This window comes from Streptomyces enissocaesilis (assembly GCF_039533765.1).
GTDB classification, from domain to species: Bacteria; Actinomycetota; Actinomycetes; order Streptomycetales; family Streptomycetaceae; genus Streptomyces; species Streptomyces enissocaesilis.
Window position 1 is genome coordinate 171,235 of the sequence record NZ_BAAAUD010000051.1, and the last position, 113,427, is coordinate 284,661.

Annotated in this window: 105 protein-coding genes, 1 pseudogene and 2 riboswitches (2 of these 108 cut by a window edge); of the genes and pseudogenes, 37 read left to right on the plus strand and 69 right to left on the minus strand. The window is 71.4% G+C overall.

Annotation, left to right across the window (positions count from 1 at the left end):
* From ABD374_RS26585 to ABD374_RS26605, 5 genes are all read left to right on the plus strand, one after another.
* A protein-coding gene (locus ABD374_RS26585; RefSeq protein WP_344498197.1) for a DUF2252 domain-containing protein crosses the window boundary here: on the plus strand, window positions 1-60 show its 3' portion. It extends 1,266 nt beyond the left edge of the window; 60 of the gene's 1,326 nt are visible here — the last part of the coding sequence; its start codon lies beyond the left edge, outside the window; the stop codon is at window positions 58-60.
* Window positions 61-147: 87 nt separating this feature from the next.
* Complete coding sequence (locus ABD374_RS26590; protein WP_344498199.1) at window positions 148-852, plus strand: hypothetical protein; 705 nt, start codon at window positions 148-150, stop codon at window positions 850-852.
* Between the two features lie 47 nt (window positions 853-899).
* Complete coding sequence (locus tag ABD374_RS26595) at window positions 900-1,715, plus strand: DsbA family protein (RefSeq protein ID WP_344498201.1); 816 nt, start codon at window positions 900-902, stop codon at window positions 1,713-1,715.
* A gap of 85 nt (window positions 1,716-1,800) precedes the next feature.
* Window positions 1,801-3,459 carry an alkaline phosphatase D family protein gene (locus ABD374_RS26600; protein WP_344498203.1) on the plus strand — a complete coding sequence of 553 codons (1,659 nt, stop codon included), beginning with the start codon at window positions 1,801-1,803 and terminating at the stop codon, window positions 3,457-3,459.
* Between the two features lie 284 nt (window positions 3,460-3,743).
* Window positions 3,744-4,748, plus strand: a complete 1,005-nt coding sequence (locus tag ABD374_RS26605; protein WP_344498205.1) for a zinc metalloprotease — start codon at window positions 3,744-3,746, stop codon at window positions 4,746-4,748.
* Here the strand turns inward: ABD374_RS26605 and ABD374_RS26610 are convergent.
* A complete protein-coding gene (locus ABD374_RS26610; RefSeq protein ID WP_344498207.1) occupies window positions 4,733-5,230 on the minus strand; it encodes a hypothetical protein in 498 nt (165 codons plus the stop codon). The genes ABD374_RS26605 and ABD374_RS26610 overlap by 16 nt on opposite strands.
* Window positions 5,231-5,453: 223 nt before the next feature.
* Window positions 5,454-6,023, minus strand: coding sequence for a dienelactone hydrolase family protein (locus ABD374_RS26615; RefSeq protein WP_344498209.1), 570 nt, complete (start codon window positions 6,021-6,023; stop codon window positions 5,454-5,456).
* 30 nt (window positions 6,024-6,053) lie between these two features.
* On the opposite strand from ABD374_RS26615, the gene ABD374_RS26620 reads away from it, so the two are divergent.
* The gene (locus ABD374_RS26620; protein ID WP_344498211.1) at window positions 6,054-7,145 is read left to right on the plus strand and encodes a mechanosensitive ion channel family protein; all 1,092 of its coding nucleotides are present in this window, start codon (window positions 6,054-6,056) and stop codon (window positions 7,143-7,145) included.
* 70 nt (window positions 7,146-7,215) lie between these two features.
* On the opposite strand, the gene ABD374_RS26625 is transcribed toward ABD374_RS26620, so the two are convergent.
* The 5 genes from ABD374_RS26625 to ABD374_RS26645 form a co-directional block, all read right to left on the minus strand.
* Window positions 7,216-8,802, minus strand: coding sequence for a Na+/H+ antiporter (locus ABD374_RS26625; RefSeq protein ID WP_344498213.1), 1,587 nt, complete (start codon window positions 8,800-8,802; stop codon window positions 7,216-7,218).
* 95 nt (window positions 8,803-8,897) lie between these two features.
* A complete protein-coding gene (locus ABD374_RS26630; protein ID WP_344498444.1) occupies window positions 8,898-9,320 on the minus strand; it encodes a GNAT family N-acetyltransferase in 423 nt (140 codons plus the stop codon).
* A 59-nt stretch (window positions 9,321-9,379) separates the two neighbouring features.
* On the minus strand, window positions 9,380-10,321 hold the full coding sequence (locus ABD374_RS26635) for an RluA family pseudouridine synthase (RefSeq protein ID WP_344498215.1): 942 nt from the start codon (window positions 10,319-10,321) through the stop codon (window positions 9,380-9,382).
* Window positions 10,322-10,338: 17 nt separating this feature from the next.
* Complete coding sequence (lspA, locus tag ABD374_RS26640; RefSeq protein WP_344498217.1) at window positions 10,339-10,935, minus strand: signal peptidase II; 597 nt, start codon at window positions 10,933-10,935, stop codon at window positions 10,339-10,341.
* A gap of 129 nt (window positions 10,936-11,064) precedes the next feature.
* Entirely contained in the window at window positions 11,065-11,805 is a 741-nt protein-coding gene (locus ABD374_RS26645; RefSeq protein WP_344498219.1) for a TraR/DksA family transcriptional regulator, read from the minus strand.
* Between the two features lie 563 nt (window positions 11,806-12,368).
* Here ABD374_RS26645 and ileS point away from each other — a divergent pair.
* The gene (gene ileS, locus ABD374_RS26650) at window positions 12,369-15,506 is read left to right on the plus strand and encodes an isoleucine--tRNA ligase (protein ID WP_344498221.1); all 3,138 of its coding nucleotides are present in this window, start codon (window positions 12,369-12,371) and stop codon (window positions 15,504-15,506) included.
* A gap of 279 nt (window positions 15,507-15,785) precedes the next feature.
* Here the strand turns inward: ileS and ABD374_RS26655 are convergent, their stop codons facing one another.
* The 16 genes from ABD374_RS26655 to rsmH form a co-directional block, all read right to left on the minus strand.
* Window positions 15,786-17,015 (minus strand): DivIVA domain-containing protein, encoded by a 1,230-nt coding sequence (locus tag ABD374_RS26655; RefSeq protein WP_344498223.1) that lies wholly within the window; start codon window positions 17,013-17,015, stop codon window positions 15,786-15,788.
* 49 nt (window positions 17,016-17,064) lie between these two features.
* A complete protein-coding gene (locus tag ABD374_RS26660) occupies window positions 17,065-17,361 on the minus strand; it encodes a YggT family protein (protein WP_344498225.1) in 297 nt (98 codons plus the stop codon).
* Window positions 17,362-17,430: 69 nt separating this feature from the next.
* Window positions 17,431-18,048 carry a cell division protein SepF gene (locus ABD374_RS26665; protein WP_344498227.1) on the minus strand — a complete coding sequence of 206 codons (618 nt, stop codon included), beginning with the start codon at window positions 18,046-18,048 and terminating at the stop codon, window positions 17,431-17,433.
* Between the two features lie 123 nt (window positions 18,049-18,171).
* Complete coding sequence (locus ABD374_RS26670) at window positions 18,172-18,891, minus strand: YggS family pyridoxal phosphate-dependent enzyme (protein ID WP_344498229.1); 720 nt, start codon at window positions 18,889-18,891, stop codon at window positions 18,172-18,174.
* Window positions 18,888-19,643, minus strand: coding sequence for a peptidoglycan editing factor PgeF (gene pgeF, locus ABD374_RS26675; protein WP_425577366.1), 756 nt, complete (start codon window positions 19,641-19,643; stop codon window positions 18,888-18,890). Before pgeF ends, ABD374_RS26670 begins: the two co-directional genes overlap by 4 nt.
* Before the next feature lie 2 nt (window positions 19,644-19,645).
* Complete coding sequence (gene ftsZ / locus ABD374_RS26680) at window positions 19,646-20,878, minus strand: cell division protein FtsZ (protein WP_344498233.1); 1,233 nt, start codon at window positions 20,876-20,878, stop codon at window positions 19,646-19,648.
* A gap of 272 nt (window positions 20,879-21,150) precedes the next feature.
* Window positions 21,151-21,954, minus strand: a complete 804-nt coding sequence (locus tag ABD374_RS26685) for a cell division protein FtsQ/DivIB (protein ID WP_344498235.1) — start codon at window positions 21,952-21,954, stop codon at window positions 21,151-21,153.
* A gap of 37 nt (window positions 21,955-21,991) precedes the next feature.
* The gene (gene murG, locus ABD374_RS26690; protein ID WP_344498237.1) at window positions 21,992-23,086 is read right to left on the minus strand and encodes an undecaprenyldiphospho-muramoylpentapeptide beta-N-acetylglucosaminyltransferase; all 1,095 of its coding nucleotides are present in this window, start codon (window positions 23,084-23,086) and stop codon (window positions 21,992-21,994) included.
* A gap of 6 nt (window positions 23,087-23,092) precedes the next feature.
* Entirely contained in the window at window positions 23,093-24,502 is a 1,410-nt protein-coding gene (gene ftsW, locus ABD374_RS26695) for a putative lipid II flippase FtsW (protein WP_344498239.1), read from the minus strand.
* A gap of 60 nt (window positions 24,503-24,562) precedes the next feature.
* A complete protein-coding gene (murD, locus tag ABD374_RS26700; RefSeq protein WP_344498241.1) occupies window positions 24,563-25,990 on the minus strand; it encodes a UDP-N-acetylmuramoyl-L-alanine--D-glutamate ligase in 1,428 nt (475 codons plus the stop codon).
* Entirely contained in the window at window positions 25,987-27,057 is a 1,071-nt protein-coding gene (gene mraY / locus ABD374_RS26705; RefSeq protein WP_344498243.1) for a phospho-N-acetylmuramoyl-pentapeptide-transferase, read from the minus strand. Before mraY ends, murD begins: the two co-directional genes overlap by 4 nt.
* A complete protein-coding gene (locus ABD374_RS26710) occupies window positions 27,054-28,469 on the minus strand; it encodes a UDP-N-acetylmuramoyl-tripeptide--D-alanyl-D-alanine ligase (protein WP_344498245.1) in 1,416 nt (471 codons plus the stop codon). Before ABD374_RS26710 ends, mraY begins: the two co-directional genes overlap by 4 nt.
* A complete protein-coding gene (locus ABD374_RS26715; RefSeq protein WP_344498247.1) occupies window positions 28,466-30,166 on the minus strand; it encodes a UDP-N-acetylmuramoyl-L-alanyl-D-glutamate--2,6-diaminopimelate ligase in 1,701 nt (566 codons plus the stop codon). Before ABD374_RS26715 ends, ABD374_RS26710 begins: the two co-directional genes overlap by 4 nt.
* 13 nt (window positions 30,167-30,179) lie before the next feature.
* On the minus strand, window positions 30,180-32,153 hold the full coding sequence (locus ABD374_RS26720; RefSeq protein WP_344498249.1) for a peptidoglycan D,D-transpeptidase FtsI family protein: 1,974 nt from the start codon (window positions 32,151-32,153) through the stop codon (window positions 30,180-30,182).
* Between the two features lie 42 nt (window positions 32,154-32,195).
* Window positions 32,196-32,756, minus strand: coding sequence for a cell division protein FtsL (ftsL, locus tag ABD374_RS26725; protein ID WP_344498251.1), 561 nt, complete (start codon window positions 32,754-32,756; stop codon window positions 32,196-32,198).
* Window positions 32,753-33,709, minus strand: coding sequence for a 16S rRNA (cytosine(1402)-N(4))-methyltransferase RsmH (rsmH, locus tag ABD374_RS26730; protein WP_344498253.1), 957 nt, complete (start codon window positions 33,707-33,709; stop codon window positions 32,753-32,755). Before rsmH ends, ftsL begins: the two co-directional genes overlap by 4 nt.
* Before the next feature lie 345 nt (window positions 33,710-34,054).
* Between rsmH and ABD374_RS26735 the strand changes: the two genes are divergently transcribed.
* The 4 genes from ABD374_RS26735 (at window position 34,055) to ABD374_RS26750 (ending at window position 39,867) form a co-directional block, all read left to right on the plus strand.
* Window positions 34,055-34,705 carry a beta-class carbonic anhydrase gene (locus tag ABD374_RS26735; RefSeq protein ID WP_425577361.1) on the plus strand — a complete coding sequence of 217 codons (651 nt, stop codon included), beginning with the start codon at window positions 34,055-34,057 and terminating at the stop codon, window positions 34,703-34,705.
* A gap of 232 nt (window positions 34,706-34,937) precedes the next feature.
* On the plus strand, window positions 34,938-36,002 hold the full coding sequence (locus ABD374_RS26740; protein WP_344498257.1) for an AAA family ATPase: 1,065 nt from the start codon (window positions 34,938-34,940) through the stop codon (window positions 36,000-36,002).
* Entirely contained in the window at window positions 36,002-37,441 is a 1,440-nt protein-coding gene (locus tag ABD374_RS26745; RefSeq protein ID WP_344498259.1) for a DUF58 domain-containing protein, read from the plus strand. The genes ABD374_RS26740 and ABD374_RS26745 overlap by 1 nt, the downstream gene beginning before the upstream one ends.
* On the plus strand, window positions 37,438-39,867 hold the full coding sequence (locus tag ABD374_RS26750) for a transglutaminase TgpA family protein (protein WP_344498261.1): 2,430 nt from the start codon (window positions 37,438-37,440) through the stop codon (window positions 39,865-39,867). The genes ABD374_RS26745 and ABD374_RS26750 overlap by 4 nt, the downstream gene beginning before the upstream one ends.
* 154 nt (window positions 39,868-40,021) lie before the next feature.
* Here ABD374_RS26750 and ABD374_RS26755 read toward each other — a convergent pair whose 3' ends face one another.
* The 3 genes from ABD374_RS26755 to ABD374_RS26765 form a co-directional block, all read right to left on the minus strand.
* Window positions 40,022-40,420 carry a DUF3040 domain-containing protein gene (locus ABD374_RS26755; RefSeq protein ID WP_344498263.1) on the minus strand — a complete coding sequence of 133 codons (399 nt, stop codon included), beginning with the start codon at window positions 40,418-40,420 and terminating at the stop codon, window positions 40,022-40,024.
* A 282-nt stretch (window positions 40,421-40,702) separates the two neighbouring features.
* Window positions 40,703-41,473: a methyltransferase gene (locus ABD374_RS26760; protein WP_344498265.1), complete on the minus strand. Its 771-nt coding sequence runs from the start codon at window positions 41,471-41,473 to the stop codon at window positions 40,703-40,705.
* Between the two features lie 103 nt (window positions 41,474-41,576).
* The gene (locus ABD374_RS26765) at window positions 41,577-42,113 is read right to left on the minus strand and encodes an SAV_6107 family HEPN domain-containing protein (protein ID WP_344498267.1); all 537 of its coding nucleotides are present in this window, start codon (window positions 42,111-42,113) and stop codon (window positions 41,577-41,579) included.
* A 154-nt stretch (window positions 42,114-42,267) separates the two neighbouring features.
* Between ABD374_RS26765 and ABD374_RS26770 the strand changes: the two genes are divergently transcribed.
* The 4 genes from ABD374_RS26770 (at window position 42,268) to ABD374_RS26785 (ending at window position 47,805) form a co-directional block, all read left to right on the plus strand.
* Window positions 42,268-43,047, plus strand: a complete 780-nt coding sequence (locus tag ABD374_RS26770; protein ID WP_344498269.1) for an ATP-binding cassette domain-containing protein — start codon at window positions 42,268-42,270, stop codon at window positions 43,045-43,047.
* A complete protein-coding gene (locus tag ABD374_RS26775; RefSeq protein ID WP_344498271.1) occupies window positions 43,019-45,214 on the plus strand; it encodes a YhgE/Pip family protein in 2,196 nt (731 codons plus the stop codon). Before ABD374_RS26770 ends, ABD374_RS26775 begins: the two co-directional genes overlap by 29 nt.
* Window positions 45,215-45,225: 11 nt before the next feature.
* On the plus strand, window positions 45,226-45,834 hold the full coding sequence (locus ABD374_RS26780; RefSeq protein ID WP_344498273.1) for a TetR/AcrR family transcriptional regulator: 609 nt from the start codon (window positions 45,226-45,228) through the stop codon (window positions 45,832-45,834).
* Window positions 45,835-46,296: 462 nt separating this feature from the next.
* Window positions 46,297-47,805: a phytoene desaturase family protein gene (locus tag ABD374_RS26785; RefSeq protein WP_344498275.1), complete on the plus strand. Its 1,509-nt coding sequence runs from the start codon at window positions 46,297-46,299 to the stop codon at window positions 47,803-47,805.
* A 19-nt stretch (window positions 47,806-47,824) separates the two neighbouring features.
* Here the strand turns inward: ABD374_RS26785 and ABD374_RS26790 are convergent, their stop codons facing one another.
* The 6 genes from ABD374_RS26790 to ABD374_RS26815 form a co-directional block, all read right to left on the minus strand.
* Window positions 47,825-48,619, minus strand: a complete 795-nt coding sequence (locus ABD374_RS26790) for a hypothetical protein (protein ID WP_344498277.1) — start codon at window positions 48,617-48,619, stop codon at window positions 47,825-47,827.
* 50 nt (window positions 48,620-48,669) lie between these two features.
* Window positions 48,670-49,587 (minus strand): methylenetetrahydrofolate reductase [NAD(P)H], encoded by a 918-nt coding sequence (metF, locus tag ABD374_RS26795; RefSeq protein WP_344498279.1) that lies wholly within the window; start codon window positions 49,585-49,587, stop codon window positions 48,670-48,672.
* Between the two features lie 118 nt (window positions 49,588-49,705).
* The gene (thiE, locus tag ABD374_RS26800; protein ID WP_344498281.1) at window positions 49,706-50,389 is read right to left on the minus strand and encodes a thiamine phosphate synthase; all 684 of its coding nucleotides are present in this window, start codon (window positions 50,387-50,389) and stop codon (window positions 49,706-49,708) included.
* 77 nt (window positions 50,390-50,466) lie between these two features.
* Window positions 50,467-50,832, minus strand: a complete 366-nt coding sequence (locus ABD374_RS26805) for an Rv2175c family DNA-binding protein (RefSeq protein ID WP_093801255.1) — start codon at window positions 50,830-50,832, stop codon at window positions 50,467-50,469.
* A gap of 68 nt (window positions 50,833-50,900) precedes the next feature.
* A complete protein-coding gene (locus ABD374_RS26810; RefSeq protein ID WP_344498283.1) occupies window positions 50,901-52,115 on the minus strand; it encodes an NAD(P)/FAD-dependent oxidoreductase in 1,215 nt (404 codons plus the stop codon).
* Between the two features lie 65 nt (window positions 52,116-52,180).
* Complete coding sequence (locus ABD374_RS26815) at window positions 52,181-52,522, minus strand: avidin-fold protein (RefSeq protein ID WP_344498285.1); 342 nt, start codon at window positions 52,520-52,522, stop codon at window positions 52,181-52,183.
* Window positions 52,523-52,573: 51 nt separating this feature from the next.
* Window positions 52,574-52,686: riboswitch (TPP riboswitch) on the plus strand.
* Between ABD374_RS26815 and thiO the strand changes: the two genes are divergently transcribed.
* The 6 genes from thiO to ABD374_RS26845 all read left to right on the plus strand — a co-directional run bounded on the left by thiO (window position 52,684) and on the right by ABD374_RS26845 (window position 58,513).
* Window positions 52,684-53,877 carry a glycine oxidase ThiO gene (gene thiO, locus ABD374_RS26820; protein WP_344498287.1) on the plus strand — a complete coding sequence of 398 codons (1,194 nt, stop codon included), beginning with the start codon at window positions 52,684-52,686 and terminating at the stop codon, window positions 53,875-53,877. (Overlaps the previous riboswitch by 3 nt.)
* Entirely contained in the window at window positions 53,874-54,074 is a 201-nt protein-coding gene (gene thiS, locus ABD374_RS26825; RefSeq protein ID WP_344498289.1) for a sulfur carrier protein ThiS, read from the plus strand. The genes thiO and thiS overlap by 4 nt, the downstream gene beginning before the upstream one ends.
* 3 nt (window positions 54,075-54,077) lie before the next feature.
* Window positions 54,078-54,872, plus strand: coding sequence for a thiazole synthase (locus tag ABD374_RS26830; protein ID WP_344498291.1), 795 nt, complete (start codon window positions 54,078-54,080; stop codon window positions 54,870-54,872).
* A 150-nt stretch (window positions 54,873-55,022) separates the two neighbouring features.
* Window positions 55,023-56,948 carry a Stk1 family PASTA domain-containing Ser/Thr kinase gene (pknB, locus tag ABD374_RS26835; protein WP_344498293.1) on the plus strand — a complete coding sequence of 642 codons (1,926 nt, stop codon included), beginning with the start codon at window positions 55,023-55,025 and terminating at the stop codon, window positions 56,946-56,948.
* 73 nt (window positions 56,949-57,021) lie between these two features.
* Entirely contained in the window at window positions 57,022-57,930 is a 909-nt protein-coding gene (locus ABD374_RS26840) for a deoxyribonuclease IV (protein ID WP_344498295.1), read from the plus strand.
* A gap of 55 nt (window positions 57,931-57,985) precedes the next feature.
* Window positions 57,986-58,513: a DUF4396 domain-containing protein gene (locus ABD374_RS26845; protein ID WP_344498296.1), complete on the plus strand. Its 528-nt coding sequence runs from the start codon at window positions 57,986-57,988 to the stop codon at window positions 58,511-58,513.
* A 37-nt stretch (window positions 58,514-58,550) separates the two neighbouring features.
* Here the strand turns inward: ABD374_RS26845 and ABD374_RS26850 are convergent, their stop codons facing one another.
* Window positions 58,551-59,183 carry a sulfite oxidase-like oxidoreductase gene (locus ABD374_RS26850; RefSeq protein WP_344498298.1) on the minus strand — a complete coding sequence of 211 codons (633 nt, stop codon included), beginning with the start codon at window positions 59,181-59,183 and terminating at the stop codon, window positions 58,551-58,553.
* A 155-nt stretch (window positions 59,184-59,338) separates the two neighbouring features.
* Between ABD374_RS26850 and bfr the strand changes: the two genes are divergently transcribed.
* On the plus strand, window positions 59,339-59,818 hold the full coding sequence (gene bfr, locus ABD374_RS26855) for a bacterioferritin (RefSeq protein ID WP_344498300.1): 480 nt from the start codon (window positions 59,339-59,341) through the stop codon (window positions 59,816-59,818).
* Between the two features lie 27 nt (window positions 59,819-59,845).
* On the opposite strand, the gene ABD374_RS26860 is transcribed toward bfr, so the two are convergent.
* Complete coding sequence (locus tag ABD374_RS26860; protein WP_425577362.1) at window positions 59,846-60,076, minus strand: (2Fe-2S)-binding protein; 231 nt, start codon at window positions 60,074-60,076, stop codon at window positions 59,846-59,848.
* Between the two features lie 173 nt (window positions 60,077-60,249).
* Entirely contained in the window at window positions 60,250-61,602 is a 1,353-nt protein-coding gene (locus tag ABD374_RS26865; RefSeq protein WP_344498304.1) for a class II 3-deoxy-7-phosphoheptulonate synthase, read from the minus strand.
* 176 nt (window positions 61,603-61,778) lie between these two features.
* Between ABD374_RS26865 and ABD374_RS34740 the strand changes: the two genes are divergently transcribed.
* The gene (locus ABD374_RS34740) at window positions 61,779-61,835 is read left to right on the plus strand and encodes a trp operon leader peptide (protein ID WP_355716996.1); all 57 of its coding nucleotides are present in this window, start codon (window positions 61,779-61,781) and stop codon (window positions 61,833-61,835) included.
* Window positions 61,836-61,971: 136 nt separating this feature from the next.
* Window positions 61,972-63,882 (plus strand): anthranilate synthase family protein, encoded by a 1,911-nt coding sequence (locus ABD374_RS26870; protein ID WP_344498306.1) that lies wholly within the window; start codon window positions 61,972-61,974, stop codon window positions 63,880-63,882.
* Here ABD374_RS26870 and ABD374_RS26875 read toward each other — a convergent pair.
* From ABD374_RS26875 to ABD374_RS26895, 5 genes are all read right to left on the minus strand, one after another.
* Window positions 63,822-64,829 (minus strand): 2-hydroxyacid dehydrogenase, encoded by a 1,008-nt coding sequence (locus ABD374_RS26875; RefSeq protein ID WP_344498308.1) that lies wholly within the window; start codon window positions 64,827-64,829, stop codon window positions 63,822-63,824. The two genes, ABD374_RS26870 and ABD374_RS26875, sit on opposite strands and share 61 nt — an antisense overlap.
* Window positions 64,830-64,931: 102 nt before the next feature.
* A complete protein-coding gene (locus tag ABD374_RS26880) occupies window positions 64,932-65,960 on the minus strand; it encodes a 6-phosphofructokinase (RefSeq protein ID WP_344498310.1) in 1,029 nt (342 codons plus the stop codon).
* Between the two features lie 139 nt (window positions 65,961-66,099).
* Entirely contained in the window at window positions 66,100-66,780 is a 681-nt protein-coding gene (locus ABD374_RS26885; RefSeq protein ID WP_344498312.1) for a response regulator, read from the minus strand.
* Complete coding sequence (gene macS, locus ABD374_RS26890) at window positions 66,777-68,030, minus strand: MacS family sensor histidine kinase (protein ID WP_344498314.1); 1,254 nt, start codon at window positions 68,028-68,030, stop codon at window positions 66,777-66,779. Before macS ends, ABD374_RS26885 begins: the two co-directional genes overlap by 4 nt.
* Before the next feature lie 23 nt (window positions 68,031-68,053).
* Window positions 68,054-68,782, minus strand: coding sequence for a lysophospholipid acyltransferase family protein (locus ABD374_RS26895; RefSeq protein WP_344498316.1), 729 nt, complete (start codon window positions 68,780-68,782; stop codon window positions 68,054-68,056).
* A gap of 171 nt (window positions 68,783-68,953) precedes the next feature.
* Here ABD374_RS26895 and ABD374_RS26900 point away from each other — a divergent pair, with 171 nt between their 5' ends.
* Together ABD374_RS26900 and ABD374_RS26905 are read left to right on the plus strand one after the other, a co-directional pair.
* Window positions 68,954-69,733 carry an alpha/beta hydrolase gene (locus tag ABD374_RS26900; protein ID WP_344498318.1) on the plus strand — a complete coding sequence of 260 codons (780 nt, stop codon included), beginning with the start codon at window positions 68,954-68,956 and terminating at the stop codon, window positions 69,731-69,733.
* Window positions 69,726-70,484, plus strand: coding sequence for a hypothetical protein (locus tag ABD374_RS26905; RefSeq protein WP_344498320.1), 759 nt, complete (start codon window positions 69,726-69,728; stop codon window positions 70,482-70,484). Before ABD374_RS26900 ends, ABD374_RS26905 begins: the two co-directional genes overlap by 8 nt.
* 43 nt (window positions 70,485-70,527) lie before the next feature.
* Here ABD374_RS26905 and ABD374_RS26910 read toward each other — a convergent pair whose 3' ends face one another.
* From ABD374_RS26910 to ABD374_RS26935, 6 genes are all read right to left on the minus strand, one after another.
* Entirely contained in the window at window positions 70,528-71,310 is a 783-nt protein-coding gene (locus ABD374_RS26910) for an endonuclease/exonuclease/phosphatase family protein (protein ID WP_344498322.1), read from the minus strand.
* A gap of 88 nt (window positions 71,311-71,398) precedes the next feature.
* Entirely contained in the window at window positions 71,399-72,340 is a 942-nt protein-coding gene (locus tag ABD374_RS26915; RefSeq protein WP_344498324.1) for an ROK family glucokinase, read from the minus strand.
* Window positions 72,341-72,395: 55 nt separating this feature from the next.
* The gene (locus ABD374_RS26920) at window positions 72,396-72,884 is read right to left on the minus strand and encodes a DUF5304 domain-containing protein (RefSeq protein ID WP_344498326.1); all 489 of its coding nucleotides are present in this window, start codon (window positions 72,882-72,884) and stop codon (window positions 72,396-72,398) included.
* 81 nt (window positions 72,885-72,965) lie between these two features.
* Complete coding sequence (locus tag ABD374_RS26925; RefSeq protein ID WP_344498328.1) at window positions 72,966-74,240, minus strand: ArsA family ATPase; 1,275 nt, start codon at window positions 74,238-74,240, stop codon at window positions 72,966-72,968.
* Between the two features lie 8 nt (window positions 74,241-74,248).
* Complete coding sequence (locus ABD374_RS26930; RefSeq protein ID WP_344498330.1) at window positions 74,249-74,704, minus strand: SRPBCC family protein; 456 nt, start codon at window positions 74,702-74,704, stop codon at window positions 74,249-74,251.
* Window positions 74,705-74,809: 105 nt separating this feature from the next.
* Window positions 74,810-75,559 (minus strand): metallophosphoesterase family protein, encoded by a 750-nt coding sequence (locus tag ABD374_RS26935; RefSeq protein ID WP_344498446.1) that lies wholly within the window; start codon window positions 75,557-75,559, stop codon window positions 74,810-74,812.
* 290 nt (window positions 75,560-75,849) lie between these two features.
* Between ABD374_RS26935 and ABD374_RS26940 the strand changes: the two genes are divergently transcribed.
* Window positions 75,850-77,646: an AMP-dependent synthetase/ligase gene (locus ABD374_RS26940; RefSeq protein WP_344498332.1), complete on the plus strand. Its 1,797-nt coding sequence runs from the start codon at window positions 75,850-75,852 to the stop codon at window positions 77,644-77,646.
* A 78-nt stretch (window positions 77,647-77,724) separates the two neighbouring features.
* Here the strand turns inward: ABD374_RS26940 and ABD374_RS26945 are convergent, their stop codons facing one another.
* From ABD374_RS26945 to ABD374_RS26970, 6 genes are all read right to left on the minus strand, one after another.
* Window positions 77,725-78,879, minus strand: a complete 1,155-nt coding sequence (locus tag ABD374_RS26945) for a glycosyltransferase family 4 protein (RefSeq protein ID WP_344498334.1) — start codon at window positions 78,877-78,879, stop codon at window positions 77,725-77,727.
* Between the two features lie 87 nt (window positions 78,880-78,966).
* Window positions 78,967-80,211, minus strand: a complete 1,245-nt coding sequence (locus tag ABD374_RS26950; protein WP_344498336.1) for a hypothetical protein — start codon at window positions 80,209-80,211, stop codon at window positions 78,967-78,969.
* 57 nt (window positions 80,212-80,268) lie between these two features.
* Window positions 80,269-81,336, minus strand: coding sequence for a C40 family peptidase (locus ABD374_RS26955; RefSeq protein ID WP_344498338.1), 1,068 nt, complete (start codon window positions 81,334-81,336; stop codon window positions 80,269-80,271).
* Between the two features lie 251 nt (window positions 81,337-81,587).
* Entirely contained in the window at window positions 81,588-82,625 is a 1,038-nt protein-coding gene (locus ABD374_RS26960) for a C40 family peptidase (RefSeq protein WP_344498340.1), read from the minus strand.
* 305 nt (window positions 82,626-82,930) lie between these two features.
* Window positions 82,931-84,292: an NYN domain-containing protein gene (locus ABD374_RS26965; protein ID WP_425577363.1), complete on the minus strand. Its 1,362-nt coding sequence runs from the start codon at window positions 84,290-84,292 to the stop codon at window positions 82,931-82,933.
* 34 nt (window positions 84,293-84,326) lie between these two features.
* Window positions 84,327-84,569, minus strand: a complete 243-nt coding sequence (locus ABD374_RS26970; RefSeq protein ID WP_344498342.1) for a hypothetical protein — start codon at window positions 84,567-84,569, stop codon at window positions 84,327-84,329.
* Between the two features lie 146 nt (window positions 84,570-84,715).
* On the opposite strand from ABD374_RS26970, the gene ABD374_RS26975 reads away from it, so the two are divergent.
* From ABD374_RS26975 to ABD374_RS26990, 3 genes and pseudogenes are all read left to right on the plus strand, one after another.
* Window positions 84,716-85,426: a rhomboid family intramembrane serine protease gene (locus tag ABD374_RS26975; RefSeq protein ID WP_344498344.1), complete on the plus strand. Its 711-nt coding sequence runs from the start codon at window positions 84,716-84,718 to the stop codon at window positions 85,424-85,426.
* Complete coding sequence (locus tag ABD374_RS26980) at window positions 85,423-85,704, plus strand: Lrp/AsnC family transcriptional regulator (protein WP_005318592.1); 282 nt, start codon at window positions 85,423-85,425, stop codon at window positions 85,702-85,704. The genes ABD374_RS26975 and ABD374_RS26980 overlap by 4 nt, the downstream gene beginning before the upstream one ends.
* A 320-nt stretch (window positions 85,705-86,024) precedes the next feature.
* Window positions 86,025-86,333: pseudogene (locus ABD374_RS26990) on the plus strand (glycerate kinase); the annotation flags it as partial.
* Here the strand turns inward: ABD374_RS26990 and ABD374_RS26995 are convergent.
* The 6 genes from ABD374_RS26995 to ctaE all read right to left on the minus strand — a co-directional run bounded on the left by ABD374_RS26995 (window position 86,294) and on the right by ctaE (window position 93,458).
* On the minus strand, window positions 86,294-87,694 hold the full coding sequence (locus tag ABD374_RS26995) for an aminotransferase class V-fold PLP-dependent enzyme (RefSeq protein ID WP_344498346.1): 1,401 nt from the start codon (window positions 87,692-87,694) through the stop codon (window positions 86,294-86,296). The pseudogene ABD374_RS26990 and the gene ABD374_RS26995 overlap by 40 nt on opposite strands.
* A 159-nt stretch (window positions 87,695-87,853) precedes the next feature.
* A riboswitch (SAM riboswitch) is annotated at window positions 87,854-87,970 on the minus strand.
* Window positions 87,971-88,055: 85 nt separating this feature from the next.
* Window positions 88,056-89,120, minus strand: coding sequence for an anthranilate phosphoribosyltransferase (gene trpD / locus ABD374_RS27000; RefSeq protein ID WP_344498348.1), 1,065 nt, complete (start codon window positions 89,118-89,120; stop codon window positions 88,056-88,058).
* A gap of 143 nt (window positions 89,121-89,263) precedes the next feature.
* Complete coding sequence (qcrB, locus tag ABD374_RS27005; RefSeq protein WP_344498350.1) at window positions 89,264-90,916, minus strand: cytochrome bc1 complex cytochrome b subunit; 1,653 nt, start codon at window positions 90,914-90,916, stop codon at window positions 89,264-89,266.
* Complete coding sequence (qcrA, locus tag ABD374_RS27010; RefSeq protein WP_344498352.1) at window positions 90,913-91,965, minus strand: cytochrome bc1 complex Rieske iron-sulfur subunit; 1,053 nt, start codon at window positions 91,963-91,965, stop codon at window positions 90,913-90,915. Before qcrA ends, qcrB begins: the two co-directional genes overlap by 4 nt.
* Entirely contained in the window at window positions 91,962-92,771 is an 810-nt protein-coding gene (gene qcrC, locus ABD374_RS27015; protein WP_344498354.1) for a cytochrome bc1 complex diheme cytochrome c subunit, read from the minus strand. Before qcrC ends, qcrA begins: the two co-directional genes overlap by 4 nt.
* A 66-nt stretch (window positions 92,772-92,837) precedes the next feature.
* The gene (gene ctaE / locus ABD374_RS27020; RefSeq protein ID WP_344498356.1) at window positions 92,838-93,458 is read right to left on the minus strand and encodes an aa3-type cytochrome oxidase subunit III; all 621 of its coding nucleotides are present in this window, start codon (window positions 93,456-93,458) and stop codon (window positions 92,838-92,840) included.
* 205 nt (window positions 93,459-93,663) lie between these two features.
* On the opposite strand from ctaE, the gene ABD374_RS27025 reads away from it, so the two are divergent.
* A complete protein-coding gene (locus ABD374_RS27025; protein ID WP_344498358.1) occupies window positions 93,664-94,059 on the plus strand; it encodes a DNA-binding transcriptional response regulator in 396 nt (131 codons plus the stop codon).
* Between the two features lie 16 nt (window positions 94,060-94,075).
* Here the strand turns inward: ABD374_RS27025 and ABD374_RS27030 are convergent, their stop codons facing one another.
* The 4 genes from ABD374_RS27030 to ctaC all read right to left on the minus strand — a co-directional run bounded on the left by ABD374_RS27030 (window position 94,076) and on the right by ctaC (window position 98,579).
* Entirely contained in the window at window positions 94,076-95,338 is a 1,263-nt protein-coding gene (locus ABD374_RS27030; RefSeq protein WP_344498360.1) for a L,D-transpeptidase, read from the minus strand.
* A gap of 144 nt (window positions 95,339-95,482) precedes the next feature.
* Window positions 95,483-95,881 carry a cytochrome c oxidase subunit 4 gene (locus ABD374_RS27035; protein WP_344498362.1) on the minus strand — a complete coding sequence of 133 codons (399 nt, stop codon included), beginning with the start codon at window positions 95,879-95,881 and terminating at the stop codon, window positions 95,483-95,485.
* Complete coding sequence (gene ctaD / locus ABD374_RS27040) at window positions 95,878-97,614, minus strand: aa3-type cytochrome oxidase subunit I (RefSeq protein ID WP_344498364.1); 1,737 nt, start codon at window positions 97,612-97,614, stop codon at window positions 95,878-95,880. Before ctaD ends, ABD374_RS27035 begins: the two co-directional genes overlap by 4 nt.
* Entirely contained in the window at window positions 97,611-98,579 is a 969-nt protein-coding gene (gene ctaC, locus ABD374_RS27045) for an aa3-type cytochrome oxidase subunit II (protein WP_344498366.1), read from the minus strand. The genes ctaD and ctaC overlap by 4 nt, the downstream gene beginning before the upstream one ends.
* Before the next feature lie 272 nt (window positions 98,580-98,851).
* On the opposite strand from ctaC, the gene ABD374_RS27050 reads away from it, so the two are divergent.
* Window positions 98,852-100,237, plus strand: coding sequence for a cysteine desulfurase/sulfurtransferase TusA family protein (locus ABD374_RS27050; RefSeq protein WP_344498368.1), 1,386 nt, complete (start codon window positions 98,852-98,854; stop codon window positions 100,235-100,237).
* A 94-nt stretch (window positions 100,238-100,331) separates the two neighbouring features.
* Here the strand turns inward: ABD374_RS27050 and ABD374_RS27055 are convergent, their stop codons facing one another.
* Entirely contained in the window at window positions 100,332-101,306 is a 975-nt protein-coding gene (locus tag ABD374_RS27055) for a carbohydrate kinase family protein (RefSeq protein ID WP_344498370.1), read from the minus strand.
* Between the two features lie 179 nt (window positions 101,307-101,485).
* Here ABD374_RS27055 and ABD374_RS27060 point away from each other — a divergent pair, with 179 nt between their 5' ends.
* Together ABD374_RS27060 and ABD374_RS27065 are read left to right on the plus strand one after the other, a co-directional pair.
* Window positions 101,486-101,695: a hypothetical protein gene (locus ABD374_RS27060; protein ID WP_344498372.1), complete on the plus strand. Its 210-nt coding sequence runs from the start codon at window positions 101,486-101,488 to the stop codon at window positions 101,693-101,695.
* Between the two features lie 121 nt (window positions 101,696-101,816).
* Window positions 101,817-103,277 (plus strand): hypothetical protein, encoded by a 1,461-nt coding sequence (locus tag ABD374_RS27065; RefSeq protein ID WP_344498374.1) that lies wholly within the window; start codon window positions 101,817-101,819, stop codon window positions 103,275-103,277.
* A 126-nt stretch (window positions 103,278-103,403) separates the two neighbouring features.
* On the opposite strand, the gene ABD374_RS27070 is transcribed toward ABD374_RS27065, so the two are convergent.
* Window positions 103,404-103,760 (minus strand): iron-sulfur cluster assembly accessory protein, encoded by a 357-nt coding sequence (locus ABD374_RS27070; RefSeq protein ID WP_344498376.1) that lies wholly within the window; start codon window positions 103,758-103,760, stop codon window positions 103,404-103,406.
* 253 nt (window positions 103,761-104,013) lie between these two features.
* Between ABD374_RS27070 and nadA the strand changes: the two genes are divergently transcribed.
* Together nadA and ABD374_RS27080 are read left to right on the plus strand one after the other, a co-directional pair.
* Entirely contained in the window at window positions 104,014-105,192 is a 1,179-nt protein-coding gene (nadA, locus tag ABD374_RS27075; RefSeq protein ID WP_486388637.1) for a quinolinate synthase NadA, read from the plus strand.
* Window positions 105,193-105,321: 129 nt separating this feature from the next.
* A complete protein-coding gene (locus ABD374_RS27080) occupies window positions 105,322-105,714 on the plus strand; it encodes a YciI family protein (protein ID WP_344498380.1) in 393 nt (130 codons plus the stop codon).
* Window positions 105,715-105,806: 92 nt separating this feature from the next.
* Here the strand turns inward: ABD374_RS27080 and ABD374_RS27085 are convergent, their stop codons facing one another.
* The 5 genes from ABD374_RS27085 to ABD374_RS27105 all read right to left on the minus strand — a co-directional run bounded on the left by ABD374_RS27085 (window position 105,807) and on the right by ABD374_RS27105 (window position 112,628).
* On the minus strand, window positions 105,807-108,977 hold the full coding sequence (locus ABD374_RS27085; protein ID WP_344498382.1) for an efflux RND transporter permease subunit: 3,171 nt from the start codon (window positions 108,975-108,977) through the stop codon (window positions 105,807-105,809).
* A 146-nt stretch (window positions 108,978-109,123) separates the two neighbouring features.
* Window positions 109,124-109,822: a response regulator gene (locus tag ABD374_RS27090; RefSeq protein ID WP_344498384.1), complete on the minus strand. Its 699-nt coding sequence runs from the start codon at window positions 109,820-109,822 to the stop codon at window positions 109,124-109,126.
* Window positions 109,819-111,099 carry a sensor histidine kinase gene (locus ABD374_RS27095; RefSeq protein WP_344498386.1) on the minus strand — a complete coding sequence of 427 codons (1,281 nt, stop codon included), beginning with the start codon at window positions 111,097-111,099 and terminating at the stop codon, window positions 109,819-109,821. Before ABD374_RS27095 ends, ABD374_RS27090 begins: the two co-directional genes overlap by 4 nt.
* A gap of 428 nt (window positions 111,100-111,527) precedes the next feature.
* Window positions 111,528-111,806, minus strand: a complete 279-nt coding sequence (gene pspAA, locus ABD374_RS27100; RefSeq protein WP_344498388.1) for a PspA-associated protein PspAA — start codon at window positions 111,804-111,806, stop codon at window positions 111,528-111,530.
* A 30-nt stretch (window positions 111,807-111,836) separates the two neighbouring features.
* Entirely contained in the window at window positions 111,837-112,628 is a 792-nt protein-coding gene (locus tag ABD374_RS27105) for a PspA/IM30 family protein (RefSeq protein WP_344498390.1), read from the minus strand.
* A gap of 251 nt (window positions 112,629-112,879) precedes the next feature.
* Here ABD374_RS27105 and ABD374_RS27110 point away from each other — a divergent pair, with 251 nt between their 5' ends.
* A protein-coding gene (locus ABD374_RS27110; RefSeq protein WP_344498392.1) for a DUF3043 domain-containing protein crosses the window boundary here: on the plus strand, window positions 112,880-113,427 show its 5' portion. 52 nt of this gene lie beyond the right edge of the window; 548 of the gene's 600 nt are visible here — the first part of the coding sequence; the start codon lies at window positions 112,880-112,882; its stop codon lies off the right edge, out of view.

The window sequence follows — 113,427 nt, forward strand, 5'->3', positions numbered from 1 at the left end:
CGGGCCGACCACCAGATCTTCGTCGACCTGTTCCGCAACGGCCGGATCCCCGGCCTCTGAGCGGCCGGCCGGTCGGCCGGTCGGGCAGCCGGCCGGGGGCCGGGCTTTAGGGGCCTCTTACAGGAAGCCGTGGCAAACTCACGTTCCATGGACGTATCAGGGACGCAGCCGAGGGCGGCGCGCGCGGCGCTTTTCACCGCGCTCGTCGTCACGCTCTCCGTCGCGTCCCATGTGCTGCTCTCCCGGGTCCCGCTGCCCCTGACCGCGGTGGCCGCGATCGCGGCCGGCGTGTTCGCCGCCGCGTACGCGCTGGCGGGCCGGGAGCGCGGCTTCGGCGCCATCGCCGGCCTGCTCGTCCCGCTGGAGCTGGCCGCCGACACCGTCTTCACCACCGGACAGCACCTCTGTTACGGACCGTCGGGCGGCCCGGTGACGGGGTCCCTGCGCTCCGTCGGGTTCGACGTGCTGTGCGGCGGGGACTCCGGCACCGGCCTGGGTGTCCCGCTCGTGCCGGCCGCGGCCCCGGGCTCCAGGGAGGGCGCCGCCGCCCTCCTCGGCTCCCCCGACCCGGCCCTGCCCTGGCTGCTGCTCGCCGCCCACGTCACGGTGGGGCTGCTCGCCGCGGCCTGGCTGCGGCGCGGGGAGGCGGCGCTCGCCGGCCTGGTGCGGACCCTGGCCGCGTTCACCTTCCGGCCGCTGCTGACCGCCGTCGCCGTGGGTGTCGCGGCCCACCGGTCCGTACGGCGCGCGGTACGGCCCGCCCACCGGGTCCGCACCGCCTTCCGCCGCCGTCTGTCCGCGCACTCCGTGGGACGGAGGGGACCGCCGCGCCCGGCACGCGTCTTCGCCTGAGCCCAGCAGTTCCTCCCCCCCCCTCTTCCTCTACGGAGAACACGACCATGAGTGCACGCAACCACCAGGCCAGCAAGGCGGCGGCCCGCGAGCGGCTGCGCGCCGAGCGCGAGCGCCAGGCCAAGAAGGACAGGACGCGCCGTCAGCTGATCGTCGCCCTTTCGATCGTCGGCGTCCTCGCGATCGCCGGCGGCATCAGTTACGCCGTCATGCAGGCGAACAAGCCCTCCCAGTGGGAGGCCGCCAAGAACGAGAAGCAGGTCACCGCGCCCGCGAACACCGAGGGCAAGGACGGCACGAGCGTCGTCGTCGGCAAGAAGGACGCCGGGAAGACCCTGGAGCTCTACGAGGACGCGCGCTGCCCGATCTGCGCGACCTTCGAGCAGGCGAACGGCGAGACGATCGAGAAGGACGTCGCCGCCGGCAAGTACAGGCTCAAGTACGTCGGCGCCACCTTCCTCGACAGGACCGACAACGGCGAGGGCTCGAAGAACGCGCTGAGCGCGCTGGGCGCCGCGCTCGACGTCAGCCCCGAGGCGTTCCTGGAGTACAAGGGCGCGCTCTACTCCCAGAAGAACCACCCGGCGGAGCAGGACGACAAGTTCGCCGAGGACGACTACCTGATCAAGGTGGCCGACGAGGTGGACGCCCTCAAGGGCAACAAGGAGTTCCAGCGGAACGTGCAGGACGGCACCTTCGACGCCTGGGCGCTGAAGATGTCGGCCGCCTTCGACAAGAGCGGTGTGCAGGGCACCCCGACGCTCAAGATGGACGGCAAGAAGGTCACCGGGTCGGACGGCCAGAGCACGCCCATGACGCCGGCGGAGTTCAAGACCGCGATCGACAAGGCCCTCAAGGCATAACCGCCGCACGGCACTTCACCCAAGGGTGGGCGAACGTTCCTGCGTTTGCCCACCCTTGATCCGTACTGATCAGTAATGTACGGCCGTGACCAGTCGATTCGCTTCATCTCCCAGCCGCCGTGCGCTCGTCAGGGCCGCTGCCGCCACCGCCCTCGCCGCCCCTGTCGCCGCTTCCCCTGTCGCCACTGCCGCTGACGCTGCCGCCGCTGACGTACAGAGCCCCGCGTTCCTCCACGGAGTCGCCTCCGGCGATCCGCTGCCCGACGGCGTACTGCTGTGGACCCGGGTGACCCCCTCCCCCGAGGCCACGCCGGGCTCCGGCAAGGGCCCCGACGTGGTGGTGCGGTGGGAAGTGGCCGAGGACAAGGGGTTCTCGGCGGTCGTCGCCCAAGGTACGACGACCGCCGGGGCGGCGACCGACCACACCGTCAAGGTCGACGTCAGGGGCTTGCGCCCGGCCACCGTCCATTACTTCCGCTTCACCGCGGGCGGCACGGTGTCCCCCGCCGCCCGCACCAGGACCGCTCCCGCCGCCGGTGCCGCCATAGCCGGCGTGCGCTTCGGCGTGGTCTCCTGCGCCAACTGGGAGTCGGGTTACTTCGCGGCGTACCGGCATCTCGCCGCCCGCGCCGACCTGGACGCGGTCCTCCATCTCGGCGACTACCTCTACGAGTACGCCACCGGCGGCTACCCGGAGCCCCCGTACGTCGTACGGCAGCACGAACCGGCCCACGAGACCGTCACTCTCGCCGACTACCGCACCCGGCACGGCAACTACAGGACCGATGCCGACCTCCAGGCCCTGCACGCCGCGCATCCGGTCATAGCCATCTGGGACGACCACGAGTTCGCCAACGACGCCTGGTCGGGCGGCGCGGAGAACCACACGCCGGGTGCGGAGGGCGAGTGGGCCGCGCGGGTGGCGGCCGCCAAGCAGGCGTACTTCGAGTGGATGCCGGTCCGGGCCTCCACCGAGGGCACCGTCTACCGCCGGCTGCGCTTCGGCAGGCTGGCCGATCTGCACCTGCTCGACCTGAGATCGTTCCGCTCCCAGCAGGCGAGGTCCGGCAGCGGCGCGGTGGACGCCCCGGAGCGCACGGTGACGGGCCGCGCCCAGCTGGACTGGCTCAAGGCGGGACTCGCCGCCTCCGGTGCCGTCTGGAAGCTGGTCGGTACGTCGGTGATGATCTCGCCGGTGGCCTTCGGCTCCGTACCGGCCCACCTGCTCGCGCCGCTGGCCGGCCTGCTCGGCCTGCCCGAGGAGGGTCTCGCGGTCAACGTCGACCAGTGGGACGGCTACACCGACGACCGCAAGGAGCTGATCGCCCACCTCAGGGACCGGGCGATCGGGAACACGGTCTTCCTGACCGGCGACATCCACATGGCGTGGGCCAACGACGTGCCCGTCAGGGCCGCGACGTATCCGCTGTCGCAGTCGGCGGCGACCGAGTTCGTGGTCACCTCGGTCTCCTCGGACAACCTCGACGACATTCTGCACGTGGCGCCGCAGACCGTCTCGCTGGTCGCGGCCGCGGCGGTCAGGACCGCCAACCGCCATGTGAAGTGGCTGGACATGGACTCCCACGGCTACGGCGTCCTCGACGTCACGGACGAGCGCTCGCAGATGGACTACTACGTCGTCTCCGACAAGACGCGGCAGGACGCGACGGCGCGGTGGACGCGCTCGTACCGCACGCTCAGCGGAACGCAGAAGGTCGAGCGGGTGAACCAACCGGTCCTCTGAACGTCGAATTCCAGCCATCGCTCGGCCTGTTACGAGCAGATCACGCCAAGGAGCGGGTGGTGCAAATCCGCCGTCCGAATGCGGACACACCACCCGCCTTGGTAGCCGCAGGGCTTACCCGCACATCTCAAAGTCTGGACCAGGCCGGAAGCTTTCGCCCCGATGCCCCAATTGAACCGAAGATTGATTGGGCCTGATCGATCCTCATCAAGATATGACATGCACACATAACCTCCGGGCAGCGGCGGGGAACCCACCCCCGCCCACCCCCGCGAGGAGTCAACGTGCGTGCTCTTGCTCGTATATCCCCCCTTCTGCGCAAGCGGTTCATCGGTACGGCGGTGATGGCCGGAACCCTGGCCCTGTCCACTCTCTCCGCACCCGCCGGGACCGCCGTCGCCAAGGCCCCCGCCCGGACCGCCGCCGAGAAGTGCGTCGAGGAGCCCCACACGAGCGCCGCCCGCGAGGCCCGCCCCTCCGGCGCCCCGCACGCCCACGAGCCCAACGAGGTGACCGAGGCCAAGGCCAAGGCCATGGACGCGGACCTGCGCAAGAGACTCGACAAGCTGCGTACGTCGGGCAGCGCCGCCAGGGGTTTCTCCACCACCGCCGCGACCACCGTCCCGGTGTACTTCCACGTCGTGCACAGCGGCGCCGCCGGCAAGCTCACGGCGACCGACATCAACAACCAGATGGCGGTCCTCAACTCGGCCTTCGGCGGCCAGGGCACCGGCAACGTCAACTCCGGCTTCCAGTTCACGCTGGCCGGTACGGACTACACGGACAACGCCTCCTGGTACAACCTGGCGTCCGGTTCGACCGCCGAGAAGGAGATGAAGGCGGCCCTGCGCAAGGGCGGCGCGGGCACGCTCAACTTCTACACCGCCAACCTCAGCGGCGGCCTGCTCGGCTGGGCGACCTTCCCGAGCTCGTACAGGTCCAACCCGACGATGGACGGCGTCGTCGTCCTCGACAGCTCGCTCCCGGGCGGCAGCGCCGCCAACTACAACGAGGGCGACACCGCCACCCACGAGGTCGGCCACTGGATGGGGCTCTACCACACCTTCCAGGGCGGCTGCAACGGCAACGGCGACTACGTGACCGACACCCCGGCCGAGAAGAGCGCGGCGTACCAGTGCCCGACCGGACGTGACTCCTGCGCCAGCAAGACCGGTGTGGACCCCGTCCACAACTTCATGGACTACACGTACGACAACTGCATGTACCAGTTCACCGCCGGCCAGACCGCGCGGATGACCGACAACTGGACCGCCTACCGCGCCGGCTGACACCGGCCGGACGGACCTCCACCCTGACGTCGTGAACGGGCCGAGGGCATCGGGGACATCGGGGACATCGTCGACGGGCGTTTCGAGCTGCTGGAGCGGCTCGGCAGCGGGGCACGGACGCGGTACGGCGCACCCGCGGCACCGCCCTCCACCGCGGTGCCGCCCCGAAGGAAGCCCTGTCCCCCGGGTCCGTCGGCGGCCGGTGACGCCGAGGCCTCGCGCGCCCTGCGGAAGCGGGTGCCGCGCGAGGCCGGAGCACCGGCCAGGATCAGCCGCCCCACGTGGTGACGGTCCATCACATCATCGGCGAAGAACCGCACCCCCGGTTCGTGAGGGGGCTCCTGCCGGGACGCGCCCTCCAGACCCTCCAGCACCTCCAGCACCGCCTGGAGCAGAGCCCCCCCCTGCCGTCCCAGGAGGCGGCGCGCACCGGCCGCGAAGTGCTCCCGGCCCCGCGCGCCGCCCACGCGGCCGGCATCCACCACCGGGACGTGAAACCGGCCGACGTCCTGCTGCGGGCCGACGGCGGCGCGGTGCCCACCGACTTCGGCACCGCCGCCGTCCAGGGACCCGCGGCCCTGGCCATGACCGCGAAGCGATCGGCTCTCCCGAGTACACGGCGCCCGAGCGCATCCACGGCTCCGGCAGGCGGGTCCGCCCGGTCCCGAAACCGCCGAACCGCCGAACCGCCGAACCGCCGAACCGCTACAGCGTCGCCAGGAACCCGGCCGCGACCTTCCACGTCTGCTGGGCGGCCGCCGCGTCGTAGTCCGGCAGATCCGGGTCGGTGTAGAGGTGCCCGGCCCCGGGATAGCGGTAGATCTCCACATCCGCGCCGACCCGCCGCATCCGCAGGTACCAGGCGTTCAGCCAGTCGTCCGACTCGAACGGGTCCGGGTCCGCGACATGCAGCTGCACGGGCAGGTCGGGCGCCGAAGCGTCGTCCGCGATGTCCGAGGTTCCGTGCAGGAGCAGCAGTCCGCGGGCCTTCTCGTCGCCGAGCGCCAGGTTCTGCGCGACGGACCCGCCGAAGGAGAAACCGGCGTACACCAGCCCCTTCTCGGAGTGCGGGGCGGCGGCGAGGACGGCACGCCGCAGCAGCTCGTCCCGGCCGATGCCGTCCTTGACCGCCATCCCCTCCTCCACGGTCCCGGCGGTTTGGCCCTCGAAGAGGTCGGGCACGTGCACCTGGTGCCCGGCGGCACGAAGTCGCTCTGCTGCGGCGTGCACCGCCGGGCGCAGACCGTAGACGGAGTGGAAAAGCATGATGTCCATTCCGCCATCCTCCCACTGAGCTTCGGAGTCATGGAGACCGTACTGCGCCCGCTGATCGTCATCGGTGGCTCGGTCGTGCTCACACTGGTCGTCGGCTGGGCCGCCGACCTGCTGCTGCGCCGCACCGACGCCCGTCACCACGAGACCCCGCTGTGGGGCCTGCTGCGGCGCTGCCGTGTGCCGTTGCAGGTCCTGATCCTGGCCGCCGTCCTGAGGGGGGCGTACGGGAAGACCCGCCTGGACATCGTCCAGGACCACAGGGCGGGCATCGGCCAGGTGCTCTCCCTCGTGCTGATCGGTGCCGGTGCGTGGCTCGTGATCCGGATCGCCTCCGCCATAGTCGAGTCGTCGTACGCCCGCTACGCGTCCACCACGCGTGATCCGGCCCGCGTACGGCGAGTCCGTACGCAGGTGACGCTGATCATGCGGATCGTGACCGCGGTCGTGGTCGTGGTGGCGGTCGGCGCGATGCTGATGACCTTCCCCGGCATGAAGACGATCGGCACGTCGATGCTCGCCTCGGCCGGAATCATAGGCATCGTCGCCGGTGTCGCGGCCCAGTCGACCCTCGGCAACCTCTTCGCCGGCTTCCAGATCGCCTTCGGCGACATGGTGCGCATAGGGGACACCGTGGTCGTGGACGGCGAGTGGGGCGTGGTGGAGGAGGTCACGCTCACCTTCCTCGCCGTACGGACCTGGGACGAGCGGCGGATCACCATGCCGGTGTCGTACTTCACCAGCAAGCCGTTCGAGAACTGGTCGCGCGGCGGGGCCCAGATGACCGGCACGGTCTTCTTCCACCTGGACCACAGCACGCCGGTGGATCTGATGCGGGAGAAGCTCCGGGAGATCCTCGGCACCTGCAAGGCGTGGGACGGCCGCGACTGGAGCCTGGCGGTCACCGACACGACGCCGAACACCATGGTGGTACGGGCGGTGGTCACCGCCAAGGACGCGGACGACGTCTGGACGGTGCGGTGCACCGTGCGCGAGCAGCTGATCGGCTGGCTGAGCGAGAAGCATCCGTACGCCCTCCCGCGCATCGCCACCGCACCGGCCGCCGAGCCCCCGAACAGCAAGCCGCCGCTCACGGACGAGAAGCCGCGCACCGGACGGGGATAGACCACGGGCGGGACAGACCACGGGCGGGCCCGCCCGGCGATCGCGGCGGCCGGGGACGAGGACCCCTGCCCTACTTGAGGCCGCGCACGTCCAAGTGGTGCAGCACCCGGTCGACGACCTCCGGATCCGCCCCGGGCTCGTTGCGCGCGGAGAGCACCTCGTGGCGGGCGGCCGACATCATCTCCCGCTGGATCCGGTGCACCGACTTGATCCGCTCGACGCGCTGCGCGGACGCCTCGCGCCGCTCGTCGTCCACGATCTCGGGGCTGATCCTGGCCGCGATGTCGAACGCGCCCCGCTGCAACCGGTCCAGGACGTCGTCCGGCAGGTCCTCGACCTCCTGGATCTCCCTGAGCCTGCGCTTGGCCGCCTTCGCCGCCCGTACCGCGAGGTCGTGTTCGAGCTCGCCCTCCGCTCCCGTGTCCGCGCGTACGCCGAGCCTGCGCACCAGCCACGGCAGGGTGAGCCCCTGGACGAGGAGGGTGGCCATGATGACGCAGAACGCGACGAACACGATCTCGTCCCGGGCCGGGAACGGCGAGCCGTCGTCCGTCCGGATCGGAATGGCCAGCGCCAGCGCGACCGACGCCACCCCCCGCATTCCCGACCACCACATGACGACGGTCTCGCGCCAGCTGACCGGGATGTCCTCGTCGTAGTCCCGCAGTGTGTGCAGCCGCTTGGCCAGCCAGGTCGCGGGCAGCAGCCACACCAGCCGTACGCCGACGACCACCCCGACGACCACGGCGCCCCAGCCGAGCATCTCGCCCAGGCGGCCGTCGGCCGTGCCGAAGACGTTGTGCAGCTCGAGGCCGATCAGCCCGAAGGCGACACCGGTGACAAGGGTGTCGACGATCTGCCAGAAGGTCTGTCCGGCGAGGCGGCCGAGTACGTCGTCGGCGTCGACGGCGTGCTCCGCCAGGTACAGCGCGATGACGAGCACGGCGAGCACGCCGGACCCCTTGAACTCCTCCGCCAGCACATAGGCGACGAAGGGCGCCAGCAGCGTGAGGCTGATCTGGAGGGTCGTGTCGCCGAGGAAGTCCATCAGCTTGTCGGTGACCCAACCCAGCCCGAATCCGACGACGACGGCGACGAGCGCGGACAGGAAGAGCTCCCCGACCGCCGTCGGCCAGGAAAACGTTCCGCTCACCGCCGCCGCGACCGCCACGTGGTAGAGCACGATGGCCGTCACGTCGTTGAACAGCCCCTCGCCCTCCAGGATCGACACGAGCCGCCGCGGCAGTCCGAGCGACCCGGCGACGGCGGTCGCCGCGACCGGGTCGGGCGGGGCGACGAGCGCGCCCAGCGCGATGGCCGCGGCGATCGGCAGCCCGGGGACGACGGCGTGGGCGACCGCGGCCACCGCGGCGGTCGTGACGAAGACGAGCGCCACCGCCAGCAGCAGGATGGGCCGGATGTTCGCGGTGAACTGCCGCCAGGAGGTCCGCTGCACGGCGGCGTACAGCAGCGGCGGCAGGACCAGCGGCAGGATGTACTCGGGCGGGACCTCGACGTTCGGTACGAACGGCAGCAGCGCCAGGACGATCCCGGCGAGCGTCATCAGTACCGGCGCCGGCAGCCCCAGGCGCTCCCCCAGCGGCACCGTGACGACGGCCCCCAGCAACAGCACGAACAGCAGGGCCAACTGATCCACGGTGCACCATCCGGCGGTTCGAAACCTCGGCGATCAAGGTTCCAAGCGTGCCATGCGACGCGTTCCGGCCGGGACGTCCCCCTGCGGCGCGCGGTCTACAGCGCGCGCCGCATCGCCCGGTGCGCGATCCCCGCGTCCGGGAACTCGGGTCCGTACGCGACGTACCCGAGCCGCTCGTAGAAGCCGAGCGCGTGCGTCTGCGCGTGCAGGTCCACCGCGCTCAGACCGCGCTCCACGGCCGCGTCCTCGATCGCCCGCACCAGTGCCGCCCCGACGCCGGACCCGCGCGCCTCCCGGCTCACGGCCAGCCGGCCGAGGGAGCCGACCGTCGCGTCCCCGCCGGTCCTGCCGGCCGCGGCGGCGCCGTACAGCAGCCGCCCGGTGCCCAGCGGCAGCCCGTCACCGGACACCGCCAGGACGTGCACCGCGCCGGCGTCGTACGCGTCGTACTCGATGTCGGCGGGCACCTCCTGCTCGACGACGAAGACCTGCTTGCGCACGGCGAAACAGGCCTCCATGTCGGCAGGCCCCTCCGCGATCCGGACGGCGTACGAAGGCACGCCCGTCGGCTGCCCGCTCACTCGCTCTCGGCCCGGATCACGTCCAGTGCCTTCTGCAGGTCGGCGGGGTACTCGCTGTGGAACTCGACCCACTGCCCGTCCGACGGGTGCTCGAAGCCGAGCCGTACCGCGTGCAGCCACTGCCGCGTCAGGCCGAGCCGCTTGCCCATGGTCGGGTCGGCGCCGTAGGTCAGGTCGCCCACGCACGGGTGGCGGTGGGCGGACATGTGCACGCGGATCTGGTGGGTGCGGCCCGTCTCCAGCTTGATGTCGAGGAGGGACGCGGCCCGGAACGCCTCGATCAGGTCGTAGTGCGTGACCGAGGGCTTGCCCTCGGCCGTCACGGCCCACTTGTAGTCGTGGTTGGGGTGGCGCCCGATCGGGGCGTCGATGGTGCCGCTCATCGGGTCCGGGTGGCCCTGGACCAGCGCGTGGTACTTCTTCTCGACGACCCGGTCCCGGAACTGCGCCTTGAGCAGCGTGTACGCCCGCTCCGACTTGGCCACGACCATGAGGCCCGAGGTGCCCACGTCGAGGCGGTGCACGATGCCCTGCCGCTCGGCCGCCCCCGACGTCGAGATCCGGTACCCGGCGGCGGCGAGGCCGCCGATCACGGTGGTGCCGGTCCAGCCGGGGCTGGGGTGGGCGGCGACGCCGACCGGCTTGGCGATCACGACGACGTCGTCGTCGTCGTGCACGATCTCCATGCCCTCGACGGGCTCGGCGACGATCTGTACGGGGGCTGCGGCCTGCGGCATCTCCACCTCGAGCCAGGCCCCGCCGCGGACCCGCTCGGACTTCCCGACCACCGACCCGTCGACCTGGACCTTCCCGGCGGCGGCAAGCTCGGCCGCCTTCGTGCGGGAGAACCCGAACATCCGGGAGATGGCGGCGTCGACGCGCTCGCCCTCAAGGCCATCGGGAACGGGCAGGGTGCGGAACTCGGGAATGGTACTCACCCGTCGAGTATGCCTTGTCAGTCCTTGTGAACGGTCCCGTCGGGGTCCAGCCCCCGGAACGACAGGATCACAATGAGGATGCCGCCGCACACGATCGCGGAGTCCGCGAGGTTGAAGACCGCGAAGTTCGCCGGGGCGATGAAGTCGACCACGGCGCCCTTGAAGACGCCGGGGGAGCGGAAGATCCGGTCGGTGAGGTTGCCGAGCGCACCACCGAGCAGCAGGCCCAGCGCGATGGCCCAGGGCAGGCTGTAGAGCTTGCGCGCGAGCCGGGCGATCACCACGATCACGGAGGCCGCGATGACCGTGAAGATGACGGTGAAGGCCTCGCCGATGCCGAAGGCGGCGCCCGCGTTCCTGATCGCCTCGAACCTCAGCAGATCACCGACGACCTCGATCGGCTCGTGGTGCTCCAGCTTGGCCACCACGATCATCTTGCTGATCAGATCGAACAGGTAGGCCACGAGTGCCACCGTGAACAGCACGGCGATCTTCCGCTTGCCCCTGCCCACCGGCTGCTCGCCCGGGACCGCCTCGTCGGAGGGCCGCTCCGGCTCGGCTCCCCCGGTCTCAGGGGTATCCGGCATACCGATGATGCGCTCCGCCTCTGCCACGTGAGTCCCTCAACCTAGGTGCCTGACTGAGCACGAGGGTACGGCACACACGTACGGACGGCCCCGGTGACGGACTCGGCGGCGGGCCCGGATTCCGACACCGGCCCGGGCCCCGGCCCCGGTCCGGGCTCAGTAGCGGCGCTCCTGCTTCTGCTTGTCCTCCACACACAGCGTGGCGCGCGGGAACGCCTGCATGCGCGCCTTGCCGATCGGTTTGCCGCAGACCTCGCAGAGCCCGTACGTCCCGGCGTCCAGCCGCTCCAGGGCCCGCCCGGTCTGTTCCAGGCGCTCGCGGGCGCTGGCCGCCAGTGCCAGCTCGTACTCCCGTGAGATGTTCTTGGTGCCGGTGTCGGCCTGGTCGTCGCCTGCGCCGTCCCCGGAGTCCCGCATCAGCCCGGACACCGCCTCCTCCGACGCGGCGATCTCCGCCCTGAGGTCGGAGACCTCCTTCTCCAGCTGGGCCCGCGCCCCGGCGACCTCGTCCGGGGTCCACGGGTCCTCCCCCGGCCTGACCGCGAGCTCGTCGGGGGCCGCCAGCGCTGCCGTCCGGGACTTGGGGAGCGCCGTCGCCGTGGCCGCGGCCGTCTTCTTGGCGGCCGGGGTCCTGCTCGTAGCCTTTTTCGCAACCACCGTCTTGGCTCCTGTCTCTTCCGCGGCCTGAGCCGCCCCCTTGGCCGCAGGAGCGGCCCTCTTCGCAGCCGCCTTCTCGGCAGGTGCCTTCTTGGCCGGTGCCGCCTTCTTCGCGGCGGTCCTCTTCGTGGCGGACTTCTTGGCAGCAGCCTTCTCGGCAGCGGTCTTCTCCACGACGGGGTCCTTCTCCGCCGTGCCGGTCCCGTCTGCGCCCTGTACGGCGGTCTTCTTAGCCACCATGGCCGCGACCCCTTCACATATTGTGATTTTGCACGCGAGTCGTTCTGGGACGATAAGTCGACTCCCGCCCCGCGGCAACGGGGCACGCCGCCGGCCGGCACGGCCGCGCGTCGGGCGCGGCGGGCCTGCATCGGTTGTGCCCAGCTCTCCGCCCGGTAATCCGCCCCGGGGGCGCGGGCGGACTCCGCGGGATCGCGTCCGGCCGTCCGGGTGAGCGGCGCGCACTGCGGCGCCGCGCGAAAACGGGGCGACTGCCCGGCCCCGCGGCCCGTACACTGGGCGCAGCGAAAGGCCACGACGGGGACGAGTAGCGTCGTACGCAGCCAAGAGCGATCCGGGGACGGTGTGAGCCCGGCGGCGAGCGCGATGTGAAGCATCACCCCTGAGCCGCCGGAAGAAAGCTTTGGACAGTGGGCTCCGCCCACGGGCGCAAGGCCAGTAGAACCGGCATCGCTGCCCCAATGAGGGGGTCACGGGCGCCGCCCGGGGCCAAGGAGGGTGGTACCGCGGGAGCCCAGCGCTCTCGTCCCTCCGACGGAAGCCACAGTCCGCCGGAGGAATCGATGTCGCTGTACCGCCAGGTGCCCGCCCAGGTCGACCTTCCCGCGCTCGAGCACGCCGTGCTCGATTTCTGGCGCGAGAACAAGGTCTTCTCGAAGAGTCTCGAACAGTCCGAGGGACGCCCCGAGTGGGTGTTCTACGAGGGCCCGCCCACCGCCAACGGCATGCCGGGCGCGCACCACATCGAGGCCCGCGTCTTCAAGGACGTCTTCCCGCGCTTTCGCACCATGCGCGGCTACCACGTGGCCCGCAAGGCCGGCTGGGACTGCCACGGCCTGCCGGTCGAGCTCGCCGTCGAGAAGGAGCTGGGCTTCAACGGCAAGAAGGACATCGAGGAGTACGGCATCGCGGAGTTCAACGCGAAGTGCCGCGAGTCGGTGACCCGCCACACCGACGCCTTCACCGAGCTCACGCACCGCATGGGCTACTGGGTCGACCTCGACGACGCGTACCGGACCATGGACCCGTCGTACGTCCAGTCGGTCTGGTGGTCGCTGAAGGAGATCTTCAACAAGGGCCTGCTGGTCCAGGACCACCGCGTCGCCCCCTGGTGCCCCCGCTGCGGCACCGGCCTGTCCGACCACGAGCTGGCGCAGGGGTACGAGACGGTCGTCGACCCCTCGGTCTTCGTCCGCTTCCCGCTGACCTCGGGTCCGCTCGCGGGCGAGGCGTCGCTGCTGATCTGGACGACGACCCCCTGGACCCTCGTCTCCAACACGGCGGTCGCCGCGCACCCCGACGTCACCTACGTCGTGGCGACGAACGGCGAGGAGAAGCTGGTCGTGGCCCAGCCCCTCCTGGAGAAGTCCCTCGGCGAGGGCTGGGAGGCCACCGGCCGGAGCTTCACCGGCGCCGAGATGGAGCGCTGGACGTACGAGCGCCCCTTCGCGCTGATCGAGTTCCCCTCCGAAGCGCACTACGTCGTCAACGCCGACTACGTCACCACCGAGGACGGCACGGGTCTGGTCCACCAGGCCCCCGCCTTCGGTGAGGACGACCTCAAGACCTGCCGGGCGTACGGCCTCCCGGTCGTGAACCCGGTCCTGCCCGACGGCACCTTCGAGCCGGAACTCGCCCTCGTCGGCGGCCAGTTCTTCAAGAAGGCCGACGAGGCCCTCACCGCCGACCTGGACGAGCGCGGAGTGCTCTTCCGCCACACCCCGTACGAGCACAGCTACCCGCACTGCTGGCGCTGCCACACCGCGCTCCTCTACTACGCGCAGCCGTCCTGGTACATCAGGACCACCGCGGTCAAGGACGCGCTGCTGCGCGAGAACGAGCAGACCAACTGGTTCCCGGAGTCGGTGAAGCAGGGCCGCTTCGGCGACTGGCTGAACAACAACATCGACTGGGCCCTGTCCCGCAACCGCTACTGGGGCACCCCGCTGCCCATCTGGCGCTGCGAGGACGACCACCTCACGTGCGTCGGCTCACTCGCCGAGCTCTCCGACCTCACCGGCACCGACCAGTCGTCCCTGGACCCGCACCGCCCGTACATCGACGCGGTGACCTTCCCCTGCCCGACCTGCGACCGGACCGCGACGCGCGTCCCCGAGGTCATCGACGCCTGGTACGACTCGGGCTCGATGCCGTTCGCGCAGTGGGGCTACCCGTACCAGAACAAGGAGCTCTTCGAGAAGCGCTACCCGGCGCAGTTCATCTCGGAGGCGATCGACCAGACCCGCGGCTGGTTCTACACGCTGATGGCCGTCGGCACGCTGGTCTTCGACAAGTCGTCGTACGAGAACGTGGTCTGCCTGGGCCACATCCTCGCCGAGGACGGCCGGAAGATGTCCAAGCACCTGGGCAACATCCTCCAGCCCATCCCGCTCATGGACCAGCACGGCGCCGACGCGGTCCGCTGGTTCATGGCGGCCGGCGGCTCCCCCTGGGCGGCCCGCCGGGTCGGCCACACCACCATCCAGGAGGTCGTCCGGAAGACCCTCCTCACGTACTGGAACACGGTCGCCTTCCAGGCCCTGTACGCCCGTACGTCGAACTGGGCCCCCTCGGCCTCGGACCCGGCCCCCGCGGACCGCCCGGTGCTGGACCGCTGGCTCCTGTCCGAGCTCCACGCGCTGACCGACCAGGTCACGCAGGCCCTGGAGTCGTACGACACCCAGCGGGCCGGCAAGCTCCTGTCCGCCTTCGTCGACGACCTCTCGAACTGGTACGTACGCCGCTCGCGCCGCCGCTTCTGGCAGGGTGACAAGGCGGCGCTGCGCACCCTGCACGACGTGGTCGAGACGGTCACCCGCCTCATGGCCCCCCTGACCCCCTTCATCACCGAGCGGGTCTGGCAGGACATGATCGTCCCGGTCACCCCGGACGCCCCGGAGTCGGTCCACCTCTCCACCTGGCCCGAGCCCGACCTGGCCTCGATCGACCCGACGCTGTCCCGGCAGATGGCGCTGGTACGCCGCCTGGTCGAGCTGGGGCGCGCGACGCGCGCCGAGTCGGGCGTCAAGACCCGCCAGCCCCTGTCCCGCGCGCTGGTCGCGGCCTCCGGCTTCGAGTCGCTCACCCCCGAACTCCAGGCCCAGATCACCGAGGAGCTGAACGTCTCCTCCCTCGCCTCGCTCTCCGAGGTGGGCGGCTCGCTCGTCGACACGACCGCCAAGGCGAACTTCCGCGCCCTCGGCAAGCGCTTCGGCAAGGGCGTGCAGGCGGTGGCCAAGGCCGTGGCGGAGGCGGACGCGGCGGCTCTGTCGCTGGCCCTGCGCGAGGGCACGGCGACGGTCGCGGTGGACGGCGAAGAGGTGCCCCTCTCCCCGGACGAGGTGATCATCACCGAGACCCCGCGCGAGGGCTGGTCGGTGGCCTCCGACTCGGGCGCCACGGTCGCCCTGGACCTGGAGATCACCCCCGGACTGCGCCGCGCGGGCCTGGCCCGGGACGCGATCCGGCTGATCCAGGAGGCCCGCAAGAACAGCGGCCTGGACGTCGCGGACCGTATCGCCGTGCGCTGGGCGGCGGACTCCCCCGAGACGGCGGAGGCGCTCACCGAGCACGCGGCGCTCATCGCGGACGAGGTCCTGGCGCTGGACTTCGCCGCCGCCGAGGCGGACGCCACCTACGGCGCCCCGTTCACCGACGAGGGCCTGTCCCTCACGTTCCGCCTCCGCAAGACCGAGGTGTAACGCCCAGCGGCAACAGGGCCCGGCCGACCTCGTCGGCCGGGCCTTCGCGTTTCTCCGCCCCCGGGCGGGCGGGGAGGTCCGGCCCGTCCGGCGTCCGAGGACCGGGGGCCGGGACGGAGCCCCGGTTACGGGCAGGAGCGGGGCGGGGTACGAGCCCGCCGCAAACGCCCGGCCCGTACCCGCACCCCGCGTACGCAAAAGGGCCGGGCCCCGGGGAAGAATCCCCGGGGCCCGGCCCTCAGCCTGCCGACGGCTACGCGCTCAGCGCGCGCACGGCCGTCAGTTGTCGTCCTCGTCGATGAGGAATCCGCGCATCGGCGACGGAGCCTGCTGCATCGGCTGCGGCGCCTGCGGCCGCACCGGCGCCATCGGCTGAGTCATCGCCGGCGACATCTGCTGCTGGCCGCCGTACGACGGACCGTTGGAGGACGGGCCACCGTGGCCGCCCATCGACTGGTTGCCCCCCATGCCGTGCCCCATGCCGCCCGAGCCGGCCGATGCCATCGAACCGCTCATCTGCGGAGCCGGCGGCAGCGAAGCGGTCGCCGGGGTCCGCGGCGGAGCCAGCGAGTCGTCGGCCTGGGTCTCCAGCTGACGCAGCTGGCTCTCCAGGTAGGACTTCAGCCTGGTCCGGTACTCGCGCTCGAAGCCACGCAGGTCCTCGACCTTGCGCTCCAGCGTGGCGCGGGCGGACTCCAGCGAGCCCATCGCCACGCGGTGCTTCTCCTGCGCGTCCCGCTCCAGCGCGTCGGCCTTCGCACGGGCGTCCCGCTCCAGACCCTCGGCGCGGCTGCGCGCCTCGCCGACGATCTTGTTGGCCTCGGAACGGGCCTCCGCGATCGCCTGGTCGGCGGTCTGCTGCGCCAGCGAGAGCACACGCGCGGCACTGTCGCCGCCGGGGCCCTGACCGGGCTGCGGGAGCTGCGGACCGTGACCGCCCATGGGACCGCCCATCGGGCCGCCCATCGGGTTCTGGCCCATGGGGTTCTGCCCCATCTGACCCTGGCCCATCTGACCCTGGCCCATGGGGCCCTGCCCCATCGGGCCGGGGCCGTGCTGGCCCTGCGGGCCGGGACCGTGCTGGCCCTGGCCCATCTGGCCCTGACCCATCTGACCCTGGCCGTGCTGGCCGTGCTGGCCGTGCTGGCCCTGCTGTCCGTGGCCACTGGGGCCTGCGGGCAGCTGCGGAGCGCCACCCGGCAGCTGGGGCGGGCCCATCTGCGGCGGCTGCTGCTGGACCGGCGGACCGGATATGGCGGCGGGCACGGGCGCGCCGGGGCGATCCTGCTGCTCCGGCGGCTTGCGCATACCCTGCTGCTGCTGGTTCTGGGCGGCGGCACGCGTCGCGGCGGCCAGCTTCGCGCGCAGATCCTCGTTCTCGCGCAGCAGGCGCGTCAGTTCAGCTTCGACCTCGTCGAGGAAGGCATCGACCTCGTCCTCGTCATAGCCTTCTCGGAGGCGGACGGTCGTGAACTGCTTGTTCCGCACGTCCTCGGGGGTCAACGGCATCTCTTCTTCACCTCTACGTAGTCGTCGGCAGTCGGCAAGACCGTATCGCTCACATCCTGCTCGCAAAGCTGTTCACCATGCTGATCAGGATGTAGACGATGATCATCAGAACGAAGAAGGACAGGTCGAGTGCCACGCCCCCGAGACGCAGCGGCGGAATGAACCGCCGCAGAAGCTTGAGCGGTGGATCGGTGACAGTGTAGGTGGCCTCCAGAACGACCACCATCGCCTTGCCGGGTTCCCATGAGCGTGCGAACTGGAAGACGTAATCCATGACCAACCGGAAGATCAGCACGATGAGGAAACACATCAGCGCGATGTAGATCACGTCCAGTGCGATACCCATCTCGCGCTTCCCTCTCCCCGTACTCTCGTGGCTCCGGCCGCCGGCCGGGGTTGTTCCCGGTGCCTTGTCTCAGCTCTGGTTGAAGAAACCGCCCTCTGCGATACGGGCCTTGTCCTCCGCCGTGACATCGACGTTAGCAGGCGACAACAGGAACACCTTCTGCGTCACTCGTTCAATGCTGCCATGCAGACCGAAGACCAGTCCCGCCGCAAAGTCGACAAGTCGCTTCGCGTCCGTGTCGTCCATCTCGGTCAGGTTCATGATCACCGGAGTGCCCTCACGGAAGTGTTCCCCGATGGTACGGGCCTCGTTGTAGGTCCGCGGGTGCAGCGTGGTGATGCGGTAGGGCTCCCGCTCGGACACGACCTTGGGCATGATCACCGGTGCGTTCTTCTCCAGGTTCGGACGTTCAGGTGTGATAGATGCCACGGGGGCGATACGTGCGGGTCGTCCGATTTCTGCGGGAAGCGGAGTGGAGTGGGGCACCGGCTCACGCTGGGCGGGCGGCTGCACCACACGTACGGGCTCCTCGTGCCGCTCCTGATGCGGGGGCTGGTGGCGACGGTGCTCCCGCTCCGGCTCCGGCTCGGGCTCGAAATCGTCATCGGGATCGAAACCCCGGCCGTCGTACCCATCGTCCTCCACGAGGCCGAGGTAGACCGCCATCTTGCGCATCGCGCCGGCCATTCTCTGAGTCCTCCGCTCTGTGGTGGATCGGCATCATTACCAAGTGCCCGCGATCCACTCGGTCTCCCACCCATCAGTGGGAATGACCATATTTTCTGCTGTGGTCCGACCTGCTTCGCGACGTTACCCGAGCCCGGGTCGGACTCCGAGCACCGCAGTACCGACGCGTACATGTGTCGCTCCGGCGGCCACCGCGTGCTCAAGGTCCGCACTCATCCCTGCCGACACCATGTTCGCAGCAGGATGGGCCACGCGCAGGCTGGACGAGAATTCCATCAGCCGCTCGAATGCCGCTCTTTGGCGCCCCGCGTACGGCCCGGCGAGCGGCGCGACGGTCATCAGGCCCCCGAGTCTGAGACCCGGCGCGCCGGCCACCTCCGCGGCCAACTCCTCGATGCCGTCGGGCGCGACGCCGCCGCGCTCCCCCCGCTCGCCCGACTCCGCGTCGAGGGCGACCTGAATGAGGCAGTCCAGTTCGCGCCCGGCGCGTACCGCCCCGGCCGAGAGCGCCGTAACGAGCTTCGCCCGGTCGACGGACTGCACCACATCGGCATAACTGGCCACAGAACGGGCCTTGTTTGTCTGAAGTTGCCCGACAAAGTGCCAGTTGAGTGACAGATCCGCGCACGCGGCCGCCTTGGGCGCCGCGTCCTGGTCCTTGTTCTCCGCGACATGGCGTACGCCGAGTTCGGCGAGCAGGCGCACATCACCGGCCGGGTACGTCTTGGTGACCACGATCAGGGTCACCTCTTCGCGCTCCCGCCCCGCGCTCGCACAGGCGGCGGCGATACGCGCCTCCACCTGCGCCAGGTTCGAGGCGAGTTGTTCCTTGCGGTCCGTCATGCCCATCCGTCCAGCCAGACATATCCGGCGAGCCGCCCCGTGGTGCGGTCGCGGCGGTAGGAGAAGTGGTCGCCCGACTCCAGCGTGCAGACCGGTGACTGCCGCCGGTCGCGTACGCCGAGCGCTTCGAGCTGGGCGTGCACTCCGGCGCTCACGTCGACGGCCGCCGTTCCCCAGCTGGTCTGCGACCAGGCCTCGGGCACGGCCCGTGCGACCTCGGCCCGCATCTCCTCCGGAACCTCGTAGCAGCGCCCGCAGACGGCGGGCCCCGTACGCGCGGTGATACGGGACGGCTCGGCGCCCAGCGCGATCATCGCCTCGACCGCGGCCGGGACGACCCCCGCGACCAGGCCGGGGCGTCCGGCGTGAGCGGCGGCCGCGACACCGGCGACGGGGTCGGCCAGCAGAACGGGCGTGCAGTCCGCGGTGAGCACGGCGAGGGCGAGACCGCGGCGGGCGGTCACGATCGCGTCGACCGCGGGAACGGTCCGGTCCTTCTCGGCGCTCGCGGCGCCCCACGGCCCCTCGACCACGGCCACGTCGCGGCCGTGCACCTGGTTCATCCAGACGACCAGGTCCGGGTCGAGGCCGAGCGCCTTGGCCGCGATCTCCCGGTTGCCGCGCACGGCGGCGGGGTCGTCGCCGACCGCGCCGCCGAGATTGAGCTGGTCGTACGGAACGGCGCTCACGCCGCCCCACCTGTCGGTGAAGGCGAAGTGCGCGCCGTTCTCGTGTATGGCGTCGGGCTGCACGGTCACTTCAAGAAGTCCGGGACATCCAGCTCTTCCGCCTGGCTGTCCTGGTACGGACGGGCCGGCGGTACGTGCGCCGGCGAGACCGGCGTGCTCGGGAGTTCGGCCGCCGGGGCGGCCTCGGCCTGGGGCTGGGCCGGAGCCGGCTCGTCACGCTCGCGCGGCGGAACGGTGCCGATGCCGCCGACGGGCCGCGAGGGCTCGGCGGGCCGGGACGGCGCGGACTCCTCGCGCTTGGAGCCCGATCCGGTGCCGACGCCGAGGACGTTCTCGCGGCGGGCCGGCGGCTGGCCGCCGTCGAAGCCCGCGGCGATGACGGTGACCCGTACCTCGTCGCCCAGCGCGTCGTCGATGACCGCGCCGAAGATGATGTTGGCCTCGGGGTGGGCGGCCTCGCTCACCAGCTGCGCGGCCTCGTTGATCTCGAAGAGACCGAGGTCGCTGCCGCCGGAGATGGAGAGCAGCACGCCGCGGGCGCCGTCGATGGACGCCTCCAGGAGCGGCGAGGAGATCGCCATCTCGGCTGCCGCCACCGCGCGGTCGTCGCCGCGCGCAGAACCGATGCCCATCAGCGCCGAACCGGCCTCGGACATCACCGACTTGACGTCGGCGAAGTCGAGGTTGATCAGGCCGGGGGTGGTGATGAGGTCGGTGATGCCCTGGACGCCGGAGAGCAGTACCTGGTCGGCGGACTTGAACGCGTCGAGCACGCTGACCTGGCGGTCCGAGATGGACAGCAGCCGGTCGTTGGGGATGACGATGAGGGTGTCGACCTCTTCGCGGAGTTCGGCGATGCCGTCCTCCGCCTGGTTCGCGCGACGCCGGCCCTCGAAGGTGAACGGGCGGGTGACCACACCGATCGTGAGGGCGCCGAGCGAGCGCGCGATGTTGGCGACGACAGGCGCGCCACCGGTTCCGGTGCCACCGCCTTCGCCGGCGGTGACGAAGACCATGTCGGCCCCCTTGAGGACCTCCTCGATCTCCTCACGGTGGTCCTCTGCCGCCTTGCGGCCGACTGCCGGGTTGGCCCCGGCGCCGAGGCCGCGGGTCAGTTCACGTCCGACGTCGAGCTTGACGTCGGCGTCGCTCATCAACAGGGCTTGCGCATCGGTGTTGATCGCGATGAACTCGACGCCCTTGAGACCGACCTCGATCATCCGGTTGATGGCATTGACACCACCGCCGCCGACACCGATGACCTTGATGACTGCGAGGTAGTTCTGCGGTGCTGCCACGTCGAAGGCCTCTCGCCTCGAGTTACGTGCCGCCGCGGAGTTGCAGCGCCGCGACGACTGATGCCGATTGGGACGGTCCGAACGCCGACCCGAACCCTAACCTTGAAGTTTAGGGTTACCAGTGTGTCTGTTCCTTGGACTCTCCGAACAGGACACTAAGTCGACACGTGGCGCACGTTCAACGAACACGCCGAACCTCCCGTTTTTCTTTTCACCCTATGTGATCACCCATATCGCTGGCCAACCAGGGTGCTGGCCAGGGCGTATGGCCGTCAACTGCCCGACGCGGCCGGGGCCGTGGGCGCGCTCACGTTGAAGCGACCAGCCCCCGGCACTGCTTTCATGAGGGCCTTCAGTGTGCGCGCCTTCGCCGCGCCCTGTCCGGCGCTGCCCCAGACGACCGTACGGTCCCCGTCCAGCTCCAGGGTGATGGAGTCGTACGAGGCGGCCTGGACGGTCAGCGTGTCACGGGCGACGGACCGCGGCAGGTCCCCCATGACCCGCACCGCCTCGCTCAGCAGCCGGTCCGCACCGAAGCGGTGCAGGCTCGGGGACCGGCCGGACGCCAGTTCCAGCAGCGGCACGCCTTCGGGCGCCTCGGAGACCGTGGCGAATCGCACACCCTCGTCGTCCACTTCGACGAACTTTGCGCCCTTTTCGAGGAGCAGCACCGGCTTTCGCTCGGTCACTTCCAGATCGATTCCGTGCGGCCATGAACGAATGACTTCCACCGAGTCGATACGGGGCAATTTCCGGCGCAGCCGGTCCTCGATGGCGTCCGTGTCGACCGAAATCAACGGCGCTCCGACCGGGACGGCCGCCGCCGCGAGTACCTCATCAGGCGTCAGAACCTGTGTGCCCGACGGCTTCACCTGCTCCACGCGCAGCCAGGAAGAGCCGTAGAGCAACCAGGTCCCGACCGCGGTGAGCACCACCGCCAGGCCGAGCAGCAGGAGCAGAACGCCCCGGCCGGGCAGCCGGAGCGGGCCGCCCGACGGGCCGCCGTGCGGCGGGCGGGCCGCCGACGACCCCTGCGCCTGTCGTGCACCGCGCTGGGCGGTCGTCGGTCCGGCCACTCCCTGTCGCCTCCTGGGCTCCTGCGTCGGTGAGCCGTCAGCCGGCCCTGCGTGCGGCGATCGCCTCGTACACCATGCCGACGAGCAGGTCGTCGGCGTCCCGGCGGCCGAACTCGGCGGCGGCGCGGGACATCTCGAAGAGCCGGTGCGGGTCCGCGAGGACCGGGAGCACCTCGCTCTGCACCCACTCGGGCGTCAGCTGCGCGTCGTCGACCAGCAGGCCGCCTCCGGCGTTGACCACCGGCTGGGCGTTGAGCCGCTGCTCGCCGTTGCCGATGGGCAGCGGGACGTAGGCGGCCGGCAGCCCGACGGCGGAGAGTTCGGCGACGGTCATCGCACCCGCGCGGCAGAGCATCATGTCGGCCGCGGCGTACGCGAGGTCCATCCGGTCCACGTACGGTACCGGGATGTAGGGCGGCATACCGGGCATGTTGTCCACGCGCGGCACTTCGTTCTTCGGACCGACCGCGTGCAGGATCTGGATGCCGGAGCGCTGGAGCACCGGCGCGACCTGCTGGATCACCTCGTTGAGGCGCCGGGCGCCCTGCGAGCCGCCGGAGACCAGCAGCGTCGGCAGGTTCGGGTCGAGGCCGAAGGCGGCGCGCGCCTCCGGGCGGACCCGGGCCCGGTCGAGGGTGGCGATGGTGCGGCGCAGCGGGATGCCGATGTAGCGGGCGCCGCGCAGCTTGCTGTCCGGCGTGGAGACGGCCACGGCGTGCGCGTAGCGCGAGCCGATCTTGTTGGCCAGCCCCGGCCTGGCGTTGGCCTCGTGGACGATGATCGGTACGCCGAGGCGCTTGGCCGCGAGGTAGCCGGGCAGGGCGACGTAACCGCCGAAGCCGACGACGCAGTCCGCCTTCGTGCGCTCCAGGATCTGCTCGGCGGCCTTGATGGTGCCGCGCAGCCGCCCGGGGACGGTGATCAGTTCCGGGGTGGGTTTGCGGGGCAGCGGGACCGCGGGGATCAGCCCGAGTTCGTAGCCGCGCTCGGGTACGAGCCTGGTCTCGAGCCCGCGCTCCGTGCCGAGGGCTGTGATGCCCACGGAAGGGTCCTGCCTCCGCAGTGCGTCCGCGAGGGCGAGCGCGGGCTCGATGTGGCCGGCGGTCCCCCCACCGGCGAGTACGACATGCACCGAAATTCACCGCTCTCCGGACGGACGCTTCTTGACGCGCCGTCTCATCGTCTTCCATCTCACCCCGGCCCCTTTGCCAAGGACGGTCCTTCGCATGGCGAGGGCGGCCTTCGCGGCGGGGTCCTCTCGCGCGAAGGCGATCAGCAACCCTACGGCGAACATGGTCGGCAGCAGGGAGGAGCCCCCGTACGAGAACAGCGGGAGCGGGACACCGGCGATCGGCAGCAGGCCGAGCACCGCACCGATGTTGACCACGGCCTGGGCCGTGATCCAGGTGGTCACACCTCCCGCGGCGTACCTCACGAAGGGGTCCTCCGTGCGTCCGGCCACGCGGATACCCGCATAGCCTAGAGCCGCGAAGAGGGCGAGTACCGACAGCGTCCCCGCCAGACCCAGTTCCTCACCGGTGATGGCGAAGATGAAGTCGGTGTGCGGCTCCGGGAGTTGACCCCATTTCTCCACACTTGCACCCAGCCCGGAACCGAACCATCCGCCCGAGGCCAGGGCATAGATTCCGTGCACCGCCTGCCAGCATTCACCCTTGGGACCGAGGTCGGTCGCGCCGATGCAGGCGAGCCGCGACATCCGGTTGGCGTTGTTGCTGATCAGGATGGACCCGACGAAGGCGGCGAAGGCCAGCACACCGGCGAAGAGCCGGGTGGGCGCTCCCGCGAGCCAGAGCAGGCCGAAGAGGATCGCGGTGAGGAGGATCGCCGTACCCATGTCGCCGCCGAGCATGATCAGGCCGAGCAGCAGGAAGGCGACGGGCACGAGCGGCACCAGCATGTGCTTCCACTGGTTCAGCAGCCGCCTCTCCTGCTTGCGGGCGAGCAGGTCGGCCCCCCACAGGACGAGGGCCAGTTTCCCGAACTCGCTGGGCTGGAGCATGAACGGGCCGCCGAGCGAGATCCAGTTCTGGTTGCCGCCGATCGAGACCCCTATCCCGGGGATCTGGACCAGGACCATCAGGAAGACGGTCAGGGCCAGCAGGGGGTAGGAGAGCGCGCGGTGCAGTTTGGCGGGCATCCGGGACGCGACGAGCAGGAGAGCCGTTCCGATGACCGCGGCGAGGAACTGCTTGCGGAAGAAGTACGAGGCGGGCAGCGACAGTTCCAGTGCCTTGATCATCGACGCGGAGTAGACCATCACGAGGCCGAGCACGGTGATCAGCAGGGCGCTGCCCAGGATGAGGTAGTACGCCGTGAGGGGCCGGTCCCAGGTGCGGCGCGCCCGCTCGTACAGGCGCCGCAGGCCGCTGCCGCGGGGCGGCCCGGACCGGAGGGAGACGCGGCGGCGTACGGCGGCCGGACGGCGGGCCGTCCGTTCCCCCGCCTTGCCCGGCGTGCGCGCCGCCGCGGCGCCCGCGCGCCCGCGCAGGGCGGTGCGGGCGCGCGGGGCGCTGTCGTCGGCCAACATCTCGGTGTCCCCTCCACTCGTGAGCTGCGCCGGCCGGTCCGTGGCGCGGGGACCGGCCCGCTAGTCGCGCTCCGGAGCCAACTCGCGTACGGCGTCGGCGAATGCCTCGCCACGCTTGTTGTAGTTGGTGAACATGTCCATGGAGGCGCAGGCCGGAGCCATCAGGACCGTGTCCCCGGGCCGCGCGAGCCGCGCCGCTTCGCGGACCGCCGCCGACATCGCCCCAGTGTCGGTCCGGTCGAGGTCGACCACCGGCACCTCGGGCGCGTGTCGCGCGAGGGCTTCGCGGATCAGCGCGCGGTCGGCGCCGATGAGGACGGCGCCGCGCAGCCGCTTCGCCGACTTCTCGACGAGCTCGTCGAAGGCGGCGCCCTTGGCGAGGCCGCCCGCGATCCACACGATGGGGTCGTACGCCGCGAGGGATGCCTCGGCGGCGTGGGTGTTGGTGGCCTTGGAGTCGTCGACGTACGCGACACCGGCGACGTCCGCGACGTGCTCGATGCGGTGGGCGTCGGGACGGAAGGCGCGCAGGCCGTCGCGTACGGCGGCGGGTTCGACGCCGTAGGCGCGGGCCAGGGCCGCGGCCGCGAGGGCGTTGGCGATGTTGTGCGGGGCGGGCGGATCGACGTCGGAGACGTCCGCGAGCTCCTGGGCGTTCTTCCGGCGGTTCGCGACGAAGGCGCGGTCGACCAGGATGCCGTCGACGACACCGAGCTGGGAGGGCGCGGGCGGGCCGAGGGTGAAGCCGATCGCGCGGCAGCCCTCCTCGACGTCGGCCTCGCGCACCAGGGCCTCGGTCGCGGGGTCCTGGACGTTGTAGACGCAGGCGACCTGGTTGCCCTCGTAGATCCGGCCCTTGTCGGCGGCGTACGCCTCCATGGAGCCGTGCCAGTCGAGGTGGTCGGGGGCGAGGTTCAGCACGGCCGCGGAGTGGGCGCGCAGCGAGGGCGCCCAGTGCAGCTGGTAGCTGGAGAGCTCGACGGCCAGGACGTCGTACTGTTCGTCACCGAGGACGGCGTCGAGCAGGGACACGCCGATGTTGCCGACGGCGGCGGTACGCAGGCCGGCGGCCTCCAGGATGGAGGCCAGCATGCGTACGGTCGTGGTCTTGCCGTTGGTGCCGGTGACCGCGAGCCAGGGAGCTGGTTCTCCGCGGCCGTGCCCCCGCAGGCGCCAGGCCAGTTCGACGTCGCCCCAGATCTCCACGCCCGCCTCCGCGGCGGCCAGGAAGAGCGGCTTGTCGGGCTTCCAGCCGGGCGCGGTGACGATCAGTTCGGTGCCCTCGGGGAGGGTCGCGCCGTCGCCGAGGCGGACGGTGACGCCGAGTGCTTCGAGTTCGGCGGCCTGGGCGCGGGAGCGGTCGTCGTCGCCGTCGTTGACGACCGTGACCTGGGCCCCGAGGCCCCGCAGCACGCGTGCTGCGGGGATCCCGGAGACTCCGAGACCCGCGACGGTCACCCGCTTGCCGGTCCAGGTCGTGTCGGTCACTTGTCGGCCGCCCAGCCCGCGTAGAAGAGTCCGAGGCCGATGATCACGCACATGCCCTGGATGATCCAGAAGCGGACCACCACGAGGACTTCGGACCAGCCCTTGAGTTCGAAGTGATGCTGGAGCGGCGCCATCTTGAAGACGCGCTTGCCGGTCATCTTGAACGAGCCGACCTGGATCACGACGGACATCGTGATCAGGACGAACAGGCCGCCGAGGAGCGCCATCAGGAACTCGGTGCGCGAGCAGATCGCCAGACCCGCGAGCGCGCCGCCGAGGGCGAGCGAGCCGGTGTCACCCATGAAGATCTTGGCGGGCGAGGTGTTCCACCACAGGAAGCCGAAGCAGGCGCCCATCAGGGCGGCGGCGACGACCGCGAGGTCGAGTGGATCCCGTACTTCGAAGCAGGCTTCCGGGTTGGTCAGGCTCGGCGCGTCCGCGCACGACTCCTGGAACTGCCACAGACCGATGAAGGTGTACGCGCCGAAGACCATCACGGAGGCGCCGGTGGCGAGTCCGTCGAGGCCGTCGGTGAGGTTCACACCGTTCGACATCGCCAGGATCATGAACAGCGCCCAGACCACGAACAGCACCGGGCCGATCGACCAGCCGAAGTCCTGGACGAACGAGAGCTTGGTGGAGGCGGGGGCGTTGCCGCGCACGTCCTTGAACTGCAGGGCCAGCACGGCGAACGCGATGCCGACGATCAGCTGGCCGGCCATCTTGGCCTTGGCCCGCAGACCCAGTGAGCGCTGCTTGACGATCTTGATGTAGTCGTCGAGGAAGCCGACCAGGCCCATGCCCGCCATGAGGAACAGCACCAGCAGACCGGAGGCGCTCGGCTTCTCGCCGGTGATCACCTTCGCCAGGGCGTACGCGATGAGCGTGGCCAGGATGAAGGCGATGCCGCCCATGGTGGGGGTGCCGCGCTTGCCGTGGTGGCCGCGCGGGCCGTCGTCCCGGATGAACTGCCCGTACCCCTTGCGGGCCAGCAGTTTGATGAGCAGCGGGGTGCCGATCAGGGTCAGGAAGAGCCCGATGACTCCCGCGAAGAGGATCTGCCTCATCGGCCGGTGACCTCGCCCTCGGTACGGTGGTCGAGGAGCGCCTGGGCGACCCGCTCGAGACCGACCGACCTGGAAGCCTTCACCAGCACGACGTCTCCCGGACGCAGTTCACTGCGCAACAGGTCGACCGCCGCCTGCGCGTCGGACACGTGCACCGACTCCTCACCCCACGAACCCTCGTTGTAAGCGCCCAGCTGCAGCCAGGACGCTTCCCTGCCCCCGACCGCCACGAGCTTGCTGACGTTGAGCCGGACGGCGAGCCGTCCGACCGCGTCGTGCTCGGCGAGCGAATCGTCACCGAGCTCGGCCATCCGGCCGAGCACCGCCCACGTACGACGCCCCTGGCCCATGGCCGCGAGCGCGCGCAGGGCGGCTCGCATGGATTCGGGGTTCGCGTTGTAGGCGTCGTTGACGACTGTCACGCCGTCAGGACGCTCGGTGACCTCCATGCGCCAGCGGGACAGCGTGCCCGCCTCGGAGAGCGCGGTGGCGATCTCGTCCACGGACATGCCCAGCTCATGGGCGACGGCGGCCGCGGCGAGCGCGTTCGACACGTGGTGCTCACCGTACAGCCGCATGGTCACGTCACTGCACCCGGTGGGTGTGCGAAGGCTGAAGGCGGGCCGGCCATTCTCCATGAGCCGGACATTCTCGGCGCGTACGTCCGCGTCCGCGGCCTCGCCGAAGAGCACCACCCGGGCCTTCGTGCGGGACGTCATGGCCCGTACGAGGTGGTCGTCGGCGTTGAGGACGGCCACGCCGCCCTCCTCCGCCGGCGGCAGCGCCTCGACCATCTCGCCCTTGGCCTCGGCGATCTGCTCACGTCCGCCGAACTCGCCGATGTGGGCGGTCCCGACGTTGAGCACGAGGCCGATGTGCGGCGGGGTCAGGCCGGTGAGGTACCGGATGTGGCCGATGCCGCGCGCGCCCATCTCGAGGACCAGGTGGTGGGTCTCCCCGGTGGCGCGCAGCGCGGTGAGCGGCAGGCCGATCTCGTTGTTGAGGGAGCCGGGCGTCCAGACCGTGGGGGCCTTGCGCTCCAGCAGCTGGGCGATCAGGTCCTTGGTGGAGGTCTTGCCGGCCGAGCCGGTGAGCGCGACGACCTTCGTGCCGAGCCGTCCGACGACGGCGCGCGCCAGGGCGCCCAGCGCCTCGGTGACGTCGTCCACGACGATGGCGGGTGCGCCGACGGGGCGGGTCGCCAGTACGGCTGCCGCGCCCGCGGCGACGGCGCGCCCGGCGAAGTCGTGGCCGTCGACGCGCTCGCCCGCGAAGGCGGCGAAGAGGCTGCCGGGTTGGACCTCGCGGGAGTCGATGACGACGGGCCCGGTCACCAGCAGGGCGCTGTCCGGTATGTCGTGCGACTGCCCGCCGACGATCTCGGCGATCTCGGCGAGGGAGAGCGCGATCACTGGGTCACCTCGCTGTCGTGGGCCGGTGCGGCGCTCAGGATCGCGGTGCGGAGCACCTGGCGGTCGTCGAAGGGGCGTACCACTCCGGCGATGTCCTGGCCCTGCTCGTGGCCCTTGCCGGCGACGAGCACGGTGTCGCCGGGCTTGGCGCGGGCGACCGCCGCGGCGATGGCCGAGGCCCGGTCGGCGTCGACCAGGACGTCGCCGCGCTCGTGCGCGGGCACCTCGGCGGCGCCGGCGAGCATCGCGGCGAGGATCGCGAGGGGGTCCTCGGAGCGCGGGTTGTCGGAGGTCAGTACGGCGGTGTCGGCGAGGCGGGCGGCGGCGGCGCCCATCGAGGGCCGCTTCTGCTTGTCGCGGTCGCCGCCGCAGCCGAGCACGATGTGCAGTTCGCCCTCGGTGACCTTGCGCAGCGCGCGCAGGACCGATTCGACGGCGTCCGTCTTGTGGGCGTAGTCGACGACGGCGAGGTACGGCTGGCCCTCGTCCACGCGCTCCAGGCGGCCCGGGACGCCGGGGACGGCGGCGATGCCGTCGGCGGCGGTCTGCGGGTCCACGCCGGCGACCGCGAGCGTGACGATCGCGGCGAGCGTGTTGGCGACGTTGAAGGGGCCCGCCAGCGGGGCCTTCGCGGCGATGCGCTCGCCCTGGGGGCCGACCACCGTGAACGTACTGGTGAACGGGCCGACCTCGACACCCTCGGCGCGCCAGTCGGCGTCCGGGTGGCCCTCGGCGGAGAAGGAGGTGACCGGGACGTCGGACTCGGTGATGAGCCTGCGGCCGTACTCGTCGTCGAAGTTGACGACGCCCACCCTGCTGCGCTCCGGGGTGAAGAGACGTGCCTTCGCCTGGAAGTAGTCCTCCATGTCGGAGTGGAATTCCATGTGCTCGGGGCTCAGGTTGTTGAAGACCGCGACGTCGAAGACGCAGCCGTCGACCCGGCCGAGCACCAGCGCGTGGCTGGAGACCTCCATGGCGACCGCCTCGACGCCGCGTTCGCGCATGACGGCGAACAGGGCCTGGAGGTCGGTGGCCTCGGGGGTGGTCCGCTCGGACTTGATGCGCTCGTCGCCGATGCGCATCTCGACCGTGCCGATGAGGCCGGTCAGCCTCCCGGCCGCCCGCAGGCCGCCCTCGACGAGGTACGCCGTGGTGGTCTTGCCGGACGTGCCGGTGATGCCGAGCTGGAGCAGGGCGTCGCCGGGGTGGCCGTAGATCTCGGTGGCGAGCTCGCCCATCCGGCTGCGCGGATCGTCGACGACCAGGGCCGGCAGGCCGGCCTCGGCCGCGCGTGCGGCGCCCGCCGGGTCGGTGAGGATCGCGGCCGCGCCGAGTCCCGCCGCCTGTGTGGCGAAGTCGGCGCCGTGCAGGCGCGCCCCTGGGAGGGCGGCGTACAGGTCGCCAGGCCTCACCGCGCGGGAGTCGTGCGTGATACCGGTGACCTCGACCGCGCTCTCGACGGCTCGGGGCTCGGTACCCAGCCGTTCGGCCAGCTCCCCGAGGGGTGTCGGGCGGACCTGGACCGGCCGGGGCGCTCCGGGGTACGTCACCGGGGCGTCCTTCTGGGTGGTTTGGGACTGATCAGCGTGTGGCACGGCGGTGAGCGTACCGGGCGTACCCGGCCCCTCGCGAAACGAGGGGTGCCGGTGCGGAGCGGGGTCTTCTTGGTTCCCGGGGTACGGGGTGATCGTTGTCACTGGTGGTCCTGAGTCACTCGCCGGGCGTGAAGGACACCGGCAGCCGGGCGGGCTTGCTGCCGGTCGGTGCGACCTGGAGGGTCTTGAGTGCGAACTCCATGACCTGCTTGTAGATGGGGCCGCAGATCTGGCCGCCGAAGTAGCTGCCTCTGGTGGGGTTCTGGATGGCGCAGTACACGGTGACCCGCGGCTTGTCGGCGGGTGCGAAGCCGGCGAAGGACGCGGTGTAGCCCTTGTAGCGTCCGGTGGCCGGATCCACCCGGTTGGAGGTGCCGGTCTTGCCGCCGACACGGTAGCCGGGGATGCGGGCCTTGGTCCCCGTACCCTCCTCGTCGTCGACGACCGACTCCAGCATGGTGGCCAGGGTCCTGGCGGTCTTCTCGCTCACCACCCGGTTCTTCCTGGGCTCGGGGGCGGGCGTGAAGCGGCCGTCGGGGCCCTTGGTGCCGCGGACCAGCGTTGGCTGGATCCGTACGCCGCCGTTGGCGATCGTCGAGTAGACGGAGGCCGCCTGCATGGCGTTGAGCGAGAGACCCTGGCCGAACGGGATCGTGTACTGCTGCGAGGTGCTCCAGTCCTCGGGGGCCGCGAGGATGCCCGCGGTCTCGCCGGGGTAGTGGAGCCCGCTGGGGCGGCCGAGGCCGAACTTCCGCAGGTAGGAGTGGAGGACCTGGTTGGCCTGCGCCCGGGTTTTGCCGAGCTGTTCGGTCGCCAGGATCGTGCCGATGTTGCTGGACTTGGCGAGCACGCCGTTGAGCGTCAGGTACCAGGTGGGGTGGTCGATGTCGTCCTTGAAGAGCCGGTCGCCGCGGTGCAGCCGGTTGGGTACGACGACATGCGTGCCGGGCGCCGCGGCGTTCTCCTCCAGCACCGCGGCCATGGACATGACCTTGGCGGTGGAGCCCGGTTCGTACGCGTCCTGGAGGGCTGCGTTGCCCATGGCGGCCGCGTCGGCCTGCGAGAGGTCGTTGGGGTCGAAGCCGGGGGCGTTGGCCATGGCGAGGACCTCGCCGGTGCGGGTGTCCTGGACTATCACGTAGCCGCGGTCCGCCCCGGACTTCTCCACCTGTTCGGCGATGGCGTCCTGGGCCGCCCACTGGATGTCGCGGTCGATGGTCAGCTCGATGTCGGATCCGGGGACGGCGGGGACCTCGCGGGCTCCGACGGTGGGGACCCTGCGGCCGCCGGACTGGGCGTACTTGATCTCTCCGTCCCTGCCCGCGAGCTCCTCGTCCAGCTGGGTCTCCAGGCCGCCCGCGCCCTTGCCCTCGGCGTTGACGTAACCGAGTATCCCGGCGGCGAGATCGCCGTTGGGGTAGACGCGCTTGCTGCTGGCCTCCTGGAAGACGCCGGCGAGCACGTCGACGCCCTTGCCGCCCTTGGCCTTGTCCGCACCGGCCTTCTTGGCGAAGACGCTCTTGAGGTCCTTGATCTGCTTCCAGATCTGCGGGGTCTGGCGGCGGGCCAGGACGGCGTACCTGCTCTTGGGCGTCCGGAGCTTCTTCGCCAGTTCGGCCGCGTCCTTGCGCAGGATGGGCGCGAGGATCTCCGCGGCCCGCTCGGGCGTGTCCGGGGCCTTGGTGAACGCGGCGGTGAACATCGACGGGTCGGCCGTGATGTCGTGCGCGTCCACGCTGGTGGCCAGCGCGATGCCGCTGCGGTCGGTGATCTTGCCTCGCTCGGCCGCCAGGGTGGAGGTGAAGTACCGGTTCTTCTCGGCCTTGGCCGCGTACGCGCTCGCGTCCACGGCCTGGACCTGGAGCAGCCGTACGACGAAGGCCAGCATGACCAGGGTCAGTCCGACGCCGACCAGCCTCAGCCGGGGCCTGGGGCTGCCGAGCTGCAGCGGGCGGGCGGCCCTGGGCGCGGGACGCGGCCGTCCCACCGGGGGGCGCGTCCTGGGCCGCGCTGCGGGCTGCGGGCGCCCGCCGCCGTGCGGGCGCCCGGGGCCGGGCACACGACGGCGCGGTGGTTCCTGGGGGGGCACTGCGTCACCTGCCGGGGGTCGTGGTCGGCTTCGCGGACGGGCTCACGGGACGGGAACGGATGCGGGAGGAACGGCGGCGGGAGGAACGGCGACCGGAGGCGGCACCGGGGCCGGGGCCGGTGGCGTCAGGGTCGATGGTGCCGGGGACTGCGATGCCGGGGCCTGCGGGGGAAAGGCCGCCAGAGGCGGGCCGGGGTCGTGCAGGCTCAGCGGCACGGGGCCGGCGGCGGCTCCGGCGGTCGCTCGGGAGGGTACGCCCCGGACCGTACCGTCGGGACCGAGGAAGGCGGGGCTGCCGCCGGGCACCATGCCGAGTTCGCGGGCCCTGCGCTCCAGCGCGCCGGGCGCGGACCGGTCGTCCACGTCCTGCTGGAGCGCCTGCTCCTCGTCGGTCAGTTCCGTGGTCCGCTTCTTGAGCTCGCTCAGTTCGAACGAGCCCTCGTTGAGCGAGGAATTCAGCAGCAGGAGGGTGATGAGGCCGCCGCCGAGCAGCAGCACGACCAGCAGCACGAAGGGGGTCCTGGCCGCCTGGGCCGGACCCGAGGGCATCAGTCGCGACAACCGCGCGGCCCGCCCCTTCAGCTGCTTGGCCGGCTCGGTCACAGCACGTCCTCCCGGATGCGCTGCGCCCCGCGCAGCCGGGCCGGGGCGGCACGGCGGTTCTCGGCGATCTCTTCGTCCGTCGGCAGTTCCGCGCCGCGCGTCAGCAGCTTCAGCCTCGGCTGGTACTGCTCCGGCACGACGGGCAGGCCGGGGGGCGCGGTGTTGGCGGCGCCGGCCGCGAAAACCTGCTTGACCAGGCGGTCTTCGAGCGAGTGGTACGAAAGGACCGCGATCCGGCCGTCCACGGCGAGCGACTTCACCGCCGCCGGGACGGCCCGCTCCAGCACGCTGAGCTCACCGTTGACCTCGATGCGCAGCGCCTGGAAGGTGCGCTTGGCGGGATTGCCGCCGGTGCGCTTGGCGGCCTGCGGCAGTGCGTCGCGGATCAGTTCGACGAGCCGGGCGCTGTTGCTGAACGGTTCCTTCTCGCGCTCGCGCACGATCGCCGAGACGATCCGCTTGGCCTGCTTCTCCTCGCCGTACTGGCGCAGGATCCGCACCAGCTCGCCCGGTGGGTAGGTGTTGAGGACCTCGGCCGCGCCGACGCCCGTCGTCTGGTCCATGCGCATGTCGAGCGGGGCGTCGTGGGCGTAGGCGAAACCGCGCTCCCGCTCGTCGAGCTGCATCGACGAGACGCCGAGATCGAAGAGGACGCCCTGGACGCGCGGGACGGAGAGGCGTTCCAGGACCTCGGGCAGCTCGTCGTAGACGGCGTGCACCAGGGTGGCCCGGTCGCCGAACGGGGCGAGCCGCTCGCCGGAGAGCCGCAGCGCCTCCTTGTCCCGGTCGAGCGCGACGAGCCGCACCGAGGGGAAGGCGGTGAGCAGGGCCTCGCTGTGCCCGCCGAGGCCGAGGGTGCAGTCGACGACCACCGCTCCCGGCTCGCCGAGGGCCGGGGCCAACAGGTCCAGGCATCGCTGGAGCATCACCGGGACGTGTCGGGTCTGGCTCATGCGCCCTCTCAGGTACCGGCGCGGTCGTGTACGTACGGCCTGGTCCCCACCCGCTCAGAAGGGGAAACGGCCTGCCGCCGCCGGGGAAGGGGCGTCGGCCGACCGGCGAGCGGGAGGAGGCCGGGCCGTACGTACGCCGCGCACGCGGGAGAAAATCGGAATGTGCGGTATGTGTCGGTGAAGCAGTAAGGGCACATCACGCCACCCACTTCGCGTTACTTTAGTCCACTCGTCCTCCCGGTCAATCAACGGGCCAGCGCGCCGCACGGCCTCGTTTTCACTCGTACGGAGGATGCTCATTGACGCCACGGAGCGCTCTTGTGGGTTACCTCACAACCATCCTTGTTGACGTTTTTTGTCCCTTCTCACAGCGAGCCCGAACCGCGCATCCCTATTAACGTCTATGCCATGTCGACTTCTGCGCACCTTCCCGTCGAGCCCGCCACCGAGTTCGCCAGCGAGCCCGCCGCCGCGACGCCCTCCGCGGCACACGCCGGAGGTACGGTCACCGACCGCCTCGTCGAAGCGAACCGGCGGTACGCAGCGGACTTCCGCGACCCGGGGATGGACGCGCGGCCCGTGCTGCGCGTCGCCGTGGTCGCCTGCATGGACGCACGTCTGGACCTGCACGGCGCGCTCGGCCTCGAACTGGGCGACTGCCACACCATCCGCAACGCGGGCGGCGTGGTCACCGACGATGTCATCAGGTCCCTGACCATCAGCCAGCGGGCGCTCGGCACCCGCAGCGTCATACTCGTCCACCACACCAACTGCGGCCTGGAGAGCCTCACCGAGGACTTCCGGCACGAGCTGGAGGCCGAGGTCGGGCAGCGGCCCTCGTGGGCCGTGGAGTCCTTCCGGGACGTCGAGCAGGACGTACGCCAGTCGATGCAGCGCGTGCGGACCTCGCCGTTCCTGCCGCACACCGACGACGTGCGCGGCTTTGTCTTCGAGGTGTCCACCGGCCTGCTGCGGGAGATCGACCCGGTGAAGTAGCGCGGCCGAGCGGACGAAAACCCGGCAACCCTCGACATACCGCCCTCAGTTATCCACAGGCGAGTGACACGAAGCGGTAACGGCAACGACAATGCGGTGGTGACATCGCGCCGGAACCGTCCGCGCGCGATGTCCGTGTTTCGGGTGGGGCCGTTCCGTCGTCGTGGCGCCGGCCCGTAATGGGGTATCCCCTGCTCATCAAGAGCTCGGGGAAGGGGCCGAGGAGGGCCGGGTGACGACCTATGACGATCGAGCGAGCCTCACGGATCTGACCACCACAGCGGAGCGCATCCGCAGGTCGGTGGAGGGTGTGATCGAGGGCAAGCCGGAGGTCGTACGGCTTTCTCTGACCGTGCTCCTCGCCGAGGGGCACCTGCTCATCGAAGACGTGCCGGGCGTGGGCAAGACGATGCTCGCCAAGGCGCTCGCCAGATCCGTCGACTGCTCGGTACGGCGCATTCAGTTCACGCCGGACCTGCTGCCTTCGGACATCACCGGTGTGAGCATCTACGACCAGCAGCGGCGCGACTTCGAATTCAAACCCGGCGCGATCTTCGCCCAGATCGTGATCGGCGACGAGATCAACCGCGCCTCGCCGAAGACCCAGTCCGCGCTGCTGGAGTCGATGGAGGAGCGCCAGGTCACCATCGACGGGCAGACCTACGAGCTGCCCACGCCCTTCATGGTGGTCGCCACGCAGAACCCGGTGGAGATGGAGGGCACGTACCCGCTGCCCGAGGCCCAGCGCGACCGTTTCATGGCGCGGGTCTCCATCGGTTACCCGAGCGCCGAGGCCGAGCTCCGGATGCTGGACGTGCACGGCGCGGCCTCGCCGCTCGACGACCTCCAGCCGGTCGCGCACGCCCACGAGATCCTGAAGCTGATCGACGCGGTCCGCACGGTCCATGTGGCCGACGCGGTGCGGCGGTACGCCGTGGAGCTGGTCGCGGCCACCCGCAGCCACCCCGACCTGCGGCTCGGCGCCTCGCCCCGCGCCACCCTGCACCTGCTGCGCGCCGCCAAGGCGTCCGCCGCGCTGAGCGGACGCGACTACGCGCTGCCCGACGACGTACAGGCCCTCGCGGTGGCGGTGCTCGCGCACCGGCTGCTGCCGACGGCCCAGGCCCAGCTGAACCGGCGTACCTCCGAGCAGGTCGTACTGGAGATCCTCCAGCGCACCGCCGTGCCGACGGCCGCGGCGCCCGACGGTGGCCACGCCACGGGGCGGGCGACGGCGACGCCGCCTTCCGGCGCTCCGCTGTACGGCCACCAGCAGCCCGGCGTACGGCGACCGTGATGACGGCCGGGGGGTCCGCCGTACCCGCCGGGGCGGAGGGGGCCGACGGCAGCGGCGACGAGGGCGGGAAGGGCGGCCTGCGGGCCGCGCTGTCGGGGCTGACCACCCGCGGCCGGTCGTTCCTGGCGGCGGGCGTGGCCGCCTCGGTGTGCGCGTACCTGCTGGGCCAGGCGGACCTGCTGCGGGTCGGGCTGCTGCTCGCCGTGCTGCCACTGGTCTGCGTGGCCGTGCTGTACCGCACGCGCTACCGGGTCGCGGGCAGCAGGCGGCTGACGCCGTCGCGCGCGGCGACGGGCGCGGAGGCGCGCGTGCACCTGCGGCTGGACAACGTCTCCCGGCTGCCCACCGGTCTGCTGATGCTCCAGGACCGGGTGCCGTACGTCCTGGGGCCGCGGCCGCGGTTCGTCCTCGACCGGGTGGAGGCGGGCGGCCGGCGCGAGGTGTCCTACCGGGTCCGCTCGGACCTGCGGGGGCGCTACCCGCTGGGCCCGCTCCAGCTGAGGCTGACGGACCCCTTCGGCATGTGCGAGCTGACCCGCTCGTTCAGCGCGTACGACATCCTGACCGTGATCCCGCGCGTCGAGGCGCTGCCCGCCGTTCGGCTGACCGGCGAGGCGCCGGGATACGGCGACGGGCGCAGCCGTTCGCTCGCGCTGGCCGGCGAGGACGACGTCATCCCGCGCGGCTACCGGCACGGCGACGACCTGCGCCGCGTGCACTGGCGTTCCACCGCGCGCTACGGCGAGCTGATGGTGCGCCGAGAGGAGCAGCCGCAGCGCGCCGGGTGCACGGTGCTGCTGGACACCCGGCGGGCCGCGTACCAGGGGGGCGGGCCGGACTCGGCCTTCGAGTGGGCGGTGTCGGGGGCGGCTTCCGCCCTGGTGCACATGCTCGAACGGGGCTATTCGGTAAGGCTGTTGACCGACACCGGGAATTCGGTGCCCGGTGAGGGGGCGGGCGGTTTCGCCGGGGCCACCCAGGAGACGGCCGACTCCGCCGGGCTGATGATGGACACGCTCGCCGTCGTCGGGCACTCGGACGGCACGGGACTCTCCGCGTCGTACGACGCGCTGCGCGGTGGGAACGAAGGCCTCCTGGTCGCCTTCTTCGGTGACCTGGACGAGGACCAGGCGGCCGTGGCGGCGCGCATGCGCCCGCGCAACGGGGCCGCCGTCGCCTTCGTGCTGGACAGCGAGACCTGGGCGCGGGGGAAGGCGCCGGGCCAGGGCCGGGCGGCGGACCCCGCGGGCCTCATGGCGCGTGTGCCGGCCGCCGCCGAGGAGCGGGTCAGACCGCTGCGCGAGGCGGGGTGGACGGTGCTGACCGTACCGCCCGGCACGCGCCTCGCCGGCCTGTGGCGGATGGCGGAACGACAGCGCACCGGTACGGGAGCCTCTCCCGTTGACGGCGCGGCAGGTACGAGTGGGGGTTGGTCATGAGCGGTCGCGGGCGGCTGGCGCTGTGCGCCACGGGGGCCACCCTGATGACGGCGGGCGCGCTGCTGCCTCTGATCAACACGACGTCCTGGTTCCTGACGGCGGTCGTCACCGTGGTGGTGCAGGCGGGGGTGGGCGCGCTCGCCCGGCGGGTGCCGCTGGCCCGGCCGCTGACCGTGGCCGTCCAGGCGTTCGTGGCGCTGGTGATGCTCACCGTGGTGTTCGCCATGGACTCGGCGATCGGCGGGGTGCTGCCGGGGCCCGAGGCGTTCCGGGAGTTCGCACGGCTGCTGACGACGGGCATCGAGGACGTCGGCCGGTACGCCATCCCGGCGCCCGCGTCCGAGGGCATCAGGCTGATGCTGGTCGGGGGTGTCCTGCTGATCGCTCTGGCCGTGGACGCGCTGGCGGTGACGTTCCGCAGCGCGGCCCCGGCCGGCCTGCCGCTGCTGGCGCTCTACTCGGTGGCCGCCGGGCTCTCGCCGGGCGGCGCGGGCTGGCTGTGGTTCGTGCTGGCGGCCTCCGGCTACCTGCTGCTCCTGCTGGCCGAGGGCCGGGACCGGCTCTCCCAGTGGGGCCGCGTCTTCGGCGGTGCGCCGCGCACCGGGGGACGCACGGCAGCCGCCGGATTCGAGACGGCAAGCGGCTCCGCGCCGGCGCCGGTCCGTACGGGCCGGCGCATCGGCGCGGTGGCGCTGGGCATCGCCCTGGCCGTCCCCGCCTCGCTGCCCGCCCTGGACGGCGGGCTGCTGGGCGGCGCGGGCGTCGGGGGCGGCGGCGGTTCCGGCGGCGGGACCATTTCGGCGGTCAACCCGCTGGTCTCGCTCCAGAACAGCCTGAACCAGCCCGAGGACCGCGAGGTACTGCGGTACCGCACGAACACGCAGGACACCGAGGACCTGTATCTGCGGATCGTCGCGCTGGACCGGTTCGACGGATCCGCGTGGAAGTCGGCGGAGCGCAGGGTCGACGACGTACCGGACCGGCTGCCCCGCCCGCAGGGGCTCGGCACCGGCGTCCGTGCGACCGAGATCGACTCCACCGTCTCGGCGGCCGGCTGGTACTCCCAGAGCTATCTGCCGCTCCCCTACCCGGCGACGCGGGTGGGCATCGACGGCCGCTGGCGTTACGAGCCGTCCGGGCGCACTCTCGTGGGCGACCGGGGCCAGACCACCCGCGGCGTGCGCTACACGGTCAGCAGCCTGACGGTGCGGCCGACCCGCGAGCAGCTGGCCGCGGCCACCACGCCGCCGGCCGGTCTGCTGCGCGAATACACCGAGGTTCCCGAGGCGCTGCCCCAGGTGGTGGAGTCGACCGCGCTCGACGTGACGAAGGGCGCCTCGAACGACTACGAGCGGGCGGTCAGGCTCCAGGACTGGTTCGCCTCCGACGGCGGCTTCAGGTACGACACGCAGGTGCAGTCGGGCAGCGGTACGGCGGCGATCGCCCGTTTCCTCAGGGACAAGGAGGGCTTCTGCGTCCACTTCTCGTTCTCGATGGCCGCCATGGCCAGGACGCTCGGCATCCCGGCGCGGGTGGCGGTGGGCTTCACGCCCGGCACCGCGCAGTCCGACGGCACCATGTCGGTCGGTCTGCGCGACGCGCACGCCTGGCCGGAGCTGTACTTCGAGGGCGTGGGATGGACTCGCTTCGAGCCGACGCCGTCCCGTGGCTCGGTTCCGGACTACACCCGCCAGGACACCCCGTCCGGCTCCGCGTCCGACCCCGCGCAGGCGCAGCCGAGCACCTCGGCCGCACCTTCGGCGGCGCCCAGCGTCACCGACAGCTGCCCTCCGCAGATGCGGAAGCTGGGCGAGTGCGGCGGGGCCGCGCAGCAGGGCGGTGCGGGCCCCACCGACACCGGGTTCCCGCTGGGCCCGCTGCTGCTGGTGGTGCTGGGCGTGGTGCTCGTGGTGCTGCTGCCTCTGCTGCCGTTGCTGTGGCGGAGCCGGGTGCGTACACAGCGGCTGGGGTCCGGGGGACGCACGCCCGCGGATGTGGCCGCCCGTACGCTGTCCGGCTGGCGTGAGATCACCGATTCGGCGTGGGACTACGGTGTCGCGCCCGACGAGTCGCAGACGCCGCGCAAGGCCGCCGCGCGGATCGTGCGCCTCGGCGGGCTGGACGGCGCGTCGGCCGAGGCGGTGCACCGGGCGGCGGGCGCGGTGGAGCAGGTGCTCTACGCCCCGCGGCCCGCTGTCTCGGGCAACCTCACCGAGGAGGCCCGGCAGGTGCGGGCGGGTCTGCGGGCCGCGGCGGGGCGCGGGGCGCATCTGCGGGCTGTTCTCGCACCGCGCTCGGCTGTCCGGGTGGTCTGGGCGGTGTCGGCGCGCTGGGCCGCCGTGAAGGACCGGTGGCGCGCGAGCCGCTGGACCGTGGAGCGGTGGGCGGACGCCCTGCGACGCCGTCCGTCCCGGCAGCGCGGCTGACGGGCCCGGGGTCGTACCGGCACGGATACGCTCGGATACGAGTGAGGGGTGACCGCCCGGAGGCGGTCACCCCTCACTCGTACAGCAAGTGTCGGATGCGGTCGGCGAGGATCGGACGCGATCGATGCGCGCGGCCGGTGCTCAGCGACCTGTCTCAGTGGCCCTGGCCCTCTTCACGGCGGCGCTGCCACCGCTGCTCGATGCGGTCCATGACCGACCGTCGCTGCCGGGGGCGGCTGCGAGCGGCCGGGCCGGTGTCGGAAGCCGGTTGCTCACCCGGTTTCGGGGCCTTGCGCCAGCCGGTAACCGCGAGCACCGCGCAGCCGAGCATCACGAGGAAGCCCACCACGCTGACCCAGATCTGCTGTGCGACCATTCCGGCCATGAGGAGCGCGATACCCACCAGAAAGCCTGCGACTGCCTGGTAGACCCGTCGTCGGGTGTACGTACGCAGCCCGCTTCCCTCAAGCGCTGTCGCGAACTTGGGATCTTCGGCGTACAGCGCTCGCTCCATCTGCTCGAGCATTCGCTGCTCGTGCTCCGAGAGCGGCACGGGAGTCCTCCTACTCGTCGGTCGCGGGGGGCGACCGTTTGCGGCCCTTTCAGAATAGGCAGGGAATCGCCCCCGTGAAACCCGCCCTCTACGCCAATTCACAATCCGGGCCGCCACGCCGTTTCGATTGCCCGAGGAGTACATTCCCCATGGCCCGATCCGCCATGCGCACGGTGTCCTCCGATCATACGGGGCCAGGCGGCCGATCGGGGGGCCTGTGGCGGACTCCATGTGCCACTGCGTTGCTGATCAGCCGCTTTTCTCACCTCGCAGAACGGTTCCTCAGCCGTCGCCGGGCTCCCGCTTCTGTCCCAGGACGTGCAGCTGGCTCGCGACGGAGTGGAAGGCCGGCAGCTCGGCGGCCGCGGCCTCCAGCTTGAGCAGGGCGTCCAGGGCGCCGGGCTCGGTGTCCACCAGGGCGCCGGGCACGAGATCGGCGAAGACCCGTACGCCGTGGACGGCAGCGACCTCGACACCGGCCGCGCCGACCAGCCCGGTGAGCTGCTCAGCGGTGAAGCGCCGCGGTACGGGATCGCCCTCGCCCCAGCGGCCCGCCGGGTCGGTGAGGGCCTGCCTGGCCTCGGTGAAGTGGCCGGCCAGGGCCCGGGCCAGAACGGCGCCGCCGAGGCCGGCGGCGAGCAGGCTGAGGACACCGGAGGGGCGGAGCGCGTCGACCGCGTTGCGCACACCCTCGGCCGGGTCGTCGACGTATTCCAGGACGCCGTGGCACAGGACCACGTCGTGGCCGCCGCGGTCGACGACGTCGAAGAGACCGTGGATGTCGCCCTGCACACCGCGCACGCGGTCGGCCACGCCGGCCTCCGCGGCCCGGCGCTCCAGCGCGAACAGCGCGTTGGGGCTGGGGTCCACGACGGTGACGCGGTGGCCGAGGCGGGCGACGGGCACCGCGAAGTTCCCCGTGCCGCCGCCGGTGTCGAGAACGTCCAGGGCATCGCTCCCGGTCGCCTTGACCTTGTGGTCGAGAGCGTCCTTGAGGACCTCCCAGACCACGGCGGTACGGAGGGAGGCGCGGGGGCGCATCGGGTCCGACACGGCAGTTGACTCCTCGGCGCGGTGCCGCCGCGGACGGCGGGGCGGTGAACGGTGCGGGCGGTGAACGCCCTGCCCACCCTATTGCCTCCGGGAACCGGTCCTGTCATCCCGTGTCCGGGTGGTCCGTTCCCTCGATCCGGGGCTGGGGCAGCACCGGATCGAGCGCGAGCAGCCGCTCGACCAGGCGCAGGAACACCGTCACGTCGCGCAGCAGATCGTCGGCGTCGCGGGCGCTCGCCGCCCCCTGTATGCCCGCCTCCGCGCGCGCCCGGCGGTCGGCGCCCGAGGCGAACAGGGCGCTCCACTCGGTCAGCTCCGGCGCGATCTCCGGGAGGACCTCCCAGGCGCTGCGGATCCGCCGGCGCCGGGACGCGGAGGGCTCGGGCCGGCCACGGGCCGCGAGGACGGCGGCAGCGGTGCGCAGGGCGGCGAGGTGGGCCGTGGCATACCGCTCGTTCGGCATGTCGAGGGTGGCGGCCTCGTCCAGTCCGCCGCGGGCCTGGGCGAGCAGATCGAGAGCGGCGGGCGGGGCACCGGCCCTGCGCAGCACCGGGTGGACGTCGGCGGCGGGGCCGGCCGATGAGGGTGCAGGGCCGGTGGCGCGGCGCCGGTGTGCGGCGGCTGCGGACGTGCGGGCCATGACGAACCTCCTTCGTCGCGTGACGGCTCTGTAGCCGTATGTACCCATCGTGGAGGGCACCACTGACATTCGCCGCTGACCTGCGTTTTTGCTTCGGCCATGAGTTCGGGATACTTTTTGAACTGACCAGTCAGTGCAAAAATGAGGAGGGCTTGTGGACAGCCCGCACGGGGCAGCCGTGGCGGCGGAGGACTTCGGGTTGAAGGGCCCGCGCGGCTGGGTGTTCCGCGACGTGCGCGTCGCGGCGGAGCCCGGCGCGCTCGTCGCGGTCGAAGGGCCGTCCGGCTCCGGCCGCACCTGCCTCCTGCTGGCCCTCACCGGCCGTATGCGCGCCACCGAGGGCCACGCGGAGGTGGGTGGCGCGCGGCTGCCGAAGAAGATGGCCGCCGTACGCCGCATGAGCGCGCTGGGCCCGGTCACCGGCGTCAGCGAACTCGACCCGGCCTTCACGGTCGCCGAACACCTGCGGGAGCGCGCGCTCCTCCAGCGCCGCTTCGACGGGTCGTTGCGCGCGCTGCTTCGGCCCCGCGCCGGACGCGCCGCCGAAGCGCGGGCCAGGGTCGACGCCGCGCTCGACGCCGTGGGGCTGGACCTGGACACGCTGCCCAAGGGAGCGCGTACGTCCGTACGGGATCTGGAGCGTCCCGAGGCGCTGCGCCTGTCCGTCGGGCTGGCGCTGACGGGTCGTCCCCGGCTGCTCGCCGTGGACGACCTGGACCTCAAGCTCTCCGACGCCGAACGCGCTCTGGCCTGGGAGCTGCTGCGCTCCGTCGCCCGGGCGGGGACGACCGTCGTCGCGGTGTGCAGTGAGGCGCCCGACGACGCGCTGCGGATCACCACCGGGAGCGGGGACGAGAGCGGGACCGGGACCGGGAACTTCGACGACACCGAAGAGGGGGCGGCCGATGCGCTCGCCGAAACTGGCCGCGCTTGAACTCAAGCGGTTCGGCAGGGGGAAGCTGCCGCGCGCCGCGCTCGTCGCGCTGCTGCTGCTTCCGCTGCTGTACGGCGCGCTGTACCTGTGGTCCTTCTGGGACCCGTACGGCAGGCTCGACCGGATACCCGTCGCCCTCGTCAACGACGACAAGGGCGCCACCGCCGACGGCCGGAAGATCGCCGCCGGTGACGAACTCACCGGGAAACTGCACGACAGCAAGGTCTTCGAGTGGCACGAGGTGAGCGCCGCCGAGGCCCGCAGGGGTGTCGAGGACGGTGCGTACTACCTGTCCCTGACCATGCCGTCGGACTTCAGCGAACGGATCGCCTCCAGCTCCGGCGACGTTCCCGAGACGAGCGCCCTTCAGGTGCGCACCAACGACGCGAACAACTACATCGTCGGGCAGATATCGCGAACGGTCTTCTCCGAGGTGCGCACCGCCGCTTCGAAGAACGCCTCCCGTTCGTTCCTCGACAAGATCTTCATCTCCTTCTCCGACATCCATGACGCCACACAGAAGGCGGCCGAGGGTGCCGACGGCATCAAGGGCGGCATCGGAAAGGCGAAGAAGGGCTCCGACGATCTCAAGGGGGGCCTCGACACGGCCAAGGCCGGTTCGAAGGATCTCGCGGACGGTCTGAGGAACGCCAAGAAGGGCAGCGGCGACCTGTCCGGCGGACTGAAGAAGCTGCACAAGGGATCGGGCGACCTGAAGAGCGGCTCGCAGCAGGTGGCGAACGGCACCCAGAAGCTCGCCGACACGGTCAACGGCATCGCGGGAACCGTCCGCCCGTACCTGAAGGACAACGGCAGGACGGTCGGGGACACGGCGAAGCTCGTCGCCGACGGCACCCGGGTGGTACGCGACAATCTCGACGGGCTCGTGAAGGACGCGCCCGGCGCGGCCGAGGAGGCCCGCGTGGCCGCCGACGACCTGCACACCGTCTACCAGGCGCTCTGTGGCAACCAGGCGGACCGGGCGGGGCAGGTGGACCAGCCGCTCGCCGACTCCGCCTGTCCGCAGCTGAAGAAGGCCGACAAGGCCGCCGCGGACGCGGCTCTCCTCTCCGCGGACGTCAACGACCTGGTCAAGGACCAGCGTGGTGACCTGACGCGGCTGGACAAGGACCTGGCCGAACTCCAGCAGCAGGCGCACAAGCTCTCGACGCGCGCTCCCCACCTCGACGAGGACCTGGGCAACGCCGTCAGCGAGGTCAACGCGCTCAACGCCGGTGCCAGGAAAGTGGCCCGGGGCGCCGCCGGCCTCGACACCGGCCTGGCCACCGCGAAGAGCGGCGCCACCGGCCTCGACAGCGGCATCGGCAGGCTCAAAACCGGCGCCGTCGACCTGGACAACGGCCTCGGCCGGCTCAAGTCCGGCGCCGGGGAGCTGAACGGCGGCCTCGTCAAGCTCGCCGACGGTTCCGGCGAGCTCGCCACCGGCCTGCACAAGGGCGTCGGCCAGATCCCCGACTACGACGAGAAGAACCGCGACCGGCGCACCCAGGTGATGGCCGACCCGGTCCAGCTCGCCTCCCAGTCGATGCACAAGGCGCCCAACTACGGCACCGGATTCGCCCCGTACTTCATCCCGCTGTCCCTGTGGGTCGGCGCGATGGTGGCGTACATGCTGATCCAGCCGCTCAACCGCCGTGCCCTCGCGGCGGGGGCCTCGGCCTGGCGGACCGCCCTCGCGGGCTGGCTGCCGGTGGCCGCGCTCGGGGTGCTGCAGAGTGCCGCTCTGATGTCCGTACTCCACTGGGGTCTCGGGCTGCAGTTGGCGCGCGTCGCGGGAACGGCCGGTTTCCTGGTCCTCGTGACGGGCTGCTTCGCGGCGGTCGTGCAGTGGCTCAACGCCCGGTTCGGCGCGGCGGGCCGCATCCTGGTCCTCGCCGTGCTGATGCTCCAGCTGACCTCGGCGGGCGGCACCTACCCCGTGCAGACCAGTCCGGACTTCTTCAACGCCATCCACCCCTTCCTGCCGATGACCTACGTCGTGGAGGGCCTGCGCCGGCTGATCACGGGCGGCGGCCTGGAACCGGTCTGGACGGGCAGCCTGGTGCTGCTCGCCTTCACGGTGGGAGCGCTGGCGCTGACGGCCGTCTCCGCCCGGCGCAAGCAGGTGTGGACGGTCGACCGTCTCCACCCGGAGCTCAGCCTGTGAGAATCGTGTCCATGGAAAGCAGCAGAACGCGCCGCGAGGTCACCCGGCAGAAGCTCTACGAGGCAGCCGTCACCCTCATCGCGGAGCAGGGTTTCTCCTCGACGACGGTGGACGAGATCGCCGAGCGCGCCGGGGTCGCCAAGGGCACGGTCTACTACAACTTCAAGAGCAAGACGGAGCTCTTCGAAGAGCTGCTGCGGCACGGCGTCGGACTGCTCACCGCCTCCCTCCAGGCGGCGGCCGACGAGACGGCGGAACGCGGGGGCACCAAGGTGGAGGCCCTCGACGCGATGATCAGGGCCGGTCTGGGCTTCATCGACCGCTATCCGGCCTTCACCCAGCTGTACGTCGCCGAACTGTGGCGCACCAACAGGGCCTGGCAGTCGACGCTCCTGGTCGTACGGCAGGAAGCCGTCGCCGTCGTCGAGACGGTGCTGCGCGACGGCGTCACCAACGGCGAGCTGAGCAAGGAGATCGACATTCCGCTGACGGCGGCCGCGCTGGTCGGCATGGTGCTGGTGGCGGCGCTCGACTGGCAGGCGTTCCAGCGGGAGCGGACGATCGACGACGTCCACTCGGCGCTGTCACTGCTGCTGCGCGGCCGGGTGAGCGGCCACTAGCGCACGGCAGCGAGAAAGCCGGTCCGGCGAGGCTCGATCCCCCCGAGCCTCGCCGGACCGGCGTTTCCCCGTGCCCCCCCCGTGAGCCCCCCGACCCCCGTGTGCACCCCCGGTTCGTCAGGGGAGCCGCGCCGCCTCCGCCGCCCCGTGTCGGCGGTGTCGGCGCTGCGCCCCTTCCGTGGTCCCCACTCTTCCGTCCGCGCAGGCCGGGGCCCATCCGCACAGCTACTCATCTCCCGCACTAGGTACGGATACTCAGGTCGGCGCGCTCGACCCCGGCGCGGCCCGGCGACGACTGGTCCCGATCACGCCCGTATTCGCACTTCCCCGCTCCCCCTCCCCTCTCTTCCTTCACTCGCCCTCCTCTCACCCCCTCTCCCCCTCTCCGCCACTTCCGCCGCCTCCGCCCCCCCTCGCGGGCTCCTGAACGGGTTGTCAGTGGTGGCCGATACAGTCCCTGGCATGGCACGGATTGTGGTGATCGGCTCCGGGATGGGCGCGATGGCGTCCGCCGCCCGGCTGGCCGTCGCGGGCCACCGTGTGGCGGTGTACGAGCGCGCGGCGACGTACGGCGGCGCGCTGGGCAGGTTCGAGCGGGACGGCTTCGTCTTCGACACGGGGCCCGGACTGCTGCACCTGCCCGCCGTCTACCGGGACCTGTTCGTCAAGACCGGCAAGGAGCCCCTGGAGCGGTGCGTCGCGCTCACCCCCGTGGACCCCGCGAGCCGGCACCTCTTCGACGACGGTACGGACGTCTCGCTGCCCAACGCCTCGCGCGCCCAGGTCGTCTCCGCGCTGGACGCCGCGCTCGGCGTGGGGGCAGGTGAGCGCTGGGGCGACTTCCTGAACCGCGCCCGTGACGCGTGGGACAGGACCAGACGGCCGCTGCTCGAAGAACCGCTGCGGCCGGACTGGCAGGTGCTCGGTCGCGATCCGTATCCGTCGGTGCGCCGGCGCAGGGTGCTGCGGCGCGACCAGTGGGCGGCCACGGTCGGGGAGATCGGGGCGTGGGAGCTGGCGGATCCCCGGCTGGCGGCCCTGCTGGAGAGCTACGCCCTGGCGTACGGGCTCGATCCGCGCAGCGCGCCCGCGGCGGCGGCGGTGCTGCCGTACATGGAGCAGACCTTCGGCAGCTGGTACGTGCGCGGCGGGATGCGGGAGCTGGCGCGGGCGCTGTACGAGCGGTGTCTGGCCCGGAAGGTGGAGTTCGCCTTCGGCGCCGAGGTGGTCGCGGTCACGGAGAAGGACGGCCGCGCGGCGGGCGTGGAGCTGTCGGACGGCACGGTCGTCGAAGCGGACTCGGTGGTCTTCGGGGCGGACCCCCGCGCCCTCGCCGGGATGACGTCGGGGCGCCAGGCGTGGGCACCGGGCGACGTGGAGCCGGGGCCCGTGCCCCCGGGCCGGTTCACGGTCTTCCTCGCGCTGCGCGGCGGCCGCCCGGACGGCACGGTCCACCGGACGGTGGTCCACTCCCCCGACGCCGGTGCGGAGGCGTCCGCGGCGTTCCGCGGTGAGCACTCCGGACGCCCCACCATCACCGTGCTGCGGCCCGACGACCCGGTGACGCGCCCGGACGACGCCCACGAGGCGGTCACGCTCACGGCGACCGTGGCGGCGCACGGGCCGGTCGACTGGACGGACGAAGCGCTCGTCGCGCGGTACGCCGACGGGATGGCCGCGGCCGCGCTCCCGGCCGTGCCGGACCTGCGGGAGCGGTTGCTGTGGCGTGAGGTCCGCACCCCGGCGGACACCGCGGCCGCGACCGGCGCCGCGGGAGGTGCGGTGCCGCCGCCCGCCCTGGCGGGGGCCGAGGGCCGCCATCTGCACACGGCCAACACCACGCGGCTGCCCGGTCTGCTGCTGGCCGGGGGCTGGGCGCACCCCGGGGGCGGGCTCGCGCATGCCGGAATGTCCGGGGCGCTCGTCGCGGGACTGGTCGTCGAGGGCGACGGCTTCCGCGGCTCGCAGTAGCAAGCCGGGCGGCAGGCGGTCAGTAGCGGTACTGCTCGTTGTGGCCGGTGGTGTCGTAGCCGCTCTGGTACGGCTCCTGGGCCGGCTGCGGGCTCCCGAAGGGCTGCTCGCCGTCGCGCTGCTGCGGGACCCAGACACCGCCGGGCGGTGTCTCGTTGCCGTACTCCTGGCCGCCGTACGGCTGGGTGCCGATGTACGGGTCGGAGTACGCGGCGTACTGGTACGGGCCCGAGGCGTAGTCGTACTGGCCGGCGTAGTCGTACTGGCCGGCGTAGGTGTCCTGGCCGGCGTAGGTGTCCTGGCCCGGCTGGTCGTGGCCGGAGTGGGAGTCGTACACGCCGTAGCCGGCGCCGAAGCCGTCGCTCCGGGGCTGCTGTGCCGCATACGCCGCCACGTCGTACACGCCGTACTGCCCGGTCTCGTCCGGGAGGGGCTCCACCGGCGCGTACACCGGTTCCGGCGGGGCGGCCGGCTCGTACGCGAGGTCCGACACCTGCAGCCTCGGCTCCTGCTCGACGGCCGGCGCACCGCGCTTGCGGCGACGGTTCTCACCGGGCCTGCCGCCGATCGCCCAACCCGTCGAGAAGCCGCGGCGGAACGAGAGCGTGACGTACGTCTGGCCGATGGCGAACGCGACGGCGCCGCCCACGATCACGAGGACGGAGGGCAGCAGCACACCGAGGACCACGCCCATGAAGCCGGTGAAGGCCAGCAGCCGCCACCTCAGCCGCGCCTTGTACTGCAGCAGCACCTCGCCGAGCAGCCACAGCGCGACGATTCCGAATGCGATGTAGAGGACCGTCCAGCCGCCCATGCCCGCCCCCTCCTGCGGCCGTCACCGCGGAGGGGGGCGGGTACGGCCGGTCACGACTGCGCGTGCAGTCCGAGATTCTCGTAGATTTCGAGCGTCGCCGTGGAGTTGTTGAGCGTGATGAAGTGCAATCCGGGCACACCTTCGGAGAGCAGCCTCGCGCAGAACTCCGTGGCGAAGTCGATGCCAATGGAGCGTACAGCCGCCGGATCGTCCTTGACGGCGAGGATCCGCTCTTTCAGCTCCACCGGGAGCGTGGCGTTGCTGAGCTGCGGAAACCGCTCCAACTGCTTGACGCTGGTGAGAGGCATGACCTCGGGGATGATCGGGGTCTCGCAGCCGGCCGCCTGGACCCGGTCGCGCATCCGCAAATAATTCTCCGGATCGAAGAACATCTGGGTAATCGCGTAATCCGCGCCCGCGCGGCACTTGTCCACGAAGTGCCGGATGTCGCTGTCCCAGTCGGTCGAGCGGGGGTGCATCTCGGGGAAGGCCGCGACGCCCACGCAGAAATCGCCGGACTCCTTGATGAGCCGGACGAGCTCGGCGGCGTACCGCACGCCCTCCGGGTGCTCGATCCACTCGCCCATCGGGTCGCCGGGCGGGTCTCCGCGCACGGCGAGGATGTTCCGGATCCCGGCGTCCGCGTACTGCCCGACCATGTTGCGCAGTTCGGCGACGGAGTGGTCCACCGCGGTGAGGTGCGCGACCGGGGTGAGCGTGGAGTCGGCGGCGATCTGCTGGGTGGCGCCGACCGTGCCGGCGCGGGTGGATCCTCCGGCCCCGTAGGTCACGGAGACAAAGCTGGGGGCCACCGCCTCGACCCGGCGCAGCGCGTTCCAGAGGCTCCGCCCCCCCTTTTCGGTCCTGGGGGCGAAGAACTCGAACGAATACGAGGTTTTGCCGGTCGCGAGCAGATCACGCACAGTAGGCGCGTGATCCGTCCTGGTCGAAGCTGTGCCAAGGGCCATGTCCGCAGGTTAACCAGGGCTCGGCGATGCCCCAACCAGAGCGGGCGCTTTATCCGTATTGCCGGATTGTTGTCCACTCCTTGGACAGCCGTGGACACCCCTGAACGGCCATGGGCAGTTACGCGGCGTACGCCCTGACCCTCTTCGCGAGCTCCGCCGCGGCGGCCGCCGGGTCGTCGGCCTCGGTGATCGCCCGTACGACCACGACCCTGCGGGCACCCGCGTCCAGCACCTCGTCGAGGTTGCCCGCGTCGATGCCGCCGATCGCGAACCACGGGCGGTCCTGGCGCAGCCCGGCGGCGTACCGGGCGAGGCCGAGGCCCGGGGCGTACCGGCCGGGCTTGGTGGGGGTGGGCCAGCAGGGTCCCGTGCAGAAGTAGTCCACGCCGGGCTCCGCGACGGCCGCGTCCACCTCGGACTCGCCGTGCGTGGAACGGCCGACGAGGACGTCGGCGCCGAGGATCGCGCGCGCGGCCGGGACCGGCAGGTCGCCCTGTCCCAGGTGCAGCACACCGGCGCCGGCGGCGTGGGCCACGTCGGCCCGGTCGTTCACGGCGAGCAGCCTGCCGTGCCTGCGGCAGGCGTCGTCGAAGACCTGGAGGTGCTCCAGCTCCTCGGCTGCCTCCATGCCCTTGTCACGCAGCTGCACGATGTCCACGCCGGAGGACAGGACGGCGTCCAGGAACTCCGGGAGGTCGCCCTGGCGCTTGCGCGCGTCCGTGCACAGGTACAGCCGGGCACCGGCGAGCTGCTCGCGCGCCGTCGTGGAACTCTCCGTGGACGTGGACGTGGACGTGGGCATGGTGGAGTCCCCCCGTGGGTGGGCGGTGCACAGGCCGGCGAAGGCCCGTGCACCGCGTGCGGTTGTGTCGTCAGTGATCAGACGGCGAGCGCCTGGGCGCGCCGCTTCACCTCCGTGCCGCGATTCTCACTCAGCGCCTGCGCGGGGGTGCCGGGCAGGGTCGGGTCGGGGGTGAAGAGCCACTCGAGCATCTCTTCGTCGGAGAAGCCGTCGTCCCTCAGGAGGGTCAGGGTCCCGGCGAGACCCTTGACCACCTTGTCGCCGTCGATGAAGGCGGCAGGCACCTGAAGCACCCGGTTCTCTCCGCGGCGTACGGCGATCAGCTGGCCTTCCTTGACCAGCTGCCGGACGCGCGTCACCTCGACACCGAGCTTTTCCGCGATGTCGGGGAGGTTGAACCAGGCGGGGACGAGAGCATCGATCTTTGCGTCAATCTCGGTCACGGGACAAGCGTGCCACCTGGGACTGACAGTCGGTAGCCGGGGCCTGCCGTGCGGCCCCGACTACCGGCCTAAAGGGTGGTGGTCTTGAGCGGGACGGACGGATCGGCGACCCGGTCCGGGTCCAGCGGGACACCCGCCACGATGAGCCTGCGCCCCTGCGCGAGATCGCGCGGCCGGGCCACGGTGAGCAGCGCGACCAGCGCCCCCTGGCGCAGCCAGCACACCGACCAGTCGGCGCCGGCCGGGTCGCCGCGCCACACCGTCGTGTCGGCTCGGGCGTGGTGGCCCGCGTACTGCACGAAGCGGCCGAACTGCTCGGACCAGAAGTACGGGACGGGGTCGTAGTCCCGCGGCGTCTCGCCGAGGATGTCCGCCGCGACCGTGTGCGGCCCCTGGAGCGCGTTGTCCCAGTGGTGGACGAGCAGGCGTTCGCCGTAGCGGGCGGAGGGGAAGGAGGCGCAGTCCCCGACCGCGTACACATCGGGGAGCGAGGTGCGCAGGCGGGCGTCGGCGGTGACGGATCCGTCCGGGCCGAGCTCGATCCCCGAGCCCGCGAGCCAGGCCGTCGCGGGTCTGGCACCGATGCCGACGACCACCGCGCCGGCCGCGAGCCGACGGCCGTCGGCGAGGACGACCGCGCCGGGCTCGATGTGCGCGACGCGCGCGCCGGTGAGGAGTTCGGCACCGCTCTCGGCGTACCAGGCGGCCATCGGGGCGGCGACCTCCGCGGGCAGGGTGCCCGCGAGCGGCCGGTCCGCCGCCTCGACGACGGTCACCGCGCAGCCCGCCCCGCGGGCGGCCGTGGCGAACTCCGCGCCGATCCAGCCCGCTCCGACGACCACGATGTCGTGCTGCCGTCCGAGCACGGGCCGCAGCCGCGCGGCGTCGTCGAGGGTGCGCAGGAGGTGGACTCCGGGTACGCCCTCGCCGCCGGGCAGCGTGAGGGGCAGCGCTCCGGTGGCGACGACCAGCGCGTCGTACGGAACGGGGCCCGAGGGCGTGTCGATCTCGTGCGCCCCGGGGCGCACGCCCGTCACTTCACGCCCCAGGTGGAGATCGATGCCGAGCGCCTCGAAGTCGACGTCGAAGGCCGACTCCTCGGCGTGGCCGAGCAGCACCGCCTTGGACAGCGGCGGCCTGTCGTACGGCTGGTGCGGCTCGGCGCCGATCAGCGTGACGGAGCCGGTCCAGCCCTGCTCGCGCAGGGACACCGCGGTCTGGACACCGGCCATTCCCGCGCCGACGATGACGACGCGCCGCTCTGTCTGCCTCTGCTCGCTCACCCGGTCACTGTAGGACGGCGCGCCCCCCGCCCTCGTCGGGCCCCCGGAGGGAGAGCTCCCCAGCGTCACAGGGGCAGCTGCTCGACGACGCTCGTCCCACTGCCCTCCTGGGACTCCCAGGCCCAGGTCTCCTCCAGCCGCACGCGCCCGTCGGGGAGGCCGACGACGGTGGACGCGCAGTGCCCCGACGAGGTCGTGCCGTCCTGCTTCAGCTGTACGTAGCGGAAGTCCAGCGCGTCGCCCTCGCGGGTGCCGACGAGATGGCCCCGTACGACGTCGCCGCCCGCGTACTCGGCCCAGATCCGGCCGTCCTCCTCGTGGTAGGTGAACCGGGTCCGCGTCCCGACCTGGCCGGGGGCCTGGTCGGCGACCGGCGAGAGGACGAGTCCGTCGAGCGAACGGGCCACAGGAGTCGCTCCCTTACAGCGCGTCGGGGCCTGGCGTTAGGGTGGCCACCGTAAAGCACTCGCGGGAGCCCGGACGTACCGGGCTGAGAGGGAGGCTGGGCGGCCTCCGACCGTACGAACCTGATCCGGGTCATGCCGGCGAAGGGAGGGGCTGGACGCCCATGCCGCGTACATCGTCAGACGTCCTCGTCGTCGGGGGCGGAATCATCGGTCTGGTCACGGCCTGGCGGGCGGCGCAGCGCGGGCTGCGCGTCGCCGTCGCCGATCCGCAGCCGGGCGGCGGGGCCGCGCAGGTCGCGGCCGGAATGCTCGCCGCCGTCACCGAACTCCACTACGGGGAGCAGACGCTCCTCGGCCTCAATCTCGCGTCCGCCGAGCGCTATCCCGCGTTCGTCGCCGAGCTGGAGGCGGCGAGCGGACAGGCCACCGGCTACCGCTCCTGCGGCACGCTCGCCGTCGCGCTCGACACGGACGACCGCGCCCATCTGCGCGAGCTCCATGCCCTGCAACGCCGCTCCGGGCTCGCCTCGGAGTGGCTCACGGGGCGCGAGTGCCGCCGCCTGGAGCCGATGCTCGCGCCGGGCGTGCGCGGGGGCCTGCGGGTCGACGGTGACCACCAGGTCGACCCGAGGCGGCTGGCCGCGGCCCTTCTGACGGCCTGTGAGCGGGCCGGAGTGGTCTTCCGCCGCGACTGGGCCGAACGGCTCCGTGTCGTACGGGAGCGGGCCACCGGCGCCGTACTGGCGGACGGGACGGAGCTCACCGCCGGCCAGGTGGTGCTGGCGGCCGGAAGCCTCAGCGGCCGGCTCGCGGGCGTACCGCAGGAGGTGCTGCCGCCGGTACGGCCCGTGAAGGGGCAGGTGCTGCGGCTGTCCGTGCCGCGGGCGTACGCACCCTTCCTGAGCCGGACGGTGCGTGCCGTGGTGCGGGGCAGCCACGTCTACCTCGTGCCGCGCGAGAACGGCGAACTGGTCGTCGGAGCGACCAGCGAGGAGCTCGGCTGGGACACGACGGTCACGGCGGGCGGGGTGTACGAACTGCTGCGCGACGCGCACGAGCTGATGCCGGGCATCACCGAACTCCCGCTGACGGAGACCCGCGCGGGGCTGCGGCCCGGTTCCCCGGACAACGCGCCGCTGCTCGGGCCGACCGCGCTGGAGGGGCTCCACCTGGCCACCGGGCACTACCGCAACGGGGTTCTGCTCACACCGGTGACAGGCGATGCGATGGCCGCTGTACTGGCCGGCGGGGAGTTGCCGGACGAGGCGCGTCCGTTCAGCCCGCTGCGTTTCGCACCGGCCCCTTCCGCTCCCCCCTCCTCCCCCGTCTCCGTACCGCAGGAGCAGCCCGCATGACCATCTCCGTGAACGGCGAGAACCGCGAGGTCGACGCCGGTACGACGCTGGGCGCGCTCGTCGCGGCCCTCACCCGGGCCCCTTCGGGGGTCGCCGCCGCCCTCAACGAAACCGTCGTACCGCGCGGGCAGTGGGATGCCACCGTGCTCGGCGACGGCGACCGCATCGAAGTCCTCACCGCAGTCCAGGGAGGCTGAACCATGGCCGACGACCTTCTGACCATCGGCGGCACCGCGTTCTCCTCGCGGCTGATCATGGGGACGGGCGGGGCGCCGAGCCTCGACGTGCTGGAACGCTCCCTCGTCGCGTCCGGGACCGAGCTGACGACCGTCGCGATGCGGCGGCTGGACCCGACCGTCCAGGGATCGGTGCTTTCCGTACTGGAGAAGCTGGGCATCCGGGTGCTGCCGAACACAGCGGGGTGTTTCACGGCGGGCGAGGCCGTGCTGACGGCGCGCCTCGCGCGGGAGGCGCTGGGTACGGACTGGGTGAAGCTGGAGGTCGTCGCCGACGAGCGGACGCTGCTGCCCGATCCGATCGAGCTGCTGGACGCGGCGGAGACGCTGGTGGACGACGGTTTCACCGTCCTGCCGTACACGAACGACGATCCTGTGCTCGCGCGGAAGCTGGAGGACGTGGGGTGTGCGGCGATCATGCCGCTGGGGTCGCCGATCGGATCGGGGCTCGGCATCCGCAACCCGCACAACTTCCAGCTGATCGTGGAGCACGCGCGCGTGCCGGTCGTGCTGGACGCGGGGGCGGGCACGGCGTCGGACGCGGCGCTGGCGATGGAGCTGGGGTGCGCGGCGGTGATGCTGGCCTCGGCGGTGACGCGGGCGCAGGAGCCGGTGCTGATGGCCGAGGCGATGCGGCACGGGGTGGAGGCGGGACGGCTGGCGTACCGGGCCGGTCGGATTCCCCGGCGCCATTTCGCGGAGGCGTCGTCGCCGGTGGCGGGGCGGGCGGTGCTGGACCCGGAACGCCCGGCGTTCTGACCCGGCGGCCCTGGCGGCCCTGGCCGGCCGCCGCGCGGGAGAAGGCCCGCCGCGGGCGCCGGGCCCGTCCCGCGTCACAGCTCCGCTGCAATGCCGCCCCCGGAACCCGCACCCGCAGGACGTGTCGGCGGCGGCTCGTAGACTCGCCCCGTGGATACGACCCTTCAGGACCCGCTCGTCGGGCACGTGCTCGACGGCCGCTACCGCGTCGATGCGCGCATCGCCGTCGGCGGCATGGCCACGGTCTACCGGGCCGTCGACACCCGTCTCGACCGGGTGCTCGCCCTCAAGGTGATGCACCCCGCCCTCGCCGCCGACGGCTCCTTCGTGGACCGGTTCATCCGGGAGGCGAAGTCGGTCGCCCGGCTCGCGCACCCGAACGTGGTCGGCGTCTTCGACCAGGGGACGTCCGGGGGGTACGTCTACCTCGCCATGGAGTACGTCGCCGGGTGCACCCTGCGCGACGTACTGCGCGAGCGCGGCGCTCTCCAGCCCCGTGCCGCCCTCGACATCCTGGAGCCGGTGCTGGCCGCGCTCGGGGCCGCGCACCGCGCCGGCTTCGTGCACCGGGACATGAAGCCGGAGAACGTCCTGATCGGGGACGACGGCCGGGTCAAGGTCGCCGACTTCGGTCTCGTACGGGCCGTGGACACCGTCACCAGCACCACCGGGTCGGTCCTCGGCACCGTGTCGTATCTCGCGCCCGAGCAGATAGAGCACGGCACGGCCGACACCCGTGCCGACGTCTACGCCTGCGGCGTCGTGCTGTACGAGATGCTGACCGGCGCCAAACCGCACTCCGGCAGCACCCCCGCGCAGGTTCTGTACCGGCACCTCCACGAGGACGTGCCCGCTCCGTCCGCCGCCGTTCCCATGCTCGCGGCCGTTCTGGACGAGCTGGTCGCGGGCGCCACCGCGCGCGATCCGGAGATCCGTCCGTACGACGCCGTGGCGCTCCTCGCGCAGGCCAGGGAGGCACGTGCCGCGCTCAGCGACGAGCAGCTCGACGCGGTGCCGCCGCAGGCCCGTGCCCAGACGCACGACGGCGCCGAGGACCGTACGAGCGTCATCGCGCGCGCGATCACGGCCCCCGGCGGCGACGGCGGTGACGAGCCCCTCCACCGCACCAGCCGGCTCCGGATGCCTCCGCCGCGACTGGCGGCGGTGCCCTCCGGGCGCGCCGTCGCGCCCAGACGTGGCGTACTCGCGGTCGTGACCGCCGTCCTGCTCGTCCTCGGGGGCGGCGCAGGCGTCTGGTACATCAACTCCGGACAGTTCACCCACGTCCCCTCCCTCCTCGGCCGGACGGAGAAGGAGGCCGCCGAGCGGCTCTCCGGCGCCGGCCTCGAGGTGAAGGGGGTGCGGCGCGAGTACAGCGAGGCGTACGACCGCGGCACGGTCATGGACAGCGACCCCGCCTCCCGTGCCCGTATCCTTGACAACGGCTCCGTCACGCTGGTCGTCTCGCGCGGCCCCGAAACCGTGAAGGTCCCCGACGTCGGGCGGCTGCCGCTGGCCGGGGCCAGGGACAGGATCAAGAAGGCCGGTCTGGCCCCCGGCGTCGTCACCAGGACGTTCAGCGAGGGCGTTCCGCAAGGCTCCGTCGTCAGTACGACCCCGCGCGCCGGCACCGAGCGGCGCCCGGACTCCGCGGTCGCCCTCGTCGTCAGCAAGGGCGCCCCCCTGGAGGTGCCCGACGTGACCGGCGAGAGCGTGGAGGACGCCACCTCCGAACTGGAGGACGCCGGGCTCACCGTGAAGGTCGCACCCGCGCGCGTCACCTCCCGGGAGGAGGCGGGATCGGTCGTCCGGCAGTCCGCGGCCGAGGGCGACCGGCTCGCCGAGGGCGACACCGTCACGCTGACGGTCTCCAAGGGACCGCGCATGATCTCCGTGCCCGACGTGGTCGGTGACGACGTCGACGACGCGAAGCGCACGCTCCGGGAGGCGGGCTTCCAGGTGGAGGTGGACCGCCCCTTCCTCTCCTTCAGCGACACGATCGCGAGCCAGTCGGTCGAGGAGGGCGACGAGGCTCCGGAGGGCAGCACGATCACGATCAGGACCAAGGGCCTGTAGAGGAGTCCGCCGGTGCGGGGGCCGCCGCCCGGCCGGCGGCCCCCGCACCGGCGCCCTGGCATCCTTGATGTCGATGAGCAACACACCTTTCCCCTCCCGAAACCCCGTCGGCAGTCATGTGCCCGTAGCCGGCGGTCTCGCCGCGAACGGCCTCGCATACGCCCGTGAGCTGGGCGCCGAGACCGTTCAGGTCTTCGTCGCCAACCCGCGCGGCTGGGCGGCGCCCACCGGAAATCCCGCCCAGGACGAGCTGTTCCGCGCGGCCTGTGCCGCCGAGCGGATACCGGCGTACGTCCATGCCCCCTATCTGATCAACTTCGGTTCGCACACCGAGGCGACCGCCGAGAGGTCCGTGGAGTCGCTGCGGCACTCGCTGCGCCGCGGACGTGAGATCGGCGCGCTGGGCGTGGTGGTGCACACCGGCTCGGCGACGGGTGGCCGGCCGCGCTCGGAGGCGCTCGCGCAGGTACGCAGGTACCTGCTGCCGCTCCTCGACGAGCTGACGCACGACGACGACCCGCTGCTGCTGCTCGAGTCGACGGCGGGGCAGGGCTCCTCCCTGTGCTCGCGCACCTGGGACTTCGGCCCGTACTTCGAGGCGCTCGACGCGCACCCCAAGCTGGGCGTCTGCCTCGACACCTGCCACATCTACGCGGCGGGGCACGATCTCGCGGAGCCCGGCGGGATGAAGCAGACGCTGGACCTGCTGGTGGACACGGTCGGCGAGGGCCGGCTCAAGCTGATCCACGCCAACGACTCGAAGGAAGGCGCCGGCGCGCACAAGGACCGCCACGAGAACATCGGCTCCGGCCGCATCGGTTCGGAGCCCTTCCGCGAACTGTTCGCGCATCCGGCGACCGCGGGCGTACCGCTGACGATCGAGACGCCGGGCGGCAAGGAGGCCCATGCGGCCGATGTGGCGCGGCTGAAGGAGCTGCGCGACTCCTGGGATTCGCGGAGACCCATTGAGGAATACCCCTAGGGGGTATATGGTTCTGTCTGTGGCAGGAACAGTTACCCGACCTTGGGGGCATGCCATGCAGCACGACGCACACACGCACAGCACGCACCACGGCCACGAAGACCGAGACGGTCACGGAAACCACGCCGACCACGTCGGCCACGACAGGGTCAGCTGGTCCATGGCCGCCCAGGCCACGCTCCACTGCCTCACCGGCTGCGCCATCGGTGAGGTGCTGGGCATGGTCATCGGCACCGCGCTCGGGTGGGGCAACGTGCAGACGATGATCCTGGCGATCACCCTGGCCTTCTTCTTCGGTTACGCCCTCACCCTGCGCGGCGTCCTCAAGGCCGGCGTCGACTTCAGGACCGCCTTCCGGGTGGCGCTCGCCGCCGACACCCTCTCCATCGCGGTGATGGAGCTGATCGACAACGGCGTACTCGCGCTGTGGCCCGGCGCGATGGACGCGCACCTCACCGACGGAATGTTCTGGGGCGTACTCGCCTTCGCCCTCTTCGCCGCTTTCCTCATCACCACACCCGTCAACAAGTGGATGATCGGCCGCGGCAAGGGCCACGCGGTGGTCCACCAGTACCACCGCTGACCGGAGGCCGGAGGGGACGGGCACGGTCGGCCGGACCCTACAGCTCGGGGCCGTCCCCCGGCTCCTCCTGGTAGGAGTACCGCTGCTCGCGCCAGGGGTCGCCGACGTTGTGGTAACCGCGCTCCTCCCAGAAGCCGCGGCGGTCCGCCGTCATGTACTCGACGCCCCGGACCCACTTGGGCCCCTTCCAGGCGTACAGGTGCGGTACGACCAGGCGCAGCGGAAACCCGTGCTCGGCGGTCAGCAGTTCACCGCCCTTGTGGGTGGCGAAGACGGTCCGGTCGGAAGTGAAGTCCGCGAGCCGCAGGTTGGCGCTGAAGCCGTACTCGGCCCAGACCATGACGTGCGTGACGCTCGGCGCGGGGGGCGCGAGTTCGACGATCGTACGAGCGAGTACGCCACCCCATTCAGCCCTGAGCATGCTGAATTTCGTGACGCAGTGCAGATCGGCCTCGACCGTGGCGAACGGGAGCGCCGAGAATTCCTCGTGGTTCCAGCAGTGCTTGTCGCCGTCCGCCGTGGCGCCGAAAACCCTGAACTCCCAGCGGTCCGGCTTGAACTTGGGTACGGGACCGTAGTGGGTGACCGGCCAGCCACGCTGCAGTCGCTGTCCCGGCGGAAGTTCGGGCTGCGCTGATTCGTGATGTTCCCGGCTTTCCGGCTGACCCATGACTCCATGGTGACAGACCGCAAGGGGTGGTCATGACCAGGTCTGACCCTATTCGGGGCAACTCCTGATAAGCCTGCACTTACTGGACGGCTCCCACCCGTGGTGCGAGGATGCGCGAAAACTGCCCAGTACCACACCTGGAAGGAGCCTCTGCGATGCAGGGCGACCCCGAGGTCATCGAATTCCTCAACGAGCAGCTGACCGCCGAGCTGACCGCCATCAACCAGTACTTCCTGCACGCCAAGATGCAGGACAACTTCGGCTGGACGAAGCTCGCCAAGTACACCCGGGCCGAGTCGTTCGACGAGATGAGGCACGCGGAGACACTGACCGACCGGATTCTCTTCCTGGACGGCCTGCCGAACTACCAGCGGCTTTTCCACGTGCGGGTGGGACAGACCGTCACCGAGATGTTCCAGGCCGACCGGCAGATCGAGGTCGAGGCGATCGACCGCCTGAAGCGGGGCATCGAGGTCATGCGGGCCAAGGGCGATGTCACGTCGGCGAACATCTTCGAGGACATCCTCAAGGACGAGGAGCACCACATCGACTATCTCGACACCCAGCTGGAGCTGGTCGAGAAACTCGGTGAGGCGCTCTACATCGCCCAGCTGATCGAGCAGCCGAGCAGCTGACCAGCCGGCCGGCGGATCGGAATCCGGTCAGGCGGCTTCGGAGAGAGACGCCCCGGTGAGCGCCGCCCCGCCCTGTTCGGCCAGTGTGCGGCGCGGGCATCCGCCACGGCCCAGGAGCCCCTGGATCGTGCGTACGCAGGAGCCGCAGTCCGTACCCGCTTTGCTGACCGACGCTATCTGGCGCGGTGTGCAGGCACCGGCGGCCGCGTGCTCCTTGATCTGCTGATCGGTCACGCCGAAACAAGAGCAGACGAACACGCGGTACACCTCCTGACGCGGGCCGAGGGGGACGACTAATCGGTAAGGACAACCTAACCTTACCCGTCGTCCTCCGCGCGCAAAAGCCCCGGACACGGCTGTGGGGCGCGGATCACATTCGATCCGCGCCCCACCGTCTTCTTCGGGTCCGGTCCCGCCGGGCTCTGCCGGCTCTACTGGTCGCGGTACATCTCGGCGACCAGGAACGCCAGGTCCAGCGACTGGCTGCGGTTGAGCCGCGGGTCGCAGGCCGTCTCGTAGCGCTGGTGCAGGTCGTCGACGAAGATCTCGTCGCCGCCGCCCACGCACTCCGTGACGTCGTCGCCGGTCAGCTCCACGTGGATGCCGCCCGGGTGCGTACCGAGGCCCTTGTGCACCTCGAAGAAGCCCTTGACCTCGTCGAGCACGTCGTCGAAGCGACGCGTCTTGTGGCCGGAGGCGGCCTCGTAGGTGTTGCCGTGCATCGGGTCGGTCACCCACGCCACGGCCGCGCCGGACGCCGTGACCTTCTCGACCAGCTCGGGGAGCTTGTCGCGGACCTTGTCGGCGCCCATGCGGACGACGAAGGTCAGCCGGCCGGGCTCGCGGTCCGGGTCGAGCTTGTCGACGTAGCTCAGCGCCTCGTCGACCGTGGTCGTCGGGCCGAGCTTCACGCCGATGGGGTTGCGGATCTTCGAGGCGAACTCGATGTGCGCGCCGTCGAGCTGGCGGGTGCGCTCACCGATCCACAGCATGTGGCCCGATACGTCGTACAGGTGGCCCGTACGCGAGTCGACCCTGGTCAGGGCGGTCTCGTAGTCCATGAGCAGCGCCTCGTGGGAGGCGTAGAACTCGACCGTGCGGAACTCCGCGGGGTCGGTTCCGGCCGCCTTCATGAAGTTCAGCGCGTTGTCGATCTCCCGGGCCAGCTGCTCGTAGCGCTGTCCGGACGGCGACGACTTCACGAAGTCCTGGTTCCAGGCGTGCACCTGGCGCAGGTCGGCGTAACCACCGGTGGTGAAGGCGCGCACGAGGTTCAGCGTCGAGGCGGACGCGTGGTACATCCGCTTCAGCCGCTCGGGGTCCGGGATCCGGGCCTTCTCGGTGAACTCGAAGCCGTTGACGGAGTCGCCGCGGTAGGTCGGCAGGGTGATGCCGTCGCGGGTCTCGGTCGACTTGGAGCGCGGCTTGGAGTACTGGCCGGCGATCCGGCCCACCTTCACGACGGGCACGGAGGCGGCGTACGTCAGCACCGCGCCCATCTGGAGAAGGGTCTTGAGCTTGTTTCGGATGTGGTCGGCGGACACGCCGTCGAATGCCTCGGCGCAGTCGCCGCCCTGCAGCAGGAACGCCTCGCCCTTGGCGACGGCTCCCAGTCGGGCGCGCAGCTGGTCGCACTCGCCCGCGAAGACGAGCGGCGGATACGACTCGAGGTCCGCGATCACATCGCGCAGAGCCTCGGCATCGGGGTACTCGGGCTGCTGCGCCGCGGGAAGGTCTCGCCAGGTGTTGCCACCGTTGGGGGTGGTCTTAGCGTTCACGGTCACCTTGCCAACATTACGTGGTCGGCTCGCTCGCCCATTCCTCGGCTCACCAGATGAGACGGACCGGATGGACGGGACGGGGGCGGGACGAAACGGAGGGGACGGGAGGGAGGGGACAGGACGCGCGGAACAGCGGATACCCAGTGCCGCGCGCGCCCGGGTCCGCTAGGGTTCGGGGCATGTTCGCGCAGACGACTCAGACCTGGTGGTGGACCGCTCATCCGGCGGCCCACTGACAATCGCGCGCACCACTGAACCGCGAAGGCCGCCCGAGGGGCGGCCTTCGGTGTTTCCAGAGGCTGTTCCTCTCCACTCGGACTCCGCGCTCGGGCCCCACTCGGACCCCACCCGGACTCGGAAGGAACACCACCCATGCTCATCAGCGCACTGCTGGACGACACCCGCCCCTTCGCCCTCCTGCGCAGGCGGACCCCCGGCCACGACCACGACACCGTCGAACTGCTGATCGGAGACGTGCACGAGGCCGCGCGGCTCGCCGACGTCCCGGCCGGCTCCGGCGACCTGCCCGTGCTCGCCCTGGTGCCGTTCCGGCAGATCAGGGAGCGCGGGTTCGACGTACGGGACGACGGGACACCGCTGAGCGTGCTGGTCGCCGGCGAGGCGTACGCCCTGCCGCTCGACGAGGCCCTCGCGCAGCTGCCCGCACACGAGGTGCGGGTCGAGGGCGGGGCCTTCGACGTCGACGACGAGGAGTACGCCGGGATCGTGCGGCGGGTCGTCGAGGACGAGATCGGGAGCGGCGAGGGCGCGAACTTCGTCATCCGGCGGACCTTCGAGGGCAGCGTCCCCGGGTTCGGGCGGGCCGACGCGCTGGCGCTCTTCCGGCGGCTGCTCGCCGGTGAGCGGGGCGCGTACTGGACGTTCGTCGTGCACACCGGGGAGCGCACGCTGGTCGGCGCGAGCCCCGAGGTGCACGTGCGGATGAGCGGCGGGACCGTCGTGATGAACCCGATCAGCGGGACGTACCGCTACCCGGCCCAGGGCCCGAGCGCCGAGGGGCTGCTGGACTTCCTCGACGACGCCAAGGAGACCGCGGAGCTCTCGATGGTCGTCGACGAAGAACTCAAGATGATGTGCACCGTCGGTGACATGGGCGGGGTCGTCGTCGGGCCCCGGCTCAGGGAGATGGCCCATCTCGCGCACACCGAGTACGAGCTGCGGGGCCGGACGACCCTCGACGTGCGCGAGGTGCTGAAGGAGACGATGTTCGCGGCGACCGTCACCGGGTCGCCGGTGCAGAACGCCTGCCGGGTCATCGAGCGGTACGAGTCCGGAGGCCGCGGCTACTACGCGGGCGCGCTGGCCCTCGTCGGCCGGGACACGGGCGGCGCCCAGACCCTGGACTCGCCGATCCTGATCCGCACCGCCGACATCGCGCCGGACGGCCGGCTGCGGGTGCCGGTCGGGGCGACGCTGGTGCGCGACTCGGACCCGCGCAGCGAGGTCGCCGAGACCCACGCCAAGGCGGCGGGGGTGCTGGCGGCGCTGGGGGTGCGTCCCGCGAGGCCGGAGCGCGAGGGCGCGGGGCCCGAGCTCGCGGACGATCCGCGCGTACGGCAGGCGCTCGACTCGCGGCGCGCGTCCCTCGCGCCGTTCTGGCTGCGGATGCAGGAGCGCGCGGCGTCCCTGGCCGGACACGCGCTGGTGGTCGACGCGGAGGACACCTTCACGGCGATGCTCGCGCATCTGCTGCGCTCGTCCGGGCTCGACGTGTCCGTACGGCGGTACGACGAGCCGGGGCTGCGGGAGGCCGCGCTCGCGCACGAGGGCCCCGTGGTGCTCGGCCCCGGGCCCGGGGACCCCTCCGACGCGGACGACCCCAAGATGCGGTTCCTGCGCGGACTCACGGCGGAACTGGTGCGCGGGCACCGCCGCGGGCTGCTCGGGGTCTGCCTGGGGCACGAGCTGCTGGCGGCCGAGCTGGGCCTGGAGACCGTACGCAAGCGGGTGCCGTACCAGGGGGCGCAGACCCGGATCGATCTCTTCGGGCGGCCGGAGACCGTCGGTTTCTACAACAGCTTCGTCGCCCGCTGCGGCGAGGACGGGGCGGCGGAGCTGGCCGCGCACGGCGTCGAGGTCAGCCGCGACCCGGCCACCGGCGAGGTGCACGCCCTGCGCGGGCCGGGCTTCGCGGGCGTGCAGTTCCACCCGGAGTCGGTGCTGACGCTGCGGGGCACGGCGATCGTGGGCGCACTGCTCGGTCAGCTCACGGCCGGCTCCGCCGGGACCAGGACGTTCTCGCTGCGGCGGCCCGCCGTGTAGTCGAGGACGTTCCCCAGCGTGGCCTCGACGATCTGGCCGACCGCGTCGACGGTGTAGTACGCCTGGTGCGAGGTGACCAGGACGTTCGGGAGGGTGACGAGCCGGGCCAGGGTGTCGTCGTCCACGACTTCCAGGGACTTGTCCAGGAAGAAGAGCCCGGCCTCCGCCTCGTACACGTCGAGCCCCACGCCGGTGAAGCGGCCCAGGCGCAGTTCACGGACGAGAGCCGCGGTGTCGACGAGACCACCGCGGCTCGAGTTCACGAGGATCGCGTCGTCCTTCATGGCGCGCAGCTCGCCGGCGCCGATGAGACGGTGCGTGGCGGGCATCAGCGGCAGGTGCAGGCTGACCAGGTCGGACTCGGCGAGCAGGCGGTCCTTGTCGACGTATTCCATGCCCAGACCGACGCAGGCGGGGTTCTGGACGACGTCCCAGCCGAGCAGGTTCATGCCGAAGCCGTGGGCGATGCGGGTGAACGCCTCGCCGATCTTGCCGGTGCCGAGGACACCGGCCGTACGGCCGCGCATGTCACGGCCGAGGAGCCCGTCGAGGCGGAAGTCGAAGTCGCGGGTGCGTCCGGCGGCGCGCACGATGCGGCGGTTGACGGCCATCGCGAGGGTCCAGGCGAACTCGGCGACGGAGTACGGCGAGTAGTACGAGACGCGGGCGACCGTCAGGCCGAGCCGCCCGGCGACGTCGAGGTCGATGTTGTTGAAGCCGGTGGAACGCTGGGCGATCATCCTCGTTCCCCCGTCGGCGAGCGCGCGCAGGACGCGCGCCCCCAGGTCGGCGTTGACGCTGGTGCTGATGATCTCGTGGCCGGCGGCGATGGGGGCGGTGTCCTCGCCGAGGAAGACATCGAGACAACGGATGTCGTGGTGACCGGCGAAGGCCTTCTCGATCAGTGGTCTCTCGTCGGACTGCACACCGAATGCCAGGATTTCCACGACGTCTCCCTGGAGGGGCGAAAGCCGGAACGCGGGCCGTATCGCGCACATACCGCGGATGGCACGAATATCGCGAATATACGGCCCACGTCTTCCCCCCGCTCAGCCGAAGAAGACCCCGACCTCGGCGTAGAGCTCCGGATCGACCGTCTTGAGCCGCGCCGTCGCCTCCCTCATCGGCACCCGGACGATGTCCGTTCCGCGGAGCGCGACCATCGTGCCGAAATCACCGTCCCGTACGGCTTCGATCGCGTGCAGTCCGAACCGCGTCGCCAGCCACCGGTCGAAGGCGCTGGGCGTACCGCCGCGCTGGACATGGCCGAGGACCGTGGTCCTGGCCTCCTTGCCGGTGCGCTTCTCGATCTCCTTGGCCAGCCACTCGCCGACGCCCGAGAGCCGCACGTGCCCGAAGGAGTCGAGTGTGCCGTCCTTGAGGATCATCTCGCCGTCCCTGGGCGTCGCGCCCTCCGCGACGACGACGATCGGGGCGTACGACGCCTTGAAGCGGGAGGTGACCCAGTCGCAGACCCGCTCGATGTCGAAGCGCTGCTCGGGGATGAGGATGACGTTCGCGCCGCCCGCCAGACCCGAGTGCAGGGCGATCCAGCCGGCGTGGCGGCCCATCACCTCGACGACGAGGACGCGCATGTGCGATTCGGCGGTGGTGTGGAGGCGGTCGATCGCCTCGGTCGCTATGCCGACGGCGGTGTCGAAGCCGAAGGTGTAGTCGGTGGCGGACAGGTCGTTGTCGATGGTCTTCGGTACGCCGACGCACGGGACGCCGTACTCGTCGGACAGGCGGGTGGCCACGCCGAGGGTGTCTTCGCCGCCTATCACGACGAGCGAGTCGACCCCCAGCCCTGCGAGGTTCTCCTTCACCCGGCGGATGCCGTTCTCGGCCTGGAGCGGATTGGTGCGCGAGGAGCCGAGGATGGTGCCGCCGCGGGGCAGGATGCCGCGGACGGCCGGGATGTCGAGCCGTACGGTGTCGCCTTCGAGCGGTCCGCGCCAGCCGTCGCGGAAGCCGGTGAACTCGTACCCGTACTCCTGCACGCCCTTGCGTACGACGGCGCGGATGACCGCGTTGAGCCCGGGGCAGTCGCCTCCCCCGGTCAGTACTCCGACCCGCATGGAATTGTCCCTTCGCCACATTCAGCTGTGCCGTGTGCGGCCACGCTAGTGGTGACACAGGTCACAGCGACACGGGGCGGAGGGACAATTCGGGGTCGCACGGGCGGGCGCACCGGGTGCACCGGGCGCATCGATCGCGCTAGGCGTCGTCGAGGCCGCGTTCGATCGCGTAGCGGACGAGCTCCACGCGGTTGTGCAGCTGGAGTTTGCCGAGGGTGTTCTGCACGTGGTTCTGGACGGTGCGGTGCGAGATCACCAGGCGCTCGGCGATCTGCTTGTACGAGAGCCCCTTGGCGACCAGCCGCAGCACCTCGGTCTCGCGGTCGGTGAGCTGCGGCGCCTTCGGCTCGTTCGACGAGGCCGCGGGCGCCGGGTCGGAGGCTAGCCGGCGGTACTCGCCGAGGACCAGGCCCGCCAGGCCCGGAGTGAAGACCGGATCGCCGGCGGCCGTGCGCCGTACCGCGTCGATGAGCTCCTCGGGCCCCGCGGACTTCAGCAGGTAGCCCGTCGCACCGGACTTCACCGCTTCCAGTACGTCGGCGTGCTCGCCGCTCGCGGACAGCACGAGGACCCGCAGCGACGGGTCGGCGCCGACGAGCTCCTTGCAGACCTGGACACCGGGCATGCCGGGGAGATTGAGGTCGAGGACGAGGACCTGGGGTCCGACGGCCTGGGCGCGGCGCACCGCCTGCGGTCCGTCGCCCGCCGTGGCGACCACGTCGAATCCCGCGGCTTCGAGGTCGCGGGCGACCGCGTCCCGCCACATCGGGTGGTCGTCGACCACCATCACCCTGATCGTCTGCTGCCGCTCTTCGCTCATCGCGCCTGTCCTGCCTTCCCCCGTGGAACCTTCAGTTCTACTTCCGTGCCCTGCCCCGGCACCGAGATCAGCTCGGCGGTGCCCCCGATGTCCCGCAGCCGCCCGCGGATCGACAGGGCGACGCCGAGGCGCCCCTCCCCCTCGGCCTGCGCGAGCCTGCCCTCGGGGATGCCGGGACCGTCGTCCCGCACCGTCACGATCACTTCCTGCGGCCAGTCCTCGACCAGGATCCAGGCCCGGGCGCCCTCCCCCGCGTGCCTGCGGACGTTGTCCAGTGCGGCACCGACGGCGGCCGCGAGTTCCCGGGCCGGCGCCGCCTCCAGCAGGACCGGGGCGCCGGGCTCGGCGAAGCTGACCCTGGAACCGGCGTGCGGGGCGAGCAGGGAGCGCAGATCACAGGGACGCCCGTCGCCCGTACCGCCGTCCCCGCCGCTGCTCCCGTCCCCGTCGTCGTCCACCTCGACCGTACGGACCACCGCGCCCTGCGCGGCGTCCTCCGAGGCGCGCGTCGCCGGCACGAGGCCGCTGGAGACCAGGGTGCGCAGGGCGATCTCCTGCTCCCCGGCCATCCTGCCCAGTTCGGCCGCCTCGCCGCCGAGGGCCGCGCCGCGCCGCTGCACCATGGCGAGGACCTGGAGCACGCTGTCGTGGATGTCGCGGGCGAGGCGTTCGCGCTCGCGGGTCGCGGCCTCGATCTCCAGGGCGCGGGCGAGGGTGCGCTCGGAGGCGCGGGCGACCTCGACGACGTAACCGATCGCGATGGAGGCGACCCACACCAGCAGGACGTTGTGGAGGGTGTCCCGGCTGGGGTGGCCGCGCTCGACGACGTTGGCGACGGCGACGAAGGAGGAGGCGAAGGCCGCCCAGCGCCAGCCGCCCTTGATGGCGAACGCGAGGACGGAACCCGCGGTCCATATCGACGGCAGGGTCGAGCCGTCGACCCGCTGCGCGTGGAAGTCGGCGAGCGGGGTGAGCAGGATGCCGGTCAGGGCGACGGCGAGGTCGACGCCGAGGAAGCGCTTGGTGCAGCTCGCCGCGTTGGCCACCTTGGGGAGCGTGACGAGGGTCCAGAGGGACATCACCGCGAGGAAGGCGACGGCGACCCAAGGACGCTCGAACTCCTCCCGGGTGAACACGAAGAGGAACACCGCGTAGAGCATCGTCAGGACGCGGTAGGCGGTGAGCGCACGCCACAGCGGCTGCTCGACCGACATGCGTACGACCCGCTCGCGCTGGGCCTTGGCCATCATCCCCCTCCCCCGGACGGACGCGGTTACGCGCCGCCCTGTCCCGCCTTCTCCGCTCTCGCGGCCTTCTCCGCGTCGGCGATCTGGCGCTTCGCCGCCGTCGCGTAGATGTCGACGTACTCCTGGCCGGAGAGCTTCATGATCTCGTACATGACCTCGTCGGTCACCGACCGCAGGATGAACCGGTCGCCGTCCATCCCGTGATAGCGGCTGAAGTCCAGCGGCTTGCCGATTTTGATCCCCGGCCGCATCAGCTTGGGCATGACCTTGCCGGGCGGCTGGATCTTCTCGGTGTCGATCATCGCGACCGGGATCACGGGAGCGCCGGTGGCGAGCGCCACGCGCGCGAGGCCGCCCGGTTTGCCGCGGTAGAGACGGCCGTCGGGCGAGCGGGTGCCCTCGGGGTAGATGCCGAAGAGGCCGCCGCCCCTGATGACCTGGATGCCGGCCTTGATCGCCGCCTCGCCGGCGCCGCGCGCGCCCGAGCGGTCCACGGGCAGTTGGCCGACGCCCTTGAAGAAGGCGGCGGTGAGCTTCCCCTTCACACCGGGCGAGGTGAAGTACTCGGCCTTGGCGATGAAGGTGACCTTGCGGTCGAGGACGGCGGGCAGGAAGAAGGAGTCCGAGAAGGACAGGTGGTTGCTCGCGAGAATGGCCGGGCCCTCGGCGGGGATGTTCTCCAGGCCCTCCACCCAGGGCCTGAAGGCAGCCTTCAGTGGCCCTCCGATGGAGAGCTTCATTGCGCCGTAGATCAACCGAGTGCCTTCCCTGTGTCTGTCGACAAGACCATAACCCGATGCCGGGCCTGCGCTCCCGCCGCACAAGGCCGCCCGACGGACCTGGTCGGTGTCGGTCCGGTCGCGTACGGTGAAGTACATCTTGCGCACCCCCCTTCGCCGTCCGAGACTCATGAACAGGAGACCCCGGTGCCGGTCCTCCCTGGAGCCGAACCGTTCCGCCACGAGGGCGGAGAGGTCGGCGTCCTCCTCTGTCACGGCTTCACCGGTTCCCCGCAGTCGTTGCGCCCCTGGGCCGGCCACCTGGCCGAGCGCGGACTGACCGTCTCCCTTCCGCTGCTGCCCGGTCACGGCACCCGCTGGGAGGACATGCAGCTCACGGGCTGGCAGGACTGGTACGCGGAGGTCGACCGCGAACTGCGCGTGCTCAGCCGGCAGTGCAGCCAGGTCTTCGTCTTCGGGCTCTCCATGGGCGGGGCCCTGGCGCTGCGCCTGGCCGCGAAGCACGGGGACGCGATCAGCGGAATAGCCGTGGTCAACCCGGCGAACAAGGTGCACGGCCTGTCGGCGTACACGCTGCCGGTGACCCGCCATCTCGTCCGTACGACGAAGGGGGTGCGCAACGACATCGCCAAGGCGGGGGCGGAGGAGATCGGTTACGACCGCGTCCCGCTGCACGCGGCCCACTCCGTGCGGAACTTCTTCCGGACCGTCGACTCCGAGCTGCCGCAGGTGACCCAGCCGCTGCTGCTCCTGCACAGCCCGCAGGACCATGTGGTGCCGGCGGCCGACTCGGCCCGCATCCTCAGCCGGGTCTCGTCGACGGACGTCACCGAGATCCTGCTGGAACAGAGCTACCACGTCGCGACGTTGGACCATGACGCGGAGCGGATCTTCGACGAGAGTCACGCGTTCATCGGCCGCCTCGCTCCGAGTGTCGGGAAGAAGGGGAGCACCACCGGTGGCTGAGCACGACGCGGAGCCTGCGGGCCGCGAGGAGGAGCGGGAGCCGGACGGGACGGCGGGACCGGCCGGGGCGCCCGCTGCCGGGACGCCCGCCGGGGCATCCGCGGGGACCCCCGTCGACGAGGACGCGGTGTGGGCCGCGATCGTCGCCGGGTACGGCGAGGAGCCGCCGGATCCGCCGGGTGCGAAGCCGTTCAAGCCGATCGAGGACCTCTTCCTGCCGGAGGGCGACCTCAACGGCACCGGCGCCGGCGCCGGCCGGCCGGAGAAGCCGCTGGGGAAGGGCCCGGAGGACGGGGCCGGGGTGGGTGCCGGGGTCGGTGCGGGAGCCGGTACCGGCTCCGGCGCGGGAGCCGGTGCGGGAACCGAGCAGGAGGACGCGGATCCGGATCCGGCCCCGGACAGGCCGCTCGGCAGCTCCGTCGTCTTCGCCCCCGGCATCGGCGGCCCGCGCAACTACTCCTTGGCGGAGCCGCGCGAGGACGACCTCGACGAGAGCGACGAGGGCCACTTCGTCCCGCCGGAGCCGCCCCCGCTGCCGCCCGCCGACACCACGGCCAAGTTCGCCTGGCTCGCGGTCGTGGGCGGCCCGCTGCTGCTGCTCGGCGCCGTGCTGTTCCGGTGGGACATGACGTGGTGGCTGACGACACTCGGCGTCGGCGGCTTCCTGGGCGGTTTCGCCACGCTGGTGGCGCGGATGGCGCACGGCGACGACGAGGACGGCGACGACCCCGGCCGCGGCGCGGTCGTCTAGGGGCTCTCCCCGGCCCCGGCCCGGTCCCAGCCGCCGGACGGGCTCAGTTCGAGCCCGTCCGGCCGTCGGGGGCAGCCGGAACCCGCAGCGCCGCCAGCACCGGGAGGTGATCCGTGGCCGCCCGTACGTCCGCCTCCGGAAGACCCGGAGGGACGCCGCAGCCCAGGACTTCGATCCCCGGGGTCGCGAAGACCGCGTCGATGCGCTGGTGCGGGTTCTCCGGGGTCGAGGTGAATTCCCCGCCCCACGGCTTCACCGCCCAGCAGTCCTGGAGCTCACCCGCCAGCCGGCGGAAAGTCCGCCCGTCCGGCCGGTCGTTGAGGTCGCCGCCCACGACCGCGTGCTCCACGCCCATCTCCTCGACGCGGTCGAGCAGCATCCCGCCCTGCGCGTACCGCTCCTCGCGCTGGAGGCTGAGGTGGCAGCTCAGTACGCCGAACCTGGCGCCCCCGATCCGTACCACCGCTGTCGCGAACCCCCGCTGGTGCAGCCCCGGCGTACGCGGCAGCAGTACGTCCTCCGTACGCTCCACCGTCACGCGCAGCGAGCACAGCAGCAGCGGCCCCGAAGCGGTGGCTCCGCCGCCGAGCACCACCAGACCGCTGTGGGCGGCGAGCCACGCCGCGCGCTTGCGCCAGCGGAAGAACCTCGGGGCCTCCTGCACGAGGACGAGGTCGGGCTCACAGGCGCCGATCACCCGGGCCAGCGCCTCGCGGTCGTCGCGCATGGAGCGGATGTTGTAGCTGAGGACACGGATCACGGCCGAGCCGTCCGGCTCGGTACGGGAAGCGGGCAGCGTGCTCGTCGCGGTCGTACTCGTCGCCATGCGGAACAAGATACGGAAGTGCCCGCCGCGCCCCTGGAGGGCACAGCGGGCAACCCGCCCGCGTACGGGCGACACGTGCGGGCGGGCGTCAGCCCTGGCGGGCCAGGTCCGCCGCCCCGACGAGGCCTGCCTTGCCGCCCAGCTGCGCCGCGAGCACCTGCGCGTGCGGACGCCACTGGCCGCCGATGAGCCAGCGCCGGAAGGACTTGCGGATCGGGTCGAGGACGAGCTCGCCCTCGTCCGAGACGCCGCCGCCGACGATGAACGCCGACGGGTCGAAGAGCGAGGCCAGGTCGGCCAGGCCCGCGCCCGCCCAGCGGGCGAGCTCGCGGAAGGAGTCGACGGCCACCGGGCAGCCCTGCCGGGCGGCCTCGCTGACGTGCTTGCCCTCGATGCCCTCGACCGTGCCGTCGCCCAGGGCGAGGAGGATCCGGGCGTTCTCGGGGGTGGCGTTGGCGCGCTGCTTGGCGTACCTGACGAGGGCCCGCCCGGACGCGTACTGCTCCCAGCAGCCCTGGTTGCCGCAGCCGCACAGCAGGCCGTCGGGGACGACCCGGATGTGGCCGAACTCGGCGGCCACGCCGAAGCGTCCGCGGCGTAGCTTGTTGCCGATGATGATGCCGCCGCCGAGACCGGTGCCGAGAGTGATGCAGATGACGTCCTCGTGGCCCTGGCCGGCACCGAACTTGTACTCGCCCCAGGCCGCCGCGTTCGCGTCGTTCTCGACGACGACCGGCAGACCGACGCGCTGCTCGACCTTGTCCTTCAGCGGCTCGTGCCGCCAGTCGATGTTCGGTGCGAAGAGAACGGTGGCGCGCTTGTCGTCGACGTACCCGGCGGCGCCGATGCCGACCGCCTCGATCTGGTGGCCCTTGCCCGCCTCCGAGACGGCCGCGCAGATCGCGTCGACGATGCCTTCGGCAGTCGACGGCGTGGGCACCTTGTGGGTGTCGAGAATGGCGCCCTCTTCGTCGACCACGCCTGCCGCGATCTTCGTGCCGCCGATGTCGACGCCGATGGTGAGTCCCATGTGTCCCTCAGTTTTCGGTCGAGCCCCGCTAGGGCAACCGTACCCGAGGCGCAGCTCAGTCCAGGTCGATGTGGGTGCTCGACGAGGGGCCTTCGGGGCCGTTCTCGCCGTCGGCGCCCCCGGGGCCGTCCTTCTCGCGCTCCGCCGGCTGCGACGGGCCGCGGGTCCAGCGGCTCTCCTGGCCCTGGACGGCGGAGCGGTAGGCGGCGAGCAGCTCGTTGCCGGCCGCGGCCAGGTGGTCGAAGACCTCCGGGTTGCGCTCGATGACCGGCTCGACGGCGGACTTCGCCTGGTCGATGAGCTGGCTGACGGCGCCCTGCGCGGCCATGCCGGGCAGGACCGACTGGAGGGAGGCGACCTTGTCGGCGACGGCGTCGACGAGTTTGCGCAGCTCCTCGGCGGCGGATCCCGGCTGCGCCCCGCCGTCCTGGGCGCGGCGGCGGGCCCTCTCGGCGGCGAGGTCCTCGGCGCACGCCTTCGCCCACGCGTCGGCGTCAGGGGCCTCGGCGGGCTCGGGGGAGGGACCCTCGGTGGCATCGCTCATGGCGGACTCCTGCGGCAGGGGGCGGTTCGTACCGTACGTACGCCTCGTACCACTGACGTTACCCGAACGGCGGCAGGCGGTTCACTTGGTCTGCGGCCACAGCCGGGGGTCCGGCGTGAACCGCACCTTCAGTACGCCGCCCGCCAGGCCCGCGCCCGAGACGTCGCAGCGGCGCAGGGCGGGGGGCAGCGGCAGGATCCGGCGGAACGGGCCCGCGTCGAGGACGAGTTCGTCGCCCCGGCGGACCAGGCCGATCTCCTCCTTCACGGCGCCGGGCAGCGGCAGGTGCCATACGAGGACCCCGCCGGCGTCGTCGGCGAGCCGGTCCTCCACGGGCCAGGGCTCGTCCGCGCCCTCGCGCCCCGGCCCCACCGCGAGCGCCCCGTCCCCGGCCAGCGCGTCGAGGTCGTCGAGGCCGCGCGGGTCACGGCCGAGGTGGCGCACCTCGCGGACCGGCGCCACGGGCCGCCACTGGTCGTACCACTCGGCCAGGCACTTCTGCTGCTGGGCGGCGAGCGTCGCGAGCCAGGTGTCCGGGGAGTCCTGCGGCAGCGTCCGGTTCGCCGTGACCCCCTCGACGCCGAGGCCGAAGAGGGCCAGTCCGGTGCGGGCGGTGCGCAGGGCGTCGGCTGCGGCGGGCCCGGGCTCGGCGACCAGCCGCACCGTCGTGCCGGGGGCGTCGAGCAGGGCCTGGACGGCGGCCAGTTCCGCGTCCCAGCGGGCGGCCGTCTCGTACAGCCACTGCGCGGGCATCGGGACACCGGCGAGCTGGGCGAGCATGGGCCGCAGCGCGCGGGCCGCCTGCCGCTCGGGCGGCAGCAGCCGGCGCAGGTAGCGGCGCAGCTGTTCGGGGAGCGCGAGGACGGCGAGGGCCGAGGGCAGGGGCGGCAGGTCGACCACCACCAGGTCGTACGTTCCCGAAAGGCCCCCGGAGCCCTCGGCGCCGTCACCGGTCCCGGCGCAGGCCCGCAGGGCGCGCAGGAGGGCGAACTGCTCGCCGCCCGGGAGTGCGGTCAGTTCCTCGGCGGCCAGCCGGTTCGCGCCGAGCAGGTCGAGCACGGAGGCCGCGCGCTCCTGGAGCGCCAGGAGCTCCGCGCGGAAGTGGGCGCCGGAGTCGAGCCGGGCGGCCCAGAGCCCCGGGGCCGCCTCGACGGGCGCGGGACCGGTCGCCGTGCCCAGGACCGCGCCCAGGGTGTCCGTCGCGTCGGTGGAGAGGACGAGGACCTTTCCACCGGCTCCCGGCTGCGTTCGAGCGGAGGAGAGCCTGTCCCCGCCGCGTGCCGCCGCGAGGGCGGTCGCCGCGGCGAGGGTGGTGCGGCCCGCGCCGCCGGTGCCGGTGACGAGGACCGTACGCATGCGGGACATCAGCCCTTCGGCTGGCTCGGGTGGCTCTCGACGCGCTTCTTCAGACCGGCCAGGGCGCGGTCGATGATGACCTTCTCGGCCTTGCGCTTGATCATGCCGAGCATCGGGATCTTGACGTCGACGGTCAGCCGGTAGGTGACCTCGGTGCGGCCGCCGTCCAGCGGGGCGAGGCTGTACGAACCGTCCAGGGCGCGCAGCATCTGGGACTTGACCAGCGTCCAGCTGACCTCGTCACCGCCGGTCCAGGTGTACGCGAGGGTGTGGTCGTCCTTGATCGCGCCGGCGTCCAGGAGCAGGCGCACCCGCTCGGCCCGGCCCTCGGCGTCGGTGGCCAGGACCTCGGCCTCCTTCACCTCGCCGGTCCACTCGGGGTAGCGGGCGAAGTCGGCGATCACGCCCATCACGTCGGCCGGCGCCGCCTCGATCGTGATGCTCGAGCTGGTGTGTTCCGCCATCGCTGTGGCTCCTCCAGTGCGGTTCCGGTCAGGGGACAGGGATTTCGGGGCATGCCCGCGTGAAGGCTACCGCGACCGGCCCGGGGGCCCGTCACCACTGCGGGCTCACCACTCCAGCGCCCAGGGGCGGCCGGTGGACGCGAAGTGACCGACGTTCACGCATTCCGTCGCGCCGACGCGCATGCGCCGGGCCAGCGGCTGGTGGACGTGGCCGAAGAGCGCGTACCGGGGGCGGGTACGGCGGATCGCGTCGAGCAGGGCCCGGCTGCCACGCTCGAACCGGCGGGCGACGGTGTCGTACACGAGCTCGGGGACCTCGGGCGGGATGTGCGAGCACAGCACGTCCACCTCGCCCAGTGCCTCGACCTTGGCGGCGTACTCCTCGTCGTCGATCTCGTAGGGCGTGCGCATCGGCGTCCTGAGGCCGCCGCCGACGAAGCCGAAGACGCGGCCGCCGATCTCGACGCGCTCGCCGTCGAGGACGGTGGTGCCGGGCCGGGCGTACTCGGGCCACAGCTGCGGCATGTCGACGTTGCCGTAGGTGGCGTACGTCGGGGCGGGGAACGCCGCGAAGAGTTCGGCGTACTGCTTGCGCACCGCCTCTTCGGTGGCGGCCGCCCGGTCGATGCCCGCCCACAGCCTGCGGCCGAGCTCGCGGGCCTCCTCGAAGCGGCGGGCGGTGCGCAGCTCGACGATCAGGTCCGCGTTCTCGGTGCCGAACAGGTCGGGGAAGATACCGCGCGAGTGATCGGCGTAGTCGAGGAAGAGCACCAGGTCACCGAGGCAGACGAGCGCGTCGGCGCCGTCTCCCGCCCTGGCCAGGTCCCTGGCGTTCCCGTGTACGTCGCTGACCACATGGACTCGCATGACGATCACCCTAGGACGCCCGCCCCGGGACTGGGTAGAGGGGGTTGGACCTGCGGTTACTTCCGGGGTGCCGCCGGATTGGACTAGTCTGCGCGGAGCACCGCCACAGCGTGTGACGCAGCGAACATCTGGCCTTACCCCCCTATCGGGAACCGGATACTGGTGGGTAACGTCCGGGCAGTCCAAACGTGCTCACCCCACTGAGCACCTGCCCGGTCTTGGACCGCAGTCGACGCGCACACCGACGTGGCGCCGGCGCCCGATGAGGAGCAGCAGTCTTGCGCGAGTTCAGCCTTCCGGCCCTGTACGAGGTCCCCTCGGACGGCAACCTGACAGATCTCATCCGCCGCAACGCCACGCAGCACCCGGACGTGGCGGTCATGAGCCGCAAGACCGGGGACGCCTGGACCGATGTCAGCGCCACCGAGTTCCTCGCCGAGGTCCGCGCCGCCGCCAAGGGCCTGATCGCGGCCGGCGTGCGGCCGGGCGACCGGGTCGCCCTGATGTCCCGCACCCGCTACGAGTGGGTGCAGCTGGACTTCGCCATCTGGAGCGCGGGCGCGGTGACCGTGCCGGTGTACGAGACCAGCTCCGCCGAGCAGGTGCAGTGGATCCTGGGCGACTCCGGCGCGGTCGCCGTGATCGTCGAGAGCGGGGCGCACGCCGCCGCCGTCGGGTCCGTACGCGACCGGCTGCCCGCCCTGGAGCACGTCTGGCAGATCGACGGGGGGGCCGTGGAGGACCTGTGCGCCTCGGGCGCCGGGGTCACGGACGAGACGGTCGACGAGCGCAGCGCGAGCGCCAGGGCGGACGACCCCGCCACGATCGTCTACACCTCCGGCACCACCGGCCGCCCCAAGGGCTGCGTGCTCACGCACCGCAGCTTCTTCGCGGAGTGCGGCAACGTCGTCGAGCGCCTGAAGCCGCTGTTCCGTACGGGCGAGTGCTCCGTACTGCTCTTCCTGCCGGCCGCGCACGTCTTCGGCCGACTGGTCGAGGTGGCGTCGGTGATGGCGCCGATCAAGCTCGGCTGCGTACCGGACATCAAGAACCTCACCGACGAACTCGCCTCCTTCCGGCCGACGATGGTCCTCGGTGTGCCGCGCGTCTTCGAGAAGGTCTACAACTCGGCGCGCGCCAAGGCGCAGGCGGACGGCAAGGGCAGGATCTTCGACAAGGCCGCGGACACCGCGATCGCCTACAGCCGCGCGATCGGCACCCCGCAGGGCCCGTCCTTCGGCCTGAAGCTCAAGCACAAGGTCTTCGACAAGCTGGTCTACAGCAAGCTGCGCGCGGTGCTCGGCGGCCGCGGCGAGTACGCGATCTCCGGCGGTGCCCCGCTGGGCGAGCGCCTCGGCCACTTCTTCCGCGGCATCGGCTTCACCGTCCTCGAGGGGTACGGTCTGACGGAGTCGTGCGCGGCCACCGCCTTCAACCCGTGGAACCGGCAGAAGATCGGTACGGTCGGCCAGCCGCTGCCGGGTTCGGTCGTGCGCATAGCGGACGACGGCGAGGTGCTGCTCCACGGCGAGCACCTCTTCTCCGGCTACTGGAACAACGAGAGCGCCACCGTCGAGGCGCTGACCGACGGCTGGTTCCACACCGGCGACATCGGCACGCTGGACGAGGACGGCTACCTCGCGATCACCGGCCGCAAGAAGGAGATCATCGTCACGGCGGGCGGCAAGAACGTCGCCCCCGCGGTGATCGAGGACCGCATCCGGGGGCACGCGCTGGTCGCGGAGTGCATGGTGGTGGGTGACGGGCGGCCGTTCGTGGGCGCGCTGGTCACCCTCGACGAGGAGTTCCTCGGCCGCTGGGCCGCCGAGAACGGCAAGCCGGCCGGTTCGACCGCGTCGGCGCTGCGCGAGGACCCCGAGCTGCTCGCGGTCGTCCAGCAGGCGGTCGACGACGGCAACGCTGCGGTGTCGAAGGCGGAGTCGGTGCGCAAGTTCCGCGTGCTGGCGTCCCAGTTCACCGAAGAGGCCGGTCACATCACGCCGTCGCTCAAGCTGAAGCGCAATGTGGTGGCGAAGGACTTCGCCGACGAGATCGAGGCGCTCTACCGGGGCTGACCGGCTCCTGTGCGCGGCAGCGGCCCCCCGGTCGGATCCGGGGGGCCGCTGCCGTCCCCCGCGAGGCCCGCGCGGGCGTCAGAGCAGCGTCCTGAGCTTCTCCGCGAGCAGGTCCCAGCGCCACTTCTCCTCGACCCATTCGCGGCCCCGCTCCCCCATCCGGTGCCGCAGCTCGGGGTCCTGGAGAAGCGGGACGATCCGGTCGGCCGACTCGGCGGCGGCGACGGCGGCCGGCCCGCCGCGCACCACCCACCCGGTCTCCCCGTCGAGTACGGCGTCGGGCGCCCCGCCCGAGTCGCCCGCCACCACCGGCAGTCCGGTCGCCGACGCCTCCAGGTAGACGATGCCGAGCCCTTCGACGTCGAGCCCGCCCCGGCGCGTACGGCACGGCATCGCGAAGACGTCGCCCGCGCCGAAGTGCGCCGGCAGCTCCGCCCAGGGCACGGGTCCCGTGAAGCGGACGGAGTCCGCGACGCCCGTCTTGGCAGCCAGTTCCCTCAGCTCCCCGGCGTACGGTCCGCCGCCGACGACCAGCAGCACCGCGTCCGGCACCTCGCGCAGGATCCGGGGCATCGCCAGGATCAGCGTGTCCTGGCCCTTGCGCGGCACCAGGCGGGACACGCACACCACCACGGGCCGGCCGGCGAGCCCGAGCCGCTCACGGACCGCGTCGCCGCCGGAACCGGGGTGGAAGGTCTTCTCGTCGACGCCGGGCGGCAGCTGGACCATGCGCGCGGCGGCCTCGGGCGTGAGCGCGGCCGCGATCCGCGAGCGGGTGTACTCGCCGAGATAGGTGATCGTGTCCGTGTCCCCGCCGATCCTGCGCAGCAGCTGCCGGGAGGCGGGCAGCTGGGCCCAGCCCGCCTCGTGGCCGTGCGTGGTGGCGACGATCCGCTCCGCGCCCGCCCTGCGCAGGGCGGGCGCCATCAGCCCGAGCGGCGCGGCCGCCCCGAACCACACGGATCCGCAGCCGTGTTCGCGCAGCAGCCCGACCGCGCGCCGGGTGACGCGCGGCGTCGGCAGCAGCATGGTCGTCCGGTCGCGTACGACGGTGAACGGCTGCTCGGCGTCGAAGGCCGCGGTGGCCGCCGCACCCTCGCCGCCGCGCTTCCAGGTGGAGGCGTAGACGACGAGCTGCTCGGGGTCCAGGCGCAGCGCCATGTTGTGCAGGAACGCCTGGATGCCGCCGGGGCGGGGCGGGAAGTCGTTGGTCACGATCAAGGTCTTGTGCATCGCCGCCGACAGTACCGAACGGCCCGGCCCGCCGGCGCGACAGGCCGGGCACCGCGCCCTGCAGAGCCCTCCCCCCACCCGCCCCGGCTACGCGAGCCGCTCCCGCACGTACGCGCGCCACCGCACCGTGAAGTCCTCCGGGGTCGTGCCCAGCACCTCGTGCATCGCCTTCTCAACCGCGCCCTCGCGCCGCCCGTGCCCGCCGACCGCCCGGTAGAAGGCCGTCAGCTTCTCCTCGCCCCACTCCTGCGCGATCAGCGCACAGGCCAGCCAGCCGCCCTCGTACGAGCGTGCCAGCGTGTCCGCGTCCATGCCCGCATCCGCGCCGAAGCGGAACTCCCGGTCCGTCGGGAGCGCGGCGGGCAGCTCCTTCTTCCGCACCGCCCGCCGGAGTTCCGGGGCGGCCTCGCTCGCGGTGCGTCCGGTCCCCCGGTACGCCGCCCAGTCGGCGAAGCCCTCCGAGAGCCACATCGGGGTGGCGACCGAGGTGTCGGCACGGGTGGCGACATGGGCGGCCTCGTGGGTGAGGACGATCTGCTGCCCGAAGTCGCCGAGCAGCGCGTACGCCTCGGGGTTGACGATCACCCGGTCCGCGGGGGCGGCGCCCGGGCCGCCCGTCTCCCCGGTGGTGACGGCCGCGATGCCCCGGTACCCGGCCGCCGGAGCGCCGAGCAGCGAGCCCATGGAGTCGAGCGAGGGGGGCACCAGGACCACCAGGCGCCGCGCCCACCGGCCCGGCCAGGCCCGGTCCGCCGCCGGCACCGCGCGGTCGGCGGCTTCCGCCACGGCGCGCAGCCGCCGCTCGCCCTGGCCCGCGCCGAGGACCAGGCTGTGTGCACCGCGTACGACGGTGACCTCCCCCTGCTCCCAGAGCTGACGCCCGCCGCGGTCCGGGTGCTCGGCGGCGACGTACCAGCGTCCGTCGCGCCGGACCAGATCGAGCCGTCCGGCCGCCTTCATGGGCGCCTCGTCGTACCCGTCGAACCGGTAGCGCAGCTCGACCTCGGCGGTGGCGCGTCCGGCGCTCGTGCGGTCGAGGCCGGTCAGCCGGTACTCCCAGGAGCGCAGCGGCACCTGCGCGAGGTTCGCGAACTCCCTGCGCTCCGCCGCCCGCAGGCTCGCCGCCGCCGGGTCGAGGACGGCGAGATACGCGCTCTCGTCACGGTCGACGACGGCCGCCGCCCTGCGGTCCAGCGTCCGCTGGACGTCCCGGGCCGCGGTGTCCGCCGGCTCCCCCGGGGGCGCGCACCCGGGCGCGAGCAGGAGCGCGGCGAGGAGCGCCACGGGCTCCGCCCACCGCTGCCGCCGAGTCCCGCGCCGCCGTTCCGCCACCCGGCCGATCGTACGGGCCCCGGCGCGCGGCCGGGTCCGACCCGGGTCGGACCCGGGTCAGACCCGGGTCACCGACGAGACGGGCATCATGCCGACCGGGTCGTAGCGCACCGGGGCGCCGGGGTAGGGCGCGTGCACCACCTGGCCGTTGCCCATGTACATCCCGATGTGGCTCGCGTCGTCGCGGTACGCCACGAGGTCGCCGGGCTGCGCCTGGTCGAGGGGGACCTGCCGTCCGGCGTACCGCTGCGCCTGCGAGGTGCGCGGCAGGGAGACGCCCGCCTGCGCGTACGACCACTGGGTGAGGCCCGAGCAGTCGAAGCCGGACGGGCCGTTGGCGCCCCAGATGTACGGCTTTCCCACAGCCTGCCGCGCGGCCGACACGGCCGCCGAGGCGCGCGACGAGGCGGGGGCCCCCGCCTCCCCCGCCGCCTCGGCCGGCACGGCCGTGGGCGGCGTCCCGTCGCGGCCGGAACGGGACGCCCGGTCGTCGAACTCCTCGCGCTCGGCGGACGACAGCGAGTTGAGCAGCCGCCGCGCCTCGGCGAGCTTGCGCTCCACGGTGCGCTTGTGGCGGGCGACGGCGGCCCGGCTGCGCTCCAGTTCACCGAGGGCGGCGGAGGTCTCCGCGCGTTCCTGGCTCAGCTCGCGCTGCGCGGACCGCAGTTCGGTCAGGGCGGCGGCCTGACGGGCGCTGACGCGGCCGAGCGCCGCGGCCTTGGAGAGGTAGCTGTCGGGGTCCTCGGTCAGCAGCAGGGCGAGGGCCGGGTCCATGCCGCCCTCCCGGTACTGGGCGCCCGCGATCGCACCGAGCGCGCCCCGCATGCGGTTGATGCGCTCCTGACCGCGCGCTGCCTCGCCCCGGGCCCGGTCGACCTGTTCGCGCAGCCGGTCCGCGCGCTCGTCGGCCTCGTTGAACCTCTCGGTGGCCTGCTCGGCCTGCTCGAAGAGCCGGTCGACCCGCGCCTGGGTGACCGTGGTGGCGGCCGAGGAGGTGTCGTGGGGGTCGGCGCTCGCCGCCGGGGCGCCGAACGCTGCCGCCGCCGTGGCCGCGGCAGCGGACAGAACTGTGGCCCGGGCGCTCTGTGTGAGGCCGGACTGTGAGGGACGCCGGTGGGTCGCCACAGGAAGCCGCACTCCCTTCCGCTGCGTGCAGCCCCCTGCCGCCCGGGCGGGCGGACCGATGGACCGGGGAGCTGCGCGTGCAGACAGTAGCGGTGCGATCACGCGGTGACCAAAGACCTCGCCGGGCACAGACAGTGACGCCCCGCCGGAGAACCAGGTCACCGGCGGGGCGGACAGTCAGCGGACGTCACCGGAATTCCCTCGAACGGGCGGTGTGGCGACGGCCTTCAGCCTTCGTCGGGTATGCGCTGTCAGATGCGCACGCCGAACTGGAAGGTGCCCAGGTACTCCATCGCCTCGTAGCGGACCGAGGTGCCCGGGTAAGGAGCGTGCAGCACCTGCCCGTTGCCGGCGTAGAGCCCCACGTGGGAGAGGTTGCTGAAGAACACCAGGTCGCCGGGCTTGAGCTCACCGCGGCCGATCTTGGTGCCGTCGTTGTGCTGCGTGTAGGTGGTCCGGGTGATGGAGACACCGGCCTGGGCGTACGCCCACTGGGTGAGCCCGGAGCAGTCGTACGAGCTGGGGCCGGATCCGCCGGAGACGTACGGCTTGCCGATCTGGGTGGCGGCGGCGGCCAGTGCTGCGGCGCCGCGTCCGGAAGCGGCCTGCTCCTTGCCCAGCTCCACCCGGTCGCCGACCGCGCGGCTGGCGCGCTGCTCCTTCTCCCGCTCCTTCTCCCGCATCTCCTCCCGCTCCTCGGCGGTGAGCGTGTTGAGAAGGCGCTGGGCCTCGGCGAGCTTGCCCTGGAACTTCTGCTTCTTGTCGCCGAGTTCCTTGCGTACGTCCTCGAGGTCGGCGAGCTTGTCGGTCGCCTCGGCGCGCTGCTGCGCGAGGGTGCGCTGCTTCGCCTGGATCTTCTCCAGCGACTCGGCCTGCTTGGCGCTCAACTGGTCGATCGCGCCGGCCTTGTCGAGGTAGCTGTCCGGGTCGGCGGAGAGGAAGAGCTGCACGGAGGGGTCGATGCCGCCCGAGCGGTACTGCGCGCTGGCCACCGAACCGAGCTGGCTGCGCAGGTCGTTGAGGTCGTCCTGACCGCGGGCGACCTTGTCCTGGAGGTTGTCGACCTCGTCCTTGAGCTTGTCCTGCCGCTCCTTGGACTGGTTGTACTTCTCCGTGGCCACCTCGGCCTCGTGGTACAGCTTGTCGACCTTGGCCTTGACCTCGCTCTTGGACGGCTTGGGGTCGGCCTGGGCGGTCTGGGACGTGAGAGCGACGGCTGCGGCTGCGGTCGCTGTGAGCACAGTCACACGAGTGCGGCTCGGCTGCTTGGGACGACGGTGGGACGCCACGAAGGCGAGCTCCTTCTTCCTCGAGCCGCCTACCGGGGCGGGGGACGTCGTCCCCGGCTCCACGATTCGGTTCCCCCGCGGAACTTGGACCGAATTGCATGGACTCGGCGGTGCCTTCGCTGCCGCCCCGGGTGGGCGATCAACCGTGCGAAGGTTCGAGGGCAGACCTTAGTGACCTTCTTGTGATCAGATCAAATCCCAAGAGCTAAAAACTCACCCACCGGTCACAATATTTACTTACACCACACGCGCAGTAATGACCACTTGACGTTACGTTTCCTCAATTCGGGCATTGCGCCGAGAAGTTATGAGACGCGCGAAAGCCGCTTCAGCAGCAAGGCGGACGCGACCGGCCTCGCCCCCGCCTTCGCGACCCCGTCGGCCACTTCGCGGTCGGTGGAGGCCACCACCACGGGCCGCCCCGGCGGCTCCGCCCGTACGAGCTGTCTGATGAGCTCGTCGGCGGTCACCCCCGGCTTGCTGAACAGCACGCGGACGCCGCGCGGCGGCGCGAGCAGCACCGGCGCCACCAGTTCCGCCCCGTCGAAGACGCACGTCACCTCGGCGCCCGTCTGCGCCGCGAGCATCGACAGGCCGCCCAGGAGCCGCAACCGCTGCTTGTCCAGCGGCATCTGCGGATAGCCGGTCTTGGTGACGTTGTAGCCGTCCACGACCAGATGGCACTGCGGCAGCTCCAGCAGCTGGTCGAGCAGGGCGGGGTCGGTCTCGGAGAGCGCCCTCGCCGCGATGTCCTTGGGGGTCATACGGCCCGGCTCGACGGCCTCCACCGTGTCGGCGGGGTGCACGGAGGCCGGCGGCAGGGCCAGTTCGCGGCGCAGCCCCTGGGCGGCGTCCAGCACCGTGTCGAGCAGCAGCCGCACCCGCATGTCCTCCATGCTGCGCCCCTCGCGCACCGCCCTGCGGCTCGACTCGACGGCCGCCTCCGCCTCGCCGAGCCGGGCCCGGAGCCGCCGCGCCTCGCTCTCGGCGGCGGTCACCTGGGCGGCGGTCTCGGACTTGAGCGCCTCGGTCTCGGCGTTCGTACGGCGCAGGGCGGCCTCGCCGCGCTTCACGTCGCTCAGCGCGCTGCGCAGTTTGCGGTGGAGTACGTCGGTTTCCTTGCGGGCGGCCTCCAGCTCCGTGCGGAGCCGCTCGGTCTCGCTCTTCGTCTGCTCGCGCGCCTGCGCGAGCTCCTGGCGCAGCCGCTCCAGCTCGCGCTGGGCGGCCTCTTCGGCGCGCTCGGCGTCCGCCCGCAGAGCCTCCTCGCCCGCGGCCGCCACCAGCTTGACCCAGCCGACGGGGCGCAGCACGTACGCCGCGGCCGCCACGTCGGCGGGGTCGACGGCGGCCGGAGGGGCCCCGGACTCCAGCGCGCGGGCGAGCTCGGGCTGCGCCTCGCGCAGCCGCTCGCCGATGCGCCGGCGGAACAGCGGATCACCCTCCAGGGCCGCGGCCATCGCGTTGCCCGCGAACTTGGCGCGCCTGGTCGGGGTGAAGCGGGCGTACTGCCTCAGCTGGGACGGGAGTTCGGCGACGGTGAGCCCGCCGAAGGCGTCCGAGACCAGCGCGACGACCTTGTGCCGTACGCCTTCGGGCAGCGGGCGGTCGAGCACCTCTGCGGCGTCTCCGGCCGAATCGGCCGGTTCAGCGCCGCTTGCATGCTCCACGATCCGTCACCCCACTACTTCTCGGCCGGTCCTCTCAGGAGCCGGCACCCGGCCTGTCCACCAGTTCGATCCGGTCCACCGCGTTGCACCAGCGGCAGCGCACGGACTCGATGGTCTCACTGACCACCTCGCGTTCCTCGACCTTCGGCTCTCCGGCCAGGTCGAGGTGGACGTACTCGACCACCTTGGACGAGCGGGTCACGTCGAAACGCGTGAGGTTGCCGCACAGGGCGCAACGCCACCGGGTCCCGGCAGTCGGCAGGGGAACTGTCGTCATCGTGGGTCCACGTCCTCTTTCGTCGTGCCTACTGCCCGTAACCCTACGGCCTCACGGGTGCCCCGTGCGGCGGACGGTCCACCGTGCGGGACGGGGCCCGGCGAGGCGGTCTGCCCCGCCCGGTCCCGTTACGGGATGATCCGGGCATGATCAATTGGCGGAAAGCGGCCCGGGGACCCGTGGTGACGTACGGCGCCATCGGCCTCTGCTGCCTGGTCTTCGCCCTCGGTCCCCTCTCGGGACTCAATCCGGCCCACGGCACCGGCGACACGCTCCTCGCCGCGCAGAGCGCGTACTTCGAACGCTGGGGGGTGATCCCCAGCGAGCTGCTCAGCGGCACCCCGTCCGCGCTGGTCACTCCGCTCACCGCTCTGTTCGTGCACGGCAACTGGCTCCACCTGCTGGGCAACATGCTCTTCCTGTACGTCTTCGGGGTGATGGCCGAGGAACGGATGGGCCGCGTCCAGTTCGCCCTGTTCTCCGTGGGCGGCGGCTACCTCGCCCTGCTCGCGTACGCCGTCGCCCACGCCGGTTCCGACGAGACGCTGGTGGGGGCTTCGGGAGGGATCTCGGCGGTGCTCGGCGCGTTCCTCTTCCTCTTCCCCAGCGCCCGCGTCACCAGCCTGTTCCCCTTCCTCCTCTTCCTGCCGCTGCGCTTCCCCGCGTGGATCGTCCTGGTCTTCTGGTTCGTCCTGCAATGGCTGGCGGCGCGGAGCGCGGGCCCGGGTCCCGGGGTGGCGTACCTCGCGCACGTGGCGGGGTTCTGCGTGGGCTTCCTCTACGCCTGGGGGCGTTACCGGCGTACGGATAGAGTGAGGGCCCCAGCGTCGGCCACCCAGGGAGAAAGCCAACCGTGATCACCGCGATCGTGCTCATCAAGACCAGCGTGGACCGGATCCCCGAGATCGCGGAGTCGATCGCCGCGCTGGACAGCGTCAGCGAGGTCTTCTCCGTCACCGGTACGTACGACCTGATCGCCATGGTCCGCGTCGCCAAACACGACGACCTGGCGGACGTCATCCCCGGCCGGATCAGCAAGATCCCCGGCGTCGAGGGCACCGACACGCACGTCGCGTTCCGTACGTACTCGCAGCACGACCTGGAGGCGGCCTTCGCGATCGGTCTCGACGCGTAACGCCTCCGGCCTCCGGGCGCGCGCATGAAGGATTCTTCGTCCCGGCCTCATCCGGGCTCCACGCGCCTGCCCCACGACGGCGTCCATGGCTTTCCCCCACCGGCTGGCGACGCTCGCGGCCGTCCCCGCGATCCCGCTCGGCATCGCCGCGACCGGCTACGCCCTGACCGGCCGTCCCGAGCCGCCGAAGGTGCCGTCCAAGCTCGAGCTGGAGAGCACCGCTCCGGACACCCTGCCGTCCTCGTCCCGTACGACTCCGGGCACCACGCCCCGTACCACTGCTCCCGGCACCACTCCGGGCGACGCGGTCGTCCCGGGCCGCCGAGGGCGCCCTGGACCAGCAGACGCCGTGCGGCGAGATCCCGGCCGAAGTGGCCCGCCGCGCCAAGCTGTCGGACCGCCCGGTGCTCGCCCTGGCGGGCACGGCCGGGGAGGGCGCGCACGAGGTACGGCCGGCGGGCGTCGACGCGTACAGCTCGATCCTGCCCGCGCCGGTGTCACTGACCGAAGCGCTCGGGCGCGGCGGCGAGTTCCTCACCGACGCGGCCGAGCGGGCGCTGCGGATGGTCCCGACGGGAGCCCGGGCCGTTCAGACCGCCGGGACGCAGCGGCCTTCCTCGGTGCGGTAGTCCCACTTCGCGCCGTCCTCGACGAGTTCCCTGACGGCACGCAGGAACCGCTCCACATGCTCGTCGGGCGTACCGGCACCGAAGCTGACGCGGATCGCGTTCAGCGAGCGCTCCCCCGGCTCGGCCTCCGGCGCGCCGCACTCGCCCGGCTCCTGCGGTTCGCTGCCGAGCAGGGTGCGTACCAGCGGGTGGGCGCAGAACAGGCCGTCCCGTACGCCGATTCCGTACTCGGCGGAGAGCGCGGCGGCGAAGTGCGAGCTGTTCCAGCCCTCGACGACGAAGGAGATGACACCGACGCGCGGGGCGTCGTCCCCGAAGAGGGAGAGCACCCGGACCGCACCGACCCCGGCCAGCCCCTCCAGGACCTTCGTCACCAGTGCCTGCTCACGCTCGACGAGGGAGTCGAAGCCGGCCTCGGTGAGCGCCTTGCAGGCGGAGGCGATGGAGTACACGCCGATGACGTTGGGCGAACCGGCCTCGTGGCGGGCGGCCGTGGTGTGCCACTCGACGTCCACACCGCCGTCGGCGCGGCGGGCGACCGTGCGCGAGGCGCCGCCGCCCGCGAGGTACGGCTCGGCGCTCTGCAGCCAGTCGGCGCGTCCCGCGAGCACGCCGGAGCCGAACGGCGCGTACAGCTTGTGCCCGGAGAACGCGATCCAGTCGACGTCCAACTCCGCGATGTCCAGCGGGTGGTGGGGCGCGAGCTGCGCGGCGTCGAGCACGATCCGCGCACCGTGGGCGTGGGCGGCGGCCGCGAGCTCCTTGACCGGCCACAGCTCACCGGTGACGTTCGAGGCGCCGGTGACGCACACCAGGGCGGGACCATTGGGGCCTCCCCTGCTCGAGCGAAGCCGAGAGCCTGGGGAAGGGTCACGGGCGGCCAGCGCCCGCTCCAGGGTCTCGACGGCCTGGGCTGGAGTCCGGGGCGCGTCCAGGAAGGTGACCTCCGCGTCGCGCCAGGGCAGCAGCGAGGCGTGGTGCTCGGTCTCGAAGACGAACACCTGACAGCCGGCGGGAAGGGCCGCGGCCAGCAGGTTGAGCGAGTCGGTCGTGGACCGGGTGAAGACGACCTGGTCGCTCTCGCGGCAGCCGAGGAACTCGGCGACGGTGGCACGGCTGCTCTCGAAGAGGTCCGTCGACAGCTGCGAGAGGTAGCCGGCGCCGCGGTGCACACTGCCGTAGTACGGGGCGTACGCCGCCACGTCGTCCCACACGCGCTGGAGGGCCGGGGCGCTCGCCGCGTAGTCGAGGGCCGCGTAGGTGACCTCACCACCCGTCACGAGCGGCACGAGGACATCTCGCCCGAGGACGGGCAGAGGCGTACAAACGGTCTGGTCGGCGGCAGCGGTGGAGACAGACATGGCGAACTCCCGAAACAGGCAGGCGAATTCCCCGCGCCGGCGGATACACGGCAGCGCTGGAGAGGGAAAAGGGGGTGTGCGAGGAAGGGGCGAAAGGCCCTATCGCATTCGCTTGCTCACAAGAGGCTCCCTGAGAACCAGGACCCCAAGTCTTCGAGGGGTCCGCGCTTGCCGTAGACCTTTCTGTCTACGGCCTGGTCTTCACCCGGGGCACCCCGCCACGGACGGAGGGTTGCCGGACAGCAAGCCGGGGCCAAAACGCTGTCACTCATGACCTGCCAAGCATCTTGCCACACGATCAAGAACACGCAAGGCGTAGTCCGGAGTCTGGACTACGCCTCGCGTCACCCACCATGCGCACTCAGCTGTTGCTGGCAGCCACCCAGCGCTCCAGCGCCGCACGGGCCGCTCCCGAGTCGATCGACTCCGCCGCCTTGGCGATCCCCGCCGCGATCTGCTCCTCCAGGGACGTGCCGGTCGGGTCGAGGGCGACCAGCGCCGCCGCCGTGTTGAGCAGCACCGCCTCCCGGACGGGGCCGGTCTCCCCGGCCAGCAGCCGCCTCGCGACATCCGCGTTGTACGACGCGTCCGCGCCGCGCAGCGCCTCCACGGGCACGATCTCCAGGCCCACGTCGCGCGGGTCGAATGCCTGCTCCCGGACCGCCCCGTCCCGTACGACCCACACGCGCGAGGTCGCGGTGGTGGTCAGTTCGTCGAGGCCGTCGTCGCCCCGGAAGACCAGCGCGGAGTTCCCCCGTTCGGCGAGAACACCCGCCACGATGGGGGCCATCCGGGCGTCGGCGACACCGACCGCCTGCGCCTTCACCTGCGCCGGGTTCGTCAGCGGGCCGAGGATGTTGAACGTCGTCGGCGCGCCCAGCTCCTTGCGCGCCTTCGCGACGTACCGCAGGGCCGGGTGGAACTTCACCGCGAAGCAGAAGGTGATGCCCGCTTCCTCCGCGACCTCGGCGACACGCTTCGGCGTCAGCTCCAGGTTGACCCCGAGCTTCTCCAGCACGTCCGAGGCCCCGCTCGCGGACGAGGAGGCTCGGTTGCCGTGCTTGACGACCTTGGCCCCGGTGCCCGCGACGACGATCGCCGACATCGTGGAGATGTTGACCGTCTTGGCCAGGTCGCCGCCCGTACCCACGATGTCGACCGTACGGCCGGGCACCTCGATGGTGTTGGCGTGCGCGTACATGGCCCGTACCAGACCGGTGACCTCGTCGACCGTCTCGCCCTTGGCACGCAGCGCCACCGCGAAACCGGCGATCTGGGCGTCGGTCGCCTCGCCGCTCATGATGCGGTCCATGGCCCAGGCCGTGTCGTCCGCGGAGAGGTTCTCGCCGCGCAGCAGGGGGTTCAGCACGCCCGGCCAGGAGCCGGCCGCCACGCTGTCGCCGCCGACCGGGGTCACAACGTTCATGGTCCGCTCCAGGGTCCACAGCCAGTAAGGGTGCTTCCTACCCTATCCAGCCCCGGGGACAGCGAAGAGCCCCGTCCGACGCATGGACGGGGCTCTTGCTGTGGCGACCCGTGTCAGGTCGATCCGGTCGGAGACCAGGGGGATCAGTGGTGGCCGTGGCCGCTGGTGATCTCCTTGTACTCCTCGGCGGTCGGCTTGGGGATCTGGTTGCCCTCCCCGTAGTAACCCTTGCTGAGCTTGGCCCGGAGCTTCTGGCCGCGGGTCACCTTGCGCTCGACACCGTTCTCGTCGACCGACGGACCGATCTCGGCCGGCGTGTACTGCTCGTGCGCCGTGAGGCTGTAGAGCTGGTCCTGGCTGAGCGGCTCGTGGATCTCGACGAACTCGCCGTGCGGCAGCCGCTTGATGATGCCGGACTCACGTCCGTGCAGCACCTTGTCCGCGTCGCGCCGCTGCAGACCCATGCAGATCCGCTTGGTGACGATGAACGCGACGACCGGGCCGACGAAGAAGGCGATCCGGACGAACCAGGTGATCGCGTTGAGCGACATGTGGAAGTGGGTGGCGAAGATGTCGTTGCCACCACCCAGCAGCATGACCATGTAGCCGGTGACCCAGGCGACGCCGAGAGCGGTCCGGGTCGGCGCGTTGCGCGGCCGGTCCAGGAGGTGGTGCTCCCGCTTGTCGCCGGTGATCCACGACTCGATGAACGGGTAGACCGCGATCGCGACGAGCATCAGGCCGAAGAACACCAGCGGGATGAACACGCCCAGGACCAGCGTGTGGCCCCACAGGTTGATCTCCCAGCCCGGCATCACACGGATGAGACCCTCGGCGAAGCCCATGTACCAGTCGGGCTGGGCGCCGGTGGACACCTGGTCCGGACGGTACGGGCCGAGGGCCCACACCGGGTTGATGGTGAACATGCCGGCGATGGCCGCGATGACACCGAAGACCAGGAAGAAGAAGCCTCCGGCCTTGGCCATGTAGACCGGCAGCAGCGGCATGCCGACGACGTTCTTGTTCGTCCGGCCGGGGCCGGGGAACTGCGTGTGCTTGTGGTAGAAGACCAGGATCAGGTGCGCCACCACGAGGCCGAGCATGATGCCCGGCAGCAGCAGGATGTGGATCGAGTAGAACCGGGCCACCATGTCGTGGCCGGGGAACTCGCCGCCGAACAGGAACATCGAGATGTACGTGCCGACGACGGGCGTCGCCAGGATCGCGCCCTGCGTGAAGCGGACACCGGTGCCGGAGAGCAGGTCGTCCGGGAGCGAGTAACCGGTGAAACCGGTGAACATGCCCAGGACGAACAGCAGGAAGCCGAACAGCCAGTTGATCTCACGCGGCTTGCGGAACGCGCCGGTGAAGAAGACGCGCATCATGTGCACGAACATGCCGGCGATGAAGATGACGGCGGCCCAGTGGTGGATCTGCCGGATGAGCAGACCGCCGCGGACGTCGAAGCTGATCTCCAGGGTCGAGGCGTACGCCTCGGTCATCCGGATGCCGTGCATCGGCGCGTACGAGCCGTGGTACACGATCTCGTTCATGCTCGGGTGGAAGAACAGCGTCAGGTACACACCCGTGAGGATGATGATGATGAAGCTGTAGAGGCAGATCTCGCCCAGCATGAAGGACCAGTGGTCCGGGAAGATCTTCCGCATGTTGGCCTTGGCCAGCGAGTAGATCCCCAGCCGGCCGTCGGCCCAGTCGGCGACCCGCTCGCCCGCCGGGGCCTTCCGGTTGCCCGGCGCGTCGGCGCCCGGTGACTGTGTTGCGGTCGTGGTGCTCATCCGCGCTCCCAGAATGCAGGGCCGACGGGCTCGGCGAAGTCGCCGCGTGCCTCGAGGAAGCCCTCGTCATTCACGCCGATCCGCAGCTGCGGAAGGGCGTGACCGGCCGGGCCGAAGATGACGCGGGCGCCGTCGGAGAGGTCGAAGGTGGACTGGTGGCACGGGCAGAGGACGTGGTGCGTCTGCTGCTCGTACAGGGAGATCGGGCAGCCCACGTGGGTGCAGATCTTGGAGAAGGCCACGATGCCCTCGTGCGACCACTCCAGCTCGCGCTTGTCCTTGATGTCCTCCGGCTCGATCCGGACGATCATCAAGGCATCCTTGGCGATCTTGTTGTTGAACTCGTGGTCGTCCTCCTCCAGGCCCTCGGGCTTGGCGAAGGTGAGCGAGCCGATGACGACGTCCTCGGGACGCAGCGGCTCGTTCGTGTTCATGTTGATGAGCTGCTTGCCCTTGTCCCACGACGTGTGGAACAGCTTCTTCTCGGGCAGCGGGCCCAGCTCGCGCAACAGCACCACGCCGGAGAGCGGCACCATGGCCAGCGCGCCGAACATCGTGTTGCGGATCAGCGGGCGCCGGCCGATCACGGACTCCCGGGCACCGTCCGCGAAGTCGGCCATGACCTTGGCCTTGACCTCGGGCGTGGCCTCGATCGCGTGCCGCTCGTCGGCGACCTCCTGGTCGGACATCAGGGTGCGGGCCCAGTGGACCGCGCCCGCGCCGATGCAGAAGAGCGCGAGGCCCAGCGTCAGACCGAGCGACAGGTTCGTCGCGCTGACGTGGCCCAGCGGCCAGACGTACACGAGCTTGTCGACGGGGAACGCCACGAAGGAGGCGATGAAGCCGATCGTGGCCAGCATCGACAGCGTGAACAGGAGGGCGACCGTACGCTCGGAGCGCTTGGCGGCCCGCTCGTCGATGTCCTGGATGCGCGGCTTGTGGGGCGGCAGCCCCGGGTCCGCGAACGGATCCTCCGCCACGGCCACCGCGCCGTGCGCGGTCTCCTGCTCGCTCGGCAGGTTCTTCTCTGGAATCTCTTGGCTACTCATGACTTCTTGGCCTTAGCGGTGTGGGCCGCGACCCAGACGGCGACGGCGATCAGCGAACCCAGGCCGAAGATCCACCCGAACAGACCCTCGCTGACGGGGCCGAGGCCGCCCAGCGCGAAGCCACCGGGGGTCGGAGTCTCCTCGCCGTTCACCGTCTTGATGTACGCGATGATGTCCTTCTTCTCCTGCTCCGGCATGGTGGTGTCGGGGAAGGAGGGCATGTTCTGCGGGCCGGTCTGCATGGCCTCGTAGATGTGCTTCGGGCTCACGCCTTCGAGGCTCGGGGCGTACTTGCCGTTCGTCAGGGCACCGCCCTCGCCCGTGAAGTTGTGGCACTGGGCGCAGTTGGTACGGAACAGTTCGCCACCCTTGGCGATGTCCGCACCCTCAGGGTTGTACTGCTTCTCGGTCGGCGTGATCGGGCCGGCGCCGAGGGAAGCGATGTACGCGGCGAGCTGGTCGATCTCGGCCTGCGAGTAGACCTTCCTCTTCTCCGGCACCTGGGGGCCGGGCTGCTGCGCCGGCATACGGCCGGTGCCGACCTGGAAGTCCACTGCGGCCGAGCCGACGCCCACGAGGGTCGGGCCGTCGGTGGTGCCCTGACCGCCGGTGCCGTGGCAGCTGGAGCAGCCGACGGCGTACAGCTTCTTGCCCTCCTCGATGGCGAGGGACTGGGCGGTTTCATCGGCCTGTGCCTTGCTCGCGGGCGCGAACGCGGCGTACAGCCCCCCGGTGGCCGCCAGCGCGAGGAGTAGGACGACGACCGCCGCCAGCGGATGGCGTCGTCGTGCGGAGAGCTTTTTCACGGATTACCCCGGTGTCAGGATCTTCTGCGTCGATGGTGCTGGATATGAGGCGGGTACGGACCCGACCTACTTGATCATGTAGATCGTGGCGAAGAGGCCGATCCAGACGACATCGACGAAGTGCCAGTAGTAGGACACGACGATGGCGGCGGTTGCCTGCTCGTGGGTGAATCTCTTGGCCGCGTAGGTACGGCCGAGGACCAGCAGGAAGGCGATGAGTCCGCCCGTCACATGCAGTCCGTGGAAGCCGGTGGTCAGGTAGAACACCGAGCCGTACGGGTCGGACGAGAGCGAGAGGCCCTCGTGCTTGACCAGCTCGGTGTACTCGAAGACCTGGCCTCCGATGAAGATCGCACCCATCACGAACGTGAGAATGAACCACGCCCGGAGCTTCTTCACGTCGCCCCGCTCCGCGGCGAAGACGCCGAGCTGACAGGTGAGGGAGGAGAGCACCAGGATGGTGGTGTTCGTCGCCGAGAACGGGAAGTTCAGCGAAGACGCCATTTCCTTCCAGTGCTCGGGACCCGTCACCGATCGCAGGGTGAAGTACATCGCGAAGAGGGCCGCGAAGAACATCAGCTCGGAACTCAGCCAGATGATGGTTCCGACGCTGGTGAGGTTCGGTCGATTGACCGACGGGTGCGCGTGCCCGGTATCTACTGTCGTTGCTGTCGCCACGACCGACATTATGTCGGTCGCTTATCCCGCCCTCACTCCCGGGGGTGCCATTCGGTGTGTCCGGGCTCCCGGAAGGCTCTGCGGCCTGACCCGAACGGCCCACCGAAGGGGTGTCCGAACCCCTGCTGACAAGGTGTCGGACGGAGTAGCATCCGCGCATCGGTTCCTGATCCAACACCGAGCCTTCGAGGGCTTTCAGATGCATGGAGGAACAATGACCGCCACGGTCCTGGTCTACAGCGACGACGCGAACACCCGCGAACAGGTGCGGCTGGCAGCGGGTCGCAGGCCTGCCCCGGACGTGCCGCCGGTCGAGTTCCTGGAGTGCGCCACGCTGCCCGCCGTCCTCACGGCGCTGGACAGGGGCGGTGTCGACGTCTGCGTGCTGGACGGCGAGGCCACGCCCGCGGGCGGCATGGGCGTGTGCCGGCAGATCAAGGACGAGATCTTCAACTGCCCGCCCGTGCTGCTGCTGATCGGCCGCCCCCAGGACTCCTGGCTGGCCACCTGGAGCCGCGCGGAGAGCGCGGTGACCCTTCCGGTCGACCCCGTGGAGTTCCCGGGCGCCCTGGCCGCCCTGCTGCGCGGCAGGCGCACGGTCGAGGCGTGACACCCCGCGGGCCCCGTCAGACCTCCGGCCGCAGTCTGGCCGCGTCGACGGGGTTCCCGCCGTCCAGGGCGCCGGGCAGCAGGGCGCTGCCCCTGCGCCACTTGTCCCAGGACAGGTTCCAGTCGCCGAAACCGTTGCCGAAGGGGTCCATCATGTCGCCGGAGCTGTTGACCACCTTGACGATGTCGCCCTGGCGGACGGTCTTGTAGAACCACTCGGCGTTGTCGGTGCTCATGCCGGTGCAGCCGTGGCTGACGTTGGCGGACCCCTGCGAGCCGACGGACCAGGGCGCGGCATGGACGTACTCGCCGCTCCAGGTGACCCGCGTGGCGTAGTAGACGGGCAGGTCGTACGAGTCGGCCGTGCCCTCCGGGATGCCGACGGTCGTACCGCGCATCCGTACGAAGTACTCCTTGCCCAGCACGACCTTGACCCCGTTGCGGGTGGAGAAGCCGGGCTTGCCCGTGGTGACCGGAATGGTGTTGATCACTTTGCCGTTGCGCTTCACCGTCATCCGGTACGAGCCGGCGTCCGTGACGGCTTCGAGCCGGTCGCCGGTGGTGAACTGCACCTGCTTGGAGGGGCCGCCGTAGAGCCTGCCGGCGACCTTGAGGCCCTCCAGGGTGCTGCGCACCCTGACGGTGGCGTTGGCCGGCCAGTACTCCTTCGGGCGGTAGTGCAGGTTCTCGCTGTCCACCCAGTGCCAGGCGCCCTCCACCGCGGGCGTCGAGCCGACCTTCAGCGCGCGCTCGACGACCGCTCTGGCCGCCTCGCCCTCGACGGGGGCGCTGAGTTCGGCGGTGACCGGCTGGCCGACGCCGTACTTGCCCGGTTCGGGACCGAAGGTGACGGTCAGCCGCTTCTCGGCCGGGGCCTGCGCGGTCTCGAAGGAGAGCGTACGCAGGCCGGGGGCGCCGTCCGCGTCCTCGGTGCTGACCCTGACCGTGTAACGCGCCCCCGCGGCCAGGGGTACGGTGCTGTGCCAGCGTGCCCCGTCGGCGGAGAGTTCGCCCGCCAGATAGCGCCCCGCGGCGTCGGAAGCCGTGACGTCCGTGATCCGGCCGTCCCGGTCCCTGGCGGTGATCTCCAGGGGCTTCTCGGGATCGGCCTTCGCCGTGCCCGTCCCGGCGTTGAAGGAGACCTGGTCCGCAGCGTCGTACGGCACGGCGGAGAGCGGGTGGCCGTCGCCGGACCCGTCGCACGCCGTCCCGGCCGCCGCGAGGGAAGCGATCAGCAGAGAGCAGCTCAGGACCGTCCGGAATCGGGGTGCTTGGCTCATGATCACACATTAAGAACATTCATCACATTCAGCGAGTCCAATGGCGCAAACGAGGGGCCCGGTCACCTGAACTGCAGGTGAGCGGGCCCCTCGGGGGATGCTGCAAATGCCACGGACTACTGCGAATGCCGGGCCTGCCGCGGACTACTGGTTCTGGTTCTCACCGCGGTAGTACTCGAAGACCCAGCCGAAGAGGCCGATCAGGAGCAGCGGCAGCGAGAAGTACAGCAGCCACCAGCCCATGGCGACGGCCAGGAAGGCGAAGGCGCCACCGACGGCCAGCGAGAGCGGCTGCCAGCTGTGCGGGGCGAAGAACCCCACTTCACCGGCCTCGTCCGCCACGTCGGCCTCTTTGTTGTCCTGCGCCATGGCGTCGACACGCTTGGCCGTGAAGGCCAGGTAGTAGCCGATCATGATGCTCAGGCCGAAGGCCAGGAAGAGCGCCGTGGTTCCGGCGGGCTCCTTCGACCACAAGCCATAGACGATCGCCATGGCGAGGATGAAGACGCTCAGCCAGATGAACATCTTGCCCTGGATCTTCACTTGCCGACCTCCTTGCCGCCGAACAGCGCGGTGTCCTTCTGTCCGTGGTTCTCGAGCTGTTCGAGAGCGGCGATCTCAGGGTGGTGCAGGTCGAACGCCGGGGATTCGGAACGGATCCGCGGCAGCGTGATGAAGTTGTGCCGCGGGGGCGGGCAGGACGTCGCCCACTCCAGCGAACGGCCGTAACCCCAGGGGTCGTCGACCTCGATCTTCTTGCCGTACTTCGCGGTCTTCCAGACGTTGTAGAAGAACGGAAGCATGGACAGGCCCAGCAGGAACGAGGCGATCGTCGAGATCGTGTTCAGCAGGGTGAAGCCGTCGGCGGCGAGGTAGTCCGCGTAACGACGCGGCATACCCTCGGCACCGAGCCAGTGCTGCACCAGGAACGTGCCGTGGAAGCCCACGAACAGCGTCCAGAAGGTGATCTTGCCCAGGCGCTCGTCCAGCATCTTGCCCGTGAACTTCGGCCACCAGAAGTGGAAACCGGAGAACATCGCGAAGACCACGGTGCCGAAGATGACGTAGTGGAAGTGCGCGACGACGAAGTACGAGTCGGATACGTGGAAGTCCATCGGGGGCGAGGCCAGGATGACGCCGGTCAGACCACCGAAGGTGAAGGTGATCAGGAAGCCGACGGCCCAGAGCATCGGGGTCTCGAAGGACAGCGAGCCCTTCCACATGGTGCCGATCCAGTTGAAGAACTTCACACCGGTCGGTACCGCGATCAGGAAGGTCATGAACGAGAAGAACGGCAACAGCACGCCGCCCGTGACGTACATGTGGTGGGCCCACACCGTGACCGAGAGGCCGGCGATCGCGATCGTCGCACCGATAAGACCGATGTAACCGAACATCGGCTTGCGGCTGAAGACCGGAATGACTTCGGAAATGATTCCGAAGAACGGCAACGCGATGATGTAGACCTCTGGGTGGCCGAAGAACCAGAAGAGGTGCTGCCACAGGAGCGATCCGCCATTCGCGGCGTCGAAGATGTGCGCACCGAATTTACGGTCCGCCTCCAGCGCGAAGAGCGCGGCGGCAAGCACCGGGAAAGCGAGCAGGACCAGGACACCGGTCAGCAGCACGTTCCAGGTGAAGATCGGCATACGGAACATCGTCATGCCGGGTGCGCGCATGCAGATGATCGTGGTGATGAAGTTGACCGAACCGAGGATCGTGCCGAAGCCGGAGAAGGCCAGACCCATGATCCACATGTCGGCGCCGACGCCCGGCGAGCGGACCGCGTCCGACAGCGGGGCGTAGGCGAACCAGCCGAAGTCGGCGGCACCCTGCGGGGTGAGGAAGCCGGCCACGGCGATGATCGAGCCGAAGAGGTACAGCCAGTACGAGAACATGTTCAGCCGCGGGAACGCCACGTCGGGCGCGCCGATCTGCAACGGCATGATCCAGTTCGCGAATCCGGCGAACAGCGGCGTCGCGAACATCAGCAGCATGATCGTGCCGTGCATCGTGAACGCCTGGTTGAACTGCTCGTTCGACATGATCTGCGTGCCGGGACGGGCCAGTTCGGCGCGCATGAAGAGCGCCATGAGTCCGCCGACGCAGAAGAACACGAACGACGTGATCAGGTAGAGCGAACCGATGGTCTTGTGGTCAGTGGTGGTCAGCCACTTCACCACCACATTTCCCGGCTCCTTGCGCCGTACCGGCAGCTCGTTCTCGTACGAGTCCTCTGCTGCCGCGGCACCCTGGGGTTGGTTGAGGATGCTCACAGTTTGTTCGTCTCCGCATTCCTGGCCGGGTCGGTCTGGGCGATACCGGCCGGGATGTAGCCGGTCTGACCCTTCTCCGCCAGCTCCTTGAGGTGCTGCTGGTACCGCTCCGGGGAGACGACCTTCACGTTGAAGAGCATCCGGGAGTGGTCGACACCGCAGAGCTCGGCGCACTTGCCCATGAAGGTGCCCTCACGCGTGGGGGTCACCTCGAAGGCGTTGGTGTGGCCCGGGATGACGTCCTGCTTCATCAGGAACGGCACCACCCAGAAGGAGTGGATGACGTCGCGCGAAGTCAGAACGAAACGGACCTTCTCGCCCTTCGGCAGCCACAGGGTCGGACCCGGGTTGCCGTTCTGCGGGTTCCGCTCGCCCGGAGTGCCGACCGCGTAGACGCCTTCGGCGCCCGCGGGGAACTGGTCGCGGTAGCTGTTCGGGATGGCGTCGAGCTCCTTGGGGAGCTTCGCGCCCGTGGCGGCGTCGCCGTCCACGTTCTCGACGTAGTTGAAGCCCCAGCTCCACTGGAAGCCGACCACGTTGATGGTGTGGGCCGGCTTGTCCTCGAGCGCGAGGAGCTTCGACTCGTCGCGCGCGGTGAAGTAGAAGAGGACCGAGACGATGATGAGCGGGACCACGGTGTACAGCGCCTCGATGGGCATGTTGTACCGGGTCTGCGGAGGTACTTCGACCTTGGTGCGGCTACGCCGGTGGAAGAAGACGCTCCACAGGATCAGTCCCCACACCAGGACGCCCGTGACGAGCGCTGCCGCCCACGAGCCCTGCCAGAGGGAGAGAATCCTGGGAGCCTCTTCGGTGACCGGGGTAGGCATCCCGAGGCGGGGGAAGTCCTCCCATGTGTACGAGCAACCAGAGGCGGTCGCCAGGACCACGCCCGCGGTCAGCACCTGGAGCAGCTTCCGCCGCATCGGGCGCCGCGACGAGCGGTCGGAGCCGTTGGGACTCACGTAGCGCCTTCCCGAGAGTCTCGCCCGCGCGGTGGGTCGCGGCCGTCTCGCTGGTCGGTCGCCGGCCCTGACGCGGGCAGGGGTTTGGATGTTTATGCGGACCAAACCCTACTGGACGCTATTTGGGGTCGCGCGGGGAGGGTGCCCAACGCGCCGTACCCCTCCCCGAAGGGATGGCTTCTCGGTGGAATCACGGCCTCCGACCGTCTCCTGACGGCCATTTCCCTGGTGGCGGGGCACCGGCCCGCCAGAACGGCGATTAGCGTGGCGGCGTGCCCTACTTCGACGCCGCGTCCTCCGCCCCCCTGCACCCCGTCGCCCGGCAGGCCCTGCTGGCCTCGCTCGACGAGGGGTGGGCCGATCCCGCCCGCCTCTACCGCGAGGGGCGGCGCGCCAGGCTGCTGCTGGACGCGGCCCGCGAGGCGGCGGCGGAGGCCGTGGGGTGCCGCCCGGACGAGCTCGTGTTCACCTCTTCCGGCACCCGCGCGGTGCACTCCGGGATCTCCGGCGCGCTCGCCGGGCGTCGGCGTGTCGGCCGCCACCTGGTCGTCTCCGCCGTCGAGCACTCCTCCGTGCTCCATTCGGCCGCCGAGCACGAGGGCCGGGGCGGTACGACGACGGAGGTCCCGGTGGACCGGGCAGGCCGGGTGGCCCCCGGGGCGTACGCGCGGGCGCTGCGCGAGGACACCGCGCTGGCGTGCCTGCAGTCCGCCAATCACGAGGTCGGCACCGAGCAGCCGGTGGCCGAAATCGCACAGGAGTGCCGGGCGGTGGGTGTGCCGCTGCTGGTGGACGCGGCGCAGTCGCTGGGGTGGGGTCCGGTGGAAGGGGAGTGGTCGCTGCTGACCGCGAGCGCCCACAAGTGGGGCGGCCCCGCCGGGGTCGGGCTGCTGGCCGTACGCAAGGGGGTGCGGTTCGCCCCCCAAGGCCCCGCCGACGAGCGGGAGTCCGGGCGGGCGGCCGGTTTCGAGAATCTGCCGGCCGTCGTGGCGGCGGCCGCCTCGCTGCGGGCCGTACGGGCGGAGGCGGCCGGCGAGGCGGCCCGGCTGCGGACACTGGTGGAGCGGATCCGGGCCCGGGTGCCCGAGCTCGTACCGGACGTGGAGGTGGTCGGCGATCCGGTGCGGCGGCTGCCGCACCTGGTCACCTTCTCGTGCCTGTACGTCGACGGGGAGACGCTGCTGCACGAGCTGGACCGGGCAGGTTTCTCCGTATCGTCCGGTTCGTCCTGTACGAGCAGCACGCTCACCCCCAGCCATGTGCTGCGGGCGATGGGGGTACTGACGGAAGGCAACGTCCGGGTCTCGCTCCCGGCGGGGACGCAGGCGCAGGACGTGGACCGCTTCCTGGAGGCGCTGCCGGGTGCGGTGGCGGGGGTGCGGGAGCGGCTGGGGGCGCCGGTCGCACCGTCCGCCACCGAACAGCCGGACACGCCGTCGCTCGTCGTGGACTCGCTCGGCAAGCGGTGCCCGATCCCGGTGATCGAGCTGGCCAAGGTGATCGGCGACGTGCCGGTCGGCGGGACGGTGACGGTGCTGTCGGACGACGAGGCGGCGCGGCTGGACATTCCGGCGTGGTGCGGGATGCGGGGACAGGAGTACGTGGGCGAGCGGGCCGCGGAGCGGGGCGTGGCGTACGTGGTGCGGCGGCTCGCCTGACGGTGCGGGAAGGGACGGGCCCGCGACGCTCTCCGCCGCCCGCCCCTTCCCGCTGTGACACTTCGCGGCTCCGCCGCGCGGGGGTGCCTCGGGGTCAGGACAGGTGCACCCGGACCTCTTCCGCGGCCCCGTCGCCGTACGCCTTCGTGAAGCGGTCCATGAAGTTGGCGCGGCGCAGCGTGTACTCCTGGGTGCCGAGGGTCTCGATGACCAGGGTCGCCAGCATGCAGCCGACCTGCGCGGCGCGTTCGAGGCCGACGCCCCAGGCGAGGCCGGACAGGAATCCGGCACGGAAGGCGTCGCCGACACCGGTCGGGTCGACCTTGGCCTCCTCCTCCGGGCAGCCGACGGTCACCGGCTCCTCGCCGACGCGCTCGACGCGGACGCCGCGGGAGCCGAGCGTGGTGACGCGGTGGCCGACCCTGCCGAGGATCTCGGCGTCGGTCCAGCCGGTCTTGGACTCGATGAGCCCCTTCTCGTACTCGTTGGAGAAGAGGTACGTCGCGCCGTCGAGCAGCGTGCGGATGTCGTCGCCGGACATGCGGGCGATCTGCTGGGAGAAGTCCGCGGCGAACGGGATGGAGCGGGTCTTGCACTCCTCCGTGTGGCGGAGCATCGCCTCGGGGTCGTCCGCGCCGATCAGCACCAGGTCGAGGCCGCCGACGCGCTCGGCGACCGCCTGGAGCTCGATCTGGCGGGCCTCGCTCATCGCGCCCGTGTAGAAGGAGCCGATCTGGTTGTGGTCGGCGTCGGTGGTGCACACGAAGCGGGCCGTGTGCAGGACCTCGGAGATGCGCACCGAGCCGGTGTCCACCCCGTGCCGGTCGAGCCAGGCGCGGTACTCGTCGAAGTCCGAGCCGGCGGCGCCGACCAGGATCGGGTTGCCGCCGAGCTGGCCCATGCCGAAGCAGATGTTCGGGCCGACACCGCCCCGGCGTACGTCGAGGTTGTCGACGAGGAAGGAGAGCGAGACCGTGTGCAGCTGCTCCGCGACCAGCTGGTCGGCGAAGCGGCCGGGGAAGGTCATGAGGTGGTCGGTGGCGATGGAACCGGTGACTGCGATACGCACGGCGAGGACGCTCCTGCGGGCGAGGGGTGAGGACAGTTCACGCTACCCGGTCGTAGCCCTTTCGCACTAAGCGGCAAAACTACCCAATAGTAGGGCTTTTTTCCGTTGCCCGAGGTGCTTACGGTGCCCATGTCAGGGTCCGTGGACGTGCGGCCCCGAGAGCTACGGGAGTATCCCGCATGCACAAGCACAGCGTCACGGTGTCCGTCCGGGCCGAGCAGGACGGCGGCCTGGAGGAACTGCGCGGAGACTGCGCGCGGATGGTCCCGCACTGGACGGTGCCCGCGGCTCCCGCTCCGGTCCCCGTGCCGGCCTCCCTGATCCACGGGATCACCGTGCCGCCCGCCTCGGCGCGGCTGGTGGGCGGGATGTCCGAGTACGGCGGCTGAGTCCCGCTCCTGCGGCATACGGGGGAACCGTGCGCTCTTCCGTTCCGTCCCAGCGGTGTCCCCCGTAAACAGGGATACGACATACGGCACAGGACGGCCCAGCAGCCGAAGGAGCGATGCGGTGAACACCGAGCGACCGGAAGAGGACGCGGGCGGCGTCCGCGGGCGGCGTTCCCCGCTGGTGGCCGCCTCAGTGGCCGCGGCGGTGCTGCTGGCCGGGGGTGGCGCGGCGTACTGGGCGTCGACCGCATCGGGCGGCGGCACCGGGAGCGGCGTGGCGGCGGACGGCGGCACTCCGCCGCCGCTGAACCTCGACGGCCGTACGGGCGGCGGCGCTCCGGGCGTCGCACCCGGCGAGCCCGGTCCGAACGGCGGGGCGACCTACCGCGCGGCGGGGAAGCTGCCGGAGGGGCCCGGTTCCGCCCCGGTGTACCGGGCGTCGGGCACGGTCACCGAGGCCGAGGTGGCACGGCTGGCCGAAGCGCTCGGCGTATCGGGCACGCCGCGCGTGGAGGGCCCCGCCTGGAAGGCCGGCGTCACCAAGGACGGCTCGGGACCGGTGCTCCAGGTCAACAGGCAGGCGCCGGGCACCTGGACCTTCGCGCAGTACGGCCGGGGCGGCAGCGACAACTGCACCAAGCGCGAGAAGTGCTCCGGCACCTCCTACGCGCCCGGTGGCCAAGGGGCCGCGGTGAGCGAGAAAGCCGCGAAGCAGGCGGCGGCGCCCGTGCTGAAGGCGGTGGGCCAGGGCGACGCCGAGCTGGACGCACGCCAGCTGATGGGCGCGGTGCGGGTGGTGAACGCCGACCCGAAGGTGGGCGGGCTGCCGACGTACGGCTGGGCGACCGGGGTCCAGATCGGTGCCGACGGCCGCCCGGTGGGGGGCAGCGGGCAGCTGAAGAGCCCGACGAAGGGCGCCGAGTACCCGGTGATCAGCGCGGGTGAGGCGCTGGAGCAGCTGAACAGGGCCGGCGAGGGCGCCGGCAAGACCGGCATCGGCGGCTGCGCCACACCCGTGCCCCACGGGGCCGGGGGCCGCGCGGCCGGCGCCGAGGAGCCGTGCGGGACGGACGGCGGGCAGACGCCGGCCGCGCCGGAGCCCGTGACCGTGGGCAAGGCGGTCTTCGGGCTGTCGGCGCAGTACGTCGACGGGCGGCAGGCGCTCGTACCCTCGTGGCTCTTCGAGGTGAGGCCGGGAGGCGGCGCGCAGCCCTTCACCATCCCCCACCCCGCGGTCGATCCGGACTACCTGGCGGAGCCGTCCGCGCCGCCGTCGCCGCGTGAGAGCGCTCCGCCGGAGAGCGGCGAGCCCTCGGCGCCGGCCCGGCACGTCGAGTCGTACAGCGCCGACGGGCGCCAGCTGACCCTGCGCTTCTGGGGCGGGGTGTGCAGCGACTACGGCGCGAAGGCCAGCGAGGAGGACGGAGTGGTCAGGGTGAGGATCACCGAGACCAACCCGGACCCGGGGCGGGCCTGCATCATGATCGCCAAGGAGCTGACGAAGACCGTGACGCTCGACAGGCCGCTGGACGGCCGGAAGGTCGTGGACGCGCGGAGCGGCGAGACGGTGCCGCACACCTAGGCCCGTACGCCACGGAGCGCGGAGAAGCCACAGAGCGCGGAGAAGCCACAGAGCGCGGAGAAGGCGGCCGCCCCGGTCCGGGGGCGGCCGCCTTCTCCCACGCGCGGTTCGGACCGCGGTCCAGGTCTAGCTGAACGAGTCACCGCAGGCGCAGGAACCCGTGGCGTTCGGGTTGTCGATCGTGAAGCCCTGCTTCTCGATGGTGTCGACGAAGTCGATGGAGGCGCCGCCCAGGTACGGGGCGCTCATGCGGTCGGTGACGACCTTGACGCCGTCGAAGTCCTTGATGACGTCACCGTCGAGCGAGCGCTCGTCGAAGAAGAGCTGGTACCGCAGGCCGGAGCAGCCACCGGGCTGCACGGCGACGCGCAGCGCCAGGTCGTCCCGGCCTTCCTGGTCCAGCAGGGCCTTGACCTTGGCCGCGGCGGCGTCGGACAGGAGAATGCCGTCGCTCACGGTGGTCTTGTCGTCCTGAACGGACATCTACATCTCTCCCGGGTTGTACGGACTGCTTGCCGACGGTTGCAACCGGCGCGGCCGCGGATTCATTCCGGGTCCGAGCGCTTGCCTTCTCCATTCATGCTCGCACACCCCGTTCCGCAGGGGCACGGGGCCGGAGCCGACGGCAATTCGTCACATCGACGACATCGGCATCGTCAAAGTGACATGAAGCGGTTATGATAGATAATGTCAAATCGACGAAAAGCGTGTTCGCAGACAAGAAAGGGTGCGTGTGGTGACCACCGCCCAGCCACTGGACGTCCAGCCGACGCCGCTCGCTCTCCTGCTGCTCGGCCGCGAGGCCGACGCCAGGAGCGAGCGCGGTGTGGACTGCCCCGGCGACCTGCCCTCGCCCTCCGACCCGGACCTGGTGGAGCGCGCCCGCGCCGCCAAGGAAAAGCTCGGGGACAAGGTCTTCGTCCTCGGCCACCACTACCAGCGTGACGAGGTCATCCAGTTCGCCGACGTCACCGGGGACTCCTTCAAGCTGGCCAAGGACGCGGCCGCCAGGCCGGAGGCCGAGTACATCGTCTTCTGCGGCGTGCACTTCATGGCCGAGTCCGCGGACATCCTGACCTCCGACGACCAGAAGGTCGTGCTCCCCGACCTGGCGGCGGGGTGCTCGATGGCCGACATGGCCACCGCCGAGCAGGTCGCCGAGTGCTGGGACGTGCTGACCGAGGCCGGTGTGGCCGAGCAGGTCGTGCCCGTGTCGTACATGAACTCCTCCGCCGACATCAAGGCGTTCACCGGCAAGCACGGCGGGACGATCTGTACGTCGTCGAACGCCAAGCGGGCGCTGGACTGGGCCTTCGAGCAGGGCGAGAAGGTCCTCTTCCTGCCCGACCAGCACCTCGGGCGCAACACCGCGGTGCGGGACATGGGCATGTCGCTGGACGACTGCGTGCTCTACAACCCGCACAAGCCGAACGGCGGCCTGACGGTCGAGGAGCTGCGGAACGCGAAGATGATCCTGTGGCGCGGGCACTGCTCGGTGCACGGGCGCTTCTCGGTCGAGTCCGTCAACGACGTGCGTGAGCGCATCCCGGGCGTCAACGTCCTCGTGCACCCCGAGTGCAAGCACGAGGTCGTGGCGGCCGCCGACCACGTCGGATCGACGGAGTACATCATCAAGATGCTGGAGGCGGCTCCGGCCGGCTCCAAGTGGGCCATCGGCACCGAGCTGAACCTGGTGCAGCGGCTCGCCAACCGGTTCGCCCCGGAGGGCAAGGAGGTCGTCTTCCTCGACAAGACGGTCTGCTTCTGCTCGACCATGAACCGCATCGACCTGCCGCACCTGGTGTGGGCGCTGGAGTCGCTGGCCGAGGGCAACCTCGTCAACCGCATCGAGGTCGAGCGCGAGACCGAGCAGTTCGCAAAGCTCGCGCTGGAGCGGATGCTGGCGCTGCCGTAGGCCCTGCCGTACGTCCACGTCCTTCCCGTACGTCTCGCACCGCACCCCCTCACGCCTCGCGTCAGGGGGTGCGGTGGTTGCGCCCACCTGCCACCGTGGAAGCGAGGAAGGGTGAGGACTATGGAGTACATGATCCAGATGAACGTGCCCGCCGACGAGTGGGACGGCATGATGTCGTCGTTCTCCAAGGACGACATGCTGGCGATGTTCGCGCACATGGACGCGCTCAACCAGGAGATCGGCGCGGCGGGCGAACTGGTGGAGGCCCGTGGTCTCGGCGGGCCCGCGATGGTCAAGACGGTACGGGCGACGGGCGACGGCCGGGCGAAGGTGACCGACGGGCCCGCGGAGCCCGGGCGCATCCTGGCCGGCTACTGGGTGGTCGACGTCAAGGACGAGGAGCGGGCCCTGGAGATCGCCGCGCGGGCCTCGGCCTGCCCCGGCCCCGGCGGCAAGCCCGGGAGCGATCCGGTCGAGGTGCACGCCATCCCCCAGGGGCCGCCCGAGGTTCCGGAGCCCTGACCCCCGAGCGGACCCGGCCGGGCCCGGAACGGGGTGAGCCCCGGCCCCCGGGAAGGGGGCCGGGGCTCACCCCGTTCCGTGCCGTACGCCGGTCAGACCTTCGCCGGCTCCGGCTCCTGCGACCCGGTGCCGGAGTCGGGACCGGACGGAGCCCGGGTGCCCGCCTTCGCCGCGCGCCTGGCCGCCTTCTTCTCGGCCCGGCGCTCCTTGCGGAGCTCCACCATCGCGTACAGCGTCGGCACCAGGAGCAGCGTCAGCAGCGTCGACGTGATCAGACCGCCGATCACCACGATCGCCAGCGGCTTCGAGATGAAACCGCCCTCGCCGGTGATGCCCAGCGCCATCGGCAGCAGCGCGAAGATCGTCGCGAGCGCCGTCATCAGGATCGGGCGCAGGCGGTGACGCCCGCCCTCCAGGACCGCCTCGACGACGCCCAGGCCCTGGTCCCGGTACTGGTTGATCAGGTCGATCAGCACGATCGCGTTGGTGACCACGATGCCGATCAGCATCAGCATGCCGATCATCGCCGGGACGCCCATCGGCGTACCGGTGAGGAGCAGCAGGCCGAGCGCGCCGGTCGCCGCGAACGGGATGGAGACCAGCAGAATCAGCGGCTGGACGAGCGAGCGGAACGTCGCCACCAGCAGCATGAAGACGATCGCGACGGCCGCCAGCATGGCCAGGCCGAGCTGGGCGAACGCCTCGTCCTGGTCGGAGGAGACGCCGCCGATCTCGACGCTCGCGCCCTCCGGCAGCTCCTTCTCCAGCTCGGTGATCTCCGTCTGGAGCGCGGCGGTCACCGCGCCCGTGTTGTCGGCGGTCGGCTTGGCCGTGATCGTCGCGGCGCGGGCGCCGTCGATCCGGGTCTGGGAGACCGGCCCCGCGACCAGCTTCACGTCGGCGATGTCACCGAGCTCCACCCGGCCGAGGTTCAGCTTCTTCAGCTCGTCCAGCGTGGTGGCCGGCCTGGCCGACTTCACGACGACATCGCGCTCGGTGTCGTCCAGGATCGCCTTGCCCGAGGTGGTGCCGCGCACCGCCTGGGTGACGGCGGCGCCGAGCGTGGCCTGGTCGAAGCCCGCGGCGGCCGCCCTGTCATTGGCCTTGACGGAGATCCGGGGCACGCTCTGGGCCAGGTCGCTCTGGACGTCGGTGACGTCGTCGAGCTCGGCGACCGCGTTCCGTACCTGCTCGGACGCCTTCTTCAGCACGTCGCCGTCACCGGCCTTCACCACGACGCTCAGGTCCTGGCTGCCGAAGCCGCCGCCCGCGCCGATCGTGGTCTCGCCGATGCCGTCGAGCTTGCCCAGCTCCTCGTCGATCCGGTCCTGGGTGGCCTCGAAGTCGGAGGCGTCCTCAAGGGTCAGCTGGTACGTCGCCTGGTTGGCGCCCGTGCCTCCGCCGAAAGCGGCCGCGAAGCCCGAGGAGCCGACCGTGACCTGGTAGTCCTTGATCGTGTCGATGGAGTCGAGCGCCTTCTCGACCTTCAGCGCGGCCCGGTCGGCGGCGGCCAGGCTGGTGCCCGGCTCCAGCTCCTGGGTGACGGACAGGGTGTCCTGCTCGCCCTGGTCGAGGAAGTTGGTCTTCAGCAGCGGCGCCATGGCGAACGTACCGAGAAGGACGACGATCGCGATGGCCAGGCTGGAGAGGCGGCGGCGGGTCGCGAAGCGCAGCACCGGGACGTACGTCCGCTGGAGACGGCTGCGCTCCTCCTTCTCCTCCGCCCTGCGGCGCAGCTCCGCCGGGTCGACGCCCTCGGAGCCCTTCGGGGGACGCAGGAACCAGTACGAGAAGACCGGCACCACGGTGAGCGAGACCAGCAGCGAGGCGAGCAGGGCCGCCGTGACGGTGAGGGAGAACGAGCCGAACAGCTGGCCCACCATGCCGCCGACCAGGCCGATCGGCAGGAAGACGGCGACGGTGGTCAGCGTGGAGGCGGTGACCGCGCCGGCCACCTCCTTGACCGCGGTGGTGATCGCCGCGTGGCGCTCCTCGCCGTACGCCAGGTGACGCTTGATGTTCTCCAGGACCACGATCGAGTCGTCGACGACGCGGCCGATCGCGATGGTCAGCGCGCCGAGCGTGAGGACGTTGAGCGACAGGTCGCGGGTCCACAGCACGATCAGCGCGAGGACGACCGACAGCGGGATGGAGATGGCCGTGACGAGCGTCGAGCGGACCGACGCCAGGAAGACCAGGATGACGATCACGGCGAAGACCAGGCCGAGGGCGCCCTCGGTGGTCAGACCGGAGATCGACTTGGAGACCGCCGGGCCCTGGTCGAAGACGACCGCGATCTCGCTGTCCGCGCCGATGCTCGCGCGCAGGTCGGGCAGGAGGTCCGTGACCGCGTCGGAGATGGCGACGGCGCTGCCGTCCTGGTCCATGGTGATGGCCAGGGACAGGCTGGGCTTGCCGTTGGTACGGGTGATGGAGACCGCGGTGGCGGGCTGCTCCTCGACGGTGGCGACGTCACCGAGGCGTACCGGCTTCGGCGGCTTGCCGCCCTGGCCGGCGGGTGCGCCGGCGGTGACGCGCAGGTCCTCGATCTGCTCCAGCGACGTGTAGCCGCCGCCGACCTGGACCGTACGGCTCTTGCCGTCCTCGGCGAAGGAGCCGCCCGGGACGGTGGCACCGCCCGCCTGGAGGGCCCGGCTGAGCGCGGAGACGTCGAGGCCGGCCGCCGCGAGCTTCTTGCCGTCGGGGGTGACGGCGACCTGGAGGTCCCGTACGCCGTCGATGGCGACCTGGCTCACGCCGTCGATGTCCTCCAGGCGGGGGACGACGGTGTTCTCCAGCCGGTCGGCGAGCGCCTGCTGGTCCTGGGCCGAGGTGACGGCGAGCAGGACGGTCGGTATGTCGTCCGTCGAACCGGCCACGACCTGCGGGTCGACGTCGGCGGGCAGCTGGGCGCGGGAGCGGTTCACGGCCTGCTGGACGTCGGCGACGAGCTGCTTGGTGTCGTTGCCGTAGTCGAACTGGGCCATGATCACGGCGTTGCCCTCGCTCGCCGTGGAGGTGACGCCGGTGATGCCGTCGACTGCCTTGATGGTGTTTTCGAGCGGTTCGACGACCTGCTTCTCGACCACGTCGGGGGACGCACCCTGGTAGGGCGCCAGCACGGAGACCATCGGGAACTCGATGGTGGGCAGCAGTTGCTGCTTGAGCTGCGGTATCGCGATGGCGCCGAAGACGATCGCGATGATCGACATCAGACCGATCAGCGCCCGCTGAGCGAGGCTGAATCTGGACAGCCAGGACATGGGTGGGTCTCTCTTCTGTGGCGTGCGAGGCAGGCGGACACGGTGGTCCGCTTATACGATCAGCCATGCGAAGAGGTCGGTTCCTCGCTCCCAAGTGCCTTTCTTGTGCCGCGCATACCGCAGCTGGAGTACGCGCCGCTACACCTTCACTCCACCCTCGGCCGCACCAGACCCGATTCGTACGCGATTACCACCAATTGGGCTCGATCGCGGGCGCCGAGCTTCGCCATCGCCCTGTTCACATGGGTCTTGACGGTGAGCGGGCTGACGACCAGCCGCTCGGCGATCTCGTCGTTGGAGTGGCCGCCCGCGACCTGGACGAGGACCTCGCGCTCGCGCACGGTCAGCGCCGAGAGCCGCTCGGCACGGGCCGCGGCGGCCTCGTCGTCCTCCGAACTGCCGCCCTGGGCCAGGAACTTGGCGATCAGGCCCTTCGTGGCGACGGGCGAGAGCAGGGCCTCACCGGCCGCGGCGATGCGGATGGCGTTGAGCAGTTCGTCCGGCTCCGCCCCCTTGCCGAGGAAGCCGGAGGCACCGGCGCGCAGGGCCTGCACGACGTACTCGTCGACCTCGAAGGTCGTCAGCATGACGACGCGCACCGCGGACAGCTCCGGGTCCTCGCTGATCATGCGGGTGGCGGCGAGGCCGTCCGTACCGGGCATGCGGATGTCCATCAGGACGACGTCGGCGCGCAGGGCGCGGGCGAGTTCGACGGCCCGGGCGCCGTCCGCGGCCTCGCCGACGACCTCCATGTCCGGCTCGGAGTCCACCAGGACCCGGAAGGCGCTGCGCAGGAGCGCCTGGTCGTCGGCGAGCAGGACGCGGATGGTCGTGGCCGTCGTCATGTGTCTTCCCCCGTACCGGTACGCGCCGTGAACGGCAGGATCGCATGTACGCGGAACCCGCCGCCGTAGCGGGGACCCGCGGTCAGGGTCCCGCCGAGGGCGGTGACGCGCTCGCGCATCCCGGTGAGGCCGTGGCCGCCGCCGGCTTCGGGGCCCTCCGCCCCGGCGGTCTCCCCCGCCGTCCCCCCGGCCGCCTTCCCGGCCGTCCTCGCACCGTTGTCGATCACCGTGACTTCGGCGGACGAGCCGACGCGGACCACGCTCACCTCGGCCTTGGCGTGCGGGCCCGCGTGCTTCTGGACGTTGGTCAGGGACTCCTGGATGATCCGGTACGCCGCGAGGTCGACGGCGGCGGGGAGGGGGGCGGCCACTTCGTTGTCCGGCCTGGCCACCTCCACCGGGAGGCCCGCGTGGCGGAAGGTGTCAAGGAGCTGGTCGAGCACGGCGAGGCCGGGGGCGGGCTCGGTCGGGGCCTCGGGGTCGCCGGACTGGCGGAGCAGGCCGACGGTGGCGCGCAGCTCGTTCAGTGCGGAGCGGCTGGCCTCCCGTACGTGCGCGAGGGCTTCCTTGGCCTGGTCGGGGCGCTTGTCCATGACGTGGGCCGCGACGCCCGCCTGGACGTTGACGAGAGCGATGTGGTGGGCGACGACGTCGTGCAGGTCGCGGGCGATGCGCAGGCGCTCCTCCGCGACCCGGCGGCGGGCCTCCTCCTCCCGGGTGCGTTCGGCGCGTTCGGCGCGTTCACGGATGGCGTCGACGAAGGCGCGGCGGCTGCGCACGGCGTCTCCGGCCGTCGCCCCGATGCCGGTCCAGGCGAAGATCCCCAGGTTCTCCTGGGAGTACCAGGGGCCGGAGCCGAAGCACATCGCGGCGGCCGTCAGGCCGGTCATCGTCAGCAGGCCCACGCACCAGGTGGTGGGGCGGTCCGTGCGGGACGCGACGGTGTAGAGCGCGATGACGGCGCTCATCGCGACGGGCGCCGGCGGGTCGCCCGCGACGAGCTCGACGAGTGTGACCACGCCCGTGAAGGCGAGTACGCCCATGGGCCTGCGGCGCCGCAGGACGAGGGCGGCGGAACCGAGCACCATCAGGACGACGCTGCGGGCTCCGGGGACCCGGGTGCCGAAGGTCGGTCCGTTGGGGCTGCCGTGCGGATCGGCGAAGGATCCGGCCACGATCATCACCAGCACGGCGAGCGCCAGGGCGGCGTCGAGGGCGAGGGGGTGTGCGCGGAGCCAGCACCGGGACCGGGCGCAGCCCGTACCGAGGGCAGTCATGGCGCAACGGTACGGGGTGCGGGCGGGCGGGGGGCAGCGGTGCGGGGCGGGTAGGGGCCGCTGCGCGGAGCCGTTGCCCTGCCCGCCCCTTCCCGAAGCCGGGGCAAGCCCCTGGGCCTCCCCTTGTCCTCAATCGCCGGACGGGCTTGAGGTGGTCTGGGTGGGCCCGAGGAGGGCGGGAGGTGGGATTGAGGTGGCCGGGGCCGGACCCGAGAGGGCCGGGGCCGGACCCGAGAGGGCCGGGGACGGACCCGAGAGGGCCGGGGACGGACCCGAGAGGGCCGGGGACGGACCCGAGAGGGCCGGGGACGGACCCGAGAGGGCCGGGGACGGACCCGAGGGGGCCGGGGACGGACCCGAGGGGGCCGGGGACGGACCCGAGGGGGCCGGGGACGGACCCGAGGGGGCCGGGGACGGACCCGAGGGGGTCAGCCGGGGATCAGGCCGTCGTCGGTCAGCATCTCGCGGACCTCGTCCAGCGTCGCGTCCTGCGACGGGAGGATCAGTTCCGAAGGTTCCAGGGACTCGTCCGGCAACGGCTCCCCCAGGCGGCGTACCGCTTCGAGGAGCGCGCCGAGCGTGCGCCGGAAGCCGGACTCGTCCCCGCTCTCCATTTCGGCGAGCAGTTCGTCGTCCAGCTTGTTCAGCTCGGTGAGGTGGCTGTCGGCCAGCCTCACCTGCCCCTCCCCCATGATCCGTACGATCACGACGTTCTCCCTTGGTGGAGTGAGGGCGGCCTACTGCTTGTCGAAGTTGTGCCGGGGCTGCGACTGCTGCGTCGGCTGCTGCGTCCCGTCCTGCGCGCCGCCTTCGAGCGCCTGCTGCTGCGCCGTCGGACCGCCCGCCAGCTCGGCCTTCATGCGTTGCAGTTCCAGCTCCACATCCGTACCACCGGAGATGCGGTCCAGCTCGGCGGCGATGTCGTCCTTCGCCATCCCGGACGGGTCGTCCAGGGCGCCGGAGGCCAGCAGCTCGTCGATCGCGCCGGCCCGCGCCTGGAGCTGCGCGGTCTTGTCCTCGGCCCGCTGGATCGCCAGGCCGACGTCGCCCATCTCCTCGGAGATGCCGGAGAATGCCTCGCCGATCCGGGTCTGCGCCTGCGCGGCGGTGTAGGTGGCCTTGATGGTCTCCTTCTTCGTGCGGAAGGCGTCGACCTTGGCCTGGAGGCGCTGCGCGGCGAGCGTCAGCTTCTCCTCCTCGCCCTGGAGCGTCCGGTGCTGCGTCTCCAGATCGGTGACCTGCTGCTGCAGCGCGGCGCGGCGGGACAGCGCCTCGCGGGCGAGGTCCTCCCGGCCGAGTGCGAGCGCCTTGCGGCCCTGGTCCTCCAGCTTGGAGGACTGGCCCTGCAACTGGTTCAGCTGCAGTTCGAGGCGCTTGCGCGACGTCGCCACGTCGGCGACACCGCGGCGTACCTTCTGGAGCAGCTCCAGCTGTTTCTGGTACGAGTAATCGAGGGTCTCGCGCGGATCCTCGGCCCGGTCAAGGGCCTTGTTTGCCTTCGCGCGGAAGATCATCCCCATACGCTTCATGACACCGCTCATGGGCTTCGCGCGCCCCCTTCTGACGGACTACGGACTCCGGCTCCAGCACTTGAACCCACACTACGGGCCCTGCATCCATTACCGCACTGTTCGCGGGCTGATGCGCTCCTCCTCCAGGACGACTACGATCCGCCGGGCTCCAGCTCAGGGAGTAGGTGACGGCCGGGGAAACCGACCGTTGCGGGATCGTTCCCCTCGAGGCTGTGGTCCATGCCCGGCACCCCGTACCCTTGGGCTTTGTGTTCCGTAGCCGTTCCTCCAAGGAAGAGAAGGCCCCCACCGACAAGGTGCAGGTGGACCTCTCCAAGCAGCCCCGTGATCCGCAGGCCCCGAAGGGCCGCCCGACCCCGAAGCGCGCTGTCGCACAGTCGCAGCGCCGCAGCGTGGCGGCGACCCCGGCGAACCGCAAGGAGGCGATGAAGCGTCAGCGCGAGGCCCGCCGTGCGGACCTGGCAAGGCAGCGGGAGGCACTGGCGAGCGGAGACGAGCGCTACCTGCCGGCCCGCGACAAGGGCCCCGTCCGCCGCTTCGTGCGCGACTTCGTCGACTCCCGCTTCTGCGTGGCCGAGTTCTTCCTGCCGCTCGCGGTGGTGATCCTCGTCCTCAGCATGATCCGCACCAGCAACATCCAGAACATCGCGCTGCTGCTGTGGCTCGGTGTGATCGTGATGATCGTCATCGACTCGATCGGCCTGGTCATCCGGCTCAAGAAGCAGCTGAACGAGCGCTTCCCGAACGAGCCGAAGCGCGGCGCCGTGGCCTACGGCCTGATGCGTACGCTCCAGAT

Excerpts from the sequence above, each read along its gene's own strand:
- ABD374_RS27095 (WP_344498386.1), bottom strand. The coding sequence starts at position 111,099 with ATGACTGCCCTCGGTACGGGCTGCGCCCGGTCCCGGTGCTGGCTCCGC.
- ABD374_RS26665 (WP_344498227.1), bottom strand. The coding sequence starts at position 18,048 with ATGGCCGGCGCGATGCGCAAGATGGCGGTCTACCTCGGCCTCGTGGAG.
- ABD374_RS26975 (WP_344498344.1), top strand. The coding sequence starts at position 84,716 with ATGATCAATTGGCGGAAAGCGGCCCGGGGACCCGTGGTGACGTACGGC.
- ABD374_RS26925 (WP_344498328.1), bottom strand. The coding sequence starts at position 74,240 with ATGCGTACGGTCCTCGTCACCGGCACCGGCGGCGCGGGCCGCACCACC.
- qcrB (WP_344498350.1), bottom strand. The coding sequence starts at position 90,916 with ATGAGCACCACGACCGCAACACAGTCACCGGGCGCCGACGCGCCGGGC.
- ABD374_RS26880 (WP_344498310.1), bottom strand. The coding sequence starts at position 65,960 with ATGCGGGTCGGAGTACTGACCGGGGGAGGCGACTGCCCCGGGCTCAAC.
- ABD374_RS27105 (WP_344498390.1), bottom strand. The coding sequence starts at position 112,628 with ATGAAGCGTATGGGGATGATCTTCCGCGCGAAGGCAAACAAGGCCCTT.
- thiO (WP_344498287.1), top strand. The coding sequence starts at position 52,684 with ATGCCGCGTACATCGTCAGACGTCCTCGTCGTCGGGGGCGGAATCATC.
- ABD374_RS27090 (WP_344498384.1), bottom strand. The coding sequence starts at position 109,822 with ATGACGACGGCCACGACCATCCGCGTCCTGCTCGCCGACGACCAGGCG.
- ileS (WP_344498221.1), top strand. The coding sequence starts at position 12,369 with ATGTCGCTGTACCGCCAGGTGCCCGCCCAGGTCGACCTTCCCGCGCTC.
- ABD374_RS26920 (WP_344498326.1), bottom strand. The coding sequence starts at position 72,884 with ATGAGCGATGCCACCGAGGGTCCCTCCCCCGAGCCCGCCGAGGCCCCT.
- qcrA (WP_344498352.1), bottom strand. The coding sequence starts at position 91,965 with ATGAGTAGCCAAGAGATTCCAGAGAAGAACCTGCCGAGCGAGCAGGAG.
- rsmH (WP_344498253.1), bottom strand. The coding sequence starts at position 33,709 with ATGAGCCAGACCCGACACGTCCCGGTGATGCTCCAGCGATGCCTGGAC.
- ABD374_RS26915 (WP_344498324.1), bottom strand. The coding sequence starts at position 72,340 with ATGGGACTCACCATCGGCGTCGACATCGGCGGCACGAAGATCGCGGCA.
- ABD374_RS27070 (WP_344498376.1), bottom strand. The coding sequence starts at position 103,760 with ATGTCCGTTCAGGACGACAAGACCACCGTGAGCGACGGCATTCTCCTG.
- ABD374_RS26595 (WP_344498201.1), top strand. The coding sequence starts at position 900 with ATGAGTGCACGCAACCACCAGGCCAGCAAGGCGGCGGCCCGCGAGCGG.
- ABD374_RS26745 (WP_344498259.1), top strand. The coding sequence starts at position 36,002 with ATGACGGCCGGGGGGTCCGCCGTACCCGCCGGGGCGGAGGGGGCCGAC.
- ABD374_RS26995 (WP_344498346.1), bottom strand. The coding sequence starts at position 87,694 with ATGTCTGTCTCCACCGCTGCCGCCGACCAGACCGTTTGTACGCCTCTG.
- ABD374_RS27085 (WP_344498382.1), bottom strand. The coding sequence starts at position 108,977 with ATGTCCTGGCTGTCCAGATTCAGCCTCGCTCAGCGGGCGCTGATCGGT.
- ABD374_RS26830 (WP_344498291.1), top strand. The coding sequence starts at position 54,078 with ATGGCCGACGACCTTCTGACCATCGGCGGCACCGCGTTCTCCTCGCGG.
- ABD374_RS26970 (WP_344498342.1), bottom strand. The coding sequence starts at position 84,569 with ATGACGACAGTTCCCCTGCCGACTGCCGGGACCCGGTGGCGTTGCGCC.
- metF (WP_344498279.1), bottom strand. The coding sequence starts at position 49,587 with ATGGCCCTTGGCACAGCTTCGACCAGGACGGATCACGCGCCTACTGTG.
- ABD374_RS26945 (WP_344498334.1), bottom strand. The coding sequence starts at position 78,879 with ATGCACAAGACCTTGATCGTGACCAACGACTTCCCGCCCCGCCCCGGC.
- mraY (WP_344498243.1), bottom strand. The coding sequence starts at position 27,057 with ATGAGGCAGATCCTCTTCGCGGGAGTCATCGGGCTCTTCCTGACCCTG.
- ABD374_RS26840 (WP_344498295.1), top strand. The coding sequence starts at position 57,022 with ATGAGCAACACACCTTTCCCCTCCCGAAACCCCGTCGGCAGTCATGTG.
- ABD374_RS26775 (WP_344498271.1), top strand. The coding sequence starts at position 43,019 with ATGCGCTCGCCGAAACTGGCCGCGCTTGAACTCAAGCGGTTCGGCAGG.
- ABD374_RS26750 (WP_344498261.1), top strand. The coding sequence starts at position 37,438 with ATGAGCGGTCGCGGGCGGCTGGCGCTGTGCGCCACGGGGGCCACCCTG.
- ABD374_RS26885 (WP_344498312.1), bottom strand. The coding sequence starts at position 66,780 with ATGAGCGAAGAGCGGCAGCAGACGATCAGGGTGATGGTGGTCGACGAC.
- ABD374_RS26645 (WP_344498219.1), bottom strand. The coding sequence starts at position 11,805 with ATGGTGGCTAAGAAGACCGCCGTACAGGGCGCAGACGGGACCGGCACG.
- ABD374_RS26590 (WP_344498199.1), top strand. The coding sequence starts at position 148 with ATGGACGTATCAGGGACGCAGCCGAGGGCGGCGCGCGCGGCGCTTTTC.
- ABD374_RS26785 (WP_344498275.1), top strand. The coding sequence starts at position 46,297 with ATGGCACGGATTGTGGTGATCGGCTCCGGGATGGGCGCGATGGCGTCC.
- ABD374_RS26850 (WP_344498298.1), bottom strand. The coding sequence starts at position 59,183 with ATGGGTCAGCCGGAAAGCCGGGAACATCACGAATCAGCGCAGCCCGAA.
- bfr (WP_344498300.1), top strand. The coding sequence starts at position 59,339 with ATGCAGGGCGACCCCGAGGTCATCGAATTCCTCAACGAGCAGCTGACC.
- ABD374_RS27025 (WP_344498358.1), top strand. The coding sequence starts at position 93,664 with ATGACCGCCACGGTCCTGGTCTACAGCGACGACGCGAACACCCGCGAA.
- ABD374_RS26790 (WP_344498277.1), bottom strand. The coding sequence starts at position 48,619 with ATGGGCGGCTGGACGGTCCTCTACATCGCATTCGGAATCGTCGCGCTG.
- ABD374_RS26870 (WP_344498306.1), top strand. The coding sequence starts at position 61,972 with ATGCTCATCAGCGCACTGCTGGACGACACCCGCCCCTTCGCCCTCCTG.
- ABD374_RS26845 (WP_344498296.1), top strand. The coding sequence starts at position 57,986 with ATGCAGCACGACGCACACACGCACAGCACGCACCACGGCCACGAAGAC.
- ABD374_RS27080 (WP_344498380.1), top strand. The coding sequence starts at position 105,322 with ATGATCCAGATGAACGTGCCCGCCGACGAGTGGGACGGCATGATGTCG.
- ABD374_RS26910 (WP_344498322.1), bottom strand. The coding sequence starts at position 71,310 with ATGGCGACGAGTACGACCGCGACGAGCACGCTGCCCGCTTCCCGTACC.
- ABD374_RS26930 (WP_344498330.1), bottom strand. The coding sequence starts at position 74,704 with ATGGCGGAACACACCAGCTCGAGCATCACGATCGAGGCGGCGCCGGCC.
- ABD374_RS27060 (WP_344498372.1), top strand. The coding sequence starts at position 101,486 with ATGCACAAGCACAGCGTCACGGTGTCCGTCCGGGCCGAGCAGGACGGC.
- ABD374_RS26630 (WP_344498444.1), bottom strand. The coding sequence starts at position 9,320 with ATGGAGGCCTGTTTCGCCGTGCGCAAGCAGGTCTTCGTCGTCGAGCAG.
- ABD374_RS26655 (WP_344498223.1), bottom strand. The coding sequence starts at position 17,015 with ATGCCGTTGACCCCCGAGGACGTGCGGAACAAGCAGTTCACGACCGTC.
- ABD374_RS26615 (WP_344498209.1), bottom strand. The coding sequence starts at position 6,023 with ATGGACATCATGCTTTTCCACTCCGTCTACGGTCTGCGCCCGGCGGTG.
- ABD374_RS26670 (WP_344498229.1), bottom strand. The coding sequence starts at position 18,891 with ATGACGGACCGCAAGGAACAACTCGCCTCGAACCTGGCGCAGGTGGAG.
- ABD374_RS26660 (WP_344498225.1), bottom strand. The coding sequence starts at position 17,361 with ATGGGTATCGCACTGGACGTGATCTACATCGCGCTGATGTGTTTCCTC.
- ABD374_RS26620 (WP_344498211.1), top strand. The coding sequence starts at position 6,054 with ATGGAGACCGTACTGCGCCCGCTGATCGTCATCGGTGGCTCGGTCGTG.
- ABD374_RS26765 (WP_344498267.1), bottom strand. The coding sequence starts at position 42,113 with ATGGCCCGCACGTCCGCAGCCGCCGCACACCGGCGCCGCGCCACCGGC.
- ABD374_RS26780 (WP_344498273.1), top strand. The coding sequence starts at position 45,226 with ATGGAAAGCAGCAGAACGCGCCGCGAGGTCACCCGGCAGAAGCTCTAC.
- thiE (WP_344498281.1), bottom strand. The coding sequence starts at position 50,389 with ATGCCCACGTCCACGTCCACGTCCACGGAGAGTTCCACGACGGCGCGC.
- thiS (WP_344498289.1), top strand. The coding sequence starts at position 53,874 with ATGACCATCTCCGTGAACGGCGAGAACCGCGAGGTCGACGCCGGTACG.
- ABD374_RS27030 (WP_344498360.1), bottom strand. The coding sequence starts at position 95,338 with ATGAGCCAAGCACCCCGATTCCGGACGGTCCTGAGCTGCTCTCTGCTG.
- trpD (WP_344498348.1), bottom strand. The coding sequence starts at position 89,120 with ATGAACGTTGTGACCCCGGTCGGCGGCGACAGCGTGGCGGCCGGCTCC.
- ftsW (WP_344498239.1), bottom strand. The coding sequence starts at position 24,502 with ATGTTGGCCGACGACAGCGCCCCGCGCGCCCGCACCGCCCTGCGCGGG.
- macS (WP_344498314.1), bottom strand. The coding sequence starts at position 68,030 with ATGATGGCCAAGGCCCAGCGCGAGCGGGTCGTACGCATGTCGGTCGAG.
- ctaE (WP_344498356.1), bottom strand. The coding sequence starts at position 93,458 with ATGTCGGTCGTGGCGACAGCAACGACAGTAGATACCGGGCACGCGCAC.